This window comes from Maribellus sediminis (genome assembly GCF_011799805.1).
GTDB classification, from domain to species: domain Bacteria; phylum Bacteroidota; class Bacteroidia; order Bacteroidales; family Prolixibacteraceae; genus Draconibacterium; species Draconibacterium sediminis_A.
Map to the genome: position 1 here is coordinate 1 of NZ_WXUB01000001.1, position 115,343 is coordinate 115,343.

Annotated in this window: 86 protein-coding genes, 2 tRNA genes and 1 pseudogene (1 of these 89 running past the window's edge); 42 read left to right on the forward strand and 47 right to left on the reverse strand. The window is 40.9% G+C overall.

Annotation, left to right across the window (positions count from 1 at the left end; translation table 11 throughout):
- Positions 1–11,175, reverse strand: an 11,175-nt coding sequence (locus HFD85_RS00005) for a leucine-rich repeat domain-containing protein (RefSeq protein WP_167604557.1), incomplete at its 3' end; no start/stop codon positions are given.
- Between the two features lie 528 nt (positions 11,176–11,703).
- Here HFD85_RS00005 and HFD85_RS21680 point away from each other — a divergent pair.
- Positions 11,704–12,018, forward strand: a complete 315-nt coding sequence (locus HFD85_RS21680; RefSeq protein WP_206081816.1) for a hypothetical protein — start codon at positions 11,704–11,706, stop codon at positions 12,016–12,018.
- Positions 12,019–12,234: 216 nt separating this feature from the next.
- Here HFD85_RS21680 and HFD85_RS00015 read toward each other — a convergent pair whose 3' ends face one another.
- The 4 genes from HFD85_RS00015 to HFD85_RS00030 form a co-directional block, all read right to left on the reverse strand.
- A complete protein-coding gene (locus HFD85_RS00015; protein ID WP_206081817.1) occupies positions 12,235–13,515 on the reverse strand; it encodes an ATP-binding protein in 1,281 nt (426 codons plus the stop codon).
- Positions 13,516–14,174: 659 nt separating this feature from the next.
- The gene (locus HFD85_RS00020; protein ID WP_167604558.1) at positions 14,175–15,074 is read right to left on the reverse strand and encodes a relaxase/mobilization nuclease domain-containing protein; all 900 of its coding nucleotides are present in this window, start codon (positions 15,072–15,074) and stop codon (positions 14,175–14,177) included.
- On the reverse strand, positions 15,071–15,415 hold the full coding sequence (locus tag HFD85_RS00025) for a MobC family plasmid mobilization relaxosome protein (protein WP_167604559.1): 345 nt from the start codon (positions 15,413–15,415) through the stop codon (positions 15,071–15,073). Before HFD85_RS00025 ends, HFD85_RS00020 begins: the two co-directional genes overlap by 4 nt.
- Positions 15,416–16,121: 706 nt before the next feature.
- Entirely contained in the window at positions 16,122–22,055 is a 5,934-nt protein-coding gene (locus tag HFD85_RS00030) for a T9SS type A sorting domain-containing protein (protein WP_167604560.1), read from the reverse strand.
- 295 nt (positions 22,056–22,350) lie between these two features.
- Between HFD85_RS00030 and HFD85_RS00035 the strand changes: the two genes are divergently transcribed.
- Both HFD85_RS00035 and HFD85_RS00040 read left to right on the forward strand, forming a co-directional pair.
- Positions 22,351–24,645, forward strand: a complete 2,295-nt coding sequence (locus HFD85_RS00035; protein WP_167604561.1) for a tetratricopeptide repeat protein — start codon at positions 22,351–22,353, stop codon at positions 24,643–24,645.
- 11 nt (positions 24,646–24,656) lie between these two features.
- On the forward strand, positions 24,657–25,376 hold the full coding sequence (locus HFD85_RS00040; protein WP_167604562.1) for a LytR/AlgR family response regulator transcription factor: 720 nt from the start codon (positions 24,657–24,659) through the stop codon (positions 25,374–25,376).
- 322 nt (positions 25,377–25,698) lie between these two features.
- Here HFD85_RS00040 and HFD85_RS00045 read toward each other — a convergent pair whose 3' ends face one another.
- The 3 genes from HFD85_RS00045 to HFD85_RS00055 form a co-directional block, all read right to left on the reverse strand.
- Positions 25,699–26,898 carry a site-specific integrase gene (locus tag HFD85_RS00045; protein ID WP_167604563.1) on the reverse strand — a complete coding sequence of 400 codons (1,200 nt, stop codon included), beginning with the start codon at positions 26,896–26,898 and terminating at the stop codon, positions 25,699–25,701.
- 282 nt (positions 26,899–27,180) lie between these two features.
- Positions 27,181–27,264 (reverse strand) — tRNA-Leu (locus HFD85_RS00050).
- A 59-nt stretch (positions 27,265–27,323) separates the two neighbouring features.
- On the reverse strand, positions 27,324–28,703 hold the full coding sequence (locus tag HFD85_RS00055; RefSeq protein WP_167604564.1) for an MFS transporter: 1,380 nt from the start codon (positions 28,701–28,703) through the stop codon (positions 27,324–27,326).
- A gap of 139 nt (positions 28,704–28,842) precedes the next feature.
- On the opposite strand from HFD85_RS00055, the gene HFD85_RS00060 reads away from it, so the two are divergent.
- The 7 genes from HFD85_RS00060 (at position 28,843) to HFD85_RS00090 (ending at position 37,346) form a co-directional block, all read left to right on the forward strand.
- Positions 28,843–29,424: an RNA polymerase sigma-70 factor gene (locus tag HFD85_RS00060; RefSeq protein ID WP_167604565.1), complete on the forward strand. Its 582-nt coding sequence runs from the start codon at positions 28,843–28,845 to the stop codon at positions 29,422–29,424.
- 42 nt (positions 29,425–29,466) lie between these two features.
- Complete coding sequence (locus HFD85_RS00065) at positions 29,467–30,504, forward strand: FecR family protein (protein ID WP_167604566.1); 1,038 nt, start codon at positions 29,467–29,469, stop codon at positions 30,502–30,504.
- A 41-nt stretch (positions 30,505–30,545) separates the two neighbouring features.
- Positions 30,546–32,111 carry an aspartyl protease family protein gene (locus tag HFD85_RS00070; protein WP_167604567.1) on the forward strand — a complete coding sequence of 522 codons (1,566 nt, stop codon included), beginning with the start codon at positions 30,546–30,548 and terminating at the stop codon, positions 32,109–32,111.
- Complete coding sequence (locus HFD85_RS00075) at positions 32,111–33,625, forward strand: STN and carboxypeptidase regulatory-like domain-containing protein (protein ID WP_167604568.1); 1,515 nt, start codon at positions 32,111–32,113, stop codon at positions 33,623–33,625. Before HFD85_RS00070 ends, HFD85_RS00075 begins: the two co-directional genes overlap by 1 nt.
- A gap of 149 nt (positions 33,626–33,774) precedes the next feature.
- The gene (locus HFD85_RS00080) at positions 33,775–34,941 is read left to right on the forward strand and encodes a Gfo/Idh/MocA family protein (protein ID WP_206081818.1); all 1,167 of its coding nucleotides are present in this window, start codon (positions 33,775–33,777) and stop codon (positions 34,939–34,941) included.
- A 44-nt stretch (positions 34,942–34,985) separates the two neighbouring features.
- On the forward strand, positions 34,986–35,978 hold the full coding sequence (locus HFD85_RS00085) for a sugar phosphate isomerase/epimerase family protein (protein ID WP_167604569.1): 993 nt from the start codon (positions 34,986–34,988) through the stop codon (positions 35,976–35,978).
- 54 nt (positions 35,979–36,032) lie between these two features.
- Positions 36,033–37,346: a Gfo/Idh/MocA family protein gene (locus HFD85_RS00090; RefSeq protein ID WP_167604570.1), complete on the forward strand. Its 1,314-nt coding sequence runs from the start codon at positions 36,033–36,035 to the stop codon at positions 37,344–37,346.
- Positions 37,347–37,659: 313 nt separating this feature from the next.
- Here the strand turns inward: HFD85_RS00090 and HFD85_RS00095 are convergent, their stop codons facing one another.
- Positions 37,660–39,138, reverse strand: a complete 1,479-nt coding sequence (locus tag HFD85_RS00095; protein ID WP_167604571.1) for a sensor histidine kinase — start codon at positions 39,136–39,138, stop codon at positions 37,660–37,662.
- Positions 39,135–39,836, reverse strand: coding sequence for a response regulator transcription factor (locus HFD85_RS00100; protein ID WP_167604572.1), 702 nt, complete (start codon positions 39,834–39,836; stop codon positions 39,135–39,137). Before HFD85_RS00100 ends, HFD85_RS00095 begins: the two co-directional genes overlap by 4 nt.
- Positions 39,837–40,039: 203 nt before the next feature.
- Between HFD85_RS00100 and HFD85_RS00105 the strand changes: the two genes are divergently transcribed.
- A complete protein-coding gene (locus HFD85_RS00105; protein WP_167604573.1) occupies positions 40,040–42,835 on the forward strand; it encodes a glycoside hydrolase family 2 protein in 2,796 nt (931 codons plus the stop codon).
- 6 nt (positions 42,836–42,841) lie between these two features.
- Here the strand turns inward: HFD85_RS00105 and HFD85_RS00110 are convergent, their stop codons facing one another.
- From HFD85_RS00110 to HFD85_RS00150, 9 genes are all read right to left on the reverse strand, one after another.
- Positions 42,842–44,005, reverse strand: a complete 1,164-nt coding sequence (locus HFD85_RS00110; protein WP_167604574.1) for a helix-turn-helix domain-containing protein — start codon at positions 44,003–44,005, stop codon at positions 42,842–42,844.
- Between the two features lie 80 nt (positions 44,006–44,085).
- Positions 44,086–44,610, reverse strand: coding sequence for a hypothetical protein (locus tag HFD85_RS00115; RefSeq protein WP_167604575.1), 525 nt, complete (start codon positions 44,608–44,610; stop codon positions 44,086–44,088).
- Between the two features lie 60 nt (positions 44,611–44,670).
- Positions 44,671–47,265 carry a beta-mannosidase gene (locus tag HFD85_RS00120; RefSeq protein ID WP_167604576.1) on the reverse strand — a complete coding sequence of 865 codons (2,595 nt, stop codon included), beginning with the start codon at positions 47,263–47,265 and terminating at the stop codon, positions 44,671–44,673.
- A gap of 228 nt (positions 47,266–47,493) precedes the next feature.
- The gene (locus tag HFD85_RS00125) at positions 47,494–47,682 is read right to left on the reverse strand and encodes a YgaP family membrane protein (protein ID WP_167604577.1); all 189 of its coding nucleotides are present in this window, start codon (positions 47,680–47,682) and stop codon (positions 47,494–47,496) included.
- Between the two features lie 50 nt (positions 47,683–47,732).
- Positions 47,733–48,164 carry a C-GCAxxG-C-C family protein gene (locus tag HFD85_RS00130; protein ID WP_167604578.1) on the reverse strand — a complete coding sequence of 144 codons (432 nt, stop codon included), beginning with the start codon at positions 48,162–48,164 and terminating at the stop codon, positions 47,733–47,735.
- 178 nt (positions 48,165–48,342) lie between these two features.
- Entirely contained in the window at positions 48,343–48,666 is a 324-nt protein-coding gene (locus HFD85_RS00135; RefSeq protein ID WP_167604579.1) for a hypothetical protein, read from the reverse strand.
- A 1-nt stretch (position 48,667) separates the two neighbouring features.
- Positions 48,668–49,225 carry an RNA polymerase sigma factor gene (locus HFD85_RS00140; RefSeq protein ID WP_167604580.1) on the reverse strand — a complete coding sequence of 186 codons (558 nt, stop codon included), beginning with the start codon at positions 49,223–49,225 and terminating at the stop codon, positions 48,668–48,670.
- Positions 49,226–49,231: 6 nt separating this feature from the next.
- The gene (locus HFD85_RS00145) at positions 49,232–49,591 is read right to left on the reverse strand and encodes a DUF6249 domain-containing protein (RefSeq protein WP_167604581.1); all 360 of its coding nucleotides are present in this window, start codon (positions 49,589–49,591) and stop codon (positions 49,232–49,234) included.
- A 778-nt stretch (positions 49,592–50,369) separates the two neighbouring features.
- Positions 50,370–51,566: a phosphoglycerate kinase gene (locus tag HFD85_RS00150; protein ID WP_167604582.1), complete on the reverse strand. Its 1,197-nt coding sequence runs from the start codon at positions 51,564–51,566 to the stop codon at positions 50,370–50,372.
- 695 nt (positions 51,567–52,261) lie between these two features.
- Between HFD85_RS00150 and HFD85_RS00155 the strand changes: the two genes are divergently transcribed.
- On the forward strand, positions 52,262–53,386 hold the full coding sequence (locus tag HFD85_RS00155; RefSeq protein WP_167604583.1) for a DNA polymerase III subunit: 1,125 nt from the start codon (positions 52,262–52,264) through the stop codon (positions 53,384–53,386).
- Positions 53,387–53,456: 70 nt separating this feature from the next.
- On the opposite strand, the gene HFD85_RS00160 is transcribed toward HFD85_RS00155, so the two are convergent.
- From HFD85_RS00160 to HFD85_RS00170, 3 genes are all read right to left on the reverse strand, one after another.
- Positions 53,457–54,029, reverse strand: coding sequence for a hypothetical protein (locus HFD85_RS00160; RefSeq protein WP_167604584.1), 573 nt, complete (start codon positions 54,027–54,029; stop codon positions 53,457–53,459).
- Between the two features lie 217 nt (positions 54,030–54,246).
- Positions 54,247–55,329: a DUF4249 domain-containing protein gene (locus tag HFD85_RS00165; protein ID WP_167604585.1), complete on the reverse strand. Its 1,083-nt coding sequence runs from the start codon at positions 55,327–55,329 to the stop codon at positions 54,247–54,249.
- Positions 55,330–55,427: 98 nt separating this feature from the next.
- On the reverse strand, positions 55,428–57,671 hold the full coding sequence (locus tag HFD85_RS00170; protein ID WP_167604586.1) for a TonB-dependent receptor: 2,244 nt from the start codon (positions 57,669–57,671) through the stop codon (positions 55,428–55,430).
- 351 nt (positions 57,672–58,022) lie between these two features.
- Here HFD85_RS00170 and HFD85_RS00175 point away from each other — a divergent pair, with 351 nt between their 5' ends.
- The 12 genes and pseudogenes from HFD85_RS00175 to HFD85_RS00225 all read left to right on the forward strand — a co-directional run bounded on the left by HFD85_RS00175 (position 58,023) and on the right by HFD85_RS00225 (position 71,798).
- On the forward strand, positions 58,023–59,216 hold the full coding sequence (locus tag HFD85_RS00175) for a PSP1 domain-containing protein (RefSeq protein WP_167604587.1): 1,194 nt from the start codon (positions 58,023–58,025) through the stop codon (positions 59,214–59,216).
- An 11-nt stretch (positions 59,217–59,227) separates the two neighbouring features.
- Positions 59,228–59,698: a gliding motility lipoprotein GldH gene (locus tag HFD85_RS00180; protein ID WP_167604588.1), complete on the forward strand. Its 471-nt coding sequence runs from the start codon at positions 59,228–59,230 to the stop codon at positions 59,696–59,698.
- A 1-nt stretch (position 59,699) separates the two neighbouring features.
- Positions 59,700–60,437: a tRNA (guanosine(46)-N7)-methyltransferase TrmB gene (trmB, locus tag HFD85_RS00185; RefSeq protein ID WP_167604589.1), complete on the forward strand. Its 738-nt coding sequence runs from the start codon at positions 59,700–59,702 to the stop codon at positions 60,435–60,437.
- Between the two features lie 96 nt (positions 60,438–60,533).
- Entirely contained in the window at positions 60,534–60,863 is a 330-nt protein-coding gene (locus HFD85_RS00190) for an MGMT family protein (protein WP_167604590.1), read from the forward strand.
- A 58-nt stretch (positions 60,864–60,921) separates the two neighbouring features.
- Complete coding sequence (gene mnmH, locus HFD85_RS00195) at positions 60,922–61,974, forward strand: tRNA 2-selenouridine(34) synthase MnmH (protein WP_167604591.1); 1,053 nt, start codon at positions 60,922–60,924, stop codon at positions 61,972–61,974.
- Positions 61,975–62,017: 43 nt separating this feature from the next.
- Positions 62,018–62,998: pseudogene (locus tag HFD85_RS21810) on the forward strand (cysteine desulfurase family protein); the annotation flags it as partial.
- A 102-nt stretch (positions 62,999–63,100) separates the two neighbouring features.
- Entirely contained in the window at positions 63,101–64,159 is a 1,059-nt protein-coding gene (gene selD, locus HFD85_RS21815) for a selenide, water dikinase SelD (RefSeq protein ID WP_420844387.1), read from the forward strand.
- 140 nt (positions 64,160–64,299) lie between these two features.
- Positions 64,300–65,415 (forward strand): Mrp/NBP35 family ATP-binding protein, encoded by a 1,116-nt coding sequence (locus HFD85_RS00205; RefSeq protein WP_167604593.1) that lies wholly within the window; start codon positions 64,300–64,302, stop codon positions 65,413–65,415.
- A 181-nt stretch (positions 65,416–65,596) separates the two neighbouring features.
- Positions 65,597–69,286, forward strand: a complete 3,690-nt coding sequence (gene porW, locus HFD85_RS00210; RefSeq protein ID WP_167604594.1) for a type IX secretion system periplasmic lipoprotein PorW/SprE — start codon at positions 65,597–65,599, stop codon at positions 69,284–69,286.
- Positions 69,287–69,488: 202 nt separating this feature from the next.
- Complete coding sequence (gene porX / locus HFD85_RS00215; RefSeq protein ID WP_167604595.1) at positions 69,489–71,045, forward strand: T9SS response regulator signal transducer PorX; 1,557 nt, start codon at positions 69,489–69,491, stop codon at positions 71,043–71,045.
- A gap of 166 nt (positions 71,046–71,211) precedes the next feature.
- Positions 71,212–71,460 (forward strand): type II toxin-antitoxin system HicA family toxin, encoded by a 249-nt coding sequence (locus HFD85_RS00220; RefSeq protein ID WP_167604596.1) that lies wholly within the window; start codon positions 71,212–71,214, stop codon positions 71,458–71,460.
- Positions 71,457–71,798, forward strand: a complete 342-nt coding sequence (locus HFD85_RS00225) for a type II toxin-antitoxin system HicB family antitoxin (protein WP_167604597.1) — start codon at positions 71,457–71,459, stop codon at positions 71,796–71,798. Before HFD85_RS00220 ends, HFD85_RS00225 begins: the two co-directional genes overlap by 4 nt.
- A gap of 59 nt (positions 71,799–71,857) precedes the next feature.
- Here the strand turns inward: HFD85_RS00225 and HFD85_RS00230 are convergent, their stop codons facing one another.
- Positions 71,858–72,613: an ABC transporter ATP-binding protein gene (locus HFD85_RS00230; protein WP_167604598.1), complete on the reverse strand. Its 756-nt coding sequence runs from the start codon at positions 72,611–72,613 to the stop codon at positions 71,858–71,860.
- The gene (locus HFD85_RS00235; protein ID WP_167604599.1) at positions 72,610–73,350 is read right to left on the reverse strand and encodes an MlaE family ABC transporter permease; all 741 of its coding nucleotides are present in this window, start codon (positions 73,348–73,350) and stop codon (positions 72,610–72,612) included. Before HFD85_RS00235 ends, HFD85_RS00230 begins: the two co-directional genes overlap by 4 nt.
- 243 nt (positions 73,351–73,593) lie before the next feature.
- On the opposite strand from HFD85_RS00235, the gene HFD85_RS00240 reads away from it, so the two are divergent.
- On the forward strand, positions 73,594–74,682 hold the full coding sequence (locus tag HFD85_RS00240) for a mannose-1-phosphate guanylyltransferase (RefSeq protein ID WP_167604600.1): 1,089 nt from the start codon (positions 73,594–73,596) through the stop codon (positions 74,680–74,682).
- A gap of 94 nt (positions 74,683–74,776) precedes the next feature.
- Here the strand turns inward: HFD85_RS00240 and HFD85_RS00245 are convergent, their stop codons facing one another.
- The 5 genes from HFD85_RS00245 to HFD85_RS00265 all read right to left on the reverse strand — a co-directional run bounded on the left by HFD85_RS00245 (position 74,777) and on the right by HFD85_RS00265 (position 82,240).
- A complete protein-coding gene (locus HFD85_RS00245) occupies positions 74,777–78,202 on the reverse strand; it encodes an efflux RND transporter permease subunit (RefSeq protein ID WP_167604601.1) in 3,426 nt (1,141 codons plus the stop codon).
- 21 nt (positions 78,203–78,223) lie between these two features.
- Positions 78,224–79,345 (reverse strand): efflux RND transporter periplasmic adaptor subunit, encoded by a 1,122-nt coding sequence (locus HFD85_RS00250; RefSeq protein WP_167604602.1) that lies wholly within the window; start codon positions 79,343–79,345, stop codon positions 78,224–78,226.
- A gap of 29 nt (positions 79,346–79,374) precedes the next feature.
- Complete coding sequence (locus HFD85_RS00255; RefSeq protein WP_167604603.1) at positions 79,375–80,718, reverse strand: TolC family protein; 1,344 nt, start codon at positions 80,716–80,718, stop codon at positions 79,375–79,377.
- Entirely contained in the window at positions 80,708–81,328 is a 621-nt protein-coding gene (locus tag HFD85_RS00260) for a TetR/AcrR family transcriptional regulator (RefSeq protein WP_167604604.1), read from the reverse strand. The genes HFD85_RS00255 and HFD85_RS00260 overlap by 11 nt, the downstream gene beginning before the upstream one ends.
- A 237-nt stretch (positions 81,329–81,565) precedes the next feature.
- Complete coding sequence (locus HFD85_RS00265) at positions 81,566–82,240, reverse strand: 2-C-methyl-D-erythritol 4-phosphate cytidylyltransferase (protein ID WP_167604605.1); 675 nt, start codon at positions 82,238–82,240, stop codon at positions 81,566–81,568.
- A gap of 55 nt (positions 82,241–82,295) precedes the next feature.
- Between HFD85_RS00265 and HFD85_RS00270 the strand changes: the two genes are divergently transcribed.
- From HFD85_RS00270 to HFD85_RS21870, 5 genes are all read left to right on the forward strand, one after another.
- Positions 82,296–82,946: a DUF2461 domain-containing protein gene (locus tag HFD85_RS00270; protein WP_167604606.1), complete on the forward strand. Its 651-nt coding sequence runs from the start codon at positions 82,296–82,298 to the stop codon at positions 82,944–82,946.
- A gap of 394 nt (positions 82,947–83,340) precedes the next feature.
- On the forward strand, positions 83,341–84,018 hold the full coding sequence (locus HFD85_RS00275; RefSeq protein ID WP_167604607.1) for a DUF5020 family protein: 678 nt from the start codon (positions 83,341–83,343) through the stop codon (positions 84,016–84,018).
- Positions 84,019–84,035: 17 nt separating this feature from the next.
- Positions 84,036–85,328 (forward strand): NCS2 family permease, encoded by a 1,293-nt coding sequence (locus HFD85_RS00280; protein WP_167604608.1) that lies wholly within the window; start codon positions 84,036–84,038, stop codon positions 85,326–85,328.
- A gap of 167 nt (positions 85,329–85,495) precedes the next feature.
- Positions 85,496–85,570, forward strand: a tRNA-Val gene (locus HFD85_RS00285).
- 19 nt (positions 85,571–85,589) lie between these two features.
- Positions 85,590–85,835 carry a GIY-YIG nuclease family protein gene (locus HFD85_RS21870; RefSeq protein ID WP_167604609.1) on the forward strand — a complete coding sequence of 82 codons (246 nt, stop codon included), beginning with the start codon at positions 85,590–85,592 and terminating at the stop codon, positions 85,833–85,835.
- Positions 85,836–85,976: 141 nt separating this feature from the next.
- On the opposite strand, the gene HFD85_RS00295 is transcribed toward HFD85_RS21870, so the two are convergent.
- Positions 85,977–86,888, reverse strand: a complete 912-nt coding sequence (locus tag HFD85_RS00295; protein ID WP_167604610.1) for a nuclear transport factor 2-like protein — start codon at positions 86,886–86,888, stop codon at positions 85,977–85,979.
- 370 nt (positions 86,889–87,258) lie between these two features.
- On the opposite strand from HFD85_RS00295, the gene HFD85_RS00300 reads away from it, so the two are divergent.
- The 3 genes from HFD85_RS00300 to HFD85_RS00310 all read left to right on the forward strand — a co-directional run bounded on the left by HFD85_RS00300 (position 87,259) and on the right by HFD85_RS00310 (position 91,770).
- On the forward strand, positions 87,259–88,068 hold the full coding sequence (locus HFD85_RS00300; RefSeq protein WP_206081819.1) for a ThuA domain-containing protein: 810 nt from the start codon (positions 87,259–87,261) through the stop codon (positions 88,066–88,068).
- 178 nt (positions 88,069–88,246) lie between these two features.
- Positions 88,247–90,646, forward strand: coding sequence for a TonB-dependent receptor (locus HFD85_RS00305; RefSeq protein WP_167604611.1), 2,400 nt, complete (start codon positions 88,247–88,249; stop codon positions 90,644–90,646).
- A 5-nt stretch (positions 90,647–90,651) separates the two neighbouring features.
- Positions 90,652–91,770 carry a DUF4249 domain-containing protein gene (locus tag HFD85_RS00310; protein WP_167604612.1) on the forward strand — a complete coding sequence of 373 codons (1,119 nt, stop codon included), beginning with the start codon at positions 90,652–90,654 and terminating at the stop codon, positions 91,768–91,770.
- 105 nt (positions 91,771–91,875) lie between these two features.
- Here the strand turns inward: HFD85_RS00310 and atpG are convergent, their stop codons facing one another.
- The 15 genes from atpG to HFD85_RS00385 all read right to left on the reverse strand — a co-directional run bounded on the left by atpG (position 91,876) and on the right by HFD85_RS00385 (position 104,993).
- Positions 91,876–92,754, reverse strand: coding sequence for an ATP synthase F1 subunit gamma (gene atpG, locus HFD85_RS00315; RefSeq protein WP_167604613.1), 879 nt, complete (start codon positions 92,752–92,754; stop codon positions 91,876–91,878).
- Positions 92,755–92,825: 71 nt separating this feature from the next.
- Positions 92,826–94,406 (reverse strand): F0F1 ATP synthase subunit alpha, encoded by a 1,581-nt coding sequence (gene atpA, locus HFD85_RS00320; RefSeq protein ID WP_167604614.1) that lies wholly within the window; start codon positions 94,404–94,406, stop codon positions 92,826–92,828.
- 18 nt (positions 94,407–94,424) lie between these two features.
- Entirely contained in the window at positions 94,425–94,982 is a 558-nt protein-coding gene (gene atpH / locus HFD85_RS00325; protein WP_167604615.1) for an ATP synthase F1 subunit delta, read from the reverse strand.
- 6 nt (positions 94,983–94,988) lie between these two features.
- Complete coding sequence (locus HFD85_RS00330; protein WP_167604616.1) at positions 94,989–95,483, reverse strand: F0F1 ATP synthase subunit B; 495 nt, start codon at positions 95,481–95,483, stop codon at positions 94,989–94,991.
- A 66-nt stretch (positions 95,484–95,549) separates the two neighbouring features.
- Complete coding sequence (gene atpE / locus HFD85_RS00335) at positions 95,550–95,813, reverse strand: ATP synthase F0 subunit C (protein ID WP_167604617.1); 264 nt, start codon at positions 95,811–95,813, stop codon at positions 95,550–95,552.
- A 17-nt stretch (positions 95,814–95,830) separates the two neighbouring features.
- Entirely contained in the window at positions 95,831–96,967 is a 1,137-nt protein-coding gene (gene atpB, locus HFD85_RS00340; RefSeq protein WP_167604618.1) for a F0F1 ATP synthase subunit A, read from the reverse strand.
- A gap of 240 nt (positions 96,968–97,207) precedes the next feature.
- Entirely contained in the window at positions 97,208–97,582 is a 375-nt protein-coding gene (locus HFD85_RS00345; protein ID WP_167604619.1) for a hypothetical protein, read from the reverse strand.
- Between the two features lie 46 nt (positions 97,583–97,628).
- Complete coding sequence (locus tag HFD85_RS00350) at positions 97,629–97,856, reverse strand: AtpZ/AtpI family protein (protein WP_167604620.1); 228 nt, start codon at positions 97,854–97,856, stop codon at positions 97,629–97,631.
- Positions 97,834–98,223, reverse strand: a complete 390-nt coding sequence (locus tag HFD85_RS00355) for a bactofilin family protein (protein WP_167604621.1) — start codon at positions 98,221–98,223, stop codon at positions 97,834–97,836. Before HFD85_RS00355 ends, HFD85_RS00350 begins: the two co-directional genes overlap by 23 nt.
- Before the next feature lie 192 nt (positions 98,224–98,415).
- On the reverse strand, positions 98,416–99,417 hold the full coding sequence (locus HFD85_RS00360) for a beta-ketoacyl-ACP synthase III (protein ID WP_167604622.1): 1,002 nt from the start codon (positions 99,415–99,417) through the stop codon (positions 98,416–98,418).
- A 530-nt stretch (positions 99,418–99,947) separates the two neighbouring features.
- Complete coding sequence (rpmF, locus tag HFD85_RS00365; protein WP_167604623.1) at positions 99,948–100,133, reverse strand: 50S ribosomal protein L32; 186 nt, start codon at positions 100,131–100,133, stop codon at positions 99,948–99,950.
- 11 nt (positions 100,134–100,144) lie between these two features.
- Positions 100,145–100,702, reverse strand: a complete 558-nt coding sequence (locus HFD85_RS00370; protein WP_167604624.1) for a YceD family protein — start codon at positions 100,700–100,702, stop codon at positions 100,145–100,147.
- 97 nt (positions 100,703–100,799) lie between these two features.
- On the reverse strand, positions 100,800–102,035 hold the full coding sequence (locus HFD85_RS00375) for a sensor histidine kinase (RefSeq protein ID WP_206081820.1): 1,236 nt from the start codon (positions 102,033–102,035) through the stop codon (positions 100,800–100,802).
- A 119-nt stretch (positions 102,036–102,154) separates the two neighbouring features.
- Entirely contained in the window at positions 102,155–104,080 is a 1,926-nt protein-coding gene (gene dxs, locus HFD85_RS00380) for a 1-deoxy-D-xylulose-5-phosphate synthase (protein ID WP_167604625.1), read from the reverse strand.
- A gap of 142 nt (positions 104,081–104,222) precedes the next feature.
- On the reverse strand, positions 104,223–104,993 hold the full coding sequence (locus tag HFD85_RS00385; RefSeq protein ID WP_167604626.1) for a type III pantothenate kinase: 771 nt from the start codon (positions 104,991–104,993) through the stop codon (positions 104,223–104,225).
- Positions 104,994–105,149: 156 nt separating this feature from the next.
- On the opposite strand from HFD85_RS00385, the gene HFD85_RS00390 reads away from it, so the two are divergent.
- Both HFD85_RS00390 and HFD85_RS00395 read left to right on the forward strand, forming a co-directional pair.
- Positions 105,150–105,644, forward strand: coding sequence for a response regulator (locus HFD85_RS00390; protein WP_167604627.1), 495 nt, complete (start codon positions 105,150–105,152; stop codon positions 105,642–105,644).
- Positions 105,645–105,792: 148 nt separating this feature from the next.
- A complete protein-coding gene (locus tag HFD85_RS00395; RefSeq protein WP_167604628.1) occupies positions 105,793–107,235 on the forward strand; it encodes an MFS transporter in 1,443 nt (480 codons plus the stop codon).
- Between the two features lie 66 nt (positions 107,236–107,301).
- Here HFD85_RS00395 and HFD85_RS00400 read toward each other — a convergent pair whose 3' ends face one another.
- Positions 107,302–107,817, reverse strand: coding sequence for a DNA-3-methyladenine glycosylase (locus HFD85_RS00400; protein WP_167604629.1), 516 nt, complete (start codon positions 107,815–107,817; stop codon positions 107,302–107,304).
- Positions 107,818–107,927: 110 nt separating this feature from the next.
- Between HFD85_RS00400 and HFD85_RS00405 the strand changes: the two genes are divergently transcribed.
- From HFD85_RS00405 to HFD85_RS00420, 4 genes are all read left to right on the forward strand, one after another.
- On the forward strand, positions 107,928–109,052 hold the full coding sequence (locus tag HFD85_RS00405; protein ID WP_167604630.1) for a DegT/DnrJ/EryC1/StrS family aminotransferase: 1,125 nt from the start codon (positions 107,928–107,930) through the stop codon (positions 109,050–109,052).
- A gap of 155 nt (positions 109,053–109,207) precedes the next feature.
- A complete protein-coding gene (locus tag HFD85_RS00410; protein ID WP_167604631.1) occupies positions 109,208–109,783 on the forward strand; it encodes an acyltransferase in 576 nt (191 codons plus the stop codon).
- Positions 109,773–111,083 carry a nucleotide sugar dehydrogenase gene (locus tag HFD85_RS00415; RefSeq protein ID WP_167604632.1) on the forward strand — a complete coding sequence of 437 codons (1,311 nt, stop codon included), beginning with the start codon at positions 109,773–109,775 and terminating at the stop codon, positions 111,081–111,083. The genes HFD85_RS00410 and HFD85_RS00415 overlap by 11 nt, the downstream gene beginning before the upstream one ends.
- A 58-nt stretch (positions 111,084–111,141) precedes the next feature.
- Complete coding sequence (locus HFD85_RS00420; protein ID WP_167604633.1) at positions 111,142–112,041, forward strand: Gfo/Idh/MocA family protein; 900 nt, start codon at positions 111,142–111,144, stop codon at positions 112,039–112,041.
- 215 nt (positions 112,042–112,256) lie between these two features.
- On the opposite strand, the gene HFD85_RS00425 is transcribed toward HFD85_RS00420, so the two are convergent.
- Positions 112,257–112,619, reverse strand: coding sequence for an endonuclease domain-containing protein (locus HFD85_RS00425; RefSeq protein ID WP_167604634.1), 363 nt, complete (start codon positions 112,617–112,619; stop codon positions 112,257–112,259).
- A 471-nt stretch (positions 112,620–113,090) separates the two neighbouring features.
- On the opposite strand from HFD85_RS00425, the gene HFD85_RS00430 reads away from it, so the two are divergent.
- The 3 genes from HFD85_RS00430 to HFD85_RS00440 form a co-directional block, all read left to right on the forward strand.
- On the forward strand, positions 113,091–113,441 hold the full coding sequence (locus HFD85_RS00430; protein WP_167604635.1) for a hypothetical protein: 351 nt from the start codon (positions 113,091–113,093) through the stop codon (positions 113,439–113,441).
- An 843-nt stretch (positions 113,442–114,284) separates the two neighbouring features.
- Positions 114,285–115,325: a nitroreductase family protein gene (locus tag HFD85_RS00435; RefSeq protein WP_167604636.1), complete on the forward strand. Its 1,041-nt coding sequence runs from the start codon at positions 114,285–114,287 to the stop codon at positions 115,323–115,325.
- Positions 115,326–115,327: 2 nt separating this feature from the next.
- A protein-coding gene (locus HFD85_RS00440) for a polysaccharide pyruvyl transferase family protein (protein ID WP_167604637.1) crosses the window boundary here: on the forward strand, positions 115,328–115,343 show its beginning. 1,133 nt of this gene lie beyond the right edge of the window; 16 of the gene's 1,149 nt are visible here — the first part of the coding sequence; its start codon is at positions 115,328–115,330; the stop codon falls past the right edge of the window.

The following is a 115,343-nucleotide window of genomic DNA, read 5'->3' on the forward strand; positions in this document are numbered from 1 at the left end:
CCCTACCGGTAATTGTATGGAATCAGGATACCAGGCATAAGCCTCACTACAGTTGTCGAAGACAGGAGGCAGCTCAAGGCTGGAGCTTAATGCATAACACTGACCTGGTTCTGTTTGAGCTTCAATTACAGCTGCGTAAATATCAATAAACGGAGCTTCGTTGTCGATTACAGTAACCTGTACCGGGTAATCTGCACTGTTCCCGTGAATATCTTCCACATGGAGGTTTATCCAGTTCTCACCAACAGGTATCTCAGGACCATCAGTATAATAAGCAGTACTGATACCACAATTATCCCATAACTCAGGAAGCGGGATGTTATTAATAAAGGCAGAACACATTCCGGGCTCGGTAAAAGCAACGATTGCTGAATCAGTTAGTATAACAGGTATAAAAGTATCAATCACGGATAGATTTTGAATGGCACTAGCAACTATAATGTCATTCTCATCAACAACAGACCATTCAATCACATACTCCCCAACAGAATAAATTACCTCCAAGTTATTTATTACCCTGTAATCGCAATTATTTATTATTTCAGGTTGGTGAATCTCTGGCGAAACATTACAAGAGTCTTTTGTCACATATGAAACAATTGGGACTGGTTCGACAATATAAACAGGTTCATGAACAGGATTAACAATAATAGGATAGCTGTACAGAGTAAGTTCGTTAGCCAAAGTGTTGGTTACCTGACAAGTATAAGCTCCTGAATCCTGCATTGATAAATTTGGAATTAACAATGAATCTGTAATAAGCGTATCCGAGACTGGAATGCCATCTTTGAACCACTGATATTTATTATAATTGCCTCCGACAGGCATAGTTAATATTACTTCTGAACACAGAGTGAATGTGGTGTCAGTATATTGACCAATCATCCGTTGAGGTGAATATCTACAATATTCATTTGCTACCCCAATGTTTGATTCAATATCCTCAAAAGTAAAATTATTCCAAGCTAGTAAAAGATGATTCAGATTGAATAAGCTGTCCAATACTGGCATGCTTGTCAATGAGTTATTGTTAACATTAAACCAATACAGATTCTTCAAATTGTTAATTTCAGATGGAACTTCTCCAACAAAATGATTAGAATATAATTGTACAAATTCCAAGCTACGCATCATTCCAAGTTCATTTGGTATGGTACTTGAAAGATTATTCTCACATATAATTAATGTCCGAATTGCATCTAATTGCCCAATCTCAGGAGGTAAGTAACCTTCTAAATTGTTCGTGCATAAATAAAGTTCTGATACCCGGTTATTGTCAATTGTGACCCCATACCAAGAGCTCACAGGTCCTTCAAGCCAATTATCATTATTTATCCAATTGTCCCCATTTGTTGAATAATAAATGGCAACTAATGCTAATGAATCTTCGACATTAACCGGATTACTTATACATCCAGTTGTTAGATAATATCCATCTTGTTGTATCTGATTATAATCCCATTCAAAATATACTCCATTTTCGCTTAAGCATTGAATGGCAGGGCAACTTTCAACATCAAAATTATTTCCAATAAAATTAACTGTAACCAAATTAGGGATATTGCATAAACCAACCGGAATGGCCCCACTGAACTGATTATTAGCTAAACTTAAAATACCAAGGTTAATCAACATTTCAAATTCTTGAGGTAAAAATCCTGAGAGTTGATTGTCCGACAGATACAGCTCGTATAAATTAGATAGCTGACCTAAGGCAACTGGCAATGTGCCACTTAGCTGATTAGAGCCTAAAATTAATCTTTCGAGATTATTCAACAATCCTATTTCGTCTGGAATTTGCCCCGTTAACTGATTTCCATTTAAATTTAAAGTTTGCAAATTTTCCAGTTGTCCGAATTCAATAGGAATTTGACCATTTAGGTTGCAATTATCGAGTGATAAAACATATAAATTCACTAATTGGCCCAATTCTAGAGGGATGGATCCTGAAATTTGGGTATTACCTAAATTTAAATAATTCAAATTAGTGAGCAATCCAAGTTCAGGAGGTATAAAACCAGAAATACTATTGCTACTTAAATACATTTCCCGCAAATTGGTTAACTGACCAATTTCAGGAGGTAAAGATCCTTGCAAATTATTGCTCGAGAGTTGAATACTTGTAACTCTCCCATTTTCAGTATAAACACCAAACCAGGATTCGATAGGACCTGTAAGCCAATTAGTATTATTTGTCCAATTTGGTCCATCTGTTGCATTATACAACGCAACTAATGCAAGTGAGTCCTGTATCTGAGATAGTGAAGAATTCTCCGCTTGTGTTATCGGGATTAAAGTATTAGTATCACAACCTGAAGCATATATTTCACCGGTCAAGGGATAAGGATATGGATTCTGAGGTACTGTAAAGAAAACCACTCCCAAAGTATTACCTCCGGGACCAGTATATCCTTGTGCTAATGTATCCTCTCCCAATATTACATGCCAGTACAAATCTTCATCATGAGATTGTAAGCCAAGATCGTAAGATCCTTCTTGATATGGTAAAGGATTTGGACTATTCCAATAAATTGTCAAGTTACAAGGTTCTTCATAGGTCGAGTCTATTACAAAGTTTGCAATTAGTTCTTTATTAGAATCCAAAACAAATGAATACTCTTGTTCTTTGCTTACTGTATTTCCATCTACAGTCCATTCGCTAAAGAACCACCCAGGATTAGGATATGCATTAACAGTTATAATATCTCCCTGCCAATTTGTTCCATCTCCTGAAGTATAACCGGCTTCCAAAGGATTTGCATAGGTTGTAACCTGAAATACTATAATTGGGATACCAAATGTTTGTGTTGCAATTAATTTTTGCCCACAGGTATCGGAGATGGTAAACGTCCGGGTAACCGGAATATAATTTTGTCCGCTATATGGATCATACTGTGTGTAAGTCTCCAGATTGTCAAAGTATGATATTGAAGCCACTCCGCAATCAAGGCTAAAATCCCCACCTTCAAAAAGGAATTGCTCAAGTATTATATAAGATGTATCGATTGAATACGGCAGATTGGTAACTCCATAGATTGAATCATTTAAACTCTCTACGACGATATATTCATCAAAATTTCTGTCGGCTGGTGCAATCACAAAATTATTTGATACGCCATCATTACAATCGTTAATTAGTGAATAACCGGATTGCTGAACTTGTGCAGGATCGCCCCAAAATTCAACATTCTTATCCAAAAGACACTGTATGGCCGCACAACTTTGGGTATTAAAGTTATTTCCCTGAAGATTAATATACCTAATGCCAGTGTTACAGATTTCTATTGGAAGTCCTCCTTCAAAATTTGCATCTTCAATATTAAATCCTTCAAGTTCATTAAGGTTACCAACTTCTGAAGTTATTGGACCAGAAATATTATTCCCACTTAAATATAACCAACGTAATCCCGTCAGATTATAAAATTCTGGTGGTATTTCTCCATTCAAATTGTTCCATTGTAAATAAAGATTTCTCACACGACCATCATAAATTTCAACTCCTTGCCACATCGAAAGCGGATATTCGGATAACCAAAATTTATTGTTATTCCAGCTCTCACCACCAGTCGCCAAATAAAGAGCAACAAGTGCCAGTGAATCTTGTATGGCTACATATTCCCCTTTGGGAATAAATCCACAATACTCAAACAATGAGTTGCCATCACGCTGTGTCTGTGATGCATCCCCGTTAAAGGTTACTCCTAGATCCGACAAACATTGAATCGTAGCACAGCTGGATGAATCCAAATAATTAGCGGTAAAATCAACATATCGGATAGGAGTGGAACACACGTCAGAAGGTACATGGGTTAAATAGTTATATCCTAGGTAGAGTGATTCAAGGTTACCAAGATTACCAATTTCAGGAGGTAATTCTCCATCTATGCTTGTTGAACTAATATTAAGATTATATAGTTCGGTCAAATTTCCAATTAAGGGTGAGATCTGACCACCAAGTCCTTCTCCACATAGATTCAGGTATCTCAATCCGGTTAAATCATAAAATTCATCAGGTAGTGAACCACTAAAGTTTTCCCAGCAACGATCTAAATATCTAACCCGACCATCATAAACATTCACACCTTGCCAGGTTGAAACCGGCCATTCTGTTAACCAATGTTCCTGATATTGCCAGTTTTCTCCACCAGTTGCATAGTACAATGCAACCAGAGCTAATGAATCTTGTAGAGCAACAGGCTCTCCAGGAGGAATAAAGCCGCACCATTCAAACAATGAGCTACCATCACGTTGTGTTTGGGCAGCATCATTTTCAAAAGTTACTCCTTTATCTACCAAACATTGAACAGCAGCACAACTTGCAGAATCGAGAGAATTTCCAGCGAAGTCAACTCGTTGGACTGGCGTTGAACAAATTTCAGGAGATAACAATGAAAGATTATTGTACCTTAACACAAATGATTCCAAGTTAGTTAGATTCCCAACTTCTGCAGGGACGGAACCATCAATCTGCGTATTTTGGATATAAACACTAATCAACTCAGTAAAATTTCCAATTAGCGGTGAGATCTGACCACCAAGTCCTTCTCCGCATAGATTGAGATATCTTAATCCAGTTAGATCATAAAACTCTTCAGGTAGTGAACCGCTAAAATTTTCCCAGCAACGATCTAAGTTTCTAACCCGACCATCATAAACATACACACCCTGCCAGGTTGAAACCGGCCATTCAGTTAACCAATGCTCCTGATATTGCCAGTTTTCTCCACCGGTCGCATTATATAAAGCAACCAGCGCTAATGAATCTTGCAAAGCAACTGGTTCTCCGGGTGGAATTATACCACATCCTTCAAAAATTGAAAATCCGTTTCTTTGTTGTTGAAGCACATCTCCTTCAAAAGATACATTATTGTCGACAAAACATTGTAAGGCTGCACAACTTGAAGCATCCAGGTAATTCCAACTTAGGTTGACTGTGTTTAATGAATTAATATTGCAAATAGAAGAAGGAATAGTACTAAAATAATTATAGCCAATATTGAATGTTAGCAGGCTGGTCAGGTTTTCAATTTCAGTTGGAATAGGACCACTTAATTGAGTTGAGTTAATTGTTAATGATACCAGGTTGGTTAGATTTCCAATCAGAGGCGAAATCTCTCCATTTAAACCTTCTCCACAGAATGTGATTTTCCGTAATCCTGTAAGTGTATAAAATTCATCTGGAATAGAGCCATTAAAGTTCTCCCAGCACAAGTTGATTTCGCCAACTCTTCCATTGAATACTCTGACACCTGCCCACTCTGATACCGGAGCATTTGTTAACCAGTTGTAATTATTGTTCCAGTTTTCACCACCTGTAGCATTATATAACGCAACCAATGCCAGAGAGTCCTGGTTTTCTATCAAAACTCCTGCAGGAATTATACCGCATTCATCAACCGGAGAAAATCCATTGTTTTGAATTTGAGAGGCATCTCCATCAAAATATGCGCCATTAGAAGCCAGACATTGGAAAGCAGAACAACTTAAAGAATCAAAATTATTGTAAGCTAAATTGACATACTCAAATGGAGCATTGCATATACCCTCCTGAATGAATGTAAAGTTATTGCCCTCAATATTCATGTAACGCAGGTTATTGCAGTTTCCCATTTCTGAGGGCAACTCTCCTGCCATTTGTGTGTATCTGATGCTAAAATTGTAAAGGTCAGCGAGGTTCCCGAATTGAGGTAAGATAGGTCCGCTTAAGCTGTCGTAACCAAATTCAAAATATCGCAAGCCTGTTAGATCATAAAATTCAACTGGAAGATTTCCGTTTAAGTTATTATCCCACATTTGTAACTCTCTTACTCTTCCATCATACACATTAACTCCTTCCCAGATGGACACAGGATATTCTGAAAGCCAATATTTCTGTCTGTACCAGTTACTGCCATTTGTTGAGTTATATAAAGCAACTAATGCTAGGGAATCTTGAGCTGGAACAGGATCACCAGAAGGAATAATTCCGCATCCCTCAATATAATTGAATCCACTTTTCTGTTCCTGGTATTTGTCACCATTAAATTGTACACCTTTTTCGACCAGACACTGGAAAGCAGCACAGCTTGAAGTATCCAGATTATTGTAACTTAAATCGATGTATTGAATTGAGGTATTGCAGATTTCCAAAGGAATAGACTCTAAGTCATTATACCCTATATACATTGATTCCAGGTCTTTGCAGTATTCTATTTCAGGTGGTATACTTCCGGAAATATTCGTAGAACTCAAATTTATATAGCGCAATTCTGTTAAATTGCCTATTAGAGAAGATATTTCGCCACTAAGTCCTTCTCCACAAATATTGATTTCCCAAATTCCGGTAAGATTATAAAACTCATCCGGAATTTCTCCATCGAAGTTTTCCCAGCACTTATTTATTGCACGAACACGTCCCTGGTCTACCCATACACCTTCCCATGTATCAATTGGACTAGATGTAAGCCAATTCTGTTTTGAATACCAGTTAACACCACCTGAAGCATAATAAAAGGCGACTAACGCAAGGGAATCTTTTTGTAAGTCGGATAACTCCGGCTCTTGAATTAATGTGTCCTGGTTAAAATTAACCGTGAAATAATGGGAAGTATCAGCAATAAAATAAATAGTAGAATCATAACTTATTTCATTTCCATTTTCCATCCAGCTCATGAATTCATAACCTGGATTGGCAATGGCTTGTAATACAGCAGTATCGCCATATGCATAGTTATTTTCGCCGATAACATAGCCTGTTCCGAGTGGATTGATCACCCAGTTTATTTCGATTATGGTCGGCAACGTGAAAATTTGCACGGCAGTATCAGCATGTCCACAGGTATCACTAACTATAAATGTTCTGCTAAAAATGGTGGTCTCAATATTTTCTTCAACAATATCATAATACTCAATCGACTGAATATCACAATTTGAAGTTATTGTACCGCCTTCATCAGTAAAATCTATGATTGTAATTTGTGTCGGGGATTCGGAATACGGAAGATTTGTAAGATCTAAAGTTGAATCATTTATATTTATAGGAGAACAAGGAACTTCCACCACTGCTGAAGGTGGAGTAACAATAGAGATTGTTGCTGAGTCGTCAGGAATTGTGTCTGAGACAAACTGCGCAAATAAATCAGTAGTTGAAGTAACATGAAGTGTAAAAGACGCATCAGATGATATTACTGAATCAAAAGCTGACCAATATTCAAACTTCCAACCAGGATAACTAAATGCTTCAACTTGTATATTTTCACCAACAGCTACAATGACACTGTCGATATTGGCATAGCCGGCGTAAGAAGGTTTCATTATTGTTATTATACATGCTGATTCGGCATATCTCCATGTAATGCTTTGTGTAAGGGTAATCATTGTTCCAAGGGAATCCTCCAAAAAAAACATTCGAGACAATACATTGTAACCGGAGTCTAACACCAAACTATCGCTATAAGTAATTGTTTTTACACCAAAATTGTAGGCTACTACTCCGCCTTCCGCAATGAATTGATTTAAAGTTATTTCTGGCGATAAATACGTGTAAGGCAAGTAAGTTATTCCATAAATGGAATCATGAATATTTTGTATCAATATAGGCTCGTCGACAAATTTATTCGGAGGTGCAACTGTAGTTTGAGATACTGTATCTTCATTTACAATCACAGTAATTGGATAGCTTTTCAGGACTAATCCAGGAACTGAATCATTTTCAACCTCATAAGAATACACTCCGGAATCATTGAAAGATATGTCTGGAACTATTAAGATTCCACTTCTACTGGTATCCTGTTCTCCGTTAGGTTTGAACCATACATAACGATTGTAATTTCCCCCACACTGGGCTTGAAGTATCAATGAGTCTCCTACGGTTCTATTGATTGTTTTTGATGTGTCGATGGAATCTTGCGGTGAATATTTTAATAATCCGTCTATTCCATTCGGGGCTGATTCCATATGGATAGATGTATTACTCTCAAGATCCTCAAAAGTTAAACGATTATTATAAACCTCTAACCAATACAAACGGGAAAGATTGGACAAATTGGGTAACCCAGTAAATAAATTATCTGCAAATCTGATATCTTCAATATTATCCATATCACCTAATGAAATTGGGATTTCACCTTCCAGTTGGTTCCTGTCTAAATAAAAGTATTTCAGGCTGTCAAGATTACCAATTAAATCCGGGATGTTTCCGGATAATTGGTTTCCTCCCAATCTTAGTTCCTCTAAACCAGAAATGTTACATAATTCTTCAGGAATGGATCCTGTTAGATTATTATCGTTGAAATCCAGTTCTTTCAATTGACTCATATTTCCAATTTCAGAAGGTATTTCTCCAGATAATTTGTTGAGACAAAGTACCAAATGTTCTAAATTGGTTAGATTTCCAATTTCGGAAGGTATTAAACCACTTAAGTTATTCGAGTCCAAATCTAAACGAATCAAATTAGTTAAATTGCCAATTTCTGCCGGGATTCTCCCCGTCAAATTATTTCCATATAGCTCAAGCCGCTCTAAACCAGTCAGATATCCTATTTCTATTGGTAACTCTCCACTCAAATTATTAAATGGAAGTTCAATTCGAGAGATTCTATTTGTCACAGAAGAAGTATCAATTCCAATCCAAGAATCAATAGGTCCCTCTAACCAATTTTCATTGGCCATCCAGTTAGGTCCATCCGTTGCATTATACAAGGCCACTAAAGCCATGGAATCGGTTTGGAGGTTATAGACCATTGTGTCGTTAACACAATCGTTTATTAATGAAAAACCTGATTGTTGGATCTGATCGGGATCAACATACTCGAATTTTACTCCATTATCTTTTAAGCATTGAATCGTTGGACAACTTTGAGAATCGAAATTATTATTAGAAAAATTAATTGATACAAGTCGAGGAAGATTACATAGCCCACTGGGGATAATACCTGAAAAATCATTGTTTTCCAAATACATGTATGACAAATTAGACAATTGTCCCATTTCGGGTGGTAAAGTTCCAATTAACTGATTATTATCTAAAGTCAAACCTGTTAACTCTAGCAAATTACCTATTTCTGATGTCAAGGTCCCCGATAGATTATTATCATCCAACTGTAAAACTCGTAAATTTGTTCTGCTGTAGATCGTTGCTGGTATTTCTCCTGTAAATTCATTTTCTCCAAGTTGTACATCCGTAAGAGTTGGAATATTGAAAAGTTCTTCTGGAATTTCACCCGACAAGTTATTTCTAAATAAAGAAAGATGTTTTAATTGACTCAAATTAGAAATACTCTGTGGTATTTCACCTTCAAGTTGGCACATATGTATAAAGAGGTATTCTAATGAATCCAGATTCCCAATATCAGAAGGAATAGTTCCAGAAATTAAGTTTCTACCTAAAGATAATTCTTTAAGATTTGTCAAATTTCCAATCTCAGCAGGAATGGTGCCATATAAGTTATTGTTATATAAATTAACATTGTTTACTCTGTTATTTTCAATCGTAACGCCATTCCAGGTATCAATTAACCCAGTTAGCCAGTTATCATTATTTGTCCAATTCGGTCCATCCATCGCATTGTACAATGCCACTAAAGCTATGGAATCGGTTCGCAGGTTATAGGCTTCTGTATCGTCAACACAGCCATTTGTTAACGAGAACCCCGACTGTTGAATTTGTAAAGAATCATACCAAGAAACTACATGATTATCTAATAGACACCGAATCGTCGGACAACTCTGAGAATCAAAATTGTTTCCTCCCAATTCCAGATATTCAAGTGATTGCAAATAACAAAGCTCAGCAGGTAGCGGATCTGATAAATTATTGTTTTCTAGTGAAATATTTCTAATGTTACCTAATTGGCCAAATTCTGCTGGTATGCCACCGTTCAATTGATTCCCTCCAAGATGCATGGTAATTAATTGAGAGAAATTTCCCATGCTTATTGGAATGTTACCTGTAAGATTATTCCATCCCAAATACAATTCGGTCAAATGAGTGAGATTCCCAATTTCATCCGGTATTTCCCCGTCCAGACTTCCATATAAATACAATGATTCAAGATTTGTCAGATTTCCGATATTAGGAGATATTGTGCCTGTTAAGTTGGCCGCAAGGGCAAGGCGTTTCAAAGAGGATAAGCTCCAGATTGTTTCAGGAATAGGTCCCGTTAGACCTGTATTCCACAATTTGAGTTCTTCTATATTGACAAGGCTTCCCAAAGAGGAAGGATAATTTCCGGTCAGGCTCGCGTCTCTGATTATTAGAACTCTCAGTTTTGTCAAACCAGGTATGAAGGTGGGGAATAGCCCCTGAATGTTGTTATATTCCAGATCGAGCGTTTGTAACTCTGTAAGGTTAGCCATTTCTGGAGGTAAAATCCCATTGAGATTATTTCCACGAATTATATTATCAATATTTCCAAATTTAATATGAGTAACTCTCTCATTTGCAACAGTTATTCCCCACCAGCTTTCAAGTGGACCAGCAAGCCAGTTGTCCTTGTGATCCCAATTCGGGCCATCAGTAGCATGATATAAAGCAACTAAGGCGAGAGAATCCTTTTGCAAATCAGTTAGAATTGGTTCATTGATAGTTGTATCCTGATAAAACAGAGCAGTGAATGCATGTGTTGTGTCAACTGTGTAAAAATAAGCAGTATCGGTTGAAACTAATTGATTGTTTTCGTACCATCCCTGAAATATCCAGCCAGGATTTGGTGTAGCTTCAATGTAGGCTGTTTCTCCAAACGGACGAATGCTGTCACCATAAACTGTTCCACCCTCTTCCGGAGAAGCATATTTATACACATAGAATCCATGCACTGTAAAATATTGGTTTGCGCTGAACTGGTTAAAACAAGTGTCCATTGCGCCATAAAAACGCTCAACTATTGAATATGTGTCGAAAGTATAAATTGAGTCAACATACCAAATATCGTGAACAGGACAATCTAATGAAATTTCACCACCTTCTGATACAAATTGTTCATATGAAATTGTTTCAGCCTTTAAAACTATAGGCAAACTTGTTAAATTGACTGGATGTTCGTTAATCAAATATGGATTCCAGCCTCCATTTACAATTTTATCGGGGGGAGCCAAAAAAATATCGACTGCAGTTTTTGGTGCTCTAGTATCATTTGCAAAACTAAGTTGAGTTAATAACAGCATGATAACTGTCACAAACATTTGAGACGTTTTCATAATATTGGTTGTTTTGGTTTATGTCTTATTCTTTAATATTGGGTGCAATAAAATTATTACTAGCAAATCGGATGCATTGCTTATGATTTTACTTTACACTTACCCGTATGATAAATTGAAAATTGGTGCTTGAAATGTGTTGTTTTAATGTGTGTTAATATTTTATCTTTTGTTGGCTTCAAATTAATAAATGTATTTAACAAAATGAACAATAGTCATTAATTTAGAATTTATATAAACTATTATTCAGTTAATAATGAGAATCAAAAGATGAAGTATTTTTTGAATTATTATCATTTCAAATGTTGTCAATAAGCCTAAAAATATCTCTATCAGTAAAGCAATTTCTCAAAATGAATCAAACATCGAGTATTTCCTAAAGTAGATATAACCTAGACGTACTTTATGTCAAGAAACATTCTCATTTTTTCCTTTGTATGCTCTTTATTTTCCTTACATAAGAATGTTCTGAAATTAATAGAGAGTAAGGATTTCAATAGTTATTTTTAGGAAAAGGTATTTCAATTCATGGCAAATGGATATAAAACTGGAGGCAGAAAGAAAGGTACGCCAAATAAAGTGACAGGTACCGTTCGTGAGATGATTACCAAATCAATTTCAAAGGAATTGGAGTCATTACCGGTATTATTCAGTCAATTGGAGCCAAAAGAAAAAATGGATGCCCTAATCAAACTGATGCCTTATATTATTCCAAAAGCAGAAGTTTTAGCTGAAGATAGTTCTTCTCAACCAATGAAGCATGAAGATTTTGTTCAGAAAATCAGGAGAAAGATTGAAGAGATAAATCTTTCAAAAAGGGATACCGCAAGTTCAATTTCGTAGTTTTTGTATCCCATTTGTATCTCATAAAATAAAAAAGCCTGACTATCAGTGGATAATCAGGCTTTGCTTGTACCCGGGGCGGGAATCGAACCACGCCCGTAATACACTTATAATCAATGTGTTATTTTAATGTAAATCGTGAGGTCTCGTTTTTGTCTCTCACTGGTTCATTTTCAATATTTTATCGTTTAAAAATACGAAATTGTAACCACTTCTTCAAATGTTGATTAATTCCCACGGATGTAGATGAAGAATACCTTCATAGTTCGAATATTTCATATCATCAAGAGAAACAACATACTTTTCATAGTTATCTTTTATCTGTAAAAGGTTGCCAAATTCCCTGTTTATAACATTTTCGTTGTTTAATAAATAGGCTACCTGAATATAAATTATCCTATCAGCCTTTTGGGCAATAAAATCAATCTCAAGATTATTTAATACTCCAACCTGCACTTCATATCCCAAACGTTTTAGTTGCAGATAAACGTAATTTTCAAGGTTATATCCGACATCTGTCGGTAAAAATCCAAACAAGAAATTTTTAAAAGCTAAATCATTCAGATAATATTTACAGGCACCTCCGAGTACTTGTTTCCCTCGCAAATTAAAACGATCTGCCTGATGAAAAATAAAGGCATCAGTTAAATACTGCACATAACTTGAAACAGTTTCGTAATTTGTTTTTTTCTGTTTGCTTTTAAAATAATTGATAATATTACTTATCGCTGTCAGGTTTCCGATATTTACCGCAAGGAACTTAAATAGTTCTTCCAGTAATGGTAGATCCTTAATTTTATGTCTGTCCAGTATATCGCGTAAAATGACAGTATTTTTTAAACTGGCTATGTAATTACGTTTAAGTTCTTCTGAATTAAGATGAAACAATTCAGGTAAACCTCCGGTTTTAAGATATTCAAGAAAACTTTCCTTTCCCAGAGTTAATTCCTTTACATCCAAAAATTCGGAGTAATCAAAAGGTAAAATCTCAAATTCAACATATCTACCTGATAGTAATGTTGCTAATTCTCCTGATAATAAAGTAGAGTTTGAGCCGGAAACAAATAGCTCGTATTCCTGTGTAAAATCCTGAGAATATGAATTAACAAAGGTTTCCCATCCTTCAATATTTTGCACTTCATCAAGAAATATATAGATTTTTCCTTCTACCTGTAGTTGTTTTCGATAAAAGGAAAACAATTCATCTAAGTCAGTAGCTTCTTGTATTTCATCAAATGCAATAAATTCCTTATTTAAAAAGAACAAATTCTTTGGATCAACATTCTTATTCGTAATGAGGTAATTCATTATTTGTCGTAATAGATAACTCTTTCCGGATCGACGTTGACCTACCAGTACTTTTACTAAACGAGTATCCAAAAATCCAGTTATTTTTTCAAGATATGGCTTACGCTCATAACCGATCTGTATTATTTGTCCTTCCCAGGCATTATATCTTTTTGTTTTCTCAAATATATTTGCAATTTTATCAGCCATATTTGAATTTATTTTGATTTGGTGTATTTTTTCAAATATACTTGAATTTTATATATTTATTTAGATATTTTCAGACTTATTTGAATTATTGTTTTGAAATTATATCTATTTGACCTTTACTGTCTATTCAATTCGACACATTAGCAATATTTTTGTCGATCCTAATCGACACTTTTATATCTAAATTGGCGCACAAGCTATAAAAATCACTTTTGTTGCCCCAATATGGTCAGTTCAGACGATACAAACCTATACATTGATATAAGCAACCTGTTTGCATTTTCTAGATACACTTCATTTTCGAAGGACTTTTGGTATCATTGAAAAGAAGAATATTCCCATTTTCATTCATTTCCCAAAGCTATCCTTAATCCCAAATCGTAAACACCGGCTCTTTCCAATTCAAGCATTAGACAAAAGGAAACGGAATAAATGGACTGAAAGATTGCGCCGGAGGACAGTAAATTGGCAAGTGTTTTTCCAATGCTTTGATGCCAAGTCTCCTTTCGAAGTATGAGAAGGGTGTCTTGGCAGCAAAGAATACAAACAATTCCAAAACTCTTGTCAATTTGCTGGCTGCGTTTATGCCGTAAGCTTTTGACGTTTGCCTGAATTGAAATTAATTTGTTGAAGATTTGGGAAACCCGCTTGTATGTAATTTACATCCTGTAACCCCTGCTTTTTTTCTTCGGTGGTTTTATTCTCTGGTACGGTTCCTTCTTTCGCTGTCTTTCTGCATCCTTCTCTGCCTGAAGAAGCCCGTCTCTGATTAATTGTTGAAAGTCATACTCGTGGGATGGATTTTGTATGACCTTAAAATATTCCTGTAATTTGTTCTGATCCAATCGGTACTTTATTTTGGAGTAGCTAAACTGCCTGTCAACTTTTGAACCATTAAATCTCAGATTGTTTTTGGTAAACGAAATCCCCTGAACAACATTTGTATTCCCCCTGTATTTGTAGTTTATTGTTATCCCCTCTTTGTTCAGTTTAGCTTCCAGTTCATCCATATCTTTGCATTGGGGAATAAGTTCTTTAAGGCAGTAATAAATCTCATATTTTGTTTTGTCTGGTTCTTTCAGCCGGTGAACGTTTACATTTTCTTTTCCCTTGGCAAAATACAAGTCATTCTTTCGTGTAAGCTCTTTACAGATCTTTTCACTACGGTAACGATCGTTTTTATTGGATATCGTTTTCCCCTGGTTGTTTACCCTGTTAAAAACAATGTGAATATGAGGATGCTCCTTATCGTAATGCCGGGCTATTATAAACTGGGTATATATGATTCCCATTCTGTTCAGGTAATCATCCGCAATTTTCAGAAGAAATACGCTACTAAGCTTTGCTTTATCCTGAACGGAGAAATCCAGGGAAATATGACCTACCGGTTTGCTTACCCGCGAATTGAGTTCTGTTTGGGCGACAAAACTTTTTGTAATCGAATTCGTGTTTTTCAAACGTACGCCCTCTCCGATTAACAATTCAGCTGCTTTTTTTGGATCAAGGATATAATTTACTGCACCGGCAAAGTCTCCACCTGTTGTTATCTTGGCGATCATAGCATTTTGTTTATGATTCGGTCAATTTTACGCGCAAGAAACAGGTATTCGCTACGAACGTGATCGTACCCTATGGCATTGGCTTTACGTGCAATCTGATTGAGGTTATTGGCCATTCCTGTAAGTTTTCTTATCTCAGCATTCAGTTCGGGTGTCAGGCGTTGAACAACCGTTGTATTCATAATTGAACGCCTGAGGAACTCACTTTGTGAAATCCCGGCTTCTGTTGATTTGCCAATTAGGCAGTAATATTCTACAGTCGACATTTTTACCGTTACCTTATATTTCATCTTCTCACCATCCAATTTTCGTGGACGGCCACCTTTGTTAAATTGCACCATATTTTATTACCATTTTTTAGACCAACGGGATGCTAAATAGGAGTTTTGGTCTTACCAAAACATAAACTTGCTATCCTACCTCGAAAGGGGTATTTTCATGAACATAAAGATAAAAAACAGAATAGACAAAGAAAACACTAAACTAATTCAATATCAATCAATTGCTATTGAATTTCAAAATGTAGAATTGGATCATATACTTCCAAACAATATTGATTCTTTATCAGGTTTACTTATAAACAGTAGGGAAAAATATTTTAATCAGTTAACATTTGGAACTTTCGTTTCTTTTATGAATGTAATTAAATCAAAATCTCATTTATACAATAATTAGATCACTTCTCCGAAATAGTTTTACTAAAGCATAAAATACTATCTTATGGAAAAGAAAAATAACATGAATAGCATCAGATTTATTGATTCATTCCCGGATGAGAATAATATAGGGAGCATTTTCATTAAGTTAGGGAAAAGGAAGGAATTGTATACAAAACAAGGATGTAATTGAGGAAAAATTGGAGTAGGCAAACGATACACCTGTAAAGACAAATTGACCAAGTGAACCCAACCGGAAAAATGTCAAACTTTTGTTTGACTATTTTGAGGCTAGCTTGAAGTTTATGAATACAGAGATACACAAGAAAAAGCTTAAATTGAAGTAAGTGGAGGAATAGTATCTTTGATTCATTTAGCAGATTGGGTAGTACTAATATTTAATCAATAAATAGGTAGACATGGATTGGTCCCTTCCAAATATTCTAAGAATATATGTACCGCTAACAAAATTCAGGTTTTTGATCACTAACTCGTCCCCATCAATATTTTTAGTGAGAACGATGTTGCCGGTCATATCCAGAATCTCAATTTTGCTGTAATCTTCTGATGGTAATTCAACAACTAAGTGGTCATGAACAGGATTTGGATAAACCCGAATATCTTTTTCTGATAATTCCACAACAGATGTCGTAGTACAGGTATCTGCAATTGTAAGATTTAGCATTGCAATACTGTCACAACCAGCAATATTTGTAAATATCGACTGATAATCCCCGGATGCGGTATAGGTGTTTCCATTCCACTCGTAGTTATTGCATACAGCAACCGTGTCATGAGAATAACTTGGTTCCAATATATTCAGATTTAATATCACCACTGAGTCACATCCTACTGAGTTGGTCAAAGTATACGTGGCCGTGTTGTTACTTTCGGTATAGGTCACGCCGTCAATCCAGGTGTAGCTTTCGCATTCAGTGGCTACATCTGTTCCTGTTGTCGGTTCAAGGATGGTAAGATTTAGCGTTACGACGCTGTCACATCCGTTCTGATTTGTATACACAGTCTGGTATTGTCCCGAAGTGGTCAGCACATTTCCGTCGAACACATAACTGCCACAAGACGATGTGTTCATCGTTACACTGTCCGGCTTTGTGATGGTCAGGTTCAGTGTCACCACCGAATCACATCCTGCAGAACTGGTTAAGGTGTACGTTGCGGTATTATTACTTTCGGTGTAAGTAATTCCATCAATCCAGGTATAACTTTCACAGACTGAAATCACATCTGTCCCCATTGACGGTTTAAGAATTGTAAGGTTCAAAGTAACTACACTGTCGCATCCTGACTGATTTGTAAAAGTAGCCTGATATTGTCCTGAGCTAGTTAAAACGTTTCCATCAAACACATAGCTCTCGCAAGCCTCCTTATCTATTGTTACATTATCTGATTCCCCGATAGTGAAGTCTAAAGTAACTACTGAATCACACCCCTGTGCACTGGTTAAGGTGTACGTTGCGGTGTTATTGCTTTCGGTGTAGGTAATTCCATCAATCCATGTATAACTTTCACAGGCTGAAATCACATCGGTTGCCGTTAAATTTTCAAGGATGGTAAGGTTCAAAGTAACTACACTGTCGCATCCGTTCTGATTGGTAAAAGTTGCCTGGTACTGTCCCGAAGTGGTCAAAATGTTTCCATTAAAGGTATAGCTTTCGCAAGCTTCTTTATCTATTGTTACATTATCTGATTCCCCGATAGTGAGGTCTAAAGTAACTACTGAATCACACCCCTGTGCACTGGTTAAGGTGTACGTTGCGGTGTTATTGCTTTCGGTGTAGGTAATTCCATCAATCCATGTATAACTTTCACAGGTTGAAATTACATCGGTCCCGGTTAAAGTTTCAAGGATGGTAAGGTTCAAAGTAACAATCGAATCGCAACCCTCAGAATTTGTCAACGTGTAGGTTTCTGTGTTGTTGCTTTCGGTATAAGTGACACCGTCGATCCAGGTATAGCTTTCGCAAGCCGAAATCACATCTTCGCCATAGCTTGGTTCAAGAATCGTAAGGTTCAAGGTAACAAGTGAATCACAACCTTCGGCATTAACCAAAGTGTAGGTTGCGGTGTTGTTGCTTTCGGTATAGGTGATGCCATCTATCCAGGTGTATTCATTACATGCTGTTTGATAGTCAAAACTTGTTGGTGTGATAAACGTCCAACCCGATGTATTTCCCGAATCATCACTATTGTTTGCAATGAACGATGCACCTCCGGTTACCACAACGTTATTAATATGCCAATAATTCCCTTTTGCACTTCCACTCTCGGAATGGATATATGCAGGGTCTGAAGTATTTGATTCAATTGTAACCAAGTCATTACAACTGGTTCCATCAGCCAATTCTAAAGTATCAATTGTTTGGGTCAGTCCTCCGGGTAATTGAATGGTTGAAGCATTGGGAACACTCAATATTACAAATGTGTTTGAACCGTATAATGAAAAAGAACTACTACTGATACCTGTTAATTTGTAATAATTCAGACCACCAGGTATGCATTGGGATTGACCGCAAATAACTTCTGAGGTACCGGGATTGATTGTCATATTTGTAGCATCTTCAATAAACCAAAAACCAGCGCAGTTAATAGTTGAACTTCCCATGTTCCAAACCCTGTTATTGGGCTGATCAGAATTCAGGCTGAAGAATTCCATATCATAATCGTTTGTATTCAGGGTACCTTTAACGAAATGAAGATCTTTGTTTATACTACTCATTTTAAACTCTGAGGCCAAATTCCATTCACCGCTTCCGTCAAAATATACATTTTGATTGAGTAAATTTCCGCGTGTGTTGATCACATTCCCTGTTTCATCTGACTTGAAGTATAAATTTCCATTAAAGGAATGGTAAGTATATATGCCTGATATATCAAATGATCCGTAAACATTAAGATCTGAAGTACCCTCTATTCTTCCCCAACCACCTGTTCCGGAGAAATCAAAATTCCGGCAAGAGGCATCTTCATCAATGGTTACAGTTCCATTAATATTATCAAATGAATGCTCATCAAAAACCACATCGTCATAAAAATTGGGGATACATCCACCGTTCCCGGAGCCGCCACTGCTTAATGCCCAGTGATCGGGATCACTCCAGTTCCCATGATGCCCTACCCAGTAATAGGTGGTTGATGAAAGGGCATTAAAGATCCAACCATCATTGTTTCCCCCATCCACTCCATTATTGTCAATAAAAACAGCTCCACCGGAGGTGTGTATATCCTGTAGTTGTACATAATCAACTGAAAGGGTCCCTGATGCCTTGGTTATTGTAGCTTCCGAACCAGGGGTTTGCGATTGTATAACGGTAAGATTACTACAGGAACCTGTAGCTGATATCTTATCAATGGCAACAGAAATACCGGCTTCTAATGACAAGTTTAATCCCGGATTAATGTATAGTGAGTCTATGGAGGCATTCCCGTACATTTTCACCGTGCCGGAACCTGTCAACGATACGTAATGATAATTCTGAGATCCGGTATACAGGGTTGAGCCCGACAGCCGGATCGTTGCGGTGCTTGCATCTATGTTCAGATTGCTACTGTTGGAGAAAAGCCAGTTTTGTGCTGTGATCAGGGATGTGCCCAGGTTCAGGTTCCTGATACCGGAGCCTCCTCCGCCCATATTGCTATTCAGAGAAATCGTATGATCATTGGTATTCAATGTTCCGGTAGTCAAATATATTGACCGTAAAGAAAGGTCACTTTGAAGATCCCATTCACCGGATCCGACAAAATAAAATAATGCAGAAGTAATACTGTGTCCGTTCATATGGATGCTATTCCCGGCAACGTCAGAAGAGAAGTATATGCTTTTGTTTGCAATGACCGTCATGTCGGTTGCAGAGGCAAGAATCAACGAGCCGCCTATATGCAAATCGTAAGATGTAGCCTGTAAGGTAGGATTATTGGTCACTCCTGTCCAATCCATAGAATTGCAGGACGCTTCCGTATTAAACATTACAGTTTGAGAGGCAGCCGTAAAAGAATTAGCGTCAAAAAATACATTGTCACCTGAAGAAGGCGTGCAGGTACCATTCCCTGTACCGCCGCTACTTGTTGCCCAATGATTTGGGTCATCCCAGTCTCCGGAGCCGCCTACCCAGTAATAATCTGTTGAACCAGACGGTTCATTGATGATCCAGTTGGTCACATTCCCAAGATCAACACTGTTATTGGCTGTGAATGTAGCTCCGCCTGTGATTCCGATATCTTTGATGCTCAGGTATTCGTTGATAACGGTCCCGCTTTCTTTGGAAATATAAGCCTGGCTGCCCGGGGTATCAGACTGGATGGTTACATTTTGTGCACAGCTACCATTCACCATGAGATTATTTATCTGAGTGGTGCTTCCTGCTTCAAAGGTAACGCTTGCAACATTTTCAAACGAAAGATCATGAAATACTGGGGCATTAAATATTTCATAATTGCTCAGCCCTGCCACAGATTTAAAATGAACGTCGTAAAACTCCAAACCGATGGCATTAAACGTGTCATCTGTTATGTTAAAGGTTGATGTCCCTGCATCAAGATGAATCATATTCGAGAAGAAAAATCGTATATCATCGACATTGATGATGGAAGAACCAAGGTTCAGATAGACGACATCGGTAAAAGGAAAAACGGCCAGGGCATTAGTGTTAATATCATAATTGTTGGTATTTAGTGTACCATATCCAATTGAAATACCATTTTCTCCGGAAATATTCAGATCCGATTCCAACGTATAATCGCCATATCCATAGAAGTCAATAATACTGGCATTGAGGTTAATTCCCGCAAAATCAAGGGTATTACCTGCAACATCCGATATTAATTCAAGATTTCCTGTGAAGCTGGCAGTCATTCCGGGAATCAGCTTTATTGAACCATACACCCATAAATCGCTCGAGCCTGCCAGATCAGGTGCATTTGTCGTTCCTGTCCAGTCCAAATTTTTACATTCAGCTTCAGCATCAATGGTTACTATTTGGCCTGCAAGTGAAAATGAGTTCGCATCAAAAAACACGTCATCATCCTGAGTAGGAGGTGTGCTGTGGAAGGTTGATCCACCTGAGGTGGTTGCCCAATGCGAAACATCTGACCAGTTTCCGCCATTGCCTACCCAATAATGACCCGGAACAGGTTCAGATAAAGAAAATACCCTTGCTGCGCCTCCAGAACTATAAAAGACTGTGTTTTCGGGGCAGCCGACAACCAGGTTGCTTCCATCGGCGGTTAACGAAACATAACTACCAAAAATATATTTCGTCGATCCACCCCAAATGGTATCACCTACAATGTTCCAATTGGAGCCATCCCAGTCCAAAACCTGAACACAACCCTCTCCACTTATTGTTTCAGGATCAGCATGGTTCACATTGTATTCGTCTCCGATTGCAATTCTGTTACCATTTTCCGAAATATCTAAACCACTCCCAAAATGAGTACCACCTTTAGTACCATAAAGCGGGCCTCCTTTCAAATTCCAGTTCGTTCCATCATATTCATATATCCATACCGTATCGTCCCACTGGCTTGAATACGCCATGGTTCTGCCATCATCTGATAACCTGACAATATCACCGGCAGCTGCGTTTTTGGATGCATCAGTAAAGGTTGTTCCCAGAACAGACCAATTGCTGCCATCCCAGGTATAAACCGTTGCACTCCCTGCATTTTCGTATACCGCATCATCGGCCGAAGCGCCAATTACTATTGTATGTCCCAAATAATCGAAGTCGATGGACCGGCCAAAATTGGCCGCCGGACCCCATGATTCTATGTCGTTTCCCATCTGGTTCCAGGTTGAACCATCCCATTGATAAATTCGAACAACACCTTTGTTTCCTGAACCCAAAACTTCATCTTGATAACTTATTGCCAAAACATCACCCGACGCAGACATTGCCACATCCTGCCCACATTTGTCACCGGTATTGGCTCCAACAAAAGTGTTTCCTTTTTGTACCCATGATGCTCCGTCCCAACTCCAAACTTTAACAATCCCGGAGCCAGTAAGGTCAATTCCTCCACCGGCAATGGTCGTTCCGTCAGCACTCATCGAAATACTAAAACCAAATAACTCCTTACTTGCTCCTGCACCGGTTAAATCAGATCCCATTTGGTTCCAGACTGAGCCATCCCATGAAAAAACACGAACTGCACCTGCAAGATATGCGACCGAGCTTTCGCCCAGTATTCCAAAGGCCATAATCGAGCCATCGTCGCTTATCTCCACCTGGTATCCAAGACCTTGATTAGCTGCATCTCCAAAGAAATCATCACCTACCTGGTTCCAATCCTGGCCGTGTGATATCATTGTTATTAATGCTAATTGAAGAACGAGCAATGTCCTCTTCAAAATTCGCATATTTCTGATATTCTCAGTAGTTAATAATAGAGAATTCGCATGGTCTGATATTCGGTTCTTTTTCATGATGGTTTTACTCGGGTTTGTAATTGTCCATGTTACAAAGATATTTATGCTCCGGCGTTTGGAAAAAGTATTCAACGAACACCGTAATTCCATCACTGTACCTTACCGTTTAATCACTTTTGTCGTTTTTGATATATATTTGGGATGGGAGAATTTTATTTCACTTGCTTAATGACCTATGATTAGATTCATCATTTACCTGATATTGATTTTTTGTTGTCTATTGTGTAATAACCTACAGGCTCAAAATACTGCCATTGATAGCCTTGAAAACCTGCTGCAAAAAGCAGAACATGACACAATAAAAATTGAATTATTGCAAAAGTTAGGGAAGGAATACAATATTGTTTTTAATCACCAAAAAGCACTGGAATTATTCTATGAGCAGTTAGACCTAACGAAAAATTACAGCAATATAGAAGGTGAAATGAAAGCGTATTCAAATTTAGGATATACTTTCAGAATGCTATCTGACTTTAAACTTGCCTTAGCTTATTGTGATTCATCTTTGGAGATCTCATATAACCTGAACGATGATCCTTGGATAGCCTATTTGTTGAACATGAAAGGGGCAGTCTATAATAATTTAGGAGATTGGTCAAAAGCAATTGAAAATTTTCAAAAATCACTTGAAAAAGAAGAAGAGCTAGAACCAAGAAATTTACAGCGAATTGCATATAAATATAGCAACATAGGAAGCATTTACACAAAAGCTGGTAACTATACTGAAAGTCTTAGGTATTTCCAAAAAGCTTTGAAATTACAGGAAAATGATAAAAATGAATTATTCAAAGCCCGAACCTTAAATAATATGTCAAGGCTTTATTATTATTTAGGGAACTATTCATTAGCTCTTGAAGGTTACCAGAAAGCATTACAGATAAAGCAAAAACTCAATCAAAAGCATGAAGTGTTATCAACAATAGGAAGTATTGCAAATGTCTATAAATCGCAAGGTAATTATGATAAGGCTTTACAATACCTTAGGCAGGCTATTAAATTAAGTGAAGAATATGGGTACAAAAATGCGATTCTTTCTTCTCAAAGAGGTATAGGAGAAGTATATCTTTCGCAAAATATTTATGATTCGGCCTATTACTATTTTAATAAAACTTTATCAAACAGCATTGAAATTGGTGCTAAAACTGAAATTGCCCAAGCATACAGATCCTTTGGTGATTATTATGCTAAATTAAATGACAATCCGAAAGCATTGGAAAATTACAAAGAATCCCTTGCCGTGCTTGAGGAAATTAATCATCAAAGTCGAATTGCAATGACATTGGTTGATATTGGTGAGATATATTACAATATGGGCCTTATTGACGATGCCATTAAGAATTGTGAAAAAAGTTTGGAAATTGCAACGCAGAAAAAGCAGAAATTACAAATTCGAAAAGCGAGCAATATTCTAGCAAAGTGCTATGCAGCAAAAGATGATTACAAAAGCGCCTATAATTACCATATACTGTTTAAACAAACCCACGACAGTATTTTTACAGAAGAAAATGTAAAAAAAGTCGCTGGTGTTGAAGCTGGATATGAACTTGAGCGAAAGGAAAACGAAATCGAATTACAGAAATCCGCCATCGAGAAACAAGATATTATTATCAAACAACAGCAGACCCGTCAGAAAGCACTTTGGGGTGGATTGTTTGCAGTATTTGTTATTGTTGTTATTGCAGGTATGGCTTATTTCCGAATTCGAAGTGCCAACCAACAAATCATAATTCAAAAAGCTGAAATTGAGACCCAAAACAAAGAACTGGAAAAACTGAATAAACTAAAGGACAAAATGTTCTCCATAATTGGTCACGATTTGCGGGCTCCGCTTGCCAATTTAAGTACATCGTTAGGAATAATGACCAGCGGGCAGTTTGACCAGTCTCCAGAAAAAGAGGAAAAACTGTTTCAACTACTTTCAGCAGGGACACAATCGGCATTGGGTTTATTGGAGAACCTTTTAACCTGGTCGCGAAGCCAGCAAAATACCATGGCCTTTTCACCCGAAACAATTCATTTATCAGAAGTTGTTGATGAAACCTTCAGCCTTTTGCTTACAAGTGCGGTCAACAAACAAATTGAACTAAAATCGGAAGTTCCTGAAGACCTTTCAGTATATGCTGATAAAAATATGATCAAAACAGTTATCAGGAACCTGGTAAGCAATGCTATTAAATTCTGCAATGAAAATGGTAAGATTGAGGTGTTCTCAAAAACCTATACCGATAAAATTGAAATAGGAGTAAAGGACAACGGAATTGGCATTTCAGAAGAAAATTTATCCAAAGTGCTAAATCCAAACGAGCATATAACAACACATGGTACTAAAAAGGAGAAAGGAGCTGGTTTGGGATTAATTATCTGCAAAGAATTTATTGAAAAAAACAACGGAACTATAAGAGTTGAAAGCAAACCAGGTGAAGGAAGTACTTTTTTTATTACTTTGCCAATAAGTAACGATAGTGACTAATTTAATAATTAATGCAAATTAATTGTATTTCCATAGATGATGACCCGGTAGCCCTAATGAATATTGAACAGTTTATTACTGTTACTCCTTTCTTGAACCTTATAGCAACCTGCGAAAGTGCTTTTGCTGCAATGGAGGTTTTAGATAGAGATAAAGTCGATTTGATTTTCACAGATATTGACATGCCGGAACTTAACGGGATGGAATTTGTAAAATCGTTACTGAACATGCCAAAGGTAGTTTTTACTACATCACACAAAGAATTTGCTGTTGAAGGATTTAGGGTTGATGCGATCGACTATTTAGTGAAACCATTTGATTATAGCCGATTCTTAAACGCAGCAAACAAAGCAAAGAAAATCATCGGTTCAATTGGCCTGGAAAACAAAGTACAATCTGAAAACAATGACCATATTTTTGTTAAATCAGATTATATGATTCTTAAAGCTAAATTTGACGATATCAAATATATCCAAGGAATGCATGAGTATGTTCAAATTCACTTTTTGACCCAAAAACCGATAATGACCCTAATTAGCTTAAAAAAACTTGGTGAGCAATTACCTGGAAATAAGTTTATGCGTGTTCACAAATCATACATTGTAAATCTTAACCACATCACCACTATTGAACGCAATAAAATAGTCTACCAAGATAATGTGAGGATTCCTGTGGGTGAGAGTTTTAAAAAGAAATTTCAGGAATTTATTGATAAAAAATTACTTGGTTAAATTTGTTCCGCCAGTTTTTATTGATTATACTCCATTTTTGTATATATCGGGAAGGTGAGTGTTTTCCACTCAATCCGGTATTGCCAGGATAAGATTATTGAATTATGAATTTGAATAAAAACAGAGGTATGAAGACAAATTGACCAAGTTATCCCGACGGAACTTGAACCAGCGTCGCAATCGTACCAATATGGAAAATCATTAATCTACAACTAAATACCACAAATAATATAAAAATTGACTTTTGTATAGCTTCTTGAATATAAATTTTTGATTGCACTTTAAGTATCTCGCAATAAAACAAAACTGATAAATTACATTTTTAAATCAAACCTCTTATTTTCTTAATATCCTCCGAAATTTTCGTATCGAGAATACGGGCATAAATTTGTGTAGTCTTTAGTGAACTATGTCCTAAAATCTTGGAAACGGTTTCAATAGGTACCCCATTGGTTAATGTTATTGTTGTTGCAAATGTATGCCTGGCTACATGCATTGATAGATTTTTTTTAATTCCGCATATATCAGCAATTTCTTTTAAATATGCATTCATTTTTTGGTTTGAATTCACTGGCAGCAATAGCCCTTTTGAAACATTTATTGGATAGTTTTTATAGCGCTTCAGAATGCTTTTTGCAGCAGGCAATAATGGAACTCTGCATCTTGATCCATTTTTTGTTCGGTCTATAATAATCCATTTATTACCATCGTTTCCGGTTCTTATATGTTGTTTTGCCAACTTTGAAATATCAGCATAAGACAGTCCTGTATAACAGGCAAATAGAAAAATGTCTCTAACAATAGCAAGCCGTTCAATCTCAATCTTTTTTTTCCTTATTTTCTTTAATTCCTTTTGAGTTAAAAATTCACGTTTCGGTTGTTCTGTTTTTACCTGAAACTTTAGATACGGATTCGTTGAAAGATAATCCATGGCAACTGCAATATTCAATACTTTCTTCATGTGTTTATGATAACACCAGGCAGTATTTACACTGTTGTTGTATTTGGTTTTTAGGTATACATCAAAATCATTAATAAACTTATAACCTATGTAGCTAAGGTTCCACTCCTTCTTCCCATAGACGTCAGATAAAAAGTTTAAAAGCCGGTTTTTTGAGGTTTTATAATGTTTGAGCGTTGTAGCTGAAAATCCTTTGCCAATATTTGATTCAATCGTGTTCATATAAACACCAAACATTTCAACTATTCCATGCTCTTCTTCTATGCCGCAAAGTTTGTTTTTAATATCAACTACATCAAACTTTTTGTTCCCGGCTTCAAACTGATTATAAATATCAAGAATATTAGAAGCTACTTTATCAAGACGATTATTAGTTGTCTTCGCTAAACTTGATGAGCCAGTCATTCTTTCTTTTGATATATCCCAGGAATTCTGATCAACAAATATCTTTGTCGATAATTCAGCACGTTTTCCATTGAGCGTAAACCTGACATAAACGGGGTAAGTTCTGTCTTCCCGCTTCTTTGATTTTTTAAGTAAAAATGCAATTGTAATCCTCATAATCCATAAATTTTAACAATTTAGGTCTCGCTCACTGTCTAAAAATACATTATAAATGCCACTTTTGAAACAGTAAAACGAACCAAATTAAACCAATTAAAATGAAATGAATCAGCGAGTTACAGTGTTTAGCGAGACCTATCGAGTCTATTTAACCATAGGTCTCGATTTTGTCGCATTTTAGATGCTTTTAAAGCACTTTTATTGATATTTATGCTAAATAAAAAAGCGCTTAAATCATTGATTTTAAGCGCTTTTAATGTTTTTTGGTATTTCACCAAGTACCCGGGGCGGGAATCGAACCCGCACTCCGTTGCCAGAACTGGATTTTGAATCCAGCGCGTCTACCAATTCCGCCACCCGGGCTTTTCCTTTGTGGAAAATTGGTGTGCAAAACTAATTATTTCACCCGAATCAGCAAAATATTATATCGAAATTTGTTTTTTACTGTCGATGTGTTTTACCACTTTGCCATAAATGATTAATGAAATAGCAGATACTGAGGCAATTCCAACAAAGTAGAACCAAATGTAATGGGCATTCACCGAAGCGGCTTCCCATTCAGCATGAGTGTCAAAAAGTATTGGGTCGGGACAATATTTGGTAAGCAGCCAGCCCGATAAGCCAAATCCCAGTATAGAAGAAAGGAACGAATGCAAATGACTAAAACCAAGGTAAAGTCCTTCTTCGCCTTTTGGTGCCTGCAGCGAAAAATACTCGAGGTAACGTGGTGAAATAAATGTTTCGGCCAAACCCTGGAAAACAATCCCAACTACCATCATAAATGCTACCGGGTGCATCCCTAAAATAGGTTCGCTGCCCATTAAGTGCCCCGATGCCATACTTAATGCCGACACGGGCATGATAAACATTCCGACCGACATGGAGAACAGCGAGGTTTTATTACGCATCATTTGAGTAACAAGGCCAACCGTCAGAAACACTACCAACGGATTAACGTTGGCAAACCACGAAATGGCGCTATCTTCTCCGGCAAGGCGCAATACATATTTCGGCATGGTGGCATACAATTGATGCTGAACCATCCAAAAACCCGTTATGATGAGGATTAAAATAATCAGGCGGGCGTTACCAAGTACTTTCAATAGTGCATGAAAAATCTGGCTAAAGCTTTTTGGCTCTTCCTGCGAACGGCTGGCTTTATAGAAAAATAAAACTAAGATTACAGCCAGGGCAGTAACTCCCGCGGCAAAGTAATTAAGTGTTACCAATCCTTCGTTGCCCATAGCGTCGCGAAGCGGTTTTACAATGGTTTTTCCGGAGAAAGCACCAATATTTACCATCATATAAAAAATGGAATAACCCTGTGCACGGGTATCTTTTGTGGTTTCGCGGGCTACCGTTCCGGTAATACACGATTTAATAAACGAACCGCCAATCATTATCACAATCATAATCGGGATGATGATCCATTTGAGGTTGCTTTCGCGCAGCCCGTGAAACTGCGTGGTTTTGGTATATTCTACCAAACCTGCCGATTCGAGCATGGTAGGCAATACACCCATCGCCAGGTAGCCAACAGAAAGCAAAGAGAAGGCGATTAGCAAGGATCGTTTAAATCCTATCTTATCGGCAATAGCTCCTGCAAAAGTGGGTAAGAGGTATAATCCGGCTGAAAACGAACCGGCCAGCATTGCAGCCTGAAAATCGTTAAATCCTAAAATCCGCGATAAATACAGCGTGATTACAATAAATACTCCGTAGTACGCAGCCCTTTCAAGTAATTCCACTGCATTGGCTACCCAAAATGCCTTGGGAAATGTCACTTTTACTTTCTTTTCCATGTTTATGCTATAAAATTGTGAGCGTAAAAATAGTATCTTAAACCACTTCACAAAATGACATATTTTATAAACATAAATTTCGTGTTTCGCAGCGAAATACTTTTTTCTAACTTAGCAAGAATCAATTGAGTAAGCCGGAATGAACCAATTCGAAGAACAAACCATTTTCGAAGATCTGAAAAAAGGAAAAGAACAGGCTTTTGAGCAACTGTTTAAACGCTATTACCAGGCACTGTGTACTTATGCAACGCAGCTTCTGCAGGACGATGACGCAGCAGAAGAAATCGTACAGGACTTTTTTGTGAAACTGTGGGAAAAGCGAAATTCAATCACCATCGAAACCTCGTTGAAAAGCTATCTGTTTCGTTCGGTTAAAAATCATAGCCTGAATCGGATTAAACACGAAAAAATAAAAACACAACACGCGCAGCATGTAATCGCCGAAGCAGAAATGAACGACTACGACGATCAGTTTTTAGAGGTTGATCTGAAAAAAGACATCGAAGAAAGTATTGCTGCCCTGCCTGAAAAACGGCGCGAAATTTTTCGCCTGAGTCGCGAAGAAGGATTGAAATACCGCGAAATCGCAGAAAAATTAAACCTGTCGGTAAAAACTGTTGAGGCTCAAATGGGGTTGGCAATCAAATCATTACGAGATAAACTAAAAAAATATAATTCCTTTATTTTCTTTTTAAGCTGTTTTCGGAAGAAAGCGGTTTAGGGGTAAATTATTTGTGCATTGTCATTTTAATGAATGGGAAAGATGGAGAATATAGAAAATCGGAATTGGGAATTGGTGGCCAAATACCTGGCCGGAGAAACCAATAACCACGAAAATCTGGAAGTTGAGGCCTGGTTGAAGGAATCGGAAGAAAATCGTAAAGCATTTGAAGAAAGCAAAAAAGCGCTGAAAAAAACGAATGCTTACTACCGCTCGAATCGATTTAACACCAACGAGGCCTGGAAAAATGTATATGCACAAACAGCCCGGTCGCAAGGCAAAACCGTTCAGTTTAAAAAGAAAAGAAAGGAGGCAATATCACAGTTTTACAAATATGCTGCGGTTATTGTTCTGGCGCTTTTACTGGGATCTGTTGGCTATTATATTGGTTTTATTAACCGGGTGCCGGCAATTTACAGCGAGATTATTTCGGCAGATAAACAGGTGTTGCAAGAGTATGTTTTACCCGACGGCTCAGTGGTTGCGCTAAACAGCAACTCGAAGCTTACGTTCCCCAAAAAATTCAGGGGCGATGTTCGTGAAGTGAGCATTGAAGGTGAAGCATTTTTCGATGTAGTGCCAAATGCTGAAAAGCCTTTTGTAATTAACGCCGGCGATGCGCAGGTGAAAGTTTTAGGTACCTCTTTTACCGTGAACGCATACCCCGAAAATGAGACCGTGGAAGTAATTGTGAAAACCGGCAAAGTGCAGGTAATTAGCAAAAACACTGAAAAGGAGACAAACAACAGGGAGGTATTTCTTACTCCCGGGGAAAAAGGAACACTGTTTACCGTAAATCATACCATCGAAAAATCGGTAAATACTGACCCAAATTTCCTGTCGTGGAAAACGCATGACCTTGTTTTTGACAATGTGCCGCTGGGTGAAGTCATCCGGTGCCTCGAGAAGACCTATCACATCGAGATCCAGTTGTCAGAACCAGAGCTGAGTGACCTGAGGTATGAAGGCCATTTCGATCAGAAACCCGCGAAGTTCGTATTGGATATAATACGGCTCACATTCAATCTCGATCTAACGGGCGACGAAGAACATTTTGTGTTGGCGAGCCGTAAAAACTAAGAGTGTGTCAAAACAGACACGATCAATAAAGCAATAAAGTTATGAAGACAATATGGATTAAAATAAAAAACCTCGCCTGGCTGGTAATTTTGGTACTTTTTTTAGCGCCTAATTTCGCACAGGCACAGGAGGAAAAGAGCCAGTCGCTCGATCAAAACATCAGTATTTATGCTGAAGACGAGCCGCTTTCGAGTGTAATAGAGAAAATCTGCAAGTACCTCGACATCGATTACCAATACAATTCGCAGGATCTTGCCGATAAGAAAATCAGTTTGAACGTTTCGAACAAGCCCATTAAATATGTGCTCGATAAACTGATGAACGATTTTTACCTGCTCTTCGAAATTGAAGATAACCTGCTGGTGGTTCGCGATTATGTTCCGCTCGATAAAAGTATGGAACTGGACAGGAACACCCAACAGTTTTACGCAAACAACCGTGGTTTTATGTTCGACGATCCACGTGATAAACGGCTGACCATCAAATTCAAATCGGCCAGTAACCTGATTATTATCCCGGTAAACATTAACGATTCGGACACCTTGAATTTTATTCTGGATACAGGCGTTCGTTTCCCGATAATCACCGAGCTGCCATTTGTAAACAAGTTGAACCTGAATTACATGATGCCGGTGAAAATTAAAGGTTTGGACGAAGGTGAAGGGCTGACTGCGTATCGCTCAGGAAACAATTCCTTGCACATTAACGGAATAACGGCTCGTAACCAGGAGGTTCAAATGATTATCGACGAAGATTTTCAGATTTCGCACATGCTGGGAATTCCTGTACACGGGCTGATCGGATTTAACCTGTTCAAAGACTTTGTGGTTGAAATCGATTATCACGATGAAGAACTTGTATTGTACAAACCTGAGTATTACAAATACCGCGATCGCAAAAACGACATCATTTTACCGCTGCATTTTGACGGCACAAAACCATTCGTGCGCACCTCCATCGTAACCGATTCCTTGAAGGAAGTTCCTGTAAAATTATTGGTTGATACAGGCGCCAGCGACGCGTTGTGGCTTTCAGAAAGTTCGGATGAACGGATTAAAATTCCGGAAAAGCATATGGAAACTTTCCTGGGAAGAGGTTTGAGTGGCGATCTTTACGGAACAAAAGGACGGATCGATGCCATTTGGGTAGGGCCATTGTTGCTTACTCAGCCAATTGTTGCATTCCCCGACTCTAAACTGATTGATAGCCTGATCACGTCGAACGACCGGAACGGAACCATTGGTGCCGAAATCCTTCGCAGGTTCTACGTCACTGTCGACTATCGTAACAGCCGACTGACTTTGCGACCCACGAATCGAATAAAAGAAGATTTTAATTATAACATGAGTGGCATGGAAGTAATTAATCCGATACCCGGGTTACCGGTGTACACCATTGCCGATGTTACCGAAAATTCGCCCGCTTATTTCGCAGGTATTCAGAAAGATGACCAAATCCTGTCTATCAATAGCAGCAGCCATAAGTCGCTGGAATTGAATGATATTAACTTACTGCTTCAAAGCAAGGAAAACAAGAAAATTAAAGTAAAAGTGCTGCGTGACGGCGAAGAAATAAAAACTTCTTTTGAGCTGAAAAAGATGTTTTAATGCATCGATATAAAATTGTCATATCCGTAACCATCCTGTTGCTCTCTTTAGTTTCAAAGGGCCAGCAACAGGATGGTTCTGTTTTTGAACGGCGTGTGACAATTAAACAGGATAAACAGGTTTTGGAAACCATTCTGGACCAAATCAGCTGGCAGGCTGAAGTTTATTTTTCATACGACGCTGCTGCCGTCAATACAGATCGGAAAGTATCGGTTGATGTGGTAAATAAATCGCTGTATCATGTGTTGAATCAGCTTTTCGAGCCTGAAAAATATTTGCTACGGGAGCGCGAAAACCAAATCATCATAACAAAAAAGGAGCGACGAGCCGATCCGGTTGTCGCACAGAACGACACTATACCGGTGAAATACTTTTTCCTGAAAGGTCGCTTAATAGAGGCCCGGCGCGAAAAGCCCGTTCCCTATGCTTCCGTATCTGTGTTTAATAAGCCAATTGGTACAATCTCAAATGCCGATGGCGAATTCCTGTTAAAACTGCATCCTGATAATATTCGCGATACGGTGGTGATCTCGTGTATGGGATATGCCCAAATCCTGATTCCGGCCTACAAGTTGCTCGACGAGGATCTGTTGATTCTTGAGCCTGTTTCAATTCGTATTAAGGAGGTTCGTATAACTGCTATCACTCCCGATCATCTGCTGGCCAGGATTCGTCAGAACCTGGAGAAGAATTACAGTACACAAACCAAACTGATGAAAGGTTTTTACCGCGAAACAGTTCAGCAGGATGGAAACTATATAAGTGTTTCGGAAGCGGTGATCGATGTATTGAAATCGCCCTATAACAATGGCCTTCGTAACGACCTGGTTCGCTTGGTAAAAGGCCGGAAAAGCCCGGATGTTCAGCCTTTTCGCTGGCTGAATTTTAAAATGCAGGGCGGGCCTTTCACCATTGTTCAGCTCGATGTGGTGAAAACGGTTGAAAGTTTCATTCATGCCAGTTATCAAAACTCGTATAGATATGAAATTACAAAGGTGATCTGGTATCACGAGCAACCTGTTTATGTGGTACATTTCGAACCTATTTCTCCCGATGTTTTTCCGGGATTTATTGGCGAAATGTATGTACATCGCGAAACCTTCGCCATTGTTCATGCCGAATTCCGTTTTAATAAAAGCAGTTTGAATGAGGCTACCAGTATCATGATCAAGAAAAAGCCGCGCGGAGTAAAGGCGCGTCCTTCGTATGTGCAGTACACGGTAAACTACCAGCAATATCAAGGTAAATGGCATCTTTCAACTGCCCAGGCATCCGTGAGTTTTAAAGTGAGGAGCAAGCGTGATAAGCTAAATTCTGAATTTCACAGTGTCTCCGATCTCCTGATCACCGACATTCAGCCTACGGATTTGAAGCGGTTTCCGGGTGAAGAGCGTTTTACCCAAAGCGATGTGTTTGTTGAAAAACTGGGTAATTTCGACGGAGAATTCTGGGAAAACTATAACATCATAAAACCCGACGAGGATTTGCGTGAAGCTTTTAAGAAATCGGAATAAGACAAGCTCTTCTGCTTAACCCAAAAATCCTGCAAAATTTAAAAGGTATTTTTCAATATTTTAGCAATACCCCTGTGCTGAAAATTGCTTCCTTTAAAAAGAGTTGCTAATTTTAGCTGCAATTCTAAATCAACTAAAAAATTCTAAGAATGAACAGGAAACTTCGGATGGGAATGGTCGGTGGAGGAACCGACGCATTTATTGGCGCCATACATCGTTTGGCTGCTTTAATGGATAACCAGATAGAACTTGTCTGTGGTTGTTTCAGCGTAAATCCTAAAATTTCAAAAGAATCAGGAAAACTTTATTTTCTTCCTGAGGAACGTGTTTATGATACTTACCAGGAAATGTTTGAAAAAGAAGCACAGCTTCCTGAAGGCGAACGAATGGATTTTGTATCCATTGTTACGCCAAATTTTGTGCATTTCGATCCGGCGGTTATGGCCTTGGATCATGGGTTCAACGTGGTGCTCGACAAACCTATCACCTTTACATTGGAGGAAGCACTGAAGCTAAAGGAGAAGATTGATGATACCGGATTAACATTTGCCTTAACGCACACTTATTCGGGATATCCGGCTGTTAAACAAGCAAAGCAAATGATTGCCGAAGGCCGTTTCGGAAAGATCAGAAAAGTATTTGTTGAATATCCGCAAGGATGGCTTTCATCAAAATTAGAAGATACGGGCAATCCTCAGGCGAGCTGGCGTACTGACCCTAAGAAATCGGGGAAAGCAGGCTGTATGGGCGACATCGGCACTCATGCACATCATTTGGCAGAATACATAACCGGGTTGAAAGTAACGGAGATCTGTGCCACCCTAAACGTTTTTGTTCCCAATCGCTTACTCGATGATGACGGTGCTGCTTTTATGCGTTTTGATAATGGCGCACAGGGGGTTTTGATGGCCACTCAAATTGCAGCCGGCGAAGAAAATGCCATTCGCATTCGTGTTTACGGCGATAAAGGTGGTTTGGACTGGGAACAGATGGAACCGAATTCATTAAAATTAAAATGGACGGATAAACCCATGCAGATTATGCGTGTGGGAACAAGTATGGATACGGCCATTGCAGCACACAATACACGTACTCCGGGCGGACATCCGGAAGGTTATCTCGAAGCCTTTGCCAACATTTACCGCAATTTCGCCCTCACGGTTAGAGCAAAAGCAAACGGTGAAGAACCTACTGCTGAAATGCTTGATTTTCCTGGTGTTGAAGACGGAATCCGTGGCATGCAATTTATCGATACCGTGGTTAGTGCCGGATATAACAATGAAGTTAAATGGGTGAAATTCGGCGATATAATTTAATTTTTTGACTTTATTACTGAACTACAAACTTTAAACTAAAAGTTATGGCAAGACCTGTTACAATATTCACCGGGCAGTGGGCCGATTTGCCACTCGAGACCATGTGTCAAAAAGCCAAAGAATTTGGTTACGATGGTTTGGAACTGTGTACCTGGGGCGATCATATGGAAGTGGCCAAAGCCGATCAGGCTTACTGCGACGACCGTAAGGCCTTACTCGATAAATACGGCCTTCAACTTTATTCCATTTCTGCCCATCTCGATGGACAGTGCGTTTGCGATCCAATCGATCAGCGGCATAAAAGCATTGCCAGTCCGCATGTTTGGGGCGATGGCGATCCGGAAGGAGTGCGTCAGCGGGCTGCGGAAGAAATGGTTAAAACCGCTGAAGTTGCTAAGCGCTTAGGAATAAGTACTGTGAACGGTTTTACCGGAAGTCCGATTTGGCACCTGCTGTATTCGTTTCCGCCGGTAAGTGCGGAAATGATTGAAGAGGGTTATGCCGATTTTGCACGTCGTTGGAAACCGATCCTCGATGAGTATCAAAGCCTGGGAATAAAATTTGCCCTTGAGGCTCATCCCACCGAGATTGCTTTTGATATACACACAGCACATCTCGCGTTAAAAGCGCTCGATTATCATCCGGCATTTGGTTTTAATTTCGATCCAAGCCACTTTGGTTACCAACATGTCGACTATGTTCGTTTTATCTACGAATTTGCCGACCGCATTTTCCACGTTCACATGAAAGACGCCTACTGGAGCGATGTGCCGATGGGAGTTGGTGTTTTTGGTGGCCATATGGAATTTGGAGACAATCGTCGTTACTGGAATTTCAGAAGCCTCGGACGTGGAAAGATCAATTTCGAGAATATTATCAGGGCGCTTAATGACGTTGGTTATGGCGGACCACTATCGGTTGAATGGGAAGATAGTGGAATGGACAGGGAACACGGTGCTGCAGAGGCTTGCGCTTTCGTAAAAAAAGTGGACTTTGCACCTTCTGATTTTGCATTCGATGATGCTATGCAGAAATAGGACTTCAAATAGAATATAACCTACATGATCGTTACGATCACCAACTAATTTATTATGACAGATAGAAGAGAATTTATTAAAACCACAGCGATGGCTACCGCCGGTGTAACCATGGTAGCAGGGATGCCCATGGCGATGAATTCATGTGCCGGTGCTAACGACAAACTGGTATGTGCCGCGATTGGTGTGAACGGAATGGGCTTTGCCGATTTGCAAGCTTTTTTGCGTCAGGAAAATACGGAGTGTGCTGCACTTTGCGATGTTGATGAGAATGTATTGAACAGACGCATTGCCGACGTAGAAAAAATTCAGGGAACTAAACCGAAGGGATTTAAAGATTTCAGAAAGTTGCTTGAAGAGCCCGGTATTGATGTGATCATTATCGGTACGCCCGATCACTGGCATACGCTTCCATTTGTGTATGCTGCCCAGGAAGGCAAGCAAATTTATTGCGAGAAACCTCTTGCAAACACCATCGAAGAGATCAATGTGATGGAGCGCGCACAGCAGCGTTACGGAAATATTGTACAGGTAGGCCAGTGGCAACGAAGCGATAAACACTGGCTCGATGCTGTAGATTTTGTACACTCGGGGAAATTGGGGCAAATCCGTGCAGTTCGTACCTGGTCGTATCAGGGTTGGATGAAATCGATTCCGGTTAAACCCGATGGTCCGGTTCCCGAAGGTGTAGATTACGATTTCTGGCTCGGACCGGCAAAAGCAAGGCCGTTCAATCCAAACCGTTTTCATTTCAACTTTCGCTGGTTCTGGGATTATGCCGGTGGTTTGATGACCGACTGGGGTGTGCATATCATCGATTTTGGCTTGTTCGGAATGAATGCAAAAGCACCAAAATCGGTAATGTCGATGGGAGGAAAATACGGTTACCCGGATGATGCTGCGGAAACACCAGATACCATGCAGGCACTTTTCGAATTCGACGATTATACCATGTTGTGGGATCATGCTACCAACATCGATGGAGGATATTACGGACGAAGCCATGGCGTTGGTTTTGTGGGCAATAACGGTACTTTGGTTGTCGATCGTGGCGGTTGGGAAGTAATTCCTGAAGGTGGTAAAAACCCAAGAATGGATCGCGTGGAATTAACAAAAGGCGATGGCCAGGGATTAAATAACCACATGGAAAACTTTGTGGATTGCATCCGGAAAGGAAGTACAGATACGAACTGCCACATTGGTATTGCCGCAAATACTGCTCGTGTAGCCCACCTTGGAAACATTGCCCTTAAAACCGGCGAACGTTTGTACTGGGATGCCGAAAACAGCAAGTTCATCGGTAACGAAAAAGCAAATGTGTACCTGACTCCAAACTACAGAGCTCCCTGGGTATTGCCAAAAATCTGATCGTTTTCTCTTATCACGATAGTTAAAGCAGATTCAATTTTGAGTCTGCTTTTTTGTTGTTTAATATTGAAAAGGTAAGTATGAAAATTATGCAACAAAGAAATACTATATAACTAGTAGTGTGTGATTTTGGTATTGAAGAAAACAGCCAGGATTTAAATGGTTTAGGAGTTAAACAGACCAGTATAATTTACCTGCACTATTCCGTTCAAACAATCAATACCGACATCATGATTATATATCATAAGGAATTATATAAGTGGCACTAAAACAAATAAATAAAACTACTATAAAAATAGAATAATAGCTGGTATTATACCGCAACATTATAGAGTGGGAGATTGAATTCAAAGCGCGTTCCCTGGTTCAATTTGCTATACACGTTAATGGTAGATTTGTGCAAATCGAGAATCTTTTTAACTATGGCCAAACCAAGTCCGGTACTGTTGGCACCATTTGTTTTTTTGCCCTTGTAATACCGTGTAAAAATAAAGGGCAGTTCATCTTCTGCAATTCCTTTTCCGGTATCGGTGATTTTTACTAAAACAGCTTCTTTTTGGAGTTCCAGTTCAATGGTTACCACATCTCCGGGGCTGCAGTATTTTATGGCATTGTCGAGAATATTCTGAAATACGCGGTCGGTCATTTGAATATCGGCATAAACCAGTGGGAGGCTTTTCGAATAAATGGTGTTGATGCTGATGTTTTTCTCGCGGGCCATAATTTGAAACTTGTCGGCCACGTCCTGAACCAATTCAGCGACCTGAACCGGTTCCGGTTGAATCATCTGTGGATTGGTTTCCAGTTTCGACAGCTCAAACAGGTCATTCACCAGCTTGCTCAGATTTTCGGAGTTCTGTAAAATGATCTCCAAATATTTTTTTCGTTCAGTTTCTGTCAGGTTTTCATCTTTCAGTAAAATGGTTTCGGCAAAACCCTGAATGGAGGCGATCGGACTCCTGAGGTCGTGAGACACATTAGCGATCAGTTCCTTACGCAATTCCTCAACACTTTTTAGCTGAATGATATTTTGCTGGATGGTTTCGGCCATGCTGTTAAAAGTGTCGGCAACATTGGCGAGTTCACCACCGGTTTTCATATTGATACGTACAGAATGATCGCCTGATTTAAAGCGCTGGAAAGCAGCAATAATTTTATTCAGGTTTCTGGTAATGACATAAATCGCCAGCAATCCTAAAATGGAAGTCAGCAAAACCGCAATCAGAATTGTACGTACTCCAATTTTTAGGATAAAGCTGTTTTCGAGCGCCGCCATGGTCGAAGTGTACTGGTTGCTGGCCAGAATGATGTACATGTAGCCTTTCATTTGTCCGTCTTCTATAACTTCGGCTACTGAGAATATTTTGGGCGAATCCGGATTTCTTGGGTCATCGCCTTTTATTGCCTTATCTGACTTTCGGTTAAGAAAGCTTTTTATAGGGCCAAGTGCCACAGCGTCGGTTTTTACATCCTGTTCGGGAACCACAAAAGTCAGGATCTTTCCTTCGGGATCAAGCAGATACACTTCAATACTTGGGTGAACCGCCATCATCGAATGCATCAGCACTGAAATAGCTTGTTCGTTCACTTTTCCATCAATAAATATCGGCGATACCTCTTTGATGGCACCGGCTGCAATCTCACCGTTTATTTTCTGTTGTGCTTCATCGTTGTAATCGGCCGAAAATATCACCGAGATATAAATGAATATGATGGTTAATACCACGGTGAACGCCAGGAATATTCCCGACACCTTCCAGTATAAACTGCTGAAAATCTTATTTGTCTTCATAATTCGTCGTTGAATTTATAACCTACTCCCCAACTCGTTAGTATGTATTTTGGGTGATTAATATCCGGCTCAATCTTCGACCGAAGCCGGTTGATGTGCGAGTTAACCGTATGTTCGTAGCCATTAAAATTGTAGCCCCAAACCTTGCTCAGCAAAGCGTTTCGACTGTATACCCTGCCCGGTTTTTGAGCTAGAAGCGCCAGCAAATCAAACTCCTTTGGCGTAAGATCAAGTTTGACATTCTTTAGCAATACTTTTCGTTTAACCATATCAATGTTAAGATCTTCCACCACAACCCTGTCGCCGGTATCGGCTTCATTTTCTGTGCTCAACGAATTCAACCTTCTGAGAATGGCTTTAACACGGGCAATAAATTCACGTACGCTAAACGGTTTGGTAAGGTAATCATCGGCCCCTGTTTCCAACCCCAGTACTTTGTCGATTTCTTCCGATTTGGCCGTAAGCATCAGGATGTGCGTTTTTATTTTGTCGGCACGCAACAAACGGCAAACTTCAAGTCCGTCCATTTTGGGCAGCATCAAATCCAGAATGATCAGACTGTACACTCCGCTGCTTGCTTTCTGATACCCGTCAAGTCCGTCTTCCGAAACATCAACATCCAGATTCAGATCTTTCAGGTGAATGCTGACTAACTCTCTGATGTGAGGATCGTCTTCGATCAATAAAACCTTATCCATTGATTACTAATTATTTGTTACTGCAACAATAACAACAAAGTATCACAAAAAGGTCACGAAGCGGTGGATTTTTTGTCAACTCGGTTTATTTTTTTGTAAAAGATGTACGCCAAAATTTCTGTAATTGTATGAGAAGTAATGATCATAATTGTTCTTGAAATTCACTAAATTTACACTACCTGCAAATAATTAAACTGAATGCCATGAGAATTCATATTTTACTCCTTTTAGTACTTGTTGTTTTATTCTCTTGCAGCAAAAAAGAAAAAGATTCGATTCCTTTACCGGAACATCCACGGCCTAATTTCGAGCGCAGTTTGTGGCAGAATTTGAATGGTAACTGGAAATTCAGGCCCGATTCTGCCAATATAGGTTTGAAAGAAAACTGGCAGATCGCTCCTGAAAACTTCACCGATGAAATTCTGGTGCCTTTTTCATGGGCAAGTCCGGCAAGTGGAGTTCGTCTGCCAAAGGTGAATTATGCCTGGTACTCCAGAACTTTTAAGCTTGAGAAACCTGAAGACTGGCAAGGGAAACAGGTTTACCTGAATTTTTGTGCCAGCGATTTTACTACTTCTGTGTGGATAAACGGGCAAAAAGTTGGCGACCATAATGGTGGTTATACGCCTTTCGATTTTAACATCACAAAGTATTTACAGGAAGGTGAGAATGAGCTGGTAGTTCGGGTTGAGGATGAGGAGTTGGATAACCGTCCTTCCGGCAAGCAGTATTATGGAAACGCCAAAGGTATCTGGCAAACGGTTTACCTGGAAGCACGCCCGGAGAATCATATCACCGGAATATTTTTCACTCCCGATATTGATAAAGAGGAAGTGGGCGTAAAACTGGTTTTGAATCATGAATTGAAGGAAAATGCTGAGTTTTTGTTAGCCGGATCCGGACTTAATTTCAGAGCCGCCTTACAAGCAGGAACCAAATCACAGGAGTTTACCATTCCGATAAAAAATATGCGCTTGTGGGATCTCGATAATCCGTATTTGTACAATGTGAAAGTTTGGTTAAATGGGAATCACTGGAGCGATGATATCGCAACGTATTTTGGTATGCGAAAAATATCGGCTGTAAATGTTCCCGGGAAAGATTTTCAGTATGTTGCGCTGAATAATAAACCGCTTTATTTGCGGCTTACACTCGATCAGAGTTATCATCCTGAAGGTTTTTATACGTTCCCTTCCGATGAGTTTATGAAGGAAGAAATCCAGCGTGCGAAAGACCTGGGATTAAACGGAATCCGTATTCATATTAAAGCAGAACTGCCGCGAAAACTATACTGGGCCGACAAGCTTGGATTGTTGGTTCAGGAGGATATTCCGAATTTTTGGGGCGAACCCGACAGTACCGCAAAAGCTAACTGGGAACAGGTAGCCACAGCTGAAATGGCCCGCGATTACAACTCGCCTTCCATTTTTTCGTGGGTGCTTTTCAACGAAACATGGGGCCTTTTTAGCAGGAATGAAGAGGGCCAGCGTGTTTATGCTCCCGAAACACAGGATTGGGTGCGAAGCTGGTACCACAAAGCAAAGGACTTTGATCAAACCCGTTTGGTCGAAGACAATTCACCCTGTAACTGGGATCACGTAATTACCGATATCAATACTTGGCACCGCTATTCTCCGGCGCGCCATTGGGCCGGTTTTCTCGATATGGTTTGCGAGAATACTTACCCGGGCTCAGGTTTTAATTTTATAGGCAACAATGTTCAGGGCAATCAGCCCATGTTTAATTCCGAATGTGGTGCAGTGTGGGGCTACAACGGAAGTACGGGCGACATTGACATTACCTGGGAATATCATATTATGATGAATGAATTCAGAAAGCGCCCGAAAATTGCAGGCTTTCTTTTTACCGAGTTTCACGATGTAATTAATGAATGGAACGGCTACTACCGTTTCGATCGCAGCAAAAAGGAATTTGGGCTCGATGAGTTGTGTCCGGGAATGACAATGAAGGATTTTCATGCTGATCTTTATGTAGTTGCCGGAAAGGATTTCTTTCAAACTTATAAAGGAGGCAGCCCGGTGGAAATACCAATTGGTATCAGTGCGGTGAGTAGCGAAACCCCTCAGAATTTAAAGATAAGGTATACTGTTTATGGTTGGGATGCATTAGGAGATAAGCAGGAAATAAGTTCGGGTGAACAGGAAGCAAAGGCGAGAGCATTTGAATTTGTTGAACAAAATCCGATAACCATCAATCTTCCGGACATGGCTCTTACTGGTATCCTCGCTACTGAACTTGTAGATGGTAATGGAATGGTGTTGCAACGCAATTTTGTGCCTTTCAAAGTGGAAGGAAGCCGGCCGGATGACATTCTGGTACTGACTAAATCGCCAACAGAATTTAGCGATGCTTCGTGGTCGATAAAATACCTCGCGCGGCAAAACGATCGAAAAGTGTGGGGAATGGGATCGGGTTTCTTTGAATATACTTTCGATTTGCCTGAAGGACTTTCAACTGAAAATGTGGAGTCGATCGAATTCAGGGCTGAACTGGCATCGAGGTATCCACAGGAAAAATACCTGGAAGATGGAGAGGCCGAGCGCATTGGGATGGAAATCGTTTCGGAGAAAGGCAAAATACCGGGATACGGTCAGAACAGCTATCCGCAAACCGATCAGAAATTACATGGTTCGCTGGTAAAAATTACGGCCAACGAAAATAAAATAGGCGAAGTGGAACTTTCCGATGATCCTGCCGACCATCGTGGCATTCTCTCGTGGATGAACCAGGAACCCGGCTCGGAGTGGGGAAGCGACGACCACAGCAAGCCGTGGCTGCTTGACGAAGCCGGATCATATGGTTACCTCGTGGTAGAAAAATTCGATGAGGCGTTAAAGAATGCAGTGCTGGAAGCCGGGCAGCTTGTTCTTCAAATGCATGTTGATGAACAGACGAAGAACCGTGGCGGACTTTCGGTTTATGGCGCCGATTCAGGCAGGTATCCTATGGATGTTAGTATTGTGATCAAAAAAAAATAGCCTGATTTAGGAAGATTTCTGTTGAGAGTCGTCTTTGCGATACTGGCCGGGAGTTATTCCATTGAATTCTTTAAAAGCCCTGGAAAAAGAATTGCTGGTTCCAAATCCGGCTTCTTCCGCAATGTACTCCAGCGTATAAGATTTATGCTCATCAGAACTTAAGAGCTTTTCGGCTTCGCGCACGCGATAATGATTTACAAATTCGTTGAAATTCATTCCAAATTCAACATTAATCAGTCTTGAAAGATAGGTTCTGTTTGTTTGCAATACCTCACAAAGGGTTGTGATTCTTAAATCAGTTTGTGTATAAATTTTTTCGTTTTCAAAAAGTTCGAGCAGTTTCTCTTTTAAAATTGATACCTGTCCGTGAACAGGTTCTTTTGGTTCGTTTTCCGTGTTAAATTCAACCAGATTTTCGGTAAGCACCTCTTGCTGATTAGCGTTAAATCCGATAATAAAATAAATTGTACTGAACAAAAAAGAAGGAATAAGCAAACTAACCGGTTTGTGTGCAAAATAACTGCGGCCAATCAACGAAAAGACAATGCCTGCAATTGAAACAACAAGAATAATTATACTGATATCGCGAACCCATTTCATTCTTCTTCCTTCGGTATTCGAGAAATATTCATGGAGCCACACATTATACCTGTTGGCCAGGCGAATACCGATTAGCAGATAAACTATGGATTGAATAATGAACGCGATTCTTGCAATCAGAAAAACCATGCCTTTTATACCGGTGATTGAAAAAAGATTAAGTTCTTTTAGATTTCTGGATATCAGTACTTCCTTAACATACATCACCCGTTCTTCGGGGCTGAGTACCAAAGTCAGAATAAGTGATGATAAGGCTAATATAAAGGCTGGCAGAAAATTAAGCCTAAATCTCTTCAGGTTTAATTCATGAGTCGACAGTACTAAAATGTAACCATAGAAAAGAGGATATAATGAAAGCAAGGTAAGCAAATACAGACTGTCGATAAAAGAATAAAGGTGGTAAAACTGATGGAAAAACACCGCATGTGAGCAATACAGTAAAGTGGCCGCAAGCATGAAAAGCCCCAAAACTTTGTTGGCACGTACAGGCGAATTTCTTTTTAACAGAAATACCAGGGCCCACATCAAAGTAACGTAAATAGGCAACAATAAGGATATTGATTTTACCATGTTACAAAATCGTTAGCGGTCCTAAAATTACAAAATTTACTTGTGCAGATTTCCTTTTTAGGAGGTATTCGAGCTATTTCTTAACGTATGTTCGGAATGGATAAAGTAGAAATATCGCTGGCTTTATCGGTAGCTTTCTTGTACTGTGAAGCAGTCAGCGCTTCAACGGCAATATCGATTGAGGCATTGTTGCCATGGGCTCCAAACTGAACGATGATCTTGTAGGTGTCGTTTTCATCCTTTTCTTCTTTAAAAACCGCTTTAAAATTCTCGCTTTTTATTTTTGACATTCCACCGAATTTTATAGCAAAGAATCCTTCATTGCCCTGGTAGTAATACGTTTTCTTTTTGGCATTGTAGCTGGCCTTGCTCATTGTACGGTGTTTGGGTTTGCTATCCATGTATTTACCTTCTTGTTGCGGGAAAAGCAAGGATATCCTGTAACTGCCGGCATCGAGGTGGGTGAAACTTACTTTTCCTTTTTCTCCGGTAATCTGGTATGCGATAAGTTGCGAACCTTTTTCGAGGTACACGCCGGTGTTTTTCGCAGGTTTCCCTCCAAAGAGCAAGATTAGTCCCGTTAATAGAATCAGTAGCAATCGCATATCAATCACTTGGTTTAAAAAAGAAAGGCACCCTATTGAGATGCCATTCTTCGTTATTGTTTAAAATGCATCGTCCAATGTTCGTAGTGTCAGCACTTCATTCAATTTTTCTTCTGAAATATCGGTTTTCAGATTGACTGTTACCTTTTCATTCGGTAACAGATCGAAATAATTATCCGAGAAAAATCCGTCTTCGTCGCCAATTTGCAGGTACACGTTTTTAGCCAGTTTGTCGGTATTCAGCGTTATGTCGAAACCATTGTCGCTTTTAGCAATGCTGTGTTCTAAAGTAGGCGCTTTGATTTTTAAATCTTTAAACGGAAGGAAATAGTAGTAGTTGTTCGAAATTACTTTGCCGTTCTCCACGAGCTCGGTTTTCAAAACAACATCGTTAATTTCCCGACGGTATTTGTAACGGAATTCCCACTTGTTCACTTCATAATAATCATCGCTCGAGTTGGCCGGAATTTCCACCAGCGAAGCTTCTTCCCAGATCACTTTTCCGTCAAAATCTACCAGTTGAATGCGAAGCTCCGCATTTACCGGCTCCAACCGGTCGTTCACAATACCTACTTTCAGTTTCAGATCGTCTTCGTAGGGACTCACTAAAACCGGACTAAACCCCTTTTTCACATAGTATTGCAAGGCTTTCCATTTCTGGAAATAATCGGTCGAGCTCCATGAAGCCACCGGCCAAACATCGTTAATCTGCCAGTACAAACTACCCATGCAGTATGGCATGGCCCGGCGGTGACCTTCCAGTCCGAATTTAATTCCGTCGGCCTGAAGTACGTGGTTCACATACAGGAAGGATTCAAAATCTTTCGGGTGTTTGTATTCTTTCAACAAGTAATATTCAATGGTCTCATTTCCGATGGATGAGCGCTGGTGCGATTTCATTACTTCCGAGTAAATGTCGTAATCTTCAGGCTCGGCATATTTGCGCACGCTTGCAATTTCGGGGAAACTCTGGAAGCCATATTCGCTCATAAAACGCGCCAGGTGAGTTGCGTATGTGCTGAACGGCTCTTTTCCCCACCAAACGCCCCAGTAATGTTCGTCGCCATTCACCAGGTCGGCCTGTACGCCAAGTCCCGACGATGGGCTTGAGCCCCAGTAACTGCGCGACGGATCGAGTTCTTCAACTACCTCGGGCAGTGTTTTGTGGAAAATATCGACATAAGCCTGCCAAACTTTCTCAGGAACATCTGCTCCCTCTTTTTCGGCATCTCGTTTCCAGCCCCAGGTATTCCAGGCAGTAAGAATTTCGTTGTTACCACACCACAATGCAATTGACGGATGGTTGCGCAGGCGTTTTACATTATCGATGGCTTCGTGTTTAATGTTATCCAGAAACTCGGCATCGTTGGGGAACATGGCACAGGCAAACATAAAATCCTGCCACACCAGTATTCCGTTCTCGTCGCAGAGGTCGTAAAAAATATCATTTTCGTAAATACCACCACCCCAGACACGCAACATGTTGTTGTTCGAAATTTTAGCAGTTTCTATCACTTTGCGGTAGTTTTCATCGGTCACACGAGGAAGAAACATATCATTGGGGATGTAGTTGGCGCCCTTCATAAATACCGGATGCCCGTTCAGTTTGAAATAGAAGGACGTTCCGTCATCGTCTTTTTCACGCACCAGTTCCAGGGTGCGAATTCCAATGCGGGTATCTTCGGTAACAGTTCTGCCGCGAACTTCCAAAGTTCCCGTTAGATTGTACAGGTGAGCTTCTCCCAAACCATTCGACCACCAAAGCTGCGGATTTGCAATTTCGAAATTAACCGAATACTTGCTTACTCCGGGAGTAAGATTTATTGCGCCGGAAGCGAGTGTTTGGCCATCGTTGCTGATCGAGACGGTCGCCTTTGCTTTTTTTACGGCATCAACTTCAAATACCGCGGTAAATGTTGCTTTATCATCTGATACTTCATGCTGAACAATTTGCAGACTCTCAATTTTTGCATCATCCCAGGCTTTCAGGTAAACCGGTTTCCAGATTCCGCTGGTTACCAGTCGCGGGCCCCAATCCCAACCATAATGATAACCGGCCTTCCGGGTGTAAATGCTAACTTTTTTATTGCCTTCAACCTGGCCCCGTTCGGCCTGGTCGTTTCCGGCCCCGGGATATACAAAGCCATTGGCATCGTATTTTTTCAGTCCTTCATTTATTGGCGAGCGAAAATGTATATGAAGTTCATTTTCTCCTTCATTCAGGTATTCTTTTACATCAGCCTGCCATTCGCGAAACATGTTATCGGCCGAGAGCACCTGCTTGCCGTTAACAAACACATCGGCATAGGTATCTAGCCCTTTAAAATCGAGTACCACCCGATCGCGGTTCAGGAACGTTTTGTCTACTACAAAAGTAGTTTTGTAGTCCCAGTCTACTTTGTCAATCCATTGCTGATCAAGCTCATTTAACCGGTAAAATGGATCCTCTATTTTGCCGTTATCCAGCAGGTCGGTGTGAACGGTTCCGGGTACTTTGGCCGGTAACCATTCGTCCTTGTCAGCCTGGCTAAATGTCCAGTTCTCATTTATTTCTTTGCTAATCATCAACTGCGGATCCTTGGGGTTTTGTTTGCAGGCAGTAATAAGAAGTAGTCCGATTGCCGCCAAAGTTGTAGTTCTCAATATCGACTTCATGTGATTTAAATTGGTCCTTGCATGATTTCATACTGAATTCGTATCGCGTATGTTACGAATTCAGGTAATTGAACGCTATTCATGCTCTTCTCATATATCGTATGATTTAAGCGCGGTTAAAGTTGATAAAATCGAAAGGATTTACCTAAAAAACACGATAAATATCATAAAATAAAAAATGCCAGCTGAACTAAAACAGTGGCATTCAAAGTGATTCTGATCAGCTTCCTAATTGTCCTTTTTGAGGGTCGAAATTTTAAAGGGAATATAGAGCGGACAAAATTTAAACAACCCTGTTGCAAGCGGAACAATCCCGATCAATCCCCACCAACTGTCGAAAATTACGCCGGCTATGGCAATTAGCAATCCTACTATAATCCGAAGTAAACGGTCGACCGGACCAACATTGTATTTCATATTTATAAGTTTTAATGAGTTTACAATCAAATAATTTAAACTGGTTCAGTTTAGATTTCACCGGCCAGGATATCGCAGGCAGATTTTATGAAACCCGGACATTTTTGCGTAAAAGCTTCGGCTTCTGTGGCTGCTTCCGATCCTTCGGGTGTTGAGATATCGTAACCGGTAAGTTCTTTGCAAATCAGCGAGCCGTGAACGGCTTTAAACTTTTCGTTAAACAGTTGAATCTTTTGCTTAGTATGAGCTTTGGCTTCCGCATCGCCAATGTAATGACCGTGTTTCATTCCAATTACCATATATGCTCCGGTAACTGCTCCGCAGGTTTCGGCACAAGCCATTCCACCACCAAAACCGCTGGCAATGCGAAGGGCTGTTTTTTCATCGATCCCAAGCTCGTCAGCATGCAGGCTAAATACCGTTTGTGCGCAGTTGAACTGAGTTGGGAAAAGATTGTCGACCAAATGGCTCTTGCTGTTCATTTTTCCTTTAAAGGTAGTAAGATTATAAGAAATTGATGAACTGTTAAATTGAAAAATTAGGCATTAAATAGCTGTGAGCTTCGAGCCACCAGAAGTAAGATTAAGAATCAAGAAAAAGCAAACCCGATTTATCCATCTTCTGATAGGTAAACCGGGCTTTTTGCTTGAACATTGTATTTTATTTTCTAAAGGTAACCCGAATCAATTTGTCGAATTGAGTGGCCAGGATAAAAATGACTACAACTTCGAAGGCCAGCAGTACTAGTTTTGAATTGCTGATGCCAGCAAATCCAAAATCGAAGGAGGCGAACAATGTTGTGGCGATCAGCCCAAGTGCTAGCCCAACCAGGAAAAAGAACCACGACCAGCGAATGTTTTTCCAAACCGATTTTTCGCTGGCTTGCTTTTCTCGAATTGCATCCATTACATTGTCTTCAAAATCCGGAAGTTTGATTTCCAGCTTCGAATGTTGCATCCAGTCTTTTAATTCTCTTTCTTCCATTTTAAATCAGAGTTTTTGCTTCGCCTTTCAAATATTTGGTGAAGAGCTTTTCCATGTTTTTTCGAGCCCGGTGCAGCGTTACTTTCACCTTCGATTCCGACCATCCGGTTATTTCACAAATTTCAGCAATATTATTCTCATTCAGGTAAAACAACCGAAGAACGAGCGATTCGGTAGCCGGCAGCCTGTTTAGGATCTCGTTGATGTAAAATTCCCGTTCATCCTCTTTCAGCTGATCGATCACCGAAGTATCACTAACCGGGTGAAGGTTGTGTGAACTGTTCAAATCTACGTTTTGCTCCCCTTTTTTGCGGATCACCTTGATTGATTCATTCACAACAATGCGATAAAACCAGGTACTGAATTTCGAATTCCCTTTAAATTTTTTGAGGTTTTGAAAAGCCTTCATAAAAGCCTCCTGCACAACGTCGGTGGCCAGAAACTCGTTCTTCACCACCGACATCGACAAGGTAAATGCCATGTCTTTATACTGACTGACAAAGTACCTGAAAGCCTCAGTATCACCGTCTATTACCTTTTTTATATAAAGGTCGTCCATTAATTGTTATTTGTTTTTTGGCCGGTCTACAAAATAAGCTACAATTATTGAAATGGCGGTAAAAAGAAAAATAACCCCAAAAATTAAGGGCTCTTCCTGGATTTCGCGTTTATCTATACCAAACTCAACTGCACCAAAGGCAACGAGCCAGCCAAATGAAAATCCGGTAAAAATAATTCCCAGTTTTAACCAGGGGAAATAAAAACGGATTTCGCGTTTCGGCCGTGCATAAATTTCAGAAACATCCTTGTCGCGTTCAATCAAGGCCATTCGTTCCTTGTTTCTTGCTTTTATGTAAAAGTACCAACCTAAAAAGATAGCGGCAAAAAATGCCGTCCATACAATCGCCAACATTACATCTTCCATATTCATTTATTTTTTAAAATTTCTCCTTTGATAGCTTAGCCTGGAAAAAGGTTACAATTTTTTTTAGCTGCAAGTTTTAAGCTTCAAGCCACAAGCTTTAAGTAGTGAGCTACGAGCTACGAGCTGCGAGACACGATTATCAAGAAACGAATATCAGCATCGAGTATTATAATATCCAGTATTGAATGACCAATAATCGATATTCAACGTTCCTTACCTTTGGAAATTTAACATTGAATATTGGAAATTCTACATCAAGTTTTTAGCTGAAAGCCACAAGCTACAAGTAGTGAGCTACGAGCTGCGAGTATCAAGAAACGAATATCAAGCATCAAGTAATAAATATCCAGTATTGAATGACCAATAATCGATATTCAACAATTTCTTACCGTTGGAAATTTAACATTGAATATTGGAAATTCTACATCAAGTTTTAAGCTTCAAGCCACAAGCTTTAAGTAGTGAGCTACGAGCTGCGAGCTGTGAGACGCGAGTATCAAGAAACGAATATCAAGCATCGAGTATAAAATAGCCAATATTGAATGACGAATAATCGATATTCAACGTTCCTTACCGTTGGAAATTTAGCATTGAATATTGGAAATTCTAGATTTAAAGAAGCCACAAGTCGTAAGCTTCAAGTATCCAGAATCGAGGATCCAGCATCCAATATTAAGGATCCGGCAAAAATAAACCCGATCTATCCGTCAGAAGACGGACAAACCGGGCTGTATCTATAACTATTTCGGTTGATCGCTTTTAAGCGGCTTTGCAGTGCTTATTCGCCACGAACGGCAGCAATTCCCGGAAGAACTTTTCCTTCGAGGTATTCGAGCAATGCACCACCGGCAGTCGAGATGTATGAAACACCGTCGGCAATTCCAAATTTGTTAACAGCTGCAACCGAGTCGCCGCCACCAACAAGCGAGAAAGCACCTTTTTCAGTTGCTTCAACAATAGCATCGCCAATGGCTTTGGTACCGGCAGCGAAAGCTTCCATTTCGAAAACTCCTGCAGGACCGTTCCAAAGAATAGTTTTTGAATTACCAATAACTTCTTTGAATGTTGCAATGGTGTCAGGACCTACATCCAATCCCATCCAGCCGTCTTTAATATTACCCGCTGAGCAAATTTCAGTATTTGCATCGTTGGCAAATTTGTCTGCAGCAACACAGTCTGAAGCGATTACAATGTTTACACCTTTATCTTTTGCCTGATCGATAATTTTCTTTGCCAGGTCTAAGTATTCATCTTCGCACAACGACGATCCGATGTTACCACCCATTGCTTTTACGAAAGTAAAAATCATACCACCACCGATAATCAGGTTGTCAACTTTCGACAACATGTTTTCGATGATTGTAATTTTTGTAGAAACTTTAGCACCACCCATAATTGCAGTTAACGGACGCTGTGGATCGGCAACTACTTTGTCGAGGCTGGCAACTTCGCTGTCAACCAGGTAACCAAACAATTTGTCGTTCGGGAAAAATTTAGCCATTACAGCAGTAGAAGCGTGAGCACGGTGTGCAGTACCAAAAGCTTCCATCACCCAGCAGTCGCCGTTTTCGGCCAGTTGCCTTGCGAATTCTTCGTCACCGGCAGTTTCTTCGTTGTGGAAACGCAGGTTTTCAAGTACCAGAACTTCTCCCGGTTGAAGTGCGTCAGCTATTGCTTTTGTTTCGGCACCAATACAATCCGGTGCAATTTTTACTGTTGTACCACCCAGTAATTCTGAAAGGTGACCAACCAGGTGCTTTAAAGAGAATTTATCTTCCGGACCGCCTTTCGGACGACCAAGGTGCGACATGATGATCGGAGAACCACCGCCTTCAATCACTTTTTTGATAGTAGGAAGCGCGGCGCGCATACGGGTGTCATCGGTAATCTCAAAATTTTCGTTTAAAGGCACGTTGAAATCAACACGAATAAGTGCTTTTTTGCCCTTAAAGTCGTAGCTGCTAATTGTTTGCATTTTATTGTATTTTTTAGAATATCAGAAAATCACTCAAAGATAAGAATTAATGCAACGCCATAACAGAGCTGATTTCGGGCTCAAATGAATTTAATGTTTGGGTAAAGTAAGCAGGGGCTGAAGGATAGAATGATTGAAGGACTGAGGGATTGAAGGAGTGAATTGTTAAACTGCTAAATTGTAGAAAATAGTCGCGAGCTATGAGCTATAAGCTGCGAGCTTTTTGTCCTCCATGTTTTTAATGGCAGTGGTTCATAACGACAGATTACATCTCCGTCCGTCAACTGACGGATCGGATCGTAATGACAATTAATTGGAAGGAGCCCAGTCAGCGGACCATAAGAATCAGGTTTCCGGCAAAAAACTGTACGGTCCGCTGCCGAACCCTAATAAACAGCGTCTTTGCGAGGGATCCGTCGGTTGACGGAGATCGAAGCAATCTCTCCGAGTGATTAGCGACCAATGACCATTCCCCAGCTCCTATTCATCACTCCCGGTTTCAAAAGACTGAGGGATTGAAGGAGTGAATTGTTAAATTGTAGAAAACAGCCGTGAACTACGAGCCACAAGCTGGGAGCTTTTTTCTTTCTAAACTTTTTCCCAATGACTAATGACTAGTGCCCAATCTCCCTCAACAAAACATATTTCTCCAGCACAACTCTTCCAAAACGACATAAAGTGCTATTTTTGGCTTTATGTTTTTCAAAGATGTAATCGGACAAGCTGAGATTAAAAAGCGCCTCATTCGCTCGGTGCAGGAACAACGTATCAGTCATGCGCAATTGTTTGCCGGACAGCCGGGAACAGGAAAGCTGGCCATGGCACTGGCTTATGCCCAATATGTTTCGTGCCGGAATCGCACTGAAGAGGATTCTTGCGGCGTGTGCCCGTCGTGTCACAAGTACCAAAAACTGGCACACCCCGATTTGCATTTTGTTTTCCCGATATTCAATGCTAAACAGTTCAACAAACCGGTAAGTGATGATTTTCTACCTCTGTGGCGCGAAAAGGTAAAAACGAACCCTTATTTCGAACTGAGTGAATGGCTTAGCCACATTAATGCCGGTAACGCCCAGGGTGAAATCTACGAGCGCGAAAGCGAATCGATTCTGCGAAAACTCAACCTGAAATCTTTCGAATCGGAATTTAAGGTGATGATCATCTGGTTACCGGAGAAAATGAATCCTGCCTGTTCGAACAAGCTACTGAAAATGATTGAGGAACCACCAAAGAAAACGCTTTTTTTGCTGATCAGCGAAAACGAAGAAGGCGTGATCGGTACCATTCGTTCGCGCGCCCAATTGGTGAAATTCCCCTTTATCGACAATGCTTCGCTGGCTGCGGCTTTGGCTAAGATCGAAGGTATCGATCCGGATATTATTCCCGACGCGGTGCACCTGGCAAACGGTAGTTACAACAGGGCTTTGCAATACATTACGCCCGGCGACGATGAGCAGTTCTATTTTCAGAAATTCCAGGAAATGATGCGTTTTGCTTACGCCCGGCAGGTTCGCGAATTAATCGATTGGGCCGATGAAATGGCCAAGATCGGTCGCGATAAGCAAAAGGCTTATTTTGCCGCTGCCCTTCGTTTAGTGCGCGAATATTTCATCTCGAACATGAAGCGCAACGAACTGGTGTACATGAACCGCGACGAGAAAGAATGGGGTAAAAAGTTCGCTCCCTTTATAAACGAGCGCAACATTGTTCCTTTTGCCAACGAGTTCGAACTGGGCATCAAACACATTACCATGAATGGCAATCCGCGAATCGTGTTCTTGGATACCGCGTTAAGGATGGTGCGGCTTATAAAACGATAGTAGCTTCATTTTATAGCGATATGGATGTCATCTTTCAAAAAGATGACATCCCGGCTGAACTAACTTTTTATTACACATCAAGTTTCAACTTCAATCCCAGGCCTATATAAACCCGCTCTAAACCAAAAATCGGATTAAACCGAAGCTCCGGTTCAAATACCAGTTTTTCGGATAATTTGATGTCTTTTCCCATCTTTACCATAGCTCCTAGATTATAGCTCGGATCAATGTCATAGTCGTCAACTTCAACTTCATCAGGAGATGATTTATCTTTCCATCCGAGAAAAACCTCAAAACTTGGTCCGGCAGAAACATTTACAATTCGTGAGGAGAACTTATAAAGTACCGGGATTGACAAATGGCTTTCACGAATATCTACATCATAGTAATGACCAGCCATGCTAAAAGACAACGATTGTATGTAAGTCCTGTAATATACTCCCGCTTCTATTCCACTATGTTTGCCAACAGTTCTTACGATATTTAGTCCAACGCCTGGACGTAAATGATCTTTATCAGCAACTTCGTTCACAAAGTCAATCCCTAAATAGGTTTTATTTTGGGCCTGAAGTGTATTTACTGATGAGAATAAGACAATAAAGAGGCCTACGATCAAGAATTGCTGATTTTTTAGGTTTTTCATGTTAATTGGGTTTTTATTTTTTTGAAATTGTTGTATCGTTTTGCAATTATTATGCCATTATGATAAGTATAAATCTTCGCCACCTTATGGTTTATTCCTTCTTTGGAATTTGGTTAAGCATCCCGATAAATTGGGACGGCAACGAGGTATAAAATGATATCGACACAAATCGGGAACGCAAAGTGGTAAAGCTATTTGCTGAATTAACCAATAATAGTCAATTAAAAAAAAGCAAATTGTCCCAAACGTCAATAGTGACGGAGTCTACCGTAAAAGCTCCGAACACTCCCAATTCGTTGCTCATATTGCTGTATACTTTCATGGGTTCGGCATAAATATCCCCTTCTATAATCTCATATTGATATTTTGATTTGTAACTTTCAAATAGCTCTTTGGATATGCTTCGTAAGTAAACTTTTATAAATTCCGTTCCCCTGTACCTTGGAAACTGGTTCCAGGCCAAAGATGGAGTATAGTCTTCCCTTTCAATTTTAAATTGAAGAGCATATTGTCTTCCAGAGAATAATTTGTCGGGAAATACACGGGGTTTATGAATTGAAATATCAAATGGCTCTTTAATTGAGCTTTGGTTATTAGGCAAGTAGGCGAAAACCGGATCTTCGATTGGAAACACCTGTTTTCTTGCGCCTCTTAAAGTATCAATATAAAACCTGTCGAGTGTGTCTTTATAGTGCGTGGGATTTTCAAAGTAGATGCTGTCTTTCAGATTGGTATCAATATAGTAGGTATGATTTTGCAGAGCGGTCATATAGTAGTTTTCGGTATCCGAAGGATCGGTAAAATACAAGGTAAAAAGGTAATATTCTTTTTCTCCTTCCGTAATTAGCCTTTTGCTCAGGCTGTCAATGCTGACCCTCTCCGGAACCTTACATATTCCAAAGGTTGCATCATAACCTTCGGCAATAATTCTTAGTTCGTATTCCGAACCGATAGTAATGTTGGCCTCAGTATTCTCGAAGTATTGATCGCGTATCTCTCCATCATCATACCTTCTGATTACCTGTTTAAATGAGCCAATCTTTTCCCCTTCTGACAATAATTCAAGTTCAACATTCGAAGGTAATGGAAAGGAATCTCTTAAGCTGGAATAAAGCGGATACGTTCTGTCAACATATATCTGAGTTGGCTGATCGGGTGAGACGTAGCCAAACACAACAAGTTGATCCTCCTGAACAGGAAAAGGTTCGTCTGATCTTTCAATCTTTACCTGGTCAAAAATTTCAGTACAGCCAAGAAGAGTGGTGAGTAGCAGCGTGATAATGATTATATATTTTCTCATTTTCATTAAAATTGATATTTGTAACCAATTGAGGGGATAATTGGATAAAGAGAGGCTTCGTAAATCGTTTGATACAAGTACCCCATGTTAATAATGTTTTATCGGGAATAAACATTGTAAATGGAAAAGGACCAATGATGGATGCCCTTTTTCGCCTTTTTGTGATAGTTCAGAGCCAGGTCCAGACGATGATAGGCCGGTATACGGTAATTGTTTTTGTTGTCGTAAAATTCGTAATACCCCAAACCGGAGTTATAGCCATCTCCGAAAAAATCGGCACCCCCAACCTGGTAAGTTGGCAACGAATAGGGATTGCCGGTGTAGTACACCCAGTTAAGACCGGCATCCCATTTTTTATTAAACTTTTGATTCAACACCACGGAAAATTCATGTCGCCTGTCGTAGTTTGAATAGTAGGTATTGCCGTTGTTTATGTTGTCGAATTTACGTTTCGCCCAGGAAAGAGTATATCCCATCCATCCGGTGGTTTTTCCTTCTTTTTTCTGCAGAAAAAGTTCTCCTCCGTAAGCCCATCCTTTTCCTGTTTCCACCTTATCTTCCCAGTCTCGTTTCGCACCGTAAAGACTCGACCCTTCCTGGTATTCTACAAGGTTATTCATTTCTTTAAAATAAGTCTCCAGACTTAGGGTTATTTCTTTGTTGAGCGCGAAACTCGTACCGGCAGCCCACTGTTTGGCAGTTTCCACAGGTAAATTCTCTGTGGCAGGAATCCAAAGGTCGGTTGGTAATTCCATGAGCGAAGAACTAAGTAAATGAAAAAACTGGCTGTTTTCAGAATACGAAGCTTTAAGCGACCAACTATCCATTAGCCTGATATTCATTCCCAATCGGGGGCTTATAAAAGTTTCCGTTATTTGATTCGATGAAATATGCGTCATTCGCACTCCAAGGTTGAGTTTTAAAAAGCTAAATACTTGCCAGTCATCTTCGAGGTATGCCGTAGTTTCGTATAGGGCTGTTTCAGACGGACCAACAGCGGTATCAGCTATAGCTGTTTGTTGAGAACCTCCTGTGCCGACTGCATACTCCCGATCAACCAAAGATGTAATACCGGGGCTAAAATAATGGCGTGTTATGCCCATCCCAAACCGAATTCTATGGGCTGGATTCAGGTAGTAGTCAAAATCGGTTTTTATGCCCACGTCTCTGATTCCCGAACGATACTCTAACTCATCTCCGAATCTGTCTCCTGCTCCTGTTGATTTAAATTCCCGTTCTCCGTAATTACCCAGGTAAAAATCGCTAAGAATAAGTGTGGTGTTGCTAAATAATTTTGGAGAGAAGATATAATTCCACCGTAGAGATCCCGTATAATTGCCCCAATCATAACCATAGGATGTTTTAAGTTTGTAGGGATTGTTGTTTATTTCAATGTCCTGCGGCTCCGACTTGGAATACTCCTTATCCTTTCCATAGTAGAAGCTGAGGTATAATCGGCTTTTATCCGAAAATTTCCGGTTTATTTTGGCATTGAAGTCTCCAAAATAGTAGGCGCCAACATCATCGCCAGCTATCCATTGATAGGGCACCGAAAAGAAATCGAGCAGTGTTCTTCGGCCTGAAATACAAAAAGTGGTTTTACTGTCCAAAGGACCGTCCAGGGCGAATTCTCCCGCAATCAGACTAATTCCGGCTTCTCCTTTTAGTTTTTCGGTGTTACCTTCCCGCAGGTTGATTTCCATTACCGAAGACAGTCGCCCACCATAACGCGCAGGAAAACTTCCTTTGATAATATTGGCCGACTGAATGGCATTGTCATTGAAAACCGATACCAATCCTAACAAGTGAGATACATTGTAAACCGGTACCCCGTCAAGCAGTATCAGGTTCTGATCCGGATTTCCTCCGCGCACCGACATGCCGGAAAAACCTTCGCGGGTGTTTTTTACACCTGGCATCAACTGAAAGGTTTTAATCACATCCTTTTCGCCGAAAAGTGCCGGGGTATTCTGAATTTCCGATAGATTCAACTCCATCCGTCCCATCTGCGTACTGTTCAGTTCCTCCTGTAGGGATCTGCGTTTTACAACTACCTCCTCAAGCTCGTTAGCCGTATACATTTGGATGTTTAGAACAGTGTCCTGACTGAGTAGAAATTCCAATTCCAGATCGTGGTAACCTACGTAGGAAACAATCAGTTTAACTTTCCCTAGTTTTTGAGTAATACTATAATAGCCATAGTTATTGGCAACCACTCCTTTTTTTATTTCAGGAAGATAGACACTGGCGTTTAGTAAACGCTCGCCTGTTTGACCATCTTCCACAAAACCTGATAATGTGGCGGTTTGGGCACCGCTTAAAACTGAAATTCCAAGAAACAAGATTTGAAAAAAAATGGTTTTTTTAATGTATTTGAAAACGATCATTAGTCCTCTAAGATGTGATTAAGGTCTTTTTTAAAAATGATTGATTTATGCAACAATAGACTGATAATTTATGATTGCATAGGTTTTGTTATTCCCAACAAATATGGCATTTTTTATGAACAATAAAAAAGTACGGAAATGTAAATAAACATGAAGTGGGATCGCATCTGTTTGAGCTTACTTTATTTCCTCTCTTATTAGATTCAGTCTAAAAAATGGCACTTTCCCCTTTAAATTCCTATTATTCATTATTTTTGTCAGTTCAGGATGCCCTGAAAAGAACAAAATCAATAACTTCGAACAACTATGCCGGAAGTTGATACCATTGACAGAGGAATTTGCAGATCGAATAAAACCTGTTGTGCCAAGCTGGAGGTAACCGATTGGTTATCTGATATTAAATCAGCTATTCCGCACGAAGACCTGGTTGAAGTTCGCTTTAAAAATACACGAAAAGATTATTTTGAAAACGTCAACAATTTGAATCTCAAAGTTGGCGACCTCGTGGCTGTTGAGGGAAATCCGGGGCATGATATCGGATTGATTTCATTGATGGGCGAGCTGGTGACCGAACAAATGAAGAGGCATCGGGTAACCCTGAACAACAATGGCGAATACCGGAAAATTTACCGACATGCCAAACAGGTGGACATTGAAAAATGGAAGGAAGCCATTTCGCTCGAACATCAAACCATGATCAAATCGCGGCAGATTGTAAAAGACCTGCGACTGGACATGAAAATTGGCGACGTAGAATACCAGGGCGATAAGACTAAGGCCATTTTCTATTATATCGCCGACGGGCGTGTCGATTTCCGTCAGTTGATAAAAGTACTGGCCGAGACTTTCCGTATCCGTGTTGAAATGAAACAGATTGGGGCGCGCCAGGAAGCCGGCAGAATTGGCGGAATAGGTCCTTGTGGCCGCGAGCTTTGTTGCTCTACCTGGATGGCCAATTTTGTTTCAGTATCAACCAGTTCGGCACGTTACCAGGAGATTTCGCTGAATCCGCAAAAACTGGCCGGCCAATGCGGTAAATTAAAATGTTGCCTGAACTTTGAGGTGGATGCTTACCTGGATGCCCAGAAAGATTTTCCGCCAACCAATATTACACTCGAAACCGAGCACGCCAGTTATTCGTACCTGAAAGCCGATATTTTTACAGGAACCTACTGGTATGCGCAACACGGACACGGGCCGAGCACCCTTGTTCCGGTGCATGTTAATCGGGTGAAAGAGGTGATTCGAATGAACCGGAAAGGGAAAAAGCCCGAAAAACTGGTGATTGAAAAGTACGATGGCGGAGTTAAAGAACTCGATACTTTTCACAATGTGGTTGGACAGGAAGACCTCACGCGTTTCGATCGCCCGAAACAGCAGGACCATAGAAGAAACCGAAACAAAAAACGAAATCCTAATCGCAACCAGCCGCAAAACCGTAATTCGGGCAACCGAAATCAACGATCGCGCAACAGTAACCGAAATTCCGGAAATAAATAGTTGAGAAGGGAATGAAGAAGATTTTTCAGTTAACGATGTTTGCTGTCATTTTGGTTTTGACTGTGTCGTGCCAGAAAAACCTGGTATTCGAGCAGTACAAACCCATCGAAAATAAAAGCTGGTACAAAGATTCGGTACTGGTGTTCACCGTTCCGGTAAGCGACACCACCGATAATCATAATTTATTTATAAACGTTCGAAACGACATTAATTACAGCTATAGCAACCTCTGGTTGTTCGTTACTATTGAGCAACCCGACGGAAAAACGCTCGAAGATAAGTTCGAAATCGCATTGGCCGATCCTTCGGGGAATTGGCTGGGCAAAGGGATTGGCGGCCTGAAAACCCGGGAAGCCATTTTTCGCAGAAACGTGTTTTTCCCCATGTCGGGCGAGTACAAAATCCGCGTTCAGCAAGGTATGCGCGAAGAAAACCTGAAAGGAATCAGCGATATTGGGATAAGAATTGACAAAGTAGAGTAAAGTGGGAAAGGGTAAGCTGAAGAAATTCAATGAAATGAAGGGCTTCGATCATGTGATCCAGGTGCCGTTTCATCTCATTGAAAAAGATGATTTTCATTTAAAGGGTAAGTGGTCAGGCGAGTTTTTCAAGAACGAAAATCCGCTGATATTGGAGTTGGGATGTGGCAAAGGCGAGTACACCGTTGAGCTGGCCACAAAAAATCCGCACATCAATTACATCGGTGTTGATATTAAAGGTGCTCGTTTGTGGAAAGGCGCCAAGCTGGCACTGCAGCGCGGACTAAATAATGTGGCTTTTTTGCGCACCAACATTGAGCTCATCGAACAGTTTTTTGGTGCAGATGAAGTTGCGGAGATCTGGCTGACTTTTCCCGATCCGCAAATGAAAAAGACCCGGAAACGATTGACATCAACCACATTCTTAAATAAATACCGAAATTTTTTGAAGCCGGGTGGTGTGATTCATCTGAAATGCGACAGTAATTTTCAGTACACCTACACACGAACGATGGTGTTGCTAAATAAGTTCGAAATTGTTGCCGATACCGATGATGTTTACGAATGGGATCACCTCGACGACACGCTGCGCATTCGAACCTTTTACGAAAAACAGTGGCTCGATCGCGGGATCAAAATAAAATACCTCGCCTTCAAACTTCATGATGGTGAGTACCACGAGCCGACGATTGAAATTGAAAGAGACGAGTACCGCAGTTTTGGACGAACTGCGAGAGAGTAAGGAGTACAAAGTAGTGAGTAGTGAGATTTTCATACTACGAAATTTATTTTCCATTCTCAATACTTAGTACGCACTACTCAAATCTAATAATCTAAAATGAGTGATTTTTTCCAGCAGGTATTCGAAGTAGTCAAACAAATTCCTCCCGGCAGGGTAACTTCCTACGGAGCCATTGCCAAATTCCTCGGAACTGGTGGTTCGGCGCGGATGGTAGGCTGGGCTATGAATGCCAGTCATTCGCATGCTGAATTTGTTCCGGCGCATCGTGTGGTTAACAGAAACGGGCTGCTCACCGGAAAACATCATTTCGATAACCCAAACGCCATGCAGGAATTACTCGAGGCCGAAGGACTAAAAATCGAAAACGATCAGATTCTCAATTTTAATGAAAGATTCTGGGATCCCGGGAAAGAACTTGAGATCTAGGTGGCCCATCGGACACTAATTTCTACTGATTTTGTACTTTTGATCGCTAAACAGAACTATGCCAAAAATACTTTCCATCGAAGAACTGTTGCCACTGACTGACAGCCTGCCGCTGATCGACGTCAGGTCTCCGGCAGAATACGAGCTGGCACACGTTCCCTGTGCCGTTAACATTCCTATTTTTAATAACGATGAGCGTCGCGACGTTGGAATTAAATACAAAGTTGGCGGTAAAGAAAATGCGGTTTTACTCGGGCTGGATTTTGTTGGCCCCAAAATGTCGGATTTTGTTCGGCAGGCAAAAAAAATAGCACGAAACAAAAGAGTGATGGTTCATTGCTGGCGTGGGGGAATGCGTTCGGCCAGCATGGCCTGGCTGTTCGAAACGGCCGGACTGGAGGTTTTTGTTCTGAAAGGAGGGTACAAAGCTTACCGGAAGTACATCCGTGAACAGTTTTCGCGACCGGCGAAAATGGTGGTGCTTGGTGGTTATACCGGCAGCGGAAAAACGGATATTCTTCAGGCGCTGAAAGAGCAGGGCGAACAGTTTCTCAATATCGAGGGACTCGCGAATCATCGTGGTTCTGCATTCGGGCCGCTGGGGCAAAATCCGCAACCGAGTAATGAGCAATTCGAAAACGATCTGGCTGATGCCTGGCGAAAATTTGATTTTTCGAAATCCATTTGGGTGGAAGACGAAAGCAGGCAGCTGGGAAAATGTGGCATTCCCGATCCTCTTTTTCAGCAATTAAGATCGGCGCCATTGATCAAAATAAATATTGGTAAAAAGCTAAGAATAAACCGCCTGGTAAAAGAATATGGCGGCTTTGAAAAGGAAGCCCTGAGACTCAAGGTTGACAGCATAAAAAAGCGTTTGGGTGGACTGGCAGCGAGTGCGGCCATTGAAGCTTTGGAAAATGGAGAGTTGGCAACTGTTGCCGATATTACGCTTACTTATTACGATAAAGCGTATGATTACGGTACATCGCAACGCGATCCGGAAGCTGTTTTTATACTCGACCTGGAAGACGATGCACCGGCGGGTAATGCAGCAATTATCAAAGAATTTTCGAACCAAAAACTACTGAAAATTGGAACCTATTTATCTTGATTATAACGCAACTACGCCCATTGCCAAAGAAGTGGCGGATGCAATGCGGCCTTACCTCGACGAGTTTTTCGGAAATCCTTCGAGTGTGCACAGTTACGGTGTAAAAACAAAGCTGGCGGTTGAAAAAGCACGCGGTCAATTGGCAGCCTTGATCGGATGCGATGCGTCGGAAATTGTATTTACCAGCGGAGGAACCGAATCGAATAACTACGCTATAAAAGGGTGTGCCTTTGCCAACAAACACCGGGGAAATCACATCATTACTTCAGCGATCGAGCATCCTGCTGTTTTCGAGGTCTGTCGTTATCTCGAAAAAAATGGTTTTGAAATCAGTACCATTCCAGTGGATGAACAGGGAATTGTTTTGCTGGATGAACTGAAGGCGGCGATTCGGCCTGAAACAATTTTGATCAGCATCATGCATGCCAATAACGAGGTGGGCACCATTCAGCCGATAAAGGAAATTTCAGAATTTGCCCGGGAGCACAACATCAATTTCCATTCTGATGCTGCACAGTCGCTGGGCAAAATTCCCGTGAATGTTGAGAATTTGGGTGTTGATCTGCTGAGTATTGCCGGACATAAATTATACGCGCCGAAAGGAATTGGTGCATTGTATATCCGCCGTGGAATTCAGTTGGAAAAGCTGATTCATGGTGCCGATCACGAGCAGAATTTGCGGGCAGGAACCGAGAATGTGCTTGAAATTGTAGGTTTAGGCGCTGCTGCTCAACTGGCAAACGAGCATCTGGCGGAAAACGAGAACGATTACAAAAAGACGCGTGATTACCTCGAAAAACTAATCCGGGAGGCGATTCCTACGATTAAAGTGAACGGTCATCCTGAAAAACGCTTGCCAAACACTTCAAGCATTTCGTTTCCAAAGGTGGAGGCGAATACTTTGATCGATCGTTTAGACGGCGTGGCTGCGTCTGCAGGGGCTGCCTGTCATGCCGAAAGTGTGGATGTTTCGGCAGTACTTGAAGCCATGCAGGTTCCAATTGAATTTGCCATGGGCACTATTCGGTTTTCTACGGGGCGGGGAACTACAATGCAGGACATTAAAAAAGCTGCTGACGAGATTATCGCTAAGGTTAAGCAACTCCTTCCAAAAGAGGAGGGACAAATCACTTCTGAGGTTTCTTTTCAGAAAGAAATTAAACTGACGCATTACACGCACGGCCTGGGATGTGCCTGTAAAATTCAACCAAAGAATCTCGAGAGAGTGCTTAAAAATCTGGCTCCGGTTATCGATCCGAAGGTGTTGGTTGGAACCGAAAATTCGGATGATGCAGCGGTTTACCTGCTGCGCGAGGATCTGGCCCTGGTGCAAACGCTCGATTTTTTCACGCCGGTAGTCGACGATCCATACCAGTTTGGAGCAGTGGCTGCAGCAAATGCACTCAGCGACATTTATGCGATGGGGGCCGAACCGGTTTTTGCCTTGAATATCGTTGGGTTCCCTGAAGACACCCTTCCGATGGATGTGCTGGAGCAAATTCTGAAAGGTGCACAGGACAAAGCCACTGAAGCCGGAATACCGATTTTGGGAGGTCACACGGTTGAAGATCCTGAACCGAAATACGGAATGGTGGTTTCAGGAACAGTTCACCCAGATAAAATACTTAAAAATGCCGGTGCCAAACCCGGCGATAAACTGGTTTTGACCAAGCCGCTGGGAACCGGAATCCTGTCAACGGCTATTAAACGCGGAATGGTGGATGATCGGTTGCGCGATCGGGTTACCCGTCAGATGACGCAACTTAACAAGACGGCTGCAACGCTGATGCGAAATTACAATGTACATGCCTGTACCGATGTTACCGGCTTTGGTTTAGCGGGCCATTTAAAAGAAATGACGACAGCCTCGGCCTGCGATGCGGAAATCTGGTTCGAAAAACTTCCTTTTCTACCTGAAGTAAAAAACCTTGCAGTTGCCGGTGTAATTCCCGGAGGATCGTACAACAACCTTGATTTTGTCGCCGATTTTGTCGATTTCGGCAAACTGCCCCGAACAGATCAGTTGTTGGTTTGCGATGCACAGACTTCCGGAGGTTTACTCATCGCGCTTCCTGCTGATGAGGCTGATAAACTGGTAGTCGATCTGCATGAGAACGGAATAAAGGAAGCCCTTGTTATAGGTGAGTTTACTGCTGAAGGGAAAGGTGTTATTGCTGTTAGATAATCGATTTTGTCAACTCTCAAAATGAACAAAAGATCAAAAAGAATTTTCGAAAAACAATTCTTTGGGAACGGTGTTTTATAAGGCAATTATTACATTTGCACCGATTTTTAAGATTGTGAGTAAAATAAAATTCAAATAAAATGGCTGATATACCAAGAAAATTAATTGTTCCCAAAAATATTACCGATGCGCTGCGGACTGTGAAATACCCGGGAAGCGACGAAGATGTTGTTTCGCTCGACATGCCACAGGAAATCCGTATTGCCGGTCTGCGTGTGAGCTTTTCTCTGGTTTTTCAGAAAAGCGACGATCCCAATATCGAAACACTGATTCTTGAGTGTGAAAAGGCCATAAAAAAATACGTGGGCGAAGAAGTGGAAATCGAAGACAACATCGCGGTTAAGTACATCCACGATATGGAACGCCCGGTTCTTCCGAAGGTGAAAAATATTATTGCAGTAGCTTCAGGTAAAGGCGGTGTTGGTAAATCAACGGTGTCAGTTAATCTTGCAGTTGCACTTGCCAATACAGGAGCTAAAGTTGGTTTGCTCGATGCCGATATTTTTGGCCCGTCGATCCCAAAAATGTTTGGTGCCGAAACTGAACGCCCGGCCGGCATAAAACTTGATGGCCGCGAAATGATCAACCCGATTGAAAAATATGGCGTGAAGTTTCTTTCGGTTGGCTTTTTTGTAGATACCGACAGTGCCATCATCTGGCGTGGCCCGATGGCTTCGAACGCATTGAAACAGTTGATTAGTGAAGGCAACTGGGGCGATCTGGACTACCTGCTGATCGATTTTCCTCCGGGTACCAGCGATATTCACCTTACTTTGGTACAGTCGGTTCCGGTAACGGGTGCTGTAATTGTAACAACTCCACAAGATGTCGCCCTGGCCGACGTTGTTCGCGGTGCCAGCATGTTTCAAAGTAAATCAATTGATGTTCCGATTCTTGGTCTGGTAGAAAATATGGCATGGTTCACCCCGGCCGAATTACCCGAGAACAAGTACTATATTTTTGGTAAAGACGGAGGTAAAAAACTGGCCGACAAACTGGGACTGAATTTCCTTGGTGAGATCCCGATCGTTCAAAGTATTCGCGAAGGCGGTGACTCCGGCAGCCCGGTAGCTCAAAATGGGGACTCTATAACCGGCCAAGCCTTCGCTACCATTGCTGAAAATGTGAAGCACCGCGTTCACATCAGAAACATACAAATGGCGCCAACAAAAAAGGTAAAAATCGAGCGTAAATAATCGCCTCCGATTTTACTTGTGGTCGAGAAATTAAGGTCATTCTGAAACTCAACAGGAGATTGATGTTTTGCCGCAATCAAATTTTCTTATTTTTGCAGCGTTTGTAATGCGAATAAATAGTGGTGAACAACAATATTCTACGCATAACCGAGTTTATTCTTAGAGTAAATAAAATACCTGTTTGAGAAGACTTTTTTTACATACAATATTTTTTCTTTTTTTAGTTGCTGTTTTTGCGGGCTGTTCTACAGAAAAAAACACACGTGCATCGCGGACTTTTCATAATGTTACATCGAAATACAACATCTATTTCAATGCCAACGAAAGTGTGAAAGCCGGTCTTGCAAGTGTTGAAGAACGCATTGAAGACGACTACACCCGCATTCTGCCGATTTATAAGGAAAGCGATGTTTCAGCAGCGCGTATGGTAAAATCCGATATGGATTATGCCGTTTCGAAATGTTCGAAGTTGGTGGAGATTCACTCGATCACGAAAAAGCCAAAACGAAAAAAGAAACGTACCCGCAAATACCAGGAGTTCGCCAGTCAGGAAGAATTCAACAAATGGATAGATGACAGCTACCTGTTGATGGGGAAAGCTTATTTCTACCAGCAAAATTATTATGCCGGAATTGACAATTTTTCGTACGTGGTGCGTAAATATCCGCAGGAAGAAACGGCCAGCGAGGCACAGGTTTTTCTGATTCGTGCCTACACCGAACTCGAACGTTTCATCGAGGCGAACGAGGTCATCCAGGCACTTCAGGGATACGACGATTTTCCGAAGAAATACGAACGCGATCTGGCATTGGCAACTGCTAATTATTACATAAAGCAGAAAGAGTATTCTGAAGCGATTAAGATGCTCGATATTGCCATTAAAAAAACTTTCTGGCGGAAAGAAAAAGCACGATACCAGTACATTATTGCTCAGCTTTACCAGGAATTGGGCGAAAATGAAAAGGCGTTGGAAGCCTTTAGAAATGTGGCTCGCACGAGTCCGGATTATACCATGGCCTTTAATGCTAAGATCAATTCGGCGGGTGTATTTTCAGGCGAAGGGAATGCCGCAGACTTGAGGAAGGAACTCAACAAAATGTTACGCGACAAAAAGAACGTTGATTTCCGCGACCAGATCTACTATGCACTTGGTAATCTCGATTTCCGTGAAGGTTTGCGCGATGATGCCAAGGAAGACTATAAGCAGTCAGTTGCTACCAGTTTTAAGAATCAATACCAGCGGGCGCTTTCGGCAATTACGCTGGCCGATTTATATTTCGAGGATCAGGAATACCGTGGTGCACAGAGCTACTACGATAGTGCAATGATCATTATCGATGACACTTACCCCGATTTTAAAAATGTTGAAGCACGTTATACCAATCTTACGCATTTGGTTGATAACCTGATGATTGTTGAACGGGAAGACAGTTTGCAAAAGGTGGCTCAAATGTCTGAAACTGAACGCGAAGCTTTGATTGCCCGTTTGATGCAGGAAGAACAGGAACGCCAGCGGAACATGGAAAACGTGGCAATGCAGGGAGCACAAAGTCAGGGTTACTACCGGTCGAACCGCTACCGGATGGGAATGGGTAGTTCGGGAGGAGGCGGATGGTATTTCTACAATCCACAGACAGTTTCTTATGGTAAGGTCTCATTCCAGCAGCAATGGGGCCGGCGAACACTGGAAGATGACTGGCGGCGGTCGAATAAAAATACAATGACCGAGTTCGATGAAGAGCAAATGGCAGATTCGGGCGAGGAGGAAGAACAACGCGTGGAAGACCCGCTTCAGAAAGAATTTTATACGCAGGATCTTCCGTTAACTGATTCGTTGATGGCGGTTTCGCACGAGCGGATAAGGGATGCGCTGTACAATGCCGGAAAAATATTTAAATCGGAATTTGAAGATTATCCGCGGTCGGCCGAATGTTTCGAAGACCTGAACAAACGCTACCCGAAAAACATTTACCTGCTGTCGGCTTATTTCGATTTGTACGATTTGTACGAACTGATGGGCGACAAGGAAAAGGCGAATTATTACCGTAACCTCTTGATCTCAGATTTCCCGGAAAGCAATTTTGCGCAATACCTGCTCAATCCGAATTTCTTTGTTGAAATGCAGGCGCGGCTCGACAGTCTGAACCGGATTTACCAGGAAACATTCACCAGTTATAAGCGTGGCCAGTACAGGAATGTATTGACTTTAACTGATGAAATGAAAGCCATGAAACCTGATTCGGTGATCATTCCGAAGATCGATTTTATGCAAACCATCGCTCAGGGTACTCAAACCGATGTACATCAGTTTGAAGCCTTGTTGAAAGGATATCTTGAGGCTTATCCCGATAAAGAACCATCGCCGCTGGCAAAAGAAATACTTACCTTGATTCAGGACAGTTCGTTAGCCGATTACCAGAAACTGGTGGAAATGGGCTACATCAACGAGGAAATTCAAAACGAAGAATTGCTCGATCAGAATGCAATTGACGATGAGTTTGGCGGTAAGTTTACTTACGAGGAAGATCTGCTGCACTATTTTGTGATCGCTTATCCGCGTGAAGACGAAAAGAAAATCGATCTGAATCGTCTGAAATTCGACCTTGCCAACTACAACATCGACCACTATACCAAAGTGGATTACGACATTGAAACCGAAAACCTGGATGAAAATCTGGCTTTTGTAGTGGTTCGTGCCATGCAGAACAAGGAAAATGCGCTGATCTACCATGGGGCGATTATTCGCAAAGCGGCAGTTTTCCAAGCTTTACAAGGTGTGGAATACCTGAATTTTGTGATTTCATCGACCAACTACAGAACCGTAAAATCAGATAAAACGATTGCCGACTACCTGAAGTTCTTTGTGAAGAATTACAGCCGTTTCATTCGCTCGAACTTTACCGACGAAGGACCGGATATTTCTCCTGAAGAATTAATGGCACGTGCCGAAGCCGAGAACAATGCTTTAAGAGAAAAGGGAACTTTTGTTTCGGTAACTACTGCACAGTCGGGCACATTTAATACGCAGGTGGATACCACTCAAAATTTTGTGCTGGCGGTAAAGGATAAAGGCATGTCGCTGCGACAGGTACTTAAAGAATTTTCTGACTTTAATCGTTCAGAATTTAGACCATGGAATCTATCATCTCAGTTGAAACAAACACAAGAGTATCAATTGCTGGTAGTGAGTGGGATTCCTTCTCTAAATCAATCATTATCGTATTTCCGAAAAGTGATTACCAACCGGAGTTTATATAATTCTTTGACGGGTAGTACTTATAGAGCATTCCTTGTAACCGATGAAAATCTTCAGACTTTAACAGATGAGAATAAGGTTGAAGAATATATGAGTTTCTTCAGAAACAATTATACCCAAAGGAGAACAAGTAACAGTACTACAACTACAAGTCAAACTCAGCAATCGACTGCAAATACAGAAACGGCCATAGCAACTGAAGCCACAACACAGGAAACGGCTGAATCTGTAGAAAATACCGGGCCTTATAACGAAAACATTGACAGCGGGCACAAAGTGGTCTTTGTAGTTCCAAAAGAGGGCATCATCAAAGCAGCGTTTATCAGCGGCCTGGAAGCCTTTAACCAGGAGAACTTCCCGGGTTCCGGCTTCACGGTTCGCGAGCAGTCGCTCGATGAATTCAGAAACCTCATTATTATTGACGGAATAGCCGACAAAGAAACGGCGCGCCAGTATTTCAGTAATGTTGTACGCAAACGCGATTTATTTGATCCGCTTGGAACAGCACAATACCGCAACTTCCTGATCTCAAACGAAAACTTCGATACCTTCCTTCAACAAAAGAACATTGTCGAATACATGGATTTCTACAAGAAAGTGTATTTAGGTAACTAGCTACGAGCCATGAGTTACGAGCCACGAGCATTTTTACTTTAAACTCTAAACTTTTAACTTCGCCTTAGGCGGAGGTTAAACTTTGTTAATGGCATACTATAGCGGCACCTTATTTGTTCTTATCTTTAGACGATAGAAACAATTATACGGTAAAACTTCCTGTCCGACCGGGAAGGATTAAGAAAACAAGAAAGAAAAGCGAATGAACAAACCAAGTATACTTTGGACAGACGATGAGATAGACTTACTGCGTGCCCACATTATTTTCCTGCAGGAAAAAGGTTATAATGTGGAAACCGCCAACAACGGTGTTGACGCTGTTGAAAAGGTCAGTCAGAATTACTACGACATTATTTTTCTGGATGAAAATATGCCCGGAATTACGGGGCTGGAAACGCTGACCCGGATAAAAGCAATTTCACCGAATGTGCCGGTGGTGATGATCACCAAAAGCGAGGAAGAGAACATTATGGATGAGGCGGTAGGTGCAAAAATTGCGGATTACCTGATTAAACCTGTCAATCCAAAGCAGATTCTGCTAACGCTTAAAAAGAACATCGATCAAAAACGTTTGGTAACCGAGCAAACTACTTCGAAATACCAGATGCAGTTTGCGCAGATCGGGATGCAGATCAACGACCGGCTCAATTTTAGCGAATGGAAAGAGATTTATAAGAAACTGGTGTACTGGGAACTGGAGTTGAGTGAGTCGGAAGATTCGGCGATGGACGAGATTCTGGCCATGCAAAAGGAGGAGGCTAATAAGACCTTTTACCGCTACGTGAAGGACAACTACCTTGATTGGTTCACTCTTGACAAAGAGGAACGTCCTTTACTGTCAACCGATATTTTTAAACACATTGTTTTTCCGCAACTCGACCGTAAACAGAAAACACTTGTACTGGTAATCGATAACCTGCGTTACGACCAGTGGCGAACCATCAGTCCGGTAATTAACGAGTACTTCCGAACGCAAACCGAAGAGTTGTATTGCAGCATTTTACCAACGGCAACCATGTATGCCCGGAACGCGATGTTTTCGGGTTTGATGCCGTCTGAAATCGAGAAACTGTATCCCGGCTTGTGGGAGCACGACGACGGGGAAGGCCACAAAAACAGGCACGAAGAGGAACTGCTTCAGAAACAGTTAGGACGTTACGGCCGCAAAGAAAATCTGTACTTTGAAAAAGTAACCGGCATAAGAAAAGACCGCTGGGTAACTGATAACTTAAAGAATATTCTGGACAACGATCTTTCGGTAATGGTGGTGAATTTTGTGGATATGATTTCACATGCCCGTACCGAAATGGACATGATCCGCGAACTGGCCAATAACGAAAAAGCGTATCGTTCGCTTACCTTGAGCTGGTTCCGTAACTCATCGTTACTCGAGTTGCTGCGTTCGCTGGCTGAGCATAACGTGAATGTTATTGTGACTACCGACCACGGAGCCATTCGGGTTGATAATCCAGTTAAAGTGATCGGCGACCGCGAAACCAATACCAACCTGCGTTACAAATTGGGCAAAAACCTGAATTTCAAATCGAAAAATGTATTTGAGATACGCGATCCGCGCAAAGCATATTTGCCTTCTCGAAACGTAAGTACAAGCTATATTTTTGCGCAAGGCACCGACTTTTTTGCTTATCCGAACAATTATAATTACTACGCAAACTATTACAAGGACACCTTCCAGCATGGCGGAATTTCAATGGAAGAAATGATTGTTCCGTTGGTGACATTGGTGCCGAAGAAGTAAATCTTGAGAAATTCGTTACTGGATTTTCTGAAAATGTTCGTTTTTCATCTATTAGTTGTAGTCCCAAATGAAATAGGTTAAAGGTTTGGAAATTAAGCTTGAAGATTAATTCGGTTAAAATAAAATTGCAACTGAATATTAGTTGCAAAATGCTTAACTTTGTTTTATGACCAAAGTTGAAAAGCTGATCGATCGGTTTAAACAAAAGCCCAAAGACTTTTCTTTTGATGAGTTAAGGAAGCTTTTAGGATTTCTGGGATATCAGGAAAAGCAGGGAGCTGGTTCACGTGTTGTTTTTGTGAACGAGAAACTGGATCACAAAATAAAACTGCATAAACCGCATCCTGAAAATATATTGAAACGTTATCAGGTGGATTTGATCAGCAAAGAACTGGCAAAAAAGCGATTGTTATGAAAGATGTATTGGTTTACAAAGAATTTATCGGTTCGGTGCATTACAGTGCCGAAGACCGTGCTTTTTACGGGAAAGTAGAGGGAATTGACGACCTGATTACTTTTGAAGGTTCAACGGTTGATGAACTGGAGCAGGGATTTAAATACATGGTAGACGAACATATTAAAGATTGCAAAGCGGAAGGTAAACCAGTAGAAAAGTCGTATAAGGGTACCTTGAATGTACGTCTTAATCCGGAGCTTCACAGAAAAGCCACCCGACAGGCACTATTGAAAGGGATGACCCTGAATCAGTATATTCAGCAGGCAGTAAAAAAACAATTGGAATCGGAGTTGTGATTGGTTGTTAAGCGCTTCGCGAATATGTAAAAGTAAATGATATCAACTTAAAGAGCTAGCTATTGTCCCCGCTTCATTTGTGCATAAAGTTTATTGGCAAAAATAAAGTCTTCGAGTTTTTGGTTATTCGAGTTCAGGATGTCGTGTTTGGTTCCCACCCATTCTTTTTCTCCTTTCGAAATAAACAGGACCGATTCACCAATTTCTATTACCGAATTCATATCGTGAGTATTGATGAGCGTTGTCATCTGAAACTCTTTGGTGAGGCTTTGGATCAGCTGGTCGATCACTGTAGCCGTTTCCGGATCGAGGCCCGAGTTCGGCTCGTCGCAAAACAGGTATTTTGGATTTAGTGCAATGGCACGCGCAATGGCCACACGTTTTTGCATCCCGCCACTGATCTCGCTTGGCGATAGTTTGAATGCCTGTTTCTCGATGTTTACGTGGTCGAGGCAAAATTCCACCCGCTTTTGTTTTTCGGCACTACTCATGTGGGTAAACATATCGAGTGGGAACCGAACGTTGCCTTCAACATTTATACTGTCGAACAATGCGCCACCCTGGAATACCATTCCCAGTTCGCGACGAAGCGCCTTTCGTTCCTTTTCACCCATGTTTACCAGGTTACGGTCGTTGAACCAGATCTCGCCCTCGTCCACCTCATACAATCCCAGTATCGACTTAAGCAGCACTGTTTTTCCGGAGCCGCTTCGCCCGATGATCAGGTTGGTTTTTCCCTGCTCGAAAGTGATGGAAATATCTTTCAGAACCGTATTCCCATCGAATGATTTGCTGAGATTTTTTACCGTGATCATGTCAGTAACAATCGGGTTAATATTAAATCGAAAAACAGAATGAGAATATTGGTATTCACCACCGCTTTGGTACTGGCTTTACCCACCTCAAGTGCGCCTCCTTGCACGTAATAACCGAAATAGGCCGACACCGACGCTATCAGGAATCCAAAAACCAAACACTTGATAATTGAGAAGGTGATAAAGTACGGATAAAAAAGCCATTGTATCCCGTCGATGTATTCGGGAATGGTAATTACACCTACCAGGGGACCAGTTACCAATCCACCGAGTAATCCAAAGAATACACTGATGATGTACAAAAACGGGAATATAAAAACTACGGCTATAATTTTAGGAAGAATCAGGTAACTGGCCGAATTCACACCCATAATTTCAAGCGAGTCGATTTGTTCGGTGACACGCATTGTACCGATCTCGGAAGTGATGTTCGAACCCACTTTCCCGGCCATAATAAGCGCCAGCATGGTGGACGAAAACTCGAGTAAAAGCGTATCACGCGTACCCAAACCTACCAGTTCGCTGGGATAAAGCGGATTTTCCATGGCATGCGCAAACTGAATCGTCATGATGCCGCCAATAAAAATCGAGATAATCAAAACAATCCAGACCGAATTCACACCCAGGTTGTCGATTTCAAGAAACAACTGGCGGATGTACATTTTCAGGCGTTCCGGACGTGCAAACACTTTTTTGAGCATCACGAAATATCGGCCTATGTGAAAAAAGAATCCCATTTTACTGATGTTAATCCGATCTGTTCGGCTAAAATTACAACTTAAAATATGGATACAAAACTTTTGTCTCCCGGTTTCCGTTACTAAAGAACCAAATTTAACCGTTGCAATTACGAATTCTCTTGTAAATTCAATATTTTTATAAGGAATACAAAACAAAAGATAAGGAGATCAATCAGGTTTTGAGGCACAACTCCTGAACAGACAAAACTTGTTGATCCACGAAAAACAAACAGCTAACAAATGAATGATAATTTCTGTGTGATAATGGCCGGTGGTGTTGGAAGCCGGTTTTGGCCGCTAAGTCGTACTGCAAAACCCAAACAGTTTCTGGATGTGCTTGGCACCGGGAAAACTTTCTTACAACAAACTTACGAACGCTTTTTAAAAGTAGTGCCCAGCGAAAATTTTTTGGTGGTTACCAATATTCGTTATAAAGATATGGTATTGGAACAGCTCCCGAATTTGAAAGAAGATCAGGTTTTGCTGGAACCATTCCGTAGAAACACAGCTCCCTGTTTGGCCTATGCGCTGTATCGGATAAAATTGAAAAACGCCGATGCAAAAGTGATCGTGACGCCTTCCGATCATTTGATACTCGACCAGGAAGAGTTTGTTGCGCAGCTGAACAACGGGCTGTCGTTTGTTAGTAGCAACGAGGCGCTACTTACGCTGGGAATGAAACCCAACCGGCCGGAAGCTATGTATGGTTACATTCAAATTAAAAAGCGGCAGGCTTTCAACGATCTGGAAAACCTGTATAAAGTGAAGACTTTTACTGAGAAGCCGGATGTTGAAATGGCAAAAATATTTATTGAAACCGGTGAGTTCTACTGGAACTCTGGGATTTTTATTTCCACCTTGTCGTGTTTTCTTGAAGCTTTTACAATGCATCTGCCAGAGATGGTAAATACGTTTAATAAAGGCGAACGTTTGTTGAATACCGACGACGAAGTGGCTTTTATTAAAAAAGCCTACTCGGAGTGCCAGGCCATTTCAATTGATTACGGGATAATGGAAAAAGCCCAAAATGTTTATGTCCTGACTGCCGAATTTGGCTGGTCCGATCTGGGGAGCTGGAGTTCGTTATACGAAAATCGCGAAAAAGATGCAGGCGGAAACATTGTAAATTGCACAAATGTGTTGATGTATGATGCCCAAAATTGTGTGGTTGATATTTCCGATGATAAGGTTGCTGTAATTCAGGGATTGGATGGTTACATCGTAGCCGAATCGAACGATGTTTTAATGATCTGTAGGCGTGAAGATGAAAGCCAAATCAAGAAATTTGTAACCGATGTACGAATCAGGAAAGGCGATTCATTGTTATAAGAAGGCATTATAAAACTGATAAATTGTAAAGTTGAATAAAGCAAGAGAGGCAGCCAAAGTTGGCTGCCTCTCTTGCTTTTATGAACGGTTTATTTTATGCTTCTGTTTTTTGCGGAACCTGGGGCAGGTTGCCGGTCCACTTCTTAATGGTGTAATTAATTCTAATGGTGATCATGTACATCACCGGAGAAATTACAAGAGTTAGAATTGTTGCGAAGGTCAGTCCGAATACAACGGTCCATGACATTGGTCCCCAGAATGCTACACTCTCACCACCTACCGAAATTTGCGGATCGAAGTGGGTGTACAACGAAAAGAAATCGAAGTTCAGTCCCATGGCTAAGGGAAGCAAACCAAGTACTGTGGTAATTGCTGTAAGCAACACCGGACGCAAACGGGTGCGGCCTGCCTCAACCAGTGCTTCGCGCTGTACATCCTTCGGAAGGAAAGCACCCTCGGGAAGTCCCAGTTCTTCGCGTTTCCGTTGCCGTGTCAGGTCAATATAGTCGATCAGTACAATACCATTGTTCACCACAATACCGGCCAGTGAAATAATTCCGATACCGGTCATGATTACTACAAATTCCATTTTGAATAAGCCGAGGCCAAGGAAAACACCGATGGTACTGAAAACTACCGTTGCAATGATGATGGCCGGACGGATAAACGAGTTGAACTGTGTAACCATGATGATCATGATTAATGCAATGGCAATAAACAGGGCATAAACCAGGAATTGCATACTTTCTGCCTGTTCCTGCTGTTCACCTGTAAACTCGTAAGAGTAGCCATAAGGCATATCGTAATCTTCCAGTAGCTGGGCAATTCGCGCGTTTATTTCGTTGGCGTTGTATCCTTCGGTAACTTCAGAGGAGATGGTGATCTCGCGTTTAAAATCGATGCGGCTGATCTTATCGTAAGTGGTGGCATATTTGAAACTGGCAACCGACGAAATTGGAATACTGTTTCCGTTTATCTTTATCTTCTGATTCATTAAAGTAGAAACGTCATTTCTGTATTCTTCGGCCAAACGCACAAAAATATCGTACTCATCTTCACCGTCCTTGAATTTGCTGGCTTCGTAACCGTACAAGGCATTTCTGAAAGCCAGTGCAATTTGCTGGGTCGAAAGCTCATAAAGACGTGCCTGTTCACGATCCACTTCAATGAGCATTTCAGGCTGATTTACATTGATGTTCAGCTTTAACTCGTCGATGCCGGGAATGTGGTCGGCCTCAATCAGACGCATAAAATCGTCAGTGATTTTGATGAGCTGATTAAACTCGTCGCCCGCAACATCAATATTAATCGGCGCTCCGGTTGGCGGCCCCTGATCGTCTTTGTCGACATATATTTTTGCCCCCACAAATCCATCCAGGTTTTGAGTGATTTCCTGCATAATTTTGGCAGTATTAATCCCTTCACGCTTTTTGTACTCGACAAACGAAACAGATGTGAGCGATTTATTCGGGCTGGTTTCATTCTCGAACATGCCGCCTTTACCGACACCAACATTGGTTGTTACCGATTTCACAATTGGGATAACAGGCTCAATGGTTTTCTTAATGATAGATTCCACTTCGCGCGAAACCTCATCGGTGCGTTCGATTGATGTTCCAAGTGGCAACTCCATCGTGACGTAAATCGTTGAAGGATCGGTTTCGGGGAAGAATACAGTTTTCGGGTTTCCACCAAAGTAGAATCCCATTGAGAATATCATAAGTACCACTGTTCCTCCAAAATAAATGTAAGGCCAGCGTCCGCTTAGCGCATGACGCAACTGGCGGGTATATGCATTTTCGAGCCAAACCAGGAATTTTGTTTGAAACCAGCGGGCCAATGGGCGCAAAGCCACTAAATTGAGTACCATAATCGCAGCAACTGTTGCCAACAGGTTACCCAGAAGATAGATTTTTAAGAAGTAAAACGGTACCGCAATAATGGCAAAAATGCCGGCATTTCTTAGTATTCGTTTTACATTGGCCTTTGCATTTATGTCTTCAATTTTCATGAAGTTGGCTATAAAAGGCGGATTTAGTACCAATGCCACAAAAAGCGAAGACGCAAGAACCACAATCAAGGTTCGCGGAAGAATGGCCATAAATTCACCAACAATACCTTCCCAGGCGAGCAGCGGAAAGAATGCTGCAAGTGTAGTTAAGGTTGACGAAATGATCGGAAAGGCAATTTCACTCACCCCGCGTTTTGTCGCTGTCATTAGTGAATAACCCAGACTGTATAATCGGTATACGTTTTCAACTACCACGATTGCATTATCCACCAGCATCCCGAGTGCCAGAATAAGGGCATACAACACCATCGAGTTCAGAGTAATTCCGCTTTGCTGAAGAATCACAAAAGAAAGAAACATCGACAAGGGAATGGCCAGACCGGCAAACAGGGCATTTCGGAAACCGAGGAAAAGAAACAATACAAAAGTTACCAGTATCATTCCAAGTATAATGCTGTTCTCCAGGTTCGAAATCGTATCCTCAATGTAAGTGGTCATGTCGTCGGTGACAATCACGTCAAGGTTTTTCGGAATCCGTCCATCTTCCTTCATTTTTTCAATCCCCTTAAACACATTCTCGGAAGCCGACAAAATGTTCTCGCCCGATTTTTTTGTAACCGAAAGCGTAACAACCGGTTTGTTGTCGAGTCGGGCAATAGTTTGCTGCTCCTCGTAACCATCGGTAACGGTGGCAATATCACGTATATAAACAGGTTTACCGTTATTGACTTTAATAATGGTATTCCTGATCTGATCCATGCTTTTGTAGTTCGCTTCGGTTCGAATGGTTCTGCGGATCTGGTCGGCAGTAAACTGGCCGGCACCCATGGTAATGTTTTCGAGCTGAATAGCCAGGGCAACATCTTCAAAAGTCAGATCAACTGCATCGAGTTTATACGGATCAACATCAATCTGAATTTCGCGTTCTTCCACACCACGGATGTTGGCTTCAGAAATCTCGCGATAGCTTTCAAATTCATCCTGAAGATCTTCGGCAAATCGTTTTAATTCGCGCATGCTGTACTCGCCCGAAATGTTAACGTTCATGATCGGGAATTCCGACAGATCGAAATCCGTTACATACGGATCGTTTGGAAGATCGTTCGGAAGTTCAGACTTTGCTTTGTCAACGCGGTCTTTCGTATCCTGCAGCGCCTGCTTAATGGAAACGTTCGTATTAAATTCCACAAAAACAGTGCTCACGTCCTGGTACGATGCCGAAGATACTTTCTTGACACCTTTCAGCCCTTTCAATTCTTTCTCGATAGGACGGGTACACAGGTTCTCGATATCAACAGGCGAGTTCCCGGGGTACACGGTTTGCACAAAAATGTAAGGAACTACAATTTCTGGCATCGCCTCGCGGGGCATCTGGTTGTACGAGAAAATCCCGAAAAACACCACTAGTGCCGTAAGAATGTAGATGGTGGTTTTATTTTTTATGGCGAGATAAGTGGGTTTAAATTTCCGCGTTATCTCTTTTTTATGGCTTTGATTTTCTTGCTCCATTTTTTTAATTGTTTGGAGTGATTAATTCAATTGAACAACGGTGCCGTTACTTACCTGGTTGTAACCTTCAGAAATCACCTGCATTCCGGCTGTCAGGCCGTCAACCACTTCGGTGAGGTTATTATTATTTACACCGGGTGTAACATATATCTTTTTAGCTACCGGATTTCCTCCTTCATTTTCAACAATATATGTGTAGTGTCCGGTAAAATCTTCTTTAATAAAGAGTGTAGGCACAACAATGGCTTCGTTGTTCACGTAATCGCGCAGTTTCAGGATGGCCACCAGGTTGGGTTTGATGGTTTTGTCCGGATTATCAAGGTTGATCCGGACGCGGAAAGTGCGGTTGTTCGGATCGATAATATTACCGATCTGATCGATTTTGGCATTCACATCTTCACTCAGTGCCGGGAAACGAACCTGAACGGCATCACCTTTATGTACCTTGGTAAGGTACGATTCCGAAACATCGCCGTATATTTTTAGTTTACTGATGTTGATCACTTTGGCAAAAGGGATTTGCGGGCTGCCGATCTGTCCTTTTTCCTGGTACAAAATATCTACTACACCATCAGAGGGCGATGTGATTTCAGCCAGTTCGATCTGTGTTTTCAAACTTTCTATTCGTTTCTCAAGGCTTTCCTTGTTGTTTTTAGCCTGAAGGTATTCCATCTCGGAACCGATATTCTGGTCCCAAAGGTTTTTCTGGCGTTCGTAATTGGTAGTGGCCAGCGTAAGCTGCACTTCGAGTTCGTCTACTGAACGTTCCAGTACATCCGTGTTCAACCTGGCCATCAGCTGGCCTTTTGAAACATTTTGGCCTTCCTTAATTAAAATTTCTTTGATGATACCCGAAGTTTCCGGACTAACATCCACATCCTGATCGGCTTCTACTTTTGCAGTCACCTCGATAAAGTGTTCGAATTTTTGCTGGGCCAGTTTTTGAGCCTTTATTTTTACTACCTCAACTTCTTCCGAACTGTTTAGTTCTTTTTCAATCGAATCGATTTGTTGCTGCAATGAATGCACTTGCTGCTTCAGTTGTTGAAGTTTCTCTCTTTTTGCAGCGTCGTCTTCAACAGTAGTGTTGGCACATGCCGATAAAAGAATCGCTGTTGTTAGTATGAATAAAATCCGTTTCATTGTATTTTTTATTTATTGTTTTCTGTTTATTATAAAGCGCCTGCTGCTTTTTTCAGGTTTAAGTCGGCCTGCAACAATTGCAAGGTTGATGATACCATCGCCTGGAAATTATTGATGTACTGGCTTTCCTGTTGCGAAAGTTCGGCACTGCTAATCATTCCGTTGTTAAATTTAATCTGCGATTTATCAAGAATGCTTTTTGCCAGATCACGGTTTTCGCGGTCGTTAAGAAAACGTTCGCGAGCCGTTTCCATATCGGCTTTGGCAGTCAGGTAATCTTTCTGAAGTGTAAGTTCAGCCAGTTTTTGTTCGTTAGCTGCTTTGTCCATTTCGAGTTGAGCTTGTTGTACTCTTGCTCGTTTCATCCCGGAATTGAAAATCGGAATGGAAGCCTGAAATCCAATCAGCGATGACGGGTACCACTTCTCTTTAAAGAGGTTGGCATTGTTGCTGTAAGCGGTTTTTGAAAAATTGTAGAAACCGCTTAAACTGGGCAGGTAGGCCACTTTTTCGAACCGCAACAGTTTTTCAGATACCTGAAAGTTAGAAGTTGCTATTCGGTAATCGATATGGTTCAGTAAATCGAGCTGAATGTTGCTTTGCTGCTGAACAAGCGGTGAAACAAAGGTTTCAATAACATCAATCAGCTGAATGTCGTTGTTCAAATCATAACCCATTGTGTATTTCAATACAATCTTAGCTATTGATAACTCACGATCGGAACGGAGCATCTCGTTTTCGGCGTTTTTCAAAAGAATGCGAAGCTGATCAACGTCCTGCGACTCGCGCAAACCGTTATCGAAATAAACCTTGGTTTCTTCGTATAGCTTTTCTGTATTGTCGTAGTTTTCCTGCATTACCTCTTTGTAGCGCTGGCTGATCAGCACCATGTAGTAAGCCTGGGTAACCGCATTGCGAATGTCTATCTCCGTTTTTTCGTGAGCCTGTTTAGCCAGATCTACATATAAGCTGGCCGAGCTTACTCCAACAATCCACGATCCGTCGAAAATTTGTTGTGAAACACGCAACCCGAAATCTGAATTATAATCCTGCCCGAATTTTACCGGAATATAGCTTCCCGGTTCCCCACCAAAAAATTCGCCGGGTATGAGTGAAACAGGCAAATTCAGGAAAGTGTTGTAATTAGCCGATCCTGAAACCTGCGGTAAACCTGTTGTTATGGTTTCCCACACCTTTTTCTGTGCAATGGTAATATCCTGACTGGTATTGTGCAGGACATATGAATTCTGCATCGCATAGTTTATGGCTTGTTCCAGGTTGAACGAGCTTTGTTCTTCCTGGGCCTGCACTATTTCAGCGATTAAGAATACTGAAGCAATCAGTAATACATACCTTTTTAATCTAGTTTTCATTCTGAATTTTGTTTATCCGTTTCTTAAAATATTTTATTCCTTGCTGTGTGCATATGGCGTGCATGTGATAGTCGAGAATAGTGTCGAAAAACGAAAGTGAACTAACCTCGTAATCGTCAAAAATGCCGTAATCCGGATTCAGGGTATACAGTGTCCGGCCAACCAGCAGTTTTGCGATAACCGAAGGATCCAAATCATTACGGTACAGGTTTTCTGCTATACCTTTTTTCAGATTCTCAATAGTATCTTCATAAATGCGCTGGCGTTTGGTGTCGTATACCTTTTGATAAAGTGCCGGATAAGTCCGCTTTAACTCAAGTTCAATGTTATTGTTGTACATCTTCATGATGTATGCTACTTTGTTGCGCAGATGAAAGATATCGTCGATAGCATTACCGGGGTTTGGATTCCTGACGCTCATTTCAGGATCTTCCATAAAATATTCGACCACCTGAGCTACCAGATGTTGTTTGTCGTTAAAGTATTGATAGAGCGTTTTTTTAGATATCCCAAACTCGGTGGCGACATTATCCATGGTCACATTTCGAATGCCGTATTTGAGGTACATTAGCCCAACATTCTTTATGATGTATCGTTTTCTGTCTTCCATGGCTGCAAAAGTAAAAATTAAAACGCAAGAAACTCTGGCGGTGTTGAAAGTTTACCCAATGTTAACATATTGTTTCCGTTGTGCTTGCTGTTTTAATTGTCTGTTTTATTTCGAGCCTAAAACTATGAAGACTGATAAAGTTTCCGAGGGACTTATCGGTGAATGGAGAAATAGTACCTACGAATGAATCGATACCGGAAGTGGAAGTCGATTTAATAAGCTATCAATTTGTTGCAATTACAATTTGGACGACAAAAATGCTTCGGCCTGAATAAGATCTTCAGGGTAAGTAATTTTTATGTTCTCGCGGTTACCAACAACGGTATTGATTGGTGTTCCTGAATTCTCGAGCACTGAAGCATCGTCGGTAAACCATTCGGAATAAGGCTGATTGTAGGCGGCTTTTATTACAGATACTTTAAAGGTTTGTGGTGTTTGTACCAGGAAATATTTCGAACGATCAACAGCCCTGCTTGTTTCATTTTCGATAAAACGCACCGACTCGGTTACCGGAACAACCGGCAAAGCATTCCCTTTCTCAAGTGTTCCGTTCAGGCAGTTTTGAAGCGTTTGGTCTGACACAAAAGGACGCACACCATCATGAATAAATACGATACCATCTTCTTGAATTGCATTTAATCCGTTTTTTACCGAATCGAAACGAACACTTCCTCCTGCGGCCAGTTGATGAGGAATGCCGAACTTATGCCTCGAGCACAGTTCTTTCCAGTAATCGAACTGATCTTCAGGAAGAACGAGGATAAACTCAATAGTAGGATCAAAACCTTGAAATGCTTCAATAGTGTGCATCAGAATTGGCTTGCCGGACAGTTCAAGAAATTGTTTCGGAACCGTCTGATTCATTCGGTTACCGCTGCCACCGGCCACAATAAGTGCAAACTTTTTAAGCATCCTCGTGTTTATTTTGTAATTTCCGATCAGTAAAAATAGCTCAAAATATTCCCATATGGACAAGGTTCTCGAATTTTTAAAGGAACTGGCGGCAAACAACAACCGCGAGTGGTTTCAAGATAACAAGAAGTGGTACGACCAAAGCCGTGAGAAGGTACTTTTTCTCACCGATGTATTAATCAACGAAATTGGCAAGTTCGACCCTGAAGTGAGGGGGCTGCAACCAAAAGATTGTATGTTCCGAATATTTCGCGACGTGCGGTTTTCGCACGATAAACGGCCCTATAAAACCAATTTCGGAAGCTTTATTTGCAAGGGAGGCCGAAAAAGCATGAATCCGGGATATTATTTTCACCTTGAACCGGGCGGTTGTTTTGTTGGAGGCGGAATTTATATGCCACCTGCCGAACCACTCCGCACCATTCGAAGTTTTATGGCCGATCATGCCGAAGAGTTTCTCGAATTTACTCAAGACCCTGACTTTAAAAAAGATTTTCCTGAAATGTATGACGATCGTTTGAAAACAGCGCCGAAAGGATTTCCGAAGGATCATGAACACATGGATCTTCTGCGCTACAAATCCTTTATCTATTCTAAAACCTTTAGCGACAAGGTGGTAAAAAGCGACAAATACATTGAAACGATGGTTGACACCTTTCATCAACTTTATCCTGTAAATAGCTTTTTATACCGCGCACTGGAATAATTTGTGTTTAAAAAGAATCTAAATAAAAAAAATTGGGATTACTTTTTTCGCGCCCAACGGATATTATAATATAGACCCTTATTTTTTATCTTCCCGATTTCAATGAAATGCCCCGGAAGTCCTTTCCGGGGTTTTTAATGGGCAAAATTTGAGATATTCAGACTTAACGGAGCGTTTAATTTAACCTGAAATTATCTTATGTTCTGAAACACAAGTATTCAGAAACATTCTATATTTTCAAGTTAGCTTATAAGTTCAATAAAAGATTATTTTAGCAGCGTTAAAATTGAATATATTGTTTAATTATTATGAAATAAGCTATTGACTACCATGTAATGGAAAATCAATCGGAGCGGATTTCATTCAAACTGTTGAATTTTTAAATTAATAAAAGATGAAAAGAATTCTACTACTGTTTTCATTTGTTGCCCTTGTTTCTTCACTGAGTGCCCAGAACATCCAACTTCATTACGATTTCGGAGAAGGTCGTAAAATGCTTACCTCAACCGTAGAAATGTTCAGACCTGATAAATACGGTTCTACTTTCTTTTTTATCGATATGGATTACGGATCGGAGGAGAGCGGTGTTGATAACGGAATTTCGTTGGGTTACTGGGAAATTGCCCGTGCCTTTAAATGGAACGAAACTCAAAAAATTATGCCACGTGTGGAATATAACGGTGGAATAATGGTGTTGGGAGGAGATAACTATCCGATTGAAAACTGCTGGCTGGCCGGTATCGAACGTACCTGGGCATCGGCCGATTTTTCGAAAATATTTACCTTGCAGGGAAATTACAAGTACATTAAGGATAAAGAAGATGCGTCGTTTCAGATAACCGCTGTGTGGACCGTTAATTTTTTGGATGGAAAAATGTCATTCCTGGGTTTTGCCGATTTCTGGAAAGAAGAAATGTTTTGGGGAACCGACTTCCGTTTCCTTAGCGAGCCACAAATATGGTACAATGCAAGCAAGAATTTTTCGCTGGGTAGCGAGATTGAGCTAAGTAACAATTTTGTTGGCGACGAATTCGCAGTAAAACCTACGCTTGCCGTAAAATGGACTTTCTAATCAAACAATAAGCAACTATGATTGACAAATTCTTTAGCATTTCTGAACGGGGATCATCGTACAGAAAAGAAATTATTGGCGGTGCCACTACTTTTCTAACGATGGCGTACATCATTTTTGTAAACCCGAATATTCTGGGCGATGCAGGAATGGATAAAAATGCACTGATCACGGTTACTATTTTAGCTTCAGTAATCGGTACTGTTTTAGCCGGTGTTTGGGCCAGGGTACCTTATGCCATGGCTCCCGGAATGGGATTGAATGCCTTTTTTACCTACACCCTTGTACTTGGTGCAGGCGTTGAATGGCAAACTGCTCTTGGAGTGGTATTTATCTCGGGTGTAATATTTCTTGCACTTACGGTTACCGGTATCCGAACCAAAATTATTCATACCATTCCGTTGGCGCTTCGTTTGGCTACCGGGGCCGGTATTGGATTATTCATTTCGTTTATTGGATTTAAGAACATGGGACTGGTTGTGGCTAACCCGGCAACATTTGTTGGTTTAGGCGCTTTTACTCCAACCCTGCTTATTGGTTTGGTTGGTCTGGTAATTACTGCAATACTTGAGGTTAAAAAAGTAAGAGGCGGTATTTTTTATGGTATTATAATAACCACTATTATCGCAGTGATATTTGGCGAAGTTAAAGCTCCTGATTCACTGGTTTCGATGCCGCCTTCAATGAGTCCGGTATTGTTGAAACTCGACATTATGTCGGCGCTTAGTTTCGGACTTATTGGTGCCATTTTCTCCTTTATGTTCGTCGATTTATTCGACTCGGTAGGAACCATTGTAGCATGTTCGTATGAAGCCGGATTTGTTGATAAAGATGGTAAAGTAGAACATGTTGACCGTATTCTGGAAGCTGATGCGGTTGCAACTGTTGCAGGTTCATTACTCGGTACAAGTACAACAACCACTTATATCGAATCGGCTTCGGGAATTGCCAATGGCGCAAAAACCGGATTTGCTTCGGTGATTACAGCGGCCTTATTTTTGCTGGCACTGTTCTTTGCTCCACTAATCGGGATTGTTCCCGGTTATGCAACTGCACCGGCATTGATTATTGTAGGAGTTTACATGTTTAAAAATATCAAGCAGATAAATTTTGCTGATTTTAGCGAATCGATTCCGGCATTTCTAACCATTATTCTGATGCCGCTTACTTACAGCATTTCAACCGGTCTGTCGTTTGGATTTATAGCCTACGTGCTTTTAAAGGCCGTTGCCGGTAAATTCGATGAAATATCGTGGCTGATGTGGATCATAGCTGCGTTATCAGTTCTCAATCTGTGGATTGGTGTTTAGGCTAAATTTTGAATGAAGTAACTCGCTTACAATTTCAAAACGAAAATATAAGAGGTGCAGAAATGTGCCTCTTTTTTTATTACTTTTGGCGGCAATGAGGCATTAGCTCAGTTGCTTGCCTGCCGTCAGGCAGGGTTTAGTCCGTCAGTTGACGGATGACAGAGTAGGGGTTGTTAGCTCAGTTGGTTTAGAGCATTACCTTGACAGGGTAGGGGTCACTGGTTCGAATCCAGTACAACCCACAAGATTTCCAAATACATCATGTATTATACCTATGTTTTATATTCTGAGGATTACAACAAAATCTATGTTGGATATTCTGCCAATCCTAATCAGCGATTAGAAATTCACAATTCAAAAGAAAATACTGGATGGACAAGGAGTTTTCAACCCTGGAAGATTATTCATTTAGAAGAATTTACCACTAAATCGGAAGCTTTGAAAAGAGAGAAGCAATTAAAATCCTCCAGAGGGCGTGCCTTTATTCATAATCTACTTTCACGTTAGCTAGTTGGTTTAGTCCGTGGCCGACGGATGACAGGGTAGTCCGTCAGTTGACGGATGGTTCGAATCCAGTATGCCTCACAAACAAAAATGGAGAACAAAGCTTATTTGTTCTCCATTTTTTATTTCTACGTTGTTAATTCATCATTCGAAATGGTTTGTGCTGTAATAAGCCATTTCCTGGACGATTTTTCCATCATCATTAAAGGAATGGGATAGCATGAGCGGCAATTCAATTTTCTTTCCGCTTTCTACATTAACATAAGACATTACCCACCAGGAATAAACGACAAATCCGTTATTCAATTCATAAAAAATGCAATCGGGATAGCCAACTTGTTCAAAGTGAATATCCTTTCTGTTTGCAAAACTTTCTTTTACGGCATTGGCTCTGGTTTCGAGGTCGATGGATTGATCGTATCCATGTTCCAAGTTACTAAATGTGACATTCTCAGCATAGAACGATTTTAGTGTCTCAAGGTCTTCAGCAGCATAAGCATTTAATGCCTTTCTAACGGTGGCGATAAGTGGGTGATTGATGTACACCTCTCCATTCTCGCGTGTGGTTTGAGCATCCCGAATGTCTTCAAAAACATTGTTGTTGAAATACTGTACTATAGTTGCAATTTTTCCTTCTTTATTAAATGCATAAAGGTTATGCATGTGCAGATCCAGGTTTATTCCGGTTTTCTCATTTGTTCCTGTCAGCTTCAACCAGTCCTGAACCCAAAAATTTCCGTCGCCGTATTCAATGGCGTCAGCATATGCTCCCTGTGTATCTTCTACTTTGAAATTGGTAAAATTATCGACCCACCATCCAGAGTTATTTCCAAATCTTTCAGCAGTTGTTTTCCAGTCGTTGCCATTCCTAACCACTGTAATGGAATCGGCGAAAAAGGTTTTCACTTTTTCTTTGTCACCGTTTTGGACAGCTTGCCATAAAGCTCTTGTTTTATCAATGGTTTCGTGTTCGTTATAAACCGTACCATTTTTCTTTTGGGCGAAAATTGTGCTTGCAAAAAGGGTTAAGATCAATAAAACAGTAAAATTTTTCATACTTCAGTTTTTTAGTTAATAATTCAGAAAAATTCCGGTTTTATATCACTCATTAATTGGGTACTTCAATACAATTTACGAAATGGCAAAATCATATAAAAATTATCTATTTTCTTTTTGCGCTGAAAATCAAATAATTACAGGTTTCAATAAGTTGGAGTATGATTTGTGGTCTTTTTAATTACTTGATATATAGATATATAAATACAAAAATATCTTCAATGAAGTAGCGTAGAAATTTCTGGAAATCTTTCGAATTATCATTTAAAATGTTCGTATCTATGATTATCGGCGGGTTTTAGCAGGTGTTTCTGTTTTTAAATCCGACATTTTCAATTATTTTTAGAAACGTAATTAAACCAACTAGACGATGTTAAATAAATCTCGAAGAAACTTTATAAAAACCACCTCGCTTGCAGGTTCAGGATTGTTGCTCTTATCTCCGGAAATTATGGCAATTGGAAAATCAGAAGAAAAGAATAGTTTGAGTGGAAAGAAGGTATTGTACGTTTACGGTGGTTGGGAAGGACATGAACCCAAACAGTCGGTAGATGTCTTCGTTCCCTGGCTGAAAACGGAAGGTGCTGATGTTACTGTTTCGGATACCCTTGACAGCTATTTAGATGAGGATCTGATGAATTCCATCGACCTGGTTGTTCAATCCTGGACAATGGGTAAGATTACCGGTGAGCAGGAAAAGGGTTTGTTGAAAGCCATTAAGAACGGTGCAGGACTGGCAGGTTGGCATGGAGGCATTGGCGACTCGTTTCGATATAATACCGAATACCAGTTTATGGTTGGCGGACAATGGGTGGCCCACCCCGGCGGAGTGATTGATTACTCGGTGCATATTACTGATAAAAAAGATCCGGTTACTCAGGGATTAAGAGATTTTAAAATGCATTCGGAACAATATTATATGCATGTTGATCCGAACGTAAAAGTACTGGCTACAACAAAGTTTACTTCTGATCATTCTTCCTGGATTGGCGACTGTGTTATTCCGGTAGTTTGGAAAAAATATTATGGCGATGGGCGCGTATTTTATTCGTCGCTCGGGCATGTAATGAAAGATTTTGAAGGTCCGGAAGTACTGGAGATAATGAAACGCGGTATCCGCTGGGCCGCAGAAAGTAAATATGCTCCAAAGGAAAAATGGAGAACACCTGTTTATGGTTGATTCCGTGCAGAATGAGTTTTTATAGTTAACCCCACTTTTATCCCCTCAAGCAGCTATTAACATACTATTACATTTGTTAAGACGTTTTGCTTGTATTTAACAGTATTAAGCATTAGTTAACCTTTTCTGAATTTACATTTGCAAAAACAAATTCAACACCGAACATAAACCAAAATTTATGAAATACCTTTTTGTTTACCTTCTTTTACTCTTTGCTGTTGGGGCCCTAAACGCACAAAATTACACCATTAGTGGTTACATCCGGGATAAAGCTTCTGCCGAGAATTTAATTGGTGCCAATGTATACGAACCCGATCTTCAAGCGGGTACAACCAGTAACGAATATGGTTTTTTTAGCCTTACTCTTCCCAGGGGAAAACATACAGTTGATTTTTCGTTTATCGGCTATAAGAAACAGAGCATGGTACTTGATCTGAAGAGAGACAGTAACCTGAACATTGAGTTGGAAATGTTGGCTGAAATTGAAGAGGTTACAGTGTACGGTACCGAAGGTTCGAAAGTAGATCGTACGCAAATGAGTATGGCCGAAATTCAAACATCAACTTTGACCAAAATTCCCGTCCTACTTGGTGAACCCGATGTATTAAAAGTTATCCAGTTATTGCCTGGTGTACAATCCGGAGCCGAAGGCACAAGCGGCATTTATGTTCGTGGAGGCGGCCCCGACCAGAACCTGTTTTTACTCGATGGTGTGCCGGTTTACAATGCCAGCCACCTTTTCGGATTCTTTTCGGTTTTTAATCCATCGGCAGTAAATTCGGTGAAACTATACAAGGGTGGTTTCCCTGCTCGCTTTGGTGGCCGATTGTCGTCGGTTGTCGATATCAGGATGAAAGAAGGGAACATGAAAGAGTTTAAAGGCGAATTTTCCATCGGACTTATTTCTTCCAGGTTTTCGTTTGAAGGGCCCATTAAAAAGGATAAAACTTCGTTTATTATATCAGGTCGAAGAACTTACATCGATTTGCTGGCGCGCCCGGTCATGAAAATTGTCAACAAGAGTACTGATGGTTACGACTATACAGGAGGCTATTATTTTTACGATTTAAATGCAAAAGTGAACCATATTTTTTCGGAAAAAAGCAGGTTGTACTTTTCATCGTACCTTGGTTTAGATAAAGCTTATGCAATTGATGAAGGATATTATGTTGACGACCATATCCGCTACAATGAAAAATTCGAAAATGGTTTAAAATGGGGGAATGTTACTAATGCACTGCGTTGGAACTATCTTTTTTCGCCCCGGTTATTTAGTAATTTAACACTTACTCACAGCAATTATAATTTTAATGTGGGCGAAGAGTCCTATATTTTTAACACAAAGGATAAAACGAAAACAGAAGATTTTTTCAGTTACGATTCCGGAATCAGGGACATAGCGCTTAAAATGGATTTTGATTATTCTTCTTCGAAGAGACATGCTGTTAAATTCGGGATTGAGAATATCTTTCACCGGTTCAGCCCGGGTGTAAATCATGTTAAATATGTTGATGGCGAGAACACGACACAGTCAGCCGATACAACGTACGGAAATACAGCGGTTAAGGCCAATGAATTACGCTTGTATGCCGAAGATATCTTTGAGTTATCGCCAAAAATTAAACTAAATGTCGGAGGTCATTTTTCGCTTTTTAATGTGCAAGGCAAAGCCTATACCTCTTTCGAACCACGTGCTTCGTTGCGTTTTTTAGGATCGGAAAAATGGTCGTTAAAAGCCTCGTACGCCAAAATGAGCCAGTACGTACATTTATTAACCACATCTACTATTAGTTTACCTACCGATTTATGGCTTCCGGCTACAAAAAATGTAAAACCACAAATTGCTCATCAATGGGCGCTGGGCGGTGTTTATAAGCTCCCAAAAGGTTTCGATTTGTCGGTAGAATTCTTCTATAAAACTATGGATAACCTTATCGAATACAGCGAAGGTGCTTCGTTTACCGGAATTGGAAACAGTTGGGAAAACAAGATCGAAACAGGGAAAGGATGGTCCTACGGAATGGAGGTGCTGTTTGAAAAAAATATTGGAAAAACTACCGGATGGCTTGGCTATACTTTATCGAAATCCGACAGGCAGTTCGAGAACCTTAATTTTGGCGAGGTCTTCCCGGCGAAATACGACCGAAGGCATGATATTAGTCTGGCGCTTACTCATAAGTTTAACGATCACATAGATATTGGAGCCTCGTGGGTATTTGGCAGTGGTAATGCAACAACTCTGGCACTTCAGGAATATTCGACGGCGTCCGGATCGTATAATTACTGGAATCCGTCGATAGAGTATTATGGAGGAAGAAACAATTACCGGATGCCTGCTTACCATCGGCTCGATGTTGCGGTAAATTTCCATAAACAAAAAAAGCATGGTATGCGAACCTGGTCGTTTGGCCTGTATAATGCATACAGCCGTCAAAATCCATTTTATCTTGACTGGGGATACGACACGCAACATGGTTATAACGAAGACGGCTGGTACTACGAAAACTCAAAAGGTGTGTTAAAACAAGTGAGTTTGTTTCCTTTAATCCCATCAATCTCATACACCTACAAATTCTAATAAATATGAAACGCATTGTGTTATTTATTTTGTCACTAGTCTTTTTAACGGTATTAATTTCGTGCGAGAAAACCATTGAGTTTAAATCGGGCGATATTCAACCCAAAATTGTGGTTAATGCATTTTTTTATGCCGGAAACAAGTACAATTATATCCGGATTGAAAAGAGCAAAAGTATTCTTGAAGAAAATTTGTACTATGAGGCGCTGCCAAATGCAAGAGTGAAACTTTATGAAGATGGGGAATTTGTGACTGAGATGCAGTTTGTCAGCCAGATGGATACCTTTACCCAATTGTTAGAGTATGGGGTTGTAAATACTTTTCCATACGAAAACGGATATTATCTCGATTCAACAACAATTATTAAATCGGGTTCTACTTATCGCCTCGAAGTGGAAAGCGAAGGATTTGATCTGGTTTCATGTGAAACAACAGTACCTTATCCGCCTCAGCTTAATAGTATAGATTTGGAATACGAAAACCTAGGCCGTAATAGTGGTTTTTACATGCCTGTTAAAATTAACTGCCGTTTAAATTTTTACGAACCAAAAGAAAGTAGAAATTATTATCAGCTATTTAATGACGGGATGCAGGGGATTGACATCGAAAATTTAAATACATATTCCTATTATACTGGTGAAATCAACACCGAATCGACAGGTTCTGATACTATCGCACAAGTTTATCGCGTATTTTGGTACATGGACACAAAAGATCCGGTGTTGTCTGGTTCGAGTGATGTGGATATTTTTAACGATGTTGCTTATGTAGACAATCTGTTTAGCGATGAATTGATAAGTACAGAGAATTATACACTCACTTATGCTGTGTATGCCGATCAGGCGATTAAAGAATCAATAGGTGAGTATATTCGCGTTGATGCAAGTGTGAAAAGTATCTCGGAAGAAGAATACTATTACCGGAAATCGTTACAAGAACAGCTAAATGTACAGGATAATCCATTTGCAGAACCGGTTCCGGTATTTTCCAATATTAATGGTGGATTGGGAATATTTGGTTCTTCGGCCTCCAGTACGATTTCATCCGTTGTTGGTGAATATCCAACGGACGGTAAAATTTATATTGATAGCGACGAATATTATACGGGAGGATATTCTTATTAAGTGTAGTGATAAAAAGTAGCTGGTATTCCGGTCGAAAAAAATACCTTGAACACTTTCAAAGCATTCAAGGTATTATATAATACAACCGTATATTTTGGTTAAAATTTATCCTTTTAAAGCCTCGGCACCACCAACAATTTCAAGAATTTCGCCGGTAATGGCTGCCTGACGTGCTTTGTTGTATTGCAGCGTAAGGTCGCCTATTAAAGTTGTGGCGTTATCGGTTGCCTGGTGCATGGCCGTCATTCGGGCGCCGTGTTCGGCAGCATGCGAATCGAGCAATGCTTTGTAAAACTGAATTTTTAACGAACGCGGAATCAACTCTTTGATAATGTATTCTTTCGATGGTTCGTAGATGAAATCGTAATTGGCTGCATTATCATCCTGTTCTTCCATTTCAACAGGTAAGAACTGTTCGGCTGTTTGTTCCTGCATTGCTGCATTTTTAAACTGGTTGTACACCAGTTCAATCCGGTCGTATTCTTTAGCTTCGAAAGCTTTCATTGCTCCTTCGGCTATTTTTGCCACATTGTCGAAAGTCAGTTCATCGAAAAGCGAATTCTCGTTTGCAACTACTTTGAAGCCCCTGTGTTTTAGGTAGCGTTCGCCTTGTTTTCCGATACACAGAAAATCAAGTTTATCCAGGCGAAGTTGTTGTTCGTATTTCGATGTAACCAATTCAATGGCTTTTTTTGATATGTTGGTGTTAAAACCACCACACAATCCACGGTTCGATGTTACCAGGATAACCAGCACTTTTTCAGGTGCACGATCCTGTGTATAAACCGAATCTTCTACGTTTTCGAGACTGGCACTTAACGAAAGCAGGATTTCATGCAATTTTTCGGCGTAAGGCCTGATCTGTAAAATGGCATCCTGTGCTTTTTTCAGTTTGGCAGCCGACACCATTTTCATGGCGCTGGTAACCTGCCGGGTGGTTTTTACCGATGCAATCCGTGTACGTATTTCTTTTAATCCAGCCATATTTTATTGATTGAATGATTGATTTGGTGAAGGATTGAATTCCGTCCCTCAGTCCATCAACGAATCAGTCCTTATTTCTTGTATTTCTCAGCCGTTTCTGCAGCCACTTTTCTGATAGTGTCTTCAATTTCCGGGGTCATTTTTCCGGCTTTGATTTCATCGAGAACAGCACGGTGCGACATTTCCATGGCTTCCAGGAAATCTACTTCAAAGTCTTTAACTTTTTCCACCGGAACCTGGCGCAATAACTCTTTTGTACCGCAGTAAATAATGGCAACCTGGTGCTCAATTTTCATTGGCGAATATTGCCCTTGCTTCAGGATTTCAACGTTTTTACGGCCTTTATCCAAAACACGCATGGTTGCAGCATCCAGGTCGGAACCAAATTTCGAGAAGGCTTCCAGTTCGCGGAATTGCGCCTGGTCGAGTTTCAGTGTACCCGCAATTTTCTTCATCGATTTAATCTGAGCACTACCTCCAACACGAGATACCGAAATACCCACGTTAATCGCAGGGCGGATACCTGAGTTGAACAGGTTCGACTCGAGGAAGATCTGTCCGTCGGTAATCGAAATTACGTTTGTAGGAATGTACGCGGAAACGTCACCTGCCTGCGTTTCGATAATAGGAAGCGCTGTTAATGAACCACCACCTTTTACCTTGTCTTTCAGACAGTCGGGCAGGTCGTTCATATTTTTCGCAATTTCATCCGATTCAATCACTTTAGCTGCACGTTCAAGCAGGCGTGAGTGCAGGTAGAATACGTCACCCGGATACGCTTCACGGCCCGGAGGACGACGCAGCAAGAGCGAAACTTCACGGTACGAAACGGCTTGTTTCGAAAGGTCGTCGTAAATGATGAGTGCATCGCGGCCGGTATCGCGGAAATATTCGCCGATAGCAGCACCTGCATATGGCGCGTAAAACTGCAACGCTGCCGGATCCGCTGCTGTGGCAGCAACTATTACCGTATAATCCATCGCTCCGGCTTTTTCAAGCGTCGATGCAATGTTTGCAACAGTAGATCCTTTCTGACCAACTGCAACATAAATACAGTAAACCGGATTGCCTTTTTCGAATCCTTCGCGCTGGTTGATAATGGTATCGATGGCCACGGCCGTTTTACCGGTTTGGCGGTCACCAATAATCAGCTCACGCTGTCCTTTACCGATCGGGATCATGGCGTCAATAGCTTTCAAACCTGTTTGAAGCGGCTGTTTTACCGGCTGACGATAAATTACACCCGGCGCTTTACGTTCGAGCGGCATTTCAAACAATTCACCGTCGATTGCTCCTTTACCGTCGATTGCTTCACCGATGGTGTTGATAACACGACCAAGCAGGCTTTCGCCAACTTCGATGGATGCAATGCGGCGTAAACGTTTTACGGTGTCGCCTTCTTTGATCAGTTCGGTTGGTCCCAAAAGCACAGCTCCAACATTGTCTTCTTCAAGGTTGAGCACGATACCTTTTATACCACTGTCGAATTCGATCATTTCGTTTGCCTCAACATTCGAAAGGCCGTAAATACGGGCAATACCGTCACCAACTTGTAGCACGGTACCTACCTCTTCCAATTCGGCTACCGACTTAAATCCTTCTAATTGTTGCTTAAGAATTTCGGATACTTCAGCAGGTTTTATATTCGCCATGTTCTATCTTGTTTTAGCTTATTGAATACTTTTTAATTCGGTTTCTAACAGGTTTTGCTTGATCTTTTTCAGTTGTGTTGCCACGCTGGCATCGTACTGGTTATCGTCGAGGCGCAAAACCAGGCCTCCGATTATTTCGGGTTTAACCTGAGCAGAAAGTTCAACTTCTGCATTCAACTCTTTACCCAGCAATTCCTTTATTTTTCCCAGCGTTGAAGCGCTCACTTCAGAAGCTGTCGTCAGAATTGCAGATTTTATATTTTGGTCTTTTCGGGTGAGATCGAGAAAGTTTCTGCAAATACCCGGAATGTGAACTTCGCGTTTGTTTTGAACGATCAGCGTTAGAAAATTCAGGGTGAGTTCGTTGATCGAACCACTGAAGATCTGCTTAATCAGTGCGGCTTTTTTTGATGTTTTTACCACGGGACTTTCGAGCAACAAAATAAAATCGGCCGAAGTTTTACAAACCTCGAGCACCGTTTCGATGTCGGTTTTGAGCTTAGTGAGCTGGTTTTTTTCTTTTGCAGTCGAAAAAAATGCCTTGGCGTATCGTACAGTTATTGCGCTTTGGTCCATGTTCTGTTAGTTCAGCTTGATATCGTCGATTAGTCCGTCAACCATCTTTTCCTGTTCTCCCTTGCCATCCAGTTGTTTTTTGATCACTTTTTCGGCGATCATTACCGAAAGCTCGGCCACCTGTTTTTTAATATCGTTGATGGCAGCAGTTTTTTCTGCTTCGATTTGCTGGCGTGCCTGATCGATGGTTTTTTGAGCTTCCTGGCCTGCTTTTTCTTTGGCTTCAGCAACAATTTTTTCCTTCAGCTCTTTAGCTTCTTTCAGGATCGCATCTTTTTCGAGGCGGGCTTCGGCGATGATTTTTTCGTTATCCGCTTTTAATCCGGCTACTTCTTTTTTAGCTTCTTCTGCTGAATTCAAAGCACTGGCAATCGATTCTTCACGCTCTTTCAAGGCATTCAGAATAGGTTTCCATGCGAACTTTTTCAGAATAAAAAGTACGATCCCGAAAATTATAAGCATCCAGATAATCGTACCCGGATTCGGCATTACTAATCCCATAGTTTCAAAATTTTAAGTGGCAACGGCATCCCGGGCAATCCCCGGGATGGCTGCCAAAGTTTTTTGCTATACAAAAACGATTAGGATACAAACAATAACGGCAAAGAAGGCAACACCTTCAATCAAAGCTGCCGATACAATCATGTTTGATCTGATGTCTCCGCTGGCCTCTGGTTGACGGGCAATAGCTTCCATGGCACTGGCACCGATTTTACCGATACCCATACCAGCTCCAATTGCTGCTAATCCTGCACCAATTGCTGCACCCATTTTACCAACCGCGGCTCCGGCGGTCGCTTGTAGCAATACTGTTAAAATAGCTGATAACATAGCTCAAATTTTAATTATTAATGATGATCTGAAGTCGCCATTCCGAAATAGAGTGCCGACAACAGCGTAAAAACATATGCTTGTATAAACGATACCAACACATCGAGCAGCAGGATAAACACCGAAAACAGGATGGATATCGGGCTGGCTCCGAGTCCTACGGCAGGACCAAAGAGGGTACCAAAAACAAAAATCAAACTGATAAAAACCATTACGATAAGGTGACCCGCCAGCATGTTGGCAAAGAGTCGGACCATAAGTACAAATGGCTTGGTAATAACTCCTGACAATTCAACGATCGGCATTAGCGGGATCGGGAATTTCAACCACCACGGTACATCCGGATTGTAAATTTCTTTCCAGTAATGTTTGTTGCCGTTAATGCTGGTGATGAAGAACGTGAACAGTGCCAAAACCATGGTTACTGCAATATTCCCGGTAACATTGGCGCCAAATGGCGGAATGGGAATTAATCCCATAAAGTTGTTAATCAGGATAAAAAAGAAAAGTGTGAGCAGAAACGGCATGAACTTTTCGTATTTGTGTTCGCCGATCGCCGGTTTTGCTACCTCGTCGCGAATAAACAGAATGATCGGTTCAAACAGGTTCTGAACTCCTGACGGCGCTTTGCCTTTGTTCTTTACCGCAGAACGTGCAACCGTGAGTACCAGCCACAATAAAATTACCACTGAAGCAAGAATACCTGCAATGGTTTTAGTAATTGAAATATCTATTGGTTTTCCAATTTCCTGTCCGTGTGCATCCAACTCAACTATCTTTCCTTTGAATTCTTCGCTTTGCGAAATTTCAAATCCTTTATAGGCATCGTGTCCGTGATGGAATTTTGATGACATGAAAACATGAAATGCTTTGCCTTCATGTAACTCAGGATGTTTGCTGTAGAGAATAATTGGAAGTGGAATGCTAATGTGTTTTTCGCCAACTGAAGTGATGTGCCAGTCGTAAGAATCAGAAACGTGATCGATAACAAATTCTCCGGCATTAAATCCTTCTTCTTCGTGGTGCTCATTGCCTGCTTCCAGTTCGGTCACATGGGTGTTTCCCTCTTCGTGACCGTGCTGTGCCTGCAACGGGCCCAAACTTAATAACGAAAGAATAAGAACTAAAAAGAATCCTTTTGTAAGCTTAAGCATGGTTTATTTTTGATTAACGCTGTACTTTTCTGTTTATATCTACGTAACAAACCAACTAACGGAATAAATGTTCTGTGGTTAGCTACATTTTTTTATTGTTTTTGCAATGTTCACAAATTTAACAGATTTTTTCAAGCGCGAATGGGAAAATCAGCTTTAAGGGGCATTATAATGATGTTTTAGAAACTGTTTTTCAACACTTACCTAACACATAAAACAGGTGCTAAGAATCAGTTTTGGCTATTTTTTCGATTTTGTGATTCGGGTGAGGCTGCTGACTTCAAAAAATGTAAAAATCAAATAGAGTGCCATCAGAACGATAACAAAAGCCACTGCATTTTCACGATCAATGGCAATGTAGACAACTGCTATGATGGAATACATCATCAGCTTAATAAAAGTGGTGAGCATGTTGCTTCGGGCAAATTTTCCGATATCCTTTTTAGCCACGTTCAGTTGGTACGCGTGAATTCCAATGGTGACGAGGTAAAAAAATGCGAGTAAAAACGGAAAAACAGGTAAATAATATTCCGGTAAGAACATTGCAAATACCAGCCAGCCGACAAGGACAATGGCAAGTGTGAGTAAAGTTAATTTGGCAATAAAACTCTTCATATTTGATAGCTTCGAGCTGTGATTTGAGCCACGAGCTTTTTTAAAATTATTTCTTTTTCAATAGACTTCGTGTTCCGTAAATTATGGCTGCGATCACGGAAAAAATGGCAAAGCCAAGCGTAAATCCTTTAAAGTCATTTTCCATCCACTGATCGATTTTATAGCCCAAAAAGGTAAATCCCCCAATGATGGCCATCATTTCGAAACCGAGGCTGGAGTAGCGAACAAAGTCGTTGTACTTATTTTTCTGATTATTTTTTTGCTTCCGGTTCATTAACGGGTTTTGAAGCTCCCATGCTACAGGTTCCGGTGAAAACGGCACCCGGCTCAACGGCCAGTTTACCGGCAATAATATCGCCTTCAATTCGTGCCGATGATTTCATATTCAGCAATTCGTTTGCTGTAACTTTTCCTTTAATAAAACCAGAAACTTCGATGTTGCTGGCTTGTACCTCTCCGTGAATTTTTCCGTTATTGCCCACAACAAGTTTCCCTTTTGTTGATAGGTTTCCAACCATTTCACCATCGATGCGGATATCGCCGTTTGAAATGATGTCGCCTTTTACTTTTGTTCCGTCGCTTAAAATGTTGATGAGCTGTGATGAATCTTCACCGTTAAACCGTGTTGTTTGTTTTGCCATGCCGTTGTAGTTAATACCAATTTTTTTGTTCCCCAATACTGTTCCTCAAAACGCGTTTGAATATACAATATTTTAGTACGCTCCCCAAAAAATTGCAGCTTTTGAACAGTATAAATTCCAAGACATTCACACAGTTGCAAATAACTTGTAATAAAAGTTGAAAATGGAGGTGAATTTTAGTGACCGGATTGTTTATTCAGCCGGATCGTAGGCCCACTTAATGTAGGTACTTCCCCAGGTAAATCCTGCACCAAATGCCGCAAGGATAATGTTGTCTCCTTTTTTGAGTTTCTTTTCGTAATCGTACAAACAAAGCGGAATGGTTGCAGCAGTGGTATTGCCGTAGTATTTGATGTTAACCATCACCTTATCTTTGCTCAGGTTCATGCGTTTAGCAGTAGCATCGATGATGCGTAAATTGGCCTGGTGGGGAACCAGCCACGAAACGTCTTCTGCCTTTAAATTATTTTTTTGCATGATCTCGGCCGCAACATCAGCCATACTTGATACAGCTGCTTTAAAAACCGCCTGGCCTTCCTGGTAAAGATAGTGCTCTTTGTTGGCAACGGTTTCTTCAGTGGCAGGTTTTAACGATCCACCGGCTTTAATGTGCAGATGGTAACGTCCGAGCCCGTCAACACGGTTAATGTAATCAACTACTCCCACATCTTCGGTTGTTGGTTCAACCATAACAGCAGCAGCTCCATCGCCAAACAATGGACAGGTTGTGCGGTCTTCGTAGTTAATAATCGACGACATTTTTTCGGCAGCAACAATCACTACCTTTTTGTACCTGCCCGACTCGATAAACTGCGTGGCGGTAGAAAGTGCAAAAATGAATCCCGAGCAGGCTGCATTCAGGTCGAAACTCCAGGCGTTGTGGATATCAGCTTTGTGGGCAATAATGTTTGCAGTGGCAGGCAAAACCATGTCGGGGGTAACAGTCGCACAAATCAGCATATCCACTTCTTCGGGCTTGGTGCCGGTCTTGCGAAGCAGGTCTTGAACTGCCCACGTTCCCATGTCGCTAGTTGCTTTTCCTTCTTCTTTTAAAATACGGCGTTCCTTAATTCCAATTCGTTGCATGATCCACTCATCCGAGGTATCAACCATGGTACTTATTTCTTCGTTTGTAAGTCGGTATTCGGGGAGATAGGCACCAACACCTGTAATTGCTGCTCTGATATTTGCCATTGCGCGCTAAAATCTACTTTATGTTTCTAAAAAAATGTTGTTCTGAAAACGGGATGAATTTAGAAGCAATAAAAAGGACCCACAAAATAATGAGGACATAAATGGGTTTATTTGAACATTATTTTAGCCGTGGCGACGAACAATTAATAACAATGTTCGAAAAGTCAGAAGATGTGGTCAGATTAAGTTAATGGTTGAGAAAACTCCGGGATTAAATAAACTTTTAACATAGTGAAAAAGTTTTTTGCCTTATCAGGCGGATTCTACTCTTTGGTTTAGCCCAAAGTGTAGACAGAAAAGCAGCCTTGAACTTTGTGCAAACTATTTGGTTCAAGCCAAATAGTATGGCCGCCAGCCGGCATTACATTTAACAAATTTTACTGTTGTTCAAATATTGTAATCAACCGGAATTTCAATGCAGTCTAAAGTGACAAGAATGATTGTTGAGGGCAAAAAAAAATTCCATCCCCGAATTTTCGAAGATGGAATTTTAGCCAACGGATGCCCGATGGCAGTTCGCTTAAAATGTCTTAAACGGCAATTTCTTTTTCAATTACCTGTTTTCCTCTGTAGTAGCCACATTCAGGACAAACTGTGTGGTATTTTACAGTGGTTCCGCAGTTTGAACAAGTTGCCAGAGTAGGAGCGACCGCTTTGTAGTGGGTACGTCTTTTATCCCTTCTCGATTTCGATGTTTTATGCTTTGGATGTGCCATTGTTATATGTTTTAATTATTATTTTTTAATTTTTTTAATGCCGCCCAACGTGGATCAATATCCTCTTCTTCTTTAGTTTCTTCTTCCTCGTCGAAGTGCGTGTATTCATTTAATTTCTCCAGCATTTCCGGATTGCAGCTGTTTTCTCCTCCGTCAGCTGACGGATTCGGATGGACATGCCTTATCGGAATGCTTAAAATAGTGTACTCATAAATTACCTGGGTCAGGTTGATGGCATGTTCTTCGGGCAAAACCCAAATTACATTGTCGCCTTCTTCAAACTCGGTTTCTTCGCCAAACTTTACAAATTGTTCGGTTTCCAGTTCCACAGTTTGTTGATAGTTGTCTAAGCAGTTGTCGCAGGTTAATTCAACCCAACCACTAAACTGAAGCTTCAGTTTTAAAAAAGAACTTCGTTTTTCCAGTTGTACATTAACAGTTACTGCACCAACTTCAACCAGACTTTCAGGAAAATGTTCAAAGAACTTATTATCCACTTCAAAAGTGTAATCGTGAAGGCCTTCCTTAAGACCTTTAAACTCAATACTATATTTTGTTGTCCAGCCCACGATTCCAAAAAAGTGGATGCAAAAGTATAAATTTTTTATTAACACCCGAAACAGGTGCTACTTTTTTTTAGTTTGAAACAGAATTAATTAGGAAAGTTTATTTGTTCAGAACAATTCTGAAGGTAGTTCCCTTCCCCATTTCCGACCATTTGATAAAGATTTTACCGTTGTGATAGATCTCGACAATACGCTTTGCAAGAGAAAGCCCAAGCCCCCATCCGCGCTTTTTTGTTGAAAAACCGGGTTGGAAGATGGTTTTTTGATTCGATTTAGGTACCCCGCAACCTGAATCGGTTATATCGATAAACACCTGATCGCTTTTTTCCTCAACATCAACGGTAATAGAACCGCTGTTTGCCATGGCATCGATGGCATTTTTGCAGACGTTTTCAATCACCCACGAAAACAGTGCGGCATTCAGCGGAGTTTCAACATAAGCTTCAGTGTCGTAATTACTGATAAACTTTACTTTATCCGACGAGCGGCTCTTCAGGTAACTAAGGGCCGAATTTAAAACTTCGATAAGGTTAATGCGCAGCAGTTCAGGTTTCGAACCTATTTTTGAGAATCGCTCGGTAATTCGTTCCAGTCGTGAAGTATCTCGTTCGAGTTCGGCCACCAGGCTCTCGTCCACGTCTTTTAGTTTCAAAAGTTCAATCCATGCCATGAGCGACGAAATAGGAGTTCCAAGCTGATGTGCTGTTTCTTTTGACATACCCACCCAAACCTGGTTTTGTTCGGCTTTGTTGGTTGCCAATACAGCAAAATAGGCAACTACAATAAATATTATAATGACTATTAGCTGGATAACAGGATAAATCCGAAGATTACGGAGAATGCTGGATTCGCGGTAATACAATAACAGGTAGTCCCCTTCATCTAATAAAATTTTAATTGGATCGGAATAGTCTTTCATTTTCTGAAGCTCTTTTTTTAGAACTTCATCACGCTTTCCGGCAGAGTAGTGGATATTAGCGTCTATGTTTAAGGAACCGTCAGCCCAAACAACAATTATTGGAATTGTAGTGTTGTCTTGAATAATTTTGCTTAGGAAATTGAAATATTCATCATTTTGATTTTCAACTTTATTTGAGGTTTGGCTATTTGCTGCAGTACCATCAGAATTTATGAGCTTTCCCTGTTCATCGCGCAAAATAATGTCTATGTTGTTAAAAAGTTCGTTTGCCTCTGCCCATATTTCCACCTTATTGCGCTCTTCCTGTGCCATTTTATTGGTTAGCCAGTTGGTATAGAGCAATGAAGCCACTCCGATCACTACTGCCACCATCAGCAGCAAAATCTTAGCCCGTTTTCGTTTCAGATAAATGTCCAAATGCTTGTGTTTTTAGTACAATGAAGCAAACGACAGAAAGATACAAATATTATACTGAAAATTTTGTTCAGTGAATAGCGTGAACAAATGGTGGAGTTGATCCACAAAAGTTGTTGACGTCAGATTAACTGACTGCTGTGTTTTTCCATAATCTGAACAGCTGCCTCCGTAATTCCATCGGCATCAATTCCGCACTCTTTGTAAAGGTCCTCAATGGTTCCGTGTTCAATAAAGCGATCAGGAACTCCCAGAACTCTAATCTTTCTGGAATAACCCCGGTCGATCATAAATTCAAGAACTGCGCTGCCAAAACCTCCTTTGATGGTTCCGTCTTCTACAGTAATTATATTCTCGAAATTCTCGAAAACCTCGAGGAGTAATTCTTCATCGAGTGGTTTTACAAAACGCAGGTCGTAGTGTGCGGCAGAAATACCTTTAGCTGCGAGTTTTTTTATCGAATCTATCGCAAAAATGCCTGTTTTTCCAATGGTCAGGATGGCGACATCGGTTCCGTCGGTCAGTTTTCTGCCTTTTCCGATCTCTATTTTTTCGAAAGGTTTTTTCCAATCGGGAATTATGCCACAACCTCGTGGATAACGAATGGAGAAAGGCATTGCATTCTCTTCAAGCTGTGCGGTATACATCAGGTTTCGCAGATCGATTTCGTCCATAGGTGCGGCAACTACCATGTTTGGTACGCAGCGCATGTAAGCAATATCGAATGTTCCGTGGTGCGTGGGGCCGTCTTCACCAACCAGTCCTCCACGATCCAGACAGAAAATAACATGCAGATTCTGAATGGCAACATCGTGTATCACCTGGTCGTAAGCCCTTTGCATAAAGGTTGAATAGATGTTGCAAAACGGCACCATTCCCTGTGTGGCCAGTCCGGCCGAAAAAGTTACTGCGTGTTGTTCGGCAATACCCACATCAAAAGCGCGATCCGGCATTTGCGCAATCATTTTATTCATCGAGCAACCGGTTGGCATTGCTGGAGTTATCCCGACAATCTTTTCATTCATCTCTGCCAGTTCAACCAATGTGTCGCCAAATACATTCTGGAATTTAGGTGCCTGGTTAATGGTGCAGTCACACGAAAATATTTCACCGGTTTCTTTATCGAAGATCCCCGGAGCATGGAATTTTGTCTGATGCTTTTCAGCCAGTTCAAATCCTTTTCCCTTTTGGGTGATCACATGAAGCAGTTTCGGGCCGGGAATATCTTTCAGGTCGTTAAGTAGCTTGGTGAGATAAACCACATCGTGGCCGTCAACCGGGCCAAAGTACCTGAAATTAAAAGCTTCGAATAAGGTATTTTCTTTAAAGATGATATTCTTCAGTGCGTGCTGATTTTTCTGAATAAACTTCCGGGTTTTCTTTCCGAGGCCATCCAGTTTGCCCAAGCCTTCCCAAACATCGTGTTTAAATCGGTTGTAAGTATTCGAAGTGGAAATGTTAAGCAGGTATTTATTCAGGCCGCCAACACTTGGGTCGATGGCCATGTTGTTGTCATTCAAAATAACCAGCATGTCGGCGTTTTCGCCTCCGGCATTATTAAGGGCTTCAAAAGCCATTCCACCGGTCATGGCGCCATCGCCAATTACGGCAACTATTTTACGATCGTCTTCATTTTTAATCTTGGCTGCAATGGCCATACCAAGTGCTGCCGAAATGGAAGTAGAGGAGTGTCCAACGCCAAAACTGTCGTATTCGCTTTCCTTTCGTTTTGGGAAACCACTTAAGCCTTTGTATTTGCGGTTGGTATTGAAATTGTCTCTTCTGCCGGTAAGAATTTTGTGACCGTACGCCTGGTGACCAACGTCCCAAACCAACTGATCGTAAGGCGTATTGTAAGCATAATGCAGAGCTACTGTCAGCTCAACAACTCCAAGACTGGCTCCGAAATGACCCGGATTTGACGATACAACGTCAATAATGTACTGCCGTAATTCGTCACAAACCTGTTCCAACTGGTTAATCGACAGCTTCTTTAAGTCTGCCGGGCTATTAATGTTTTCCAGTAAATTCCCCTGTTCCTGTTCCATCTACACAAAATAACTGCAAAGATAACATTTCCGTAACTACACTTCAAACGTTGGAGAAGCCTATTAGTTCGGTAAAAGTTGTAAATAAACTAATTTTGAACGAATTTAAAAATGAGTTATTGCCGCATTAACTTCTTCTTTCTTACAGTGAAATGATTTCGGCGATTAGAACCAGTCCCTCCAGTGTCAGCATTTTATCGGTGTGCTGAATGTTTTTTGTGAGCGGAGCTATTACCGCACTCAAACCACCGGTGGCAATTACATTTACTTTATGATTGAGTTCTTTTTCGGTGCGTTCGATCATTTGGTCAACCAGACCGGTGTAGCCATACATAATGCCACTTTGTATGGCATGAACGGTATTTGTTCCCAGTACCGAAGGCGGTGGCGTTAAATGTATTTCAGGAAGTTGGGCTGTTTTTCCGGCAAGGGCACTAACAGCTGTTTCGAGACCTGGAGCAATGGCCACTCCTGCAATCTCTGAATTGGCTCCAATGGTTGTAAAAGTAAGCGCCGTTCCAAAATCAATTACCATGGTCAATTCTCCAAATCGATGGTGTGCCGCTACTGAGTTTGCTACCAGATCGGTTCCGATTTCGTACGGATTTAAAACCTTCACGGGTAGTTTGTGATAGAGTTCCGGATTAAGCAAATTTATTTGCGCCGCCTCAAACAAACGAGCCAGCATTTCGCTAAAAGGACGTACCAACGAAGGAACAACACTGCTTACCAAAATATTTTTGACATCCGATCTGCAAATCTTTCCGGCTGAAAGTAGCGAACGAAAAATTACTTCATATTCATCAGCAGTTTTTAAATGATCAGTCTGAATCCGCCAATGATGCAGCCATTTACGGTCTTTGTATACGCCAAAAACAATATTGGTATTCCCGATGTCGATTACCAGTAACATAATGAATTTCTTAATGCTTTGTTTAGGACAAGATAATTTAATTCTTGTTGGGTGCCAAAATTAAACCCTTTATTGTGCCGTGCTTAATATTATGATTGTTTTCTTATAAAAAAGTATTATTTTTAGAGCAATTGCCAGCAATTCAACTCGACGATTATGCAACAAACTAAAAATCCGCGAATTTTTATTATTGAAGACAGTATTGTCTACAAGGATCTTATTGTTAATTATCTGAAAGCCAATAAATTTTCGGATATTAGTTTGTATAAAACCGGCGATGAATGCATGAAAAGTATGCACTTAAAACCGGATCTGATCATTCTCGACTATATTTCTACTGGTATGACGGGACTTGATCTGATGCTGAAAGTGCAAAAAGATCATCCTGAAGTCGACTTTATTTTTCTGAGTGGGCAGAACGATGTTGAAGTTGCTGTTCAGATTATGAAGCTGGGTGCGGCCGATTATATTGTAAAAAATGAAAAAGCACCCAAAAACCTGGTAAAATCGATCAACTCATTAATTACAACAACCAAGCGTGAAAAGCAAACTAAAGGATTCAGAATAGGAGTGGTTGGATTCTTTGTGTTACTTTTCCTTGTTATTATGGTGATTATTTTAATGTCGATTTTCCTTGAACTCGATTTTTAAGCATTAAAAAATATTAGTACTAAAACACCTGTCAATGTTGATGGGTGTTTTTTTTGAATGTATCCCGTTAAATCTGAATCGATGATAATCATCAATATATAATTCTCCATTTTTACTACCTTGCGCGCTTTACATAAATTTTTCGATCATGGGATTTGTAGCAACAATGAAGAAATACAACCGGAGTTTCTGGACTTCGAATACCATTGAATTGTTCGAACGTTGGGCCTGGTATGGTTTTTACCTCGCCTTTCCTATTTTTCTGGTGGGATCGACCGATACCGGTGCACTTGGTTTTTCCAACGGACAGAAAGGTGCTATTATGGGCACAGGTTCAGCATTGTTGTATTTCTTACCCGTGATAACCGGAGCCATAGCCGATAAGGTTGGGTACAAAAAAATCCTGCTGCTGGCCTTTGCGATTTACATCTCGGGCTTTTACATGATCAATATTTTTGATGGATACTCCCTGGTTTATATGGCTTTTATCTGGACCTGTGTGGGAGGTGCTTTCTTTAAACCTATAATTTCGGCGATGATTGCCAAAACCACAAATGAAGAAACTGCTTCCATCGGATTTGGCATTTTTTATATGATGATCAATATTGGTGGATTCATTGGTCCCTTTTTAGCAGGTGCATTGATGAAAGTGAGCTGGCAGAACGTTTTTTATATGTCGATAGCCGCTGTTGGAGTGAACGTGTTGCTAACCTTGTTTTTGTTCCGCGAGCCGGGTCGTGTGAAAGATGGATCGTCCTTGCTGCAGAATATTGGTCATGCATTTAAGAATATTTTTATTACGCTGCAAAACTGGAAATATGTATTGTTCCTGGTAATCATGATCCTGTTCTGGACCGCCTTTAATCAGTTGTATTATTCCTTCCCAATATTTGTTGATCAGTGGATTGACACCACCAAAGTTTATGATGGCTTGCATGCAGTTTGGCCCTGGCTGGCAGAAGCTATCGGAGATAACGGTACCATTAGTGCAGTATCGATGACCAGCATGGATTCATTCTTTATTATTGTTTTCCAGTTGATGGTGTCGGCTTTTGTGATGCGCTTCCGTCCGCTCGCTGCCATGATGGGTGGAATTTTAGTTTTAGCCGGAGGTTTAAATCTGATGTTCTCAACGCAAAGCGGCTGGTTAATTTTGCTCGGAATCCTTGTTTTTGCCTTGGGAGAAATGGGGAGTTCGCCTAAATTTACCGAGTACGTTGGAAATATTGCTCCGGCCGATCAGAAAGCGCTGTACATGGGAACTTCCTTTCTGCCCATTGCGGCCGGGCATAAACTGGCCGGATGGTTGTCGGGTGATTTTTATGAAGGAATTTCCGATAAATTCTTCCTGTTGCATAAAGAAGTTGCTGAAAGAGGACTTCAGTTTCCGACAGAGTACTCTGATTCCTTTACCAAAAACGATTTTTTTAGTCAGGCTGCCGAGAAAATGAACATGTCACAAACTGAATTGACCAACTACCTTTGGCAAACTTATCATCCTTCAAATATTTGGATGGTGTTTTCCGGGATTGCTGTTTCGGCTGTTGTTTTTCTGTGGTTGTACGATCGTTTTGTGATGGGAGGGAAGTAAAAAGTTCGCAGTGATCAGTCGCAGTTTTCAGTTTCTTATTGCTTGATAATGATCATTCTACATTGATTATTCTTTCATAACATAGCGCCAGGGTTTGCTAGCCCAGGGTTCGCCTGCGTAGGTAATGCCAATTCTTGGAGTAGTAATATACTCGGGTTTTATTCCTGTATCTTCAATCCATAATCTTTTTGAAGTTGAAAGATCTTCTCCGTAAAAAGATTTGTCTAACTGCAGCGCTTTGCCTACTCTGCCCGGCCCGGAAATGCCTTTCAACCCGCGGATTAAAACCGCAGAAGCATCGTTTTCTCTGCCGGTCACGATATTCAGCATCCAGTACATCCCGTAAATCAGGTAAACATACACCACTCCACCTTCGTGAAACATCACTTCTGTGCGGGCCGTTCTTCCTTTGCTGGCATGGCAGGCAATGTCTTCAGTTCCGCGATAGGCTTCTACTTCTGTTATGGTGAATTGTTGAATCGATCCATTTTCAAACTGGCGCACCAGTATTTTCCCCAATAATGCCGGAGCAACTTCAAGAACATCATGTTGAAAGAATTGAGGTGGCAGACGGTAACTCATAAAGAAAGTAGTGTTTACACGTTGTAAAATGCAAAATAAATAGGAATTGGGCTGTAAGGCACACTAATTTTATATTTTTAAAGTTTAAAAGAAAGAGTTTCTGACCAATTATGAAAACCATCCACTTTTCCGACTTATACGGCGAATACCTTACTATGAAACAGGAGGTCGACGAGGCAATCGCTGAAGTTATTCGTTCAACACATTTTGTGAAGAGCGGGAAAGTGTTGGAGTTTGAGTCGGAACTGGGAAAGTATTTAACTACCAATGTGATTGCCTGCGGAAACGGTACCGATGCCTTGCAGATCGCTTTTATGGCACTCGGGCTTCAGCCGGGTGACGAAGTAATTACAACTCCCTTTACCTTTGTTTCAACGGTGGAAACCGCTGCATTGATGGGCTTAAAACCCGTTTTTGCTGATGCCGATCCTGACAACTTTAATATTGATGTTTCGCAAGTTGAAAAACGGATAACTCCGAGAACAAAGGCGATTCTTCCGGTGCATTTGTTTGGACAGTGTGCCAACATGGAAGCTATTCTGGAACTTGCAAAAAAGCATGGATTATTTGTGATTGAAGATGCGTGCCAGGCGCTGGGAACTGATTATCATTTTTCTGACGGAAGAAAACAAAAAGCAGGAACCATTGGCGATATTGGATGTAATTCTTTCTTCCCCTCTAAAAATCTGGGAGCTTTTGGCGATGGAGGTGCCGTGTTTTCATCCAATGACGAACTGGCTTCGATAATTCGATCGATTGCCAACCACGGAATGAAAGCAAAATACGAATACGAACGAATCGGGGTGAACTCGAGGCTCGACAGTATTCAGGCAGCAATATTGGGTGTTAAACTGCTTTACCTCGATCAAAAAATTGAAAAGCTACAAAAGACGGCGGAATTTTATGACGCAAATCTTGAGGGAATTGGAGACCTGAAAGTTCCGGCACGGATGAGCTACAGTACGCATACTTTTCATCAGTACACGATTCAAACCGAGAAGCGTGATGAGTTACAGGAGTTCTTGAAAAGCAAAGGAATTCCGTCAATGGTTTATTATCCAAAGCCACTGCATTTACAGGAAGCGTATACGTTTCTTGGATACAAGAAGGGAGATTTCCCGGTAAGCGAAAGGCTTAGCCAGACTGTATTATCACTGCCCATGCATACTGAATTGGATGAGGAACAATTGGAGTATATTGTGAAAAGCATAAAGGAATTTTATTTGAAAGGATAAAACCACCCCCGTCCGTCAGCTGACGGACGACCCCTCCTTTAAAAGGAGGGGAAATTTGTGGTTCTATAAAATAATACTTGAATTTTTCTCCTCCTGGACAGGAGGAGTACTCCCGATGAAAATCGGGAGGGAGGTGGTTGAAGAACATAAACAGAATGGAAAAAGAATATTATAATCACGAAACAGCCATTATTGATGAAGGAGCCCAAATCGGTTCCGGAACAAAGATCTGGCATTTTTCACATGTTATGAGCACTGCTGAAATTGGTGAAAATTGCGTGCTCGGGCAAAATGTTTTTGTGGGCAGCAAAGTGAAGCTGGGCAACAACGTGAAAGTCCAAAATAATGTGTCGGTTTACGAGGGAGTGATTTGTGAAAATGATGTGTTTCTGGGGCCTTCGATGGTGTTTACCAATGTCATCAATCCGAGAAGTGCTGTTGAACGCAAAAACGAATTTAAACTAACACTGGTGAAATGCGGGGCAACCATTGGAGCTAATGCCACAATTGTTTGTGGTATCACTTTGGGTGAATATTGTTTTATCGGGGCAGGTGCAGTTGTTACCAAAGACGTTTTACCTTTTGCTTTGGTAACCGGCGTTCCTGCCAGACAAACAGGCTGGGTAAGCCGAGCAGGAAATGTGCTGGGCGATGATTTAATTTGCCCGGAAACCGGAGAAAAGTATAAATTAGCGGGCGAATTTCTTGAACTATCAGACGATGAATCATAAAGAGACGATATTTAAAAAGATAGAAAATAGTGAGCTGGTTGTAGGCATCATCGGATTAGGCTATGTAGGATTACCTCTTGCGGTTGGTTTTGCTGAGGCCGGTGTTCATGTATTGGGCTTTGATAAGAATCAGAAAAAGGTTGACAAGATCAACAGTGGAGAGAATTATATTAAGGATGTAAGGGATGCGGCATTGCGGGAAGTGGTAGAGAGTGTTACGTTTCATGCTACAATTGATTTCTCTCAAATGAATAAATGTGACGCTCTTTTAATTTGTGTCCCAACTCCTTTGGATCGGTTTAAGAAGCCCGATATGAGTTACATTCAATCGGCATGTGAAGAGATTGGAAAGTACATGAAGCCCGGCACATTTATTAGCCTGGAGAGTACCACCTACCCAACAACTACAGAAGATTTTATGCTTCCCATCATTGAGAAAGAATCGGGACTAAAACACGGCGATGATTTTTGGCTCGCATATTCTCCTGAAAGAGTCGATCCCGGGAATAAAGATTTCGTGACCAAGAATACGCCTAAAGTTTTGGGAGCCTTAACTGCAGATGGATTAGAAGTGGGACAGGCCATTTACCAGTTCGCGATTGACAATATTCACCCGGTGAGTTCGCCACGGGTTGCTGAAATGGTGAAGATCCTTGAAAATACCTACCGTTTAATAAACATCAGCTTAATTAACGAGCTGGCGTTGCTGTCGGGGAAAATGGATATTGATATCTGGGAAGTAATCGATGCAGCCAAAACCAAACCTTTCGGATTTCAGGCCTTTTATCCGGGACCGGGAGTTGGCGGACATTGTATTCCCTTAGATCCTTTTTACCTGGAACACATTGCTAAGAAGTTTCAGTTTGATCTCAGCATGATCCACACCGCAGGCCACATTAATATGCGCATGCCACATTACATGTACATAAAAATTGCCACTGCCTTAAACCGCCAGAAGAAAGCTGTGAACGGGAGTAAAATCTTGTTCTTAGGCGTGGCGTATAAACCAAATATCGATGATGAACGTGAGTCTCCGGCTCTTGAAATTATTGATACCGTAATACAAAAAGGCGGAGATGTACGATATCACGATCCTTATATTCCGGCGGTTAAAACCGAAAATGAGAATAGTCTGGAGTCGGTGGACTTAACTGTGGAAACTTTGAAGTCAGCAGATTGTGTGGTGATAACCACTAATCACTCTGTTTTCGAAGCCGACTTTATTCTGTCACATGCTCAACTTGTGGTTGACATGCGGAACGTGATCAAAGAAGCGTCGGAAAAGGTATATAAATTGTAAAGTTCAGTGTTCAAAGTAGAATACTTACGACTCAGTACTAATATCTCACTACTACAAAATGAAACGATTTGCATTAATAGGAGCTGCCGGATACATTGCCGAAAGACACATGCGCGCCATTAAAGAAACCGGCAATACTTTGGTTTGTGCTTCAGATCGTTTCGACGTAATGGGAAGAATGGATAGTTATTTCCCCGATGCTGATTTTTTTTTAGAACACGAAAACCTCGATCGTTTTATGGACGATCAGCGCATGGCAGGAACACCTATTGACTATGTTAGTATTTGTACTCCCAATTACATGCATCCATCGCACATCCGTTTTGCTCTGAGGAACGGTGCCAATGCCATTTGCGAAAAACCGATGGTGATTCATCCCGAGGAAATGCGGATCATCAAAGATATCGAAGCAGAAACCGGAAAAAGGGTATATACCATTTTGCAACTTCGCCATCATCCTGCGATTATTGAACTGAAAAAGAAAGTTGATGCTGCAGGGAAAGATAAATTTTATGACATTGATTTGAGTTACATTACTACCCGGGGAAAGTGGTACTTCAAAAGCTGGAAAGGTGATGTTCAGAAATCAGGAGGAATTGCCACTAACATTGGAATTCATTTGTTCGATATGCTGATCTGGTTGTTTGGCAGTGTGCGCGACAGTCAGGTAAATTTATACCAGCCCCATAAAGCCGCCGGTATTTTAAAACTCGAAAATGCAGAGGTAAACTGGCATTTAAGTCTCGATGAAAGCGATTTGCCGGATTTTGTTATAGAGGCCGGTAAAAGAACTTTCCGCTCGATAAAGGTCAACAATAAAGAGATCGACTTTACTGAGGGCTTCACCGAACTGCATACTGAATCTTACCGTCAGATTTTGGCCGGAAATGGTTTTGGAATTGATGATGCGCGTGAGAGCATTGAACTCACTGAGCAAATCAGAAAGGCCGGTATCTAACATATCAATACTATTTGATCTTCGCACCACTCCCCGTCCGGCAACTGACGGACGTACCCCTCCTGAGAGGCGGGGAAATTTCCGTGGTTCAGTTTTAATTGGAATTCAGAAATTGAATTGGAATGCGAACTTTCTCCTCCTTGACAGCCTGCCTGCCGGTAGGCAGGGAGGAGTGGATTCAGTTGAGATACGAAACTGAAGACGAGGTGGTGGTATTACTTCTTACTGTTTGCAAAATCAAGAATATCCTGTCGAATTACATCCGGGTATTCATACACCCAACTGTTTTCATAACGCAACACTGTAATCCCATGCTTCTTTAATTCCTTGTCGCGTTCAGCATCTCCGGCAATGCTGATTAAAGTTGCGTGTGGTTCGCCGTCCAGTTCAATAGCGAGCATGAGTTCGTAACAAAAAAAATCAACAACGTATTTTCCAATTGAATGTTGACGTCTGAATTTATAACCACCCACATGACTTTTCTGCAAAAGTTTCCAGAGTGTAGCTTCTGAAGCTGTTAAATGATTTCGAAGTTGTTTGCGCAGCGGTTTGTAGTATTTGCGGTTGTGGAGTTTCATTTTTAGAACAAAGTTAGGGATTTACAAAATTTCTCACCACCCCCCGTCCGTCAGCTGCCGGACGGACCCCTCCTGGGAGGAGGGGAAATTTTCGTGCTACGGTTTTATTTTGTAGTTCAGAAATTTATATTGGAATGCGAACGTTTCTCCTCCCTGCCTACCGGCAGGCAGGCTGGTCAGGAGGAGTACCCGAGTTTGCGAGGGGGAGGTGGTAGGTTTACACTGCTCCACAACATCTTGACTGTGAGCCTTGTTTTTCATAATTTGCAGTTAAGTTAAAACCAAAACATTCATCAGACCCATCTAACGGCTGTTTACACCGTTTAAATTTTAACAAACTCTGCTCACATACCACTGGGATGGTATGCACACTGGCTTTGAAATAACAGGCCGGCGATAAAGAGGCCGCCCTTGGTCTGGAAACTTCAGGCGGCCCAACAGTTATAGTTTTCACCATAAACTTTTTGCAATATGGCAAAAATGACCGAATCGGGAAAGCGCGATTTTGTGTCGCAGATGATCACCATTCTGCAACAGAATACCACGCTGCTTACCGATAGTGGTTTCGATCCAACGGCAAAAATAGCTCAGTTACAAACTGAGCTGAGTGCTGCCGACGAAGCCGAAGGTCGTCAAATCGATGCGAAAGCTGCTGCAAAAGCCGCCACTAAGGAGGCTTCGCAAACGCTTAAAACGGCGTACGACGACGGATCGGCCAGTGTTGAGATCATTGCCGGTTTTCTGGGCAAGGACCATCCATTGGTCCAGGAGCTCCGAAAACTGCGTAAAGTCAACAGCAAAACGGAAAAGGTTTCCGAATAAGCTACGACACGAACTTTTAAAGCGGCCATCCTGGTTTTCGGGATGGCTTCTTTGTGGTAGCCTGTTTTAGAAATCCTTGTCATTGACTCCCTAAATCCCCCAAAGGGGGACTATTTGAAATTTTTATTTTTGCCGGTGATTTCCGCGAATTCTGATTTTCTACTTTGTAGTTACAACGAAACAACTTCTTTTTAAAATGAATCGTTTTTTTGAAGCAATCCCCCGTATTTTTGCTTGGCGCCCCAAGGTATTTGCTTTGTGCCCCATGGGTACCGAAGCGCGAAAACAGGGGATGAATCCACGCCCCCAGGGTATTGTTAGGCAAAAACAGGGGATCGTTACCTGCCCCAAAGGGCTCGAATCCGGTACTTTGGGGATTGCTTTGCGCCCATGAGGGAACATATTATGCCCCTTAGGGCAAATACTAAAAAACAGGGGGACGGTGCCAATCCCCTGGGGGATGATTTTGTGCCCCTCGTTTGAATGCTTCTGAAAGCCGCATGGGAATGGGAATTCGTAGGGTTATGGGCAATCTTTTCGGTTGCAAAAATCTTTTTCGTGGTATTTGTATTCCTACATGTTCAAACATCTTTTATTCGGTATTAATCCCGTTTTGTTTCGGCAACAAACTTTATTTTGAACGAAGATGAATATTTTTGAATGTTAAAAAAAAAAAGGCAAAATTCAATATTTGATGGCTATATCTTGGTGTTTTCAGTGGTTGATTATTATAAGTTCCGATAAGGATATTTTGTGGGAAGTGGTTCTGGACTCTATGTGCGCTGTAATCGGTTAAATTAAGCTAAATTTGCACGAAGATAATCGCGAATAAACTCTAATTGAATGAAATTAATAAAGAAAGTTAGACTTAAACTGCATAATGGGAAGAAAAAAGTTGCCAGAATATCGGGAAATGTAGCAGTGAAAGTTAAATTTTGGGCCAATGTGCATTACTTGTTAATTGACTTGTCCCTTTATCGGGAAATGCACGGAATTAATTCTGGTATAATCGCTCATAGGAAAAGAACAATTGACGGTAATACCAGTTTCCTGAGAAGATGTATTCACAGAATAGAAAAGGGACTGTCTTCAAAAAATAGAAGAAAAAAATTTGCAGAGCAATACATATTGGATGCAGTGATAGCATTTAAAAAGGAATTTGAATCAAAAGGATTTAGTGAAACAATTAATTGGGCTTATAATACTTTTACTACATATTTCGAAGAAGTTGAACATACGCCGCAAATAGATAAGGCTCATAAATTGTTCGATGAGCAAATTGTTAAACTTGATACAAGATTGATAGATAAGAGAGAAATGATAAGGGCTGGTATGAGAAATGATATTACTGTTACTTATGAAGATTATCAGTCGTTGAACTTAAGAAGACGTTCAGTTCGTTCTTATAAAAACCAACCAGTAGAGAGAGACAAAATTGAGAAAGCGCTTTCGATTGCTCTACAGGCTCCCAGTGCATGCAACAGACAGCCATTTAGTTTTAAAATAGTTGAAAATAAAGAAAAACTGCTGGAAGTCGGATCATTGCCATTAGGGGCTGCAACTTTTTATGAAGATATCCCTTTAATGGTTTTTGCTATCGGCGACCTAAGTGCTTACGAATATATAAAAGACAGACATATAATTTATGTTGATACTGGATTAGTTGTTATGAACTTCATTTTAGCTCTTGAAACCTTAGGTTTATCTTCGTGTGTCATTAACTGGCCTGATGTTAAGGAAGCTGAGATGAAGTTGGCCCGGTCTTTTGATCTAGAGCCGCATGAAAAATGTGTGACGTGTATAGCAGTTGGCTATGCTGATGACGAATGTTATATTCCACTTTCCGAAAAGAAGAAAGTTAACAATGTTATTGAATATTATTAATTATGATTGTAAGAATTG

What these genes read in the sequence shown, in the direction of transcription:
- HFD85_RS00300 (WP_206081819.1), top strand. Translation starts at nt 87,259, where the DNA reads ATGTTAAATAAATCTCGAAGAAACTTTATAAAAACCACCTCGCTTGCA.
- HFD85_RS00245 (WP_167604601.1), bottom strand. Translation starts at nt 78,202, where the DNA reads ATGGAGCAAGAAAATCAAAGCCATAAAAAAGAGATAACGCGGAAATTT.
- HFD85_RS00405 (WP_167604630.1), top strand. Translation starts at nt 107,928, where the DNA reads ATGAAAACCATCCACTTTTCCGACTTATACGGCGAATACCTTACTATG.
- HFD85_RS00415 (WP_167604632.1), top strand. Translation starts at nt 109,773, where the DNA reads ATGAATCATAAAGAGACGATATTTAAAAAGATAGAAAATAGTGAGCTG.
- HFD85_RS00205 (WP_167604593.1), top strand. Translation starts at nt 64,300, where the DNA reads ATGGCTGATATACCAAGAAAATTAATTGTTCCCAAAAATATTACCGAT.
- rpmF (WP_167604623.1), bottom strand. Translation starts at nt 100,133, where the DNA reads ATGGCACATCCAAAGCATAAAACATCGAAATCGAGAAGGGATAAAAGA.
- HFD85_RS00310 (WP_167604612.1), top strand. Translation starts at nt 90,652, where the DNA reads ATGAAACGCATTGTGTTATTTATTTTGTCACTAGTCTTTTTAACGGTA.
- HFD85_RS00425 (WP_167604634.1), bottom strand. Translation starts at nt 112,619, where the DNA reads ATGAAACTCCACAACCGCAAATACTACAAACCGCTGCGCAAACAACTT.
- HFD85_RS00270 (WP_167604606.1), top strand. Translation starts at nt 82,296, where the DNA reads ATGGACAAGGTTCTCGAATTTTTAAAGGAACTGGCGGCAAACAACAAC.
- HFD85_RS00100 (WP_167604572.1), bottom strand. Translation starts at nt 39,836, where the DNA reads ATGGATAAGGTTTTATTGATCGAAGACGATCCTCACATCAGAGAGTTA.
- HFD85_RS00135 (WP_167604579.1), bottom strand. Translation starts at nt 48,666, where the DNA reads ATGGAAGAAAGAGAATTAAAAGACTGGATGCAACATTCGAAGCTGGAA.
- HFD85_RS00075 (WP_167604568.1), top strand. Translation starts at nt 32,111, where the DNA reads ATGCATCGATATAAAATTGTCATATCCGTAACCATCCTGTTGCTCTCT.
- HFD85_RS00385 (WP_167604626.1), bottom strand. Translation starts at nt 104,993, where the DNA reads ATGTTACTGGTAATCGACATCGGGAATACCAATATTGTTTTTGGCGTA.
- HFD85_RS00025 (WP_167604559.1), bottom strand. Translation starts at nt 15,415, where the DNA reads ATGGTGCAATTTAACAAAGGTGGCCGTCCACGAAAATTGGATGGTGAG.
- HFD85_RS00040 (WP_167604562.1), top strand. Translation starts at nt 24,657, where the DNA reads ATGCAAATTAATTGTATTTCCATAGATGATGACCCGGTAGCCCTAATG.
- HFD85_RS00190 (WP_167604590.1), top strand. Translation starts at nt 60,534, where the DNA reads ATGAGTGATTTTTTCCAGCAGGTATTCGAAGTAGTCAAACAAATTCCT.
- HFD85_RS00400 (WP_167604629.1), bottom strand. Translation starts at nt 107,817, where the DNA reads ATGAGTTACCGTCTGCCACCTCAATTCTTTCAACATGATGTTCTTGAA.
- HFD85_RS00355 (WP_167604621.1), bottom strand. Translation starts at nt 98,223, where the DNA reads ATGGCAAAACAAACAACACGGTTTAACGGTGAAGATTCATCACAGCTC.
- HFD85_RS00345 (WP_167604619.1), bottom strand. Translation starts at nt 97,582, where the DNA reads ATGAAGAGTTTTATTGCCAAATTAACTTTACTCACACTTGCCATTGTC.
- HFD85_RS00045 (WP_167604563.1), bottom strand. Translation starts at nt 26,898, where the DNA reads ATGAGGATTACAATTGCATTTTTACTTAAAAAATCAAAGAAGCGGGAA.
- HFD85_RS00435 (WP_167604636.1), top strand. Translation starts at nt 114,285, where the DNA reads ATGAAATTAATAAAGAAAGTTAGACTTAAACTGCATAATGGGAAGAAA.
- HFD85_RS00390 (WP_167604627.1), top strand. Translation starts at nt 105,150, where the DNA reads ATGCAACAAACTAAAAATCCGCGAATTTTTATTATTGAAGACAGTATT.
- HFD85_RS00020 (WP_167604558.1), bottom strand. Translation starts at nt 15,074, where the DNA reads ATGATCGCCAAGATAACAACAGGTGGAGACTTTGCCGGTGCAGTAAAT.
- HFD85_RS00280 (WP_167604608.1), top strand. Translation starts at nt 84,036, where the DNA reads ATGATTGACAAATTCTTTAGCATTTCTGAACGGGGATCATCGTACAGA.
- HFD85_RS00035 (WP_167604561.1), top strand. Translation starts at nt 22,351, where the DNA reads ATGATTAGATTCATCATTTACCTGATATTGATTTTTTGTTGTCTATTG.
- HFD85_RS00230 (WP_167604598.1), bottom strand. Translation starts at nt 72,613, where the DNA reads ATGATCACGGTAAAAAATCTCAGCAAATCATTCGATGGGAATACGGTT.
- HFD85_RS00160 (WP_167604584.1), bottom strand. Translation starts at nt 54,029, where the DNA reads ATGAAAAACCTAAAAAATCAGCAATTCTTGATCGTAGGCCTCTTTATT.
- HFD85_RS00060 (WP_167604565.1), top strand. Translation starts at nt 28,843, where the DNA reads ATGAACCAATTCGAAGAACAAACCATTTTCGAAGATCTGAAAAAAGGA.
- HFD85_RS00175 (WP_167604587.1), top strand. Translation starts at nt 58,023, where the DNA reads ATGCCGGAAGTTGATACCATTGACAGAGGAATTTGCAGATCGAATAAA.
- HFD85_RS00155 (WP_167604583.1), top strand. Translation starts at nt 52,262, where the DNA reads ATGTTTTTCAAAGATGTAATCGGACAAGCTGAGATTAAAAAGCGCCTC.
- HFD85_RS00140 (WP_167604580.1), bottom strand. Translation starts at nt 49,225, where the DNA reads ATGGACGACCTTTATATAAAAAAGGTAATAGACGGTGATACTGAGGCT.
- porX (WP_167604595.1), top strand. Translation starts at nt 69,489, where the DNA reads ATGAACAAACCAAGTATACTTTGGACAGACGATGAGATAGACTTACTG.
- atpH (WP_167604615.1), bottom strand. Translation starts at nt 94,982, where the DNA reads ATGGACCAAAGCGCAATAACTGTACGATACGCCAAGGCATTTTTTTCG.
- HFD85_RS00105 (WP_167604573.1), top strand. Translation starts at nt 40,040, where the DNA reads ATGAGAATTCATATTTTACTCCTTTTAGTACTTGTTGTTTTATTCTCT.
- HFD85_RS00080 (WP_206081818.1), top strand. Translation starts at nt 33,775, where the DNA reads ATGAACAGGAAACTTCGGATGGGAATGGTCGGTGGAGGAACCGACGCA.
- atpA (WP_167604614.1), bottom strand. Translation starts at nt 94,406, where the DNA reads ATGGCGAATATAAAACCTGCTGAAGTATCCGAAATTCTTAAGCAACAA.
- HFD85_RS00410 (WP_167604631.1), top strand. Translation starts at nt 109,208, where the DNA reads ATGGAAAAAGAATATTATAATCACGAAACAGCCATTATTGATGAAGGA.
- HFD85_RS00260 (WP_167604604.1), bottom strand. Translation starts at nt 81,328, where the DNA reads ATGGAAGACAGAAAACGATACATCATAAAGAATGTTGGGCTAATGTAC.
- HFD85_RS00145 (WP_167604581.1), bottom strand. Translation starts at nt 49,591, where the DNA reads ATGGAAGATGTAATGTTGGCGATTGTATGGACGGCATTTTTTGCCGCT.
- HFD85_RS00305 (WP_167604611.1), top strand. Translation starts at nt 88,247, where the DNA reads ATGAAATACCTTTTTGTTTACCTTCTTTTACTCTTTGCTGTTGGGGCC.
- HFD85_RS00255 (WP_167604603.1), bottom strand. Translation starts at nt 80,718, where the DNA reads ATGAAAACTAGATTAAAAAGGTATGTATTACTGATTGCTTCAGTATTC.
- HFD85_RS00350 (WP_167604620.1), bottom strand. Translation starts at nt 97,856, where the DNA reads ATGAACCGGAAGCAAAAAAATAATCAGAAAAATAAGTACAACGACTTT.
- HFD85_RS00150 (WP_167604582.1), bottom strand. Translation starts at nt 51,566, where the DNA reads ATGCAAACAATTAGCAGCTACGACTTTAAGGGCAAAAAAGCACTTATT.
- HFD85_RS00015 (WP_206081817.1), bottom strand. Translation starts at nt 13,515, where the DNA reads ATGGCTGATAAAATTGCAAATATATTTGAGAAAACAAAAAGATATAAT.
- HFD85_RS00295 (WP_167604610.1), bottom strand. Translation starts at nt 86,888, where the DNA reads ATGAAAAATTTTACTGTTTTATTGATCTTAACCCTTTTTGCAAGCACA.
- HFD85_RS00220 (WP_167604596.1), top strand. Translation starts at nt 71,212, where the DNA reads ATGACCAAAGTTGAAAAGCTGATCGATCGGTTTAAACAAAAGCCCAAA.
- HFD85_RS00225 (WP_167604597.1), top strand. Translation starts at nt 71,457, where the DNA reads ATGAAAGATGTATTGGTTTACAAAGAATTTATCGGTTCGGTGCATTAC.
- HFD85_RS00120 (WP_167604576.1), bottom strand. Translation starts at nt 47,265, where the DNA reads ATGAAGTCGATATTGAGAACTACAACTTTGGCGGCAATCGGACTACTT.
- HFD85_RS00130 (WP_167604578.1), bottom strand. Translation starts at nt 48,164, where the DNA reads ATGAACAGCAAGAGCCATTTGGTCGACAATCTTTTCCCAACTCAGTTC.
- HFD85_RS21870 (WP_167604609.1), top strand. Translation starts at nt 85,590, where the DNA reads ATGTATTATACCTATGTTTTATATTCTGAGGATTACAACAAAATCTAT.
- atpB (WP_167604618.1), bottom strand. Translation starts at nt 96,967, where the DNA reads ATGCTTAAGCTTACAAAAGGATTCTTTTTAGTTCTTATTCTTTCGTTA.
- HFD85_RS00030 (WP_167604560.1), bottom strand. Translation starts at nt 22,055, where the DNA reads ATGATATCACACGGCCAGGATTGGAACCAGGTAGGTGATGATTTCTTT.
- HFD85_RS00395 (WP_167604628.1), top strand. Translation starts at nt 105,793, where the DNA reads ATGGGATTTGTAGCAACAATGAAGAAATACAACCGGAGTTTCTGGACT.
- mnmH (WP_167604591.1), top strand. Translation starts at nt 60,922, where the DNA reads ATGCCAAAAATACTTTCCATCGAAGAACTGTTGCCACTGACTGACAGC.
- HFD85_RS00430 (WP_167604635.1), top strand. Translation starts at nt 113,091, where the DNA reads ATGGCAAAAATGACCGAATCGGGAAAGCGCGATTTTGTGTCGCAGATG.
- HFD85_RS21680 (WP_206081816.1), top strand. Translation starts at nt 11,704, where the DNA reads ATGGCAAATGGATATAAAACTGGAGGCAGAAAGAAAGGTACGCCAAAT.
- HFD85_RS00070 (WP_167604567.1), top strand. Translation starts at nt 30,546, where the DNA reads ATGAAGACAATATGGATTAAAATAAAAAACCTCGCCTGGCTGGTAATT.
- HFD85_RS00110 (WP_167604574.1), bottom strand. Translation starts at nt 44,005, where the DNA reads ATGGTAAAATCAATATCCTTATTGTTGCCTATTTACGTTACTTTGATG.
- HFD85_RS00165 (WP_167604585.1), bottom strand. Translation starts at nt 55,329, where the DNA reads ATGAGAAAATATATAATCATTATCACGCTGCTACTCACCACTCTTCTT.
- HFD85_RS00055 (WP_167604564.1), bottom strand. Translation starts at nt 28,703, where the DNA reads ATGGAAAAGAAAGTAAAAGTGACATTTCCCAAGGCATTTTGGGTAGCC.
- HFD85_RS00250 (WP_167604602.1), bottom strand. Translation starts at nt 79,345, where the DNA reads ATGAAACGGATTTTATTCATACTAACAACAGCGATTCTTTTATCGGCA.
- HFD85_RS00095 (WP_167604571.1), bottom strand. Translation starts at nt 39,138, where the DNA reads ATGAAGACAAATAAGATTTTCAGCAGTTTATACTGGAAGGTGTCGGGA.
- HFD85_RS00330 (WP_167604616.1), bottom strand. Translation starts at nt 95,483, where the DNA reads ATGGGATTAGTAATGCCGAATCCGGGTACGATTATCTGGATGCTTATA.
- HFD85_RS00240 (WP_167604600.1), top strand. Translation starts at nt 73,594, where the DNA reads ATGAATGATAATTTCTGTGTGATAATGGCCGGTGGTGTTGGAAGCCGG.
- HFD85_RS00125 (WP_167604577.1), bottom strand. Translation starts at nt 47,682, where the DNA reads ATGAAATACAATGTTGGTCCGGTCGACCGTTTACTTCGGATTATAGTA.
- HFD85_RS00265 (WP_167604605.1), bottom strand. Translation starts at nt 82,240, where the DNA reads ATGCTTAAAAAGTTTGCACTTATTGTGGCCGGTGGCAGCGGTAACCGA.
- HFD85_RS00180 (WP_167604588.1), top strand. Translation starts at nt 59,228, where the DNA reads ATGAAGAAGATTTTTCAGTTAACGATGTTTGCTGTCATTTTGGTTTTG.
- HFD85_RS00420 (WP_167604633.1), top strand. Translation starts at nt 111,142, where the DNA reads ATGAAACGATTTGCATTAATAGGAGCTGCCGGATACATTGCCGAAAGA.
- HFD85_RS00275 (WP_167604607.1), top strand. Translation starts at nt 83,341, where the DNA reads ATGAAAAGAATTCTACTACTGTTTTCATTTGTTGCCCTTGTTTCTTCA.
- HFD85_RS00085 (WP_167604569.1), top strand. Translation starts at nt 34,986, where the DNA reads ATGGCAAGACCTGTTACAATATTCACCGGGCAGTGGGCCGATTTGCCA.
- atpG (WP_167604613.1), bottom strand. Translation starts at nt 92,754, where the DNA reads ATGGCTGGATTAAAAGAAATACGTACACGGATTGCATCGGTAAAAACC.
- HFD85_RS00090 (WP_167604570.1), top strand. Translation starts at nt 36,033, where the DNA reads ATGACAGATAGAAGAGAATTTATTAAAACCACAGCGATGGCTACCGCC.
- HFD85_RS00065 (WP_167604566.1), top strand. Translation starts at nt 29,467, where the DNA reads ATGGAGAATATAGAAAATCGGAATTGGGAATTGGTGGCCAAATACCTG.
- HFD85_RS00235 (WP_167604599.1), bottom strand. Translation starts at nt 73,350, where the DNA reads ATGGGATTCTTTTTTCACATAGGCCGATATTTCGTGATGCTCAAAAAA.
- HFD85_RS00360 (WP_167604622.1), bottom strand. Translation starts at nt 99,417, where the DNA reads ATGGCAAATATCAGAGCAGCAATTACAGGTGTTGGTGCCTATCTCCCC.
- HFD85_RS00115 (WP_167604575.1), bottom strand. Translation starts at nt 44,610, where the DNA reads ATGCGATTGCTACTGATTCTATTAACGGGACTAATCTTGCTCTTTGGA.
- dxs (WP_167604625.1), bottom strand. Translation starts at nt 104,080, where the DNA reads ATGGAACAGGAACAGGGGAATTTACTGGAAAACATTAATAGCCCGGCA.
- atpE (WP_167604617.1), bottom strand. Translation starts at nt 95,813, where the DNA reads ATGTTATCAGCTATTTTAACAGTATTGCTACAAGCGACCGCCGGAGCC.